Here is a 114,591-nt window from a genome sequence, read left to right as displayed (position 1 = left end):
GTCAACACAGTCGTATGAGTTCATGGGCTCGTTCCAGCCGGACTACCCCGCGCCGCCGCGCCCGGACGGCCACGGGTGCGGGGTCGTCGTCCTGGCGCCCCAGTGGGTGCTCACCGCCAGCCACTGCGCGGGAAAGAACCCGACCAACGCCCAGACGGGCGTTCCGCGGGGCTGGAGCGTCCGCGTCGGGTCGCCGGACTCCGACTCCGGGGGCGAGGTGGCCGTGGTCGACCACTACTACCGGCTGGCCACGAACAGGGACGAAGGGGGTTTCTGGGGCAGGGACCTCGCGCTGATGCACCTGGAGCACCCCGTCGAGGCCCGCCCGGTGCCCATCGCCTCGGCCTCGCCACCGGCCGGGACACCGGTGCGGATCATGGGCTGGGGCATGACGTGCGACGACACCGGGAACCCCGACTGCTTCCCGACACGGTTGCAGGAGGCCGACACCGTGGTGCAGCCGCCCTCGGCGTGCCTCGGCCAGGCGGTCGAGGGCGAGTTGTGCATCGGCAGCAGGGACGGAAGCGTGGCCGCGGCCAACATGGACTCGGGCGGCCCCGCGCTGGTCCGCGAAAACGGCGCGTGGGCGCTGGCCGGGGTGGTCAGCGGTCCCAGCGGGGACGGGGCGCCCACACTGTTCACCGACGCCACCCGGCACACCGGGTGGATCGACGGCGTCGTCTCCGGCACCGACGTGCCCCCGGACGACGAGGTCCCGGACGTGGCGGGCATGGTGGGCCTCCAGGGCTGCGTGGGCTCGGTGGTGCGCACCCCGACCTCGGAGCCGGACGCGCCGGCGCTGATGCTGACCAACGGCCACTGCGTACAGGGGGACCGGCCGGCGCCGGGAGAGGCCCTCGTGGACCGGCCCGCCGACCTGGAGGTGCCCGTGGCCGACTCCCAGGGCTACCCGCTGGTCACCGCCAGGGCCGAGCGCCTGGTGTACGCGACGATGACCGGGACCGACGTCGCGCTCTACCGCCTGGACCGGACCTACGAGCAGTTGGACTCCCGGGGGGCGAAGGTCTTCGAACTCGGGACCGCCCCCGTGCGCTCCGGCGACGAGGTGACCATGGTCTCTACCAGCACCCGGTCGGACTGCTCCGTCGAGGCCGTGCCCGCGCACCTGCGCGAGGGCGGCTACCAACAGGACGACCCGATCCGCTACGCCTCCGGAGGGGGGTGCCTCCCCTACCCCGGCATGTCCGGTTCGGTGCTGTTGGCCGCCGACGGCTCCACCGTCGTGGGCGTCCACAACACCCACAACAGGGACGGAGGGGAGTGCACGGACGACAACCCCTGCGAGGTGGACGCGGACGGGAACGTGACCTTCGAACAGGGACGCGGCTACGGCCAGCAGGTCCACACGGTTCCGGCCTGCCTGACCGACCGTTCGGAACTGGACCTGTCACGCCGGGGCTGCTCCCTCACCGGCGCCGCGTCGGCCTGACCGCCCCGAGACCCCCGACGGGGCCGCGACGCGGAGTCCGCGCGCGGCCCCGCCCCGTCCGCCCCGCCGCCCGGACAAGCGAAAAGGCCCTGCGAGCAGGGCCTTCGTTTGTGTCCGAGGGGGGACTTGAACCCCCACAGCCTTAACGGCCACTAGCACCTCAAGCTAGCGCGTCTACCTATTCCGCCACCCGGACCGGGTGTGCTCGGCGCTCCCGCGCCGGACACGTCAACCATAGCAAAGGTCGAACACCGCGCGAACCATGTTTTCCGCCGGTGGAAGACATGGCAGGGTCGGTGGAACATTAGGGCGACAAGGTGCGGCTGGACGGGAGCGTCAGATGGCGGAGCCAGGCAGGGAACTGAGCGCGGCCGAGGTCGAGGTGGTCGACCTGTGCCGGGAGCTCATCGAGTTCGACACCTCCAACTACGGCGACCACTCGGGACCCGGTGAGCGCAAGGCGGCCGAGTACGTGGCGGCCAAGCTCGACGAGGTCGGGGTCGATTCGAGGATCTACGAGAAGCACCCGGGGCGCAGCAACGTCGTGGCCCGGATCACGGGGGAGGACTCCAGCCGTCCCCCGCTGCTCATCCACGGCCACCTCGACGTCGTTCCGGCGGCCCCGGAGGACTGGACCCACCACCCCTTCGCGGGCGAGGTCGCCGACGACTGCGTGTGGGGCCGCGGCGCGGTCGACATGAAGGACATGAACGCGATGGTCCTGGCGATGCTGCGCCAGCGCCTGCGCGAGGGCCGCCGCCCCCCGCGCGACATCGTGCTGGCCTTCCTCGCCGACGAGGAGGCCGGGGGCACCTGGGGCGCCCAGTACCTGGTCGACGAGCACCCCGACCTGTTCGCCGACTGCGACTCGGCGATCAGCGAGGTCGGCGGCTTCTCGTTCACGGTCAAGGAGAACCGGCGGCTCTACCTCATCGAGACCGCGGAGAAGGGCATCGCCTGGATGAAGCTGACCGCGCGCGGCACCGCCGGGCACGGTTCGATGGTCAACACCGACAACGCCGTCACCGAACTGGCGGCGGCCGTCGCCCGGCTGGGCGAGCACCGGTTCCCCGTCCAGCTCACGCCGACCGTGCGGACCTTCCTGGAGGAGATCTGCGAGGAGTTCGGCATCCCCTTCGACGAGCGGGACGTGGACGCCACGGTCGCCCGCCTGGGCCCCATCGCGCGCATGATCGGCGCCACCCTGCGCAACACCCTCAACCCCACGGTCCTGGGCGGCGGCTACAAGGCCAACGTCATCCCGGGCGAGGCCACCGCCCAGGTGGACGGCCGCTTCCTGCCGGGCACCGAGGACGCGTACTTCGCCGAGGTCGACCGGCTGCTGGGCCCCAAGGTCAGCCGCGAGTTCATCCACCACCTGCCCGCGGTGGAGACCTCCTTCGACGGCGGCCTGGTCAGCGCCATGTCGGAGTCTCTGCTGGCCGAGGACCCCGGCGCCAAGGCCGTCCCCTACTGCCTCTCCGGTGGGACGGACGCCAAGAGCTTCTCGCGCCTGGGGGTGCGCAACTACGGTTTCGCCCCCCTCCAGCTGCCCCCGGAGCTGGACTTCGCGGGCATGTTCCACGGGGTGGACGAGCGCGTCCCGATCGAGGGCCTCCGGTTCGGGGTCCGCGTCCTGGACCGTTTCGTCGGGTTGAGCTGACCGCGGGCGCTTTGCCCCGCCCCCTCAGCCGGACCGCGCCGAGAACTTTTTCGGCGCGGTCCGCCATTCGGCTTCTCGTCACCGAACGTGATGTTAGTGTTGCTGTGAGTTCGACGGTGCTCGGCTCCCCGCCCGCCTTCGCGGGCGCGGAACGGCACCGGCGTGTGACCGTGGCGGGACCACCGCACGGGACCGTCCAGTGGCAGCGAAACGGGGGGCATCCATGGTGCTCGCGGGCAAGGAGTGGCTGGTCTCCAGTCGCGCTGCCCGCATGGCCCTGAGCCCCGCCCGGCTGCTGCTCCTGTCCGGCATCGTCGCCGTCGCATGGCTGGCCGGGGGGATCGGTGTCGCCCACGGCGAGACCGCCCCCGAGTCCGGTGGCCTGGTCGACCGCGTGCTGGAGGTCGGCGACGGGACCGAGCGCGCCGGACAGGCCGCCGCCGAGGAGATCCGCGGCGCCCGCCTATCCGACGCCACGGCCCGCACCGCGTCGGCCACGGAGTCGCTCACCGACACCGTGGTGCCCCAGACGGCCGCTCTTCCCGCCGAGACCCTGCACGGGGCCGGCGTGACCGCGGCCCTGGAGCGGACCAGGACCGGATCCGCCGCCAACAGGGCGGTCGAGGACACCACCTGGGCCGTCGACGAGACCGCGCGCGGCGCGGGCGACCTCGTCGGGGGCATCGCCCGCAGGGGCCACGACGTGGTGGAGTCGACCGACCGCTCGCTGCGCGACAGCAGCCTGGTGGGCACGGTCTCCGAGGGCCTGTCCGAGTCCACCCGGGCCGTGCAGGACCGGATCGGCGGCTCCGCGGGCACCGCGACGCCGCTCGGCCTGCCCGTCCTCGGCGGTGCCGACGAACTCTCCCCGACCGCTCCCGCGCCCAAGCGCTCCGCGTCCGACGAGGACGAGGACTCCGGCGCGGAACGCGACGGGGACCGCGCCGGCGGGGTGACGGCCGTCCACGCTCCCGTGGACCCGTCCGTCTGGCACCGGGTCGCCGACGAGGGCGCCGCTCCGTCGCCGGGCGACGACGACCCCGGTGAGCGCATCCGCCTCATCGCGGGCGGCGGGTACCACCAGGCCGGAGCGGACGCCACCGGCGCCGCGTCTCCGTCCTTCCCCGCGCCCGGTGCCGCCGGGTTCCTGACGGCCCGGGCCGACCACCTGGCTCCCCGGGCCCAGCGGGTCGCCCTTCCCGGTGACCCCACCCTGGTTGTCCGCGACGCCGCGGACGACCCCTCCTTCGCTCCCGACTAGCCGCGTCTTCCACGACCGCGGCCGGTCCGTGCGCTCCTCTGCGCGCAGCCGCCTCGCCGAATCCGGCGGGCGTGCCTTCTCCCCGGCTTCCCCGGAGCACGAAGCTCTCCGTCCGCGGTCCACGAGCAGCTGGCCGATCTTTCTCGTTGACCAAAGGACACGCGATGACCTACGACACGCACGCCCGTATCGCCGCACTGGTGGCCGCGGGATTCTTCACCGCCGCCGGTGCCGGAGTGGCCTACGCCGACACCACCACCAGCGGAAACGGCTCCATCCTCGGCGGCAACCAGATCGTGGCCGACCTGGACGTCCCCGTCAACGCCTGCGGTAACGCGATCGCCGTCCTCGGCGTCGCGGGCGCCCAGTGCACCGGCAGCGGGGCCGCGGTCCAGGACGACAGCTCCACCTGGACGCCCGAGAAGCCCGAGAAGCCGGAGACCCCCGAGGAGTCCGAGAAGCCGGAGACCCCGGAGGAGCCCGAGAACCCCGAGAAGCCGGAGACCCCCGAGAAGCCGGAGAAGCCCGGTTACGGGGAGGAGCCCGGTGACGGCGGGCACGACGGTGGTGGCCACGACGGCGGTCACGACGACGGCTACGGCGGCGGCGACCACGGCGGTGGCGGCGGTGGCGGCGACCACGGCGGCGGTGACAACGGCGGTGGCGGCGGCACGCCCGAGGAGCCCGTCTCCCCGCCCGCAGTGGACCAGGAGCCCCCGGCCCCTGAGCTCGCCAAGACCGGCACCGACGGCAGCGCCCTGAGCGGTCTGCTCGCGAGCGCCGCCGCCGCGATCGCCGCGGGCGCCGGACTGCTCCTGTTCGGCAGGCGCCGCGCCCGCGCCTGACCCCGGCCTCCCGGGCCGTCCGCGGCCCGGGGGCTGACGCGAGTCCCGTAGCACCGGCCAAGGCCATGTGCGCGGGGTTCACGTCAGCCGCCGCCCTCAGGGGCGGGGCTGATGGACGGGGTGCGCGCGTTCCGCCGCAACCAGCGGAGCGGGACCGCGGCGCACTCTCCCAGCACCGGTAGCACGCACCTCCCAGGTGCGAGGCGGACCGGAAGGAAACCCCGGCCTTGGCCGAAGGCCCGCACCCCACCCAGGGGCGTGGAACGGCCTGTGGCCCGAGCACACACCTTCTCATCGACTCATCGACATGCTTGAAAGGACCTCCCACATGCGTAAGTGGGTCAGCACATCCGCGAAGTCGGTGCTCCTGACAGCTGGCTTCGTCGCGCTGGGCAGCGGAGTTGCCTTCGCGGACAGCCAGGCCGTCACGAGCGGCAACGGCTCCCTGCTGGGCGGCAACCAGGCGGTCGTGAACGGGGACGTCCCCGTGAACGTCTCCGGCAACGCGATCAGCGCCGTCCTGGGCACGGCCGGCGCCAGCAGCACCGACACCGGCGCGGCCGTGGTCGACCACCAGCACGGCCCCGACGCGGCCACCTCCGGCAACGGCTCCGCGGTCGGCGGCAACCAGCTGGTCGTGGACGGCGAGATCCCCGTGAACGTCTCGGGCAACGCCATCGCCGCCGTGGCCGGGATCGCTGGCGCCAGCACGACCGACACGGGCGCCGCGGTGGTCGAGCACCAGCACGGCCACCGTCACCACCACGGCCCCGACGCGGCCACCTCCGGCAACGGCTCCCTGCTGGGCGGCAACCAGGCCGTGGTCGACCTGGACGTGCCGGTCAACGTCGCGGGCAACGCCATCAGCGCGGTCGGCGGCGTGGCCGGCGCCGCGGCCACCGACACCGGCGCCCTGGTGCACGACGGGCACGGCCACGGGCACCGCGAGCACCACTCCGCGCCCGCCGAGTACACCGCCATGGACCTGGTGGACGAGGCCGCGAGGAACGCCACCATCCTGCCGCTGCCGGACACCTCCGGCGTGGACGCGGGCGTGCTGCGCCAGTCGGCGCCCCGTGAGCACCAGTCGGCCCCGCGCGAGCACCAGTCCATCGCGACCTCCGGCAACGGCTCGCTGGTGGGCGGCAACCAGGCCGTGGTCGACCTGGACGTGCCGGTCAACGTCGCGGGCAACGCCATCGGCGCGGTCGGCGGCGTGGCGGGCGCGGCCTCCACCGACACCGGAGCCCTGGTGCTGGAGGAGGAAGAGGAGGTCGTGACCTCGGGCAACGGCTCCGCGGTCGGCGGCAACCAGCTGGTCGCGGACGGCGAGGTCCCGGTCAACGTCTCCGGCAACGCCGTCGCGGCGGTCGCGAGCCTGGCCGGCGCCAGCAGCACCGACGACGGGGCCGCGGTCGTGCACCAGAGCGCTCCCGAGGCCCACTCCAGCGCCCTGGGCTCCCTGCCCCTGGTGGAGGAGCTGCCCGAGGTCCCGGTCTCCGACATGCTGCCCGTCGAGTACGAGGTGAGCGAGACCACCCGTCAGGCCGTGGAGCAGCACGCTCCCGAGCACGCCGACCAGCTGCCCGAGTCCGCCCCCGTGGGTGTGGCCGACCCGGTCAACGAGCTGCTCGGCGCCGCGGGCGTGGGCCTGTAACGACAGAACAGGGGATCGCGCCCGCGACCGCGCGGGCCCGGAGGGAGCACGGCGTCCCGTTCCGTGAGGAACGCGGTGGACTGCGGGGTGCCGTATCCCACAGGGCGGCGTCGGACACGGAGCGCGATCCCGGACCGGCACAGCGCGTGCCGTACGCGTCGACGGGCCACGACGACCCGCCTCCGCACTCCCGTTCCGTGAGGAACGCGGTGGACTGCGGGAGCGCGGAGGAGCTGGCCGTCAGCCCGTGACGCGAGCCGAGTCCTCCCGGGAATATCCGGGAGGACTCGCCGCATTCTGGGGAAAGCAGGCTCTCGGCCGCCACCAAGTGTGACCGAAGTCACTCGCAGGGGCCGTTATGGGTGCTCGTCAGAGGCGGTGCTGGCCAACCGGCCCACGTTGCCGGGGCGGCTCACGTACGCTACGGACCGGTACCGGTTCGGGAAGCGCTTATTCTGCGGGTGCCGGTGGGCGTGGACCGGATGTCCACCCAGAGCGACGGGGCCCTCACCCGCGGAGGGCGCAGTCCCTTCCGCCCACCGACGGGGGGAGCGCCTGGAGTTTCGGTTACTGTCGGTTCCCAGGGGCTTCCGACAGACCGCGGCCGGAAAGATCACGTAGGGCTAGACGTAGGGGAAGAGCGTGCCACCCACGAAGGGCAGCGCCGGCAAGAACGGCTCGAAGGACAGCGGACGACAGGGGGCGGGCACCGCCCTCGTCATCGTCGAGTCACCGGCCAAGGCGAAGACCATCGCCGGTTATCTGGGGCGCGGCTACGTCGTGGAGTCCAGCATCGGCCACATCCGCGACATGCCCAACAAGGCCGCCGAGATCCCCGCCAAGTACAAGGGGCAGGCGTGGGCCCGGCTCGGGGTGGACGTCGACGGCGACTTCGAGCCGCTCTACGTGGTCAACACCGACAAGAAGGCGCACGTCAAGAAGCTCAAGGAGCTCATGGCCGACGCCGACGAACTCCTCCTCGCCACTGATGAGGACCGCGAGGGCGAGGCGATCGCCTGGCACCTGCTGGAGGAGCTCAAGCCCCGCATCCCCGTCCGCCGCATGGTGTTCAACGAGATCACCAAGGACGCCATCCAGCGCGCGGCCCTCAACACCCGCGACCTGAACACCCGCCTGGTCAACGCACAGGAGACCCGGCGCATCCTGGACCGCCTCTACGGCTACGAGGTCTCCCCCGTGCTGTGGAAGAAGGTCATGCCCAAGCTCTCGGCGGGCCGCGTGCAGTCCGTGGCCACGCGCCTGGTGGTCGAGCGCGAGCGCGAGCGCATGGCGTTCACCTCCGCCGAGTACTGGGACCTCAAGGCCCTCTTCGACGCCACCGAGGCCGGTGTCGCCGAAAGCCCCGCCACCTTCCCCGCCGCCCTCGTCTCCGTGGACGGCACCCGCGTCGCCGCGGGCCGCGACTTCACCCCGCAGGGCGCGCTGCGCTCGGACCGCCCCGTCCGCCAGCTGGACGAGGCGGCTGCGCGCGGCCTCGCCGAGCGGCTGAGCGGCGCCGGGTTCTCGGTCTCCTCGGTGGAGCGCAAGCCCTACCGCCGCTCGCCCTACGCGCCGTTCCGCACCACCACCCTCCAGCAGGAGGCCTCCCGCAAGCTCGGCCTGTCGGCCAAGCAGACCATGCAGGTCGCCCAGCGGCTGTACGAGAACGGCTACATCACCTACATGCGTACCGACAGCACCACGCTGTCGGACAGCGCGGTCAAGGCCGCCCGCTCCCAGGTGCGCAGCCTCTACGGCGGCGACTACCTGCCCGACAAGCCGCGGGTGTACGCCAAGAAGGTCAAGAACGCCCAGGAGGCGCACGAGGCGATCCGCCCGACCGGTGACACCTTCCGCACGCCCGCCCAGACCGGCCTGTCCGGCCCCGAGTTCCGGCTCTACGAGCTGGTCTGGAAGCGCACCGTCGCCTCCCAGATGAAGGACGCGGTCGGCGAGTCCGTCACCGTGCGCATCGAGGGCACCTCCTCCGACGGCGAGGTCGCCGAGTTCAGCGCGACCGGCAAGGTCATCACCTTCCACGGGTTCCTCAAGGCCTACGTGGAGGGCTCCGACGACCCGGCCGCCGACCTGGACGACCGCGAGCGCCGCCTGCCCGCGATGTCGGAGGGCGACCCGCTCAAGGCCCAGAACCTGGAGGCCGAGGGACACAGCACCCGGCCGCCCGCGCGCTACACCGAGGCCAGCCTGGTCAAGGAGCTGGAGGAGCGCGAGATCGGCCGCCCCTCCACCTACGCCTCGATCCTCGGCACCATCCAGGACCGCGGCTACGTGTTCAAGAAGGGCACGGCGCTGGTGCCGTCCTTCCTGGCCTTCGCCGTGGTGCAGCTGCTGGAGCGGCACTTCGGCAACCTGGTGGACTACGAGTTCACCGCGCACATGGAGGACGTGCTCGACGACATCGCCCGGGGCGAGGCCGAGAGCCTGCCGTGGCTGCGCCGCTTCTACTTCGGCGGCGAGGACACCGAGGGCCAGCGGGAGACCGGGCTCAAGGAGCTGGTCAACGACAACCTCTCCGACATCGACCCCAAGGAGATCAGCTCCCTGCCGCTGCCCGGCACCGACATCGTGCTGAGGGTGGGGCGCTACGGCCCCTACCTGGACCGGGACGGCGTGCGGGTGAACGTGCCCGAGGACCTGGCGCCGGACGAGCTGACCGTCGACAAGGCCGAGGAGCTGTTCGCCCAGCCCAGCGGCGACCGCGAGCTGGGCACCGACCCCGAGACCGGCCGCGTCGTCGTGGCCAAGACCGGGCGGTTCGGCCCCTACGTCACCGAGGTGGTCGAAGAGCCGCAGGAGGCCGGGGAGGGCAAGAAGACCAGGGCCAAGGCCAAGGTCAAGCCGCGCACCAGCTCGCTGCTCAAGTCGATGAGCCTGGACACCGTCACCCTGGAGGACGCGCTGCGCCTGCTGTCGCTGCCGCGCGTGGTCGGTCAGATCGACGGCGAGGACGTCACCGCGCAGAACGGCCGCTTCGGCCCCTACATCAAGAAGGGCACCGACAGCCGCTCCCTGGAGACCGAGGAGCAGATGTTCACGATCACCCTGGAGCAGGCCGCGGCGCTGTTCGCCCAGCCCAAGCAGCGCGGCCGCCGCGCCGCGGCCCCGCCGCTGCGCGAGCTGGGGGAGGACCCGGCCTCGGGTGCCAAGATGGTGATCAAGGACGGCCGGTTCGGCCCCTACGTCACCGACGGGGAGGTCAACGCCTCCCTGCGCAAGGGCGACGAGGTGGAGTCGATCACCGACCAGCGGGCCGCCGAGCTGCTCGCCGAGCGCCGGGCCAAGGCGCCCGCCAAGAAGAAGCCCGCGGCCAAGAAGCCCGCCGCGAAGAAGGCCCCCGCCAAGAAGACCGGCACGACGGCCAAGAAGACGGGCACGGCGGCGAAGAAGGCGTCCACCTCCACGACGTCCGCCGGGAAGTCCCCGGCCGGGGGGACCGGTTCCCCCGACTCCGCCGCCCCAGAGGAATAGGCGCGGGGAACAGGCGCGGAGGACGACGAGGCGCGGGGCGTGGCGGAGCGGCCGGGATTCGTCTCCCGTGCCCCGGCGCGCGTAGGCTCACCCGGACGCCCCCGACGGGGGTGGCCGGGTGGGCGGCCTCCCGCGTGTTCACCCGGGGTGGGCGTATCCTCACCCCTGTGCGGAAGCAGTCTTCCGTACTACGCTTGGCAGAACTCACGGGGGCGCGGAAACGTGCGCGGTCCCCGGAGCTATCCAACGTTTCTGAGGCGGGTCCGTGACCCGCCGTTCCCTCTCCCCCTCACCGATAACCTTGAGCGCTATGAGCAGATCTGCACCCCTGGGAGCGCCGGCCGAGGCGCGCAACGTTCTTGCGATCACACCCTTCCGAAGGCTGTGGATCTCTCTCTCCCTCTCCAGCCTGGGCGACTGGCTCAGCCTGCTGGCACTGGTGTCCCTGGCGACCGTCTTCACCGCCGGCGGATCCCAGCTCGTCCAGTACCTGGCCGTCAGCGGCGTCGTGGCGATCAAGCTCGTCCCGTCGATCCTGTTCAGCCCCCTGGTCGGGACGGTCGCCGACCGCCTCGACCGCAGGTGGACGATGGTGGTCGGCGACGTCCTGCGCGGCGTGCTGTACGTCTCCATCCCCGTCGTGGGCCTCCTCTTCCCGGGCTTCGCCCTGGAGTGGCTGCTCATCGCCACCCTCCTGGCCGAGGCCGTCGCCCTGTTCTGGACCCCGGCCAAGGACGCCACGGTCCCCAACCTGGTGCCCCGCAAGCTGCTGGGGCAGGCCAACCGGCTGAGCCTGCTCACCGCCTACGGCACCGCGCCCGTCGCGGCGCTGCTGTTCGCCGCGCTCGCCTCGGTCAGCAACGTGCTCGGAGCGCTGCTGCCCTCCATGGCCAGCCCCGAGGCCGACGTCGCCCTCTACCTCAACGGCCTCACCTTCGTCGTCGCGGCGGTCGTCGTCGCCGGGCTGCCGATCCCCAAGCACAAGCCCTCCAAGGACGCGGAGAGCGACACCCGCGACAGCGGCATCCTGCGCGCGCTGGGGACCGGTCGGCGCCACGCGGGCGGCACGCCCCGCGTGCGCGGCCTGGTTCCGGGCATGCTCTGCGTCCTCGCCGCCGGGGGCGCGGTCATCGGTGTCGGCCGCGTGCACGTCGAGGGACTGGGCGCGGGCAACGCCGGTTTCGGCGTGGTCTTCGCCGCGGTCTTCGCGGGCACGGCCCTGGGCATGGTCGCCGGGCCGCGCGTGCTCAAGCAGTTCAGCCGCAGTCGGCTGTTCGGCCTGAGCATCGCCCTCGCCGGGCTGGCCCTGCTGTTCGCCGGGGCCGTCGCCGACATGGTGCTCACCGCCGTGCTCTCCGCGCTGCTCGGCGTGGGCGCGGGTATCGCCTGCGTGATCGGCCTGGCGGTGTTCGACCGCGAGGTGGAGGACGAGCACCGGGGCTCCGCCTTCGCCTTCCTGCACGGCGCCGCCCGCGTCACCCTGGTCGGCGCCGCCGTGCTCGCCCCGCTGGTCGCCGGGCTCGTCGGCAGTTACCGGATCCCGGTCGGCCCGCTGAGCTACGACCTGCGCGGCGGCGGCCTCGTCCTCATGCTCTCCGGCCTGGCCGTCCTGGTCGTGGCGCTGGTCTGCTACCGGCGGATGAACCGCCGGGACGACCCCGAGGCCGGTCCCGGCCTGCTCCCGGAGCTGTTCGCGGCGCTGCGCGGCGTCGCGCTCGCGCCGGAGGAGGACGAGGAGTCCAAGCCCGCGGGCGCGTTCATCGTCGTCGAGGGCGGTGAGGGCGCGGGCAAGTCCACCCAGGTGCGCGAGCTGACGGTGTGGCTGCGCGACCAGGGCTTCGAGGTGGTCGGCACCCGCCAGCCGGGTGCGACCAAGCTCGGCATGCGCCTGCGCGGTCTGCTCCTGGACCGGGAGAACTCGCACATCACCCCGCGCGCCGAGGTGCTGCTCTACGCGGCCGACAAGGCCGATCACGTCCAGCAGGAGATCCTGCCCGCCCTGCGGCGCGGCGCGGTCGTCATCAGCGACCGCTACGTGGACTCCCTGCTGGCCTACCAGGGTTCGGGGCGCGACCTGTCCTCGGACGAGATCCGCCGGATCAGCGACTGGGCCACGCAGGACCTGGTCCCGGACCTGACGGTGCTGCTCGACGTGCGGCCCGAGGACGGCCTGTCCCGCCTGGGCGGCCCGGCCGACCGCATCGAGGGCGAGCCGGCGGAGTTCCACGACCGGGTCCGCCGGGGCTTCCTGGAGCTGGCCCGGGCCGCGCCCGAGCGCTACCTGGTGCTCGACGCCCGCGAGCCGCAGGACAGGATCACCCGCGAGATCCAGCGCCGGGTGCGCTCCCTGCTGCCCGACCCGGTCCCGAGCGGCTCCGAGGCCGTCACCGGCATGATCCCGGTGATCAGGAACGACGAGGTCGGACAGGGCTGAGGCCGAGGCGGCCGGGCCGTCCGACGCACCGAGGGCTCCCTGCCCCCGCCCGGGGGAGGGGGCCCTCGTCCGTGTCCGGGCGGACCCCGCCCGGGTGAGGCGGAGCGCTCCCGGCGCTCCGACGGGGAGATCGGCCTGTGGACAACGGTCCGGACGTCGGCGCCGACTCCTATCCTGAAGACCGAAGCACCAGCGGTGGGAGGGAAGCATGACGGTCTTCGACGACCTCATCGGCCAGCGGTCCACGGTGGGCCAGCTCCAGCGGGCCGTCGCCGGGGCCGCCGACCTCGTCTGCGGCGGACGGGGCACGGGGATGACCCACGCCTGGCTGTTCACCGGGCCGCCCGGTTCGGGCCGGTCGGAGGCCGCCCGTGCCTTCGCGGCCGCCCTCCAGTGCCCGGACGGCGGCTGCGGCCACTGCGGCTCCTGCCACCAGACCCTCGCCGGGACCCATCCCGACGTGCTGTACGTGCGGCCCAGCGGGCTGAGCTTCGGCGTGGCCGCCACCCGCGACCTCGTGCTGCGCGCGGGCTCCAAGCCCTCCGGCGGGCGGTTCCGGATCGTACTGTTCGAGGACGCCGACCGCGCCACCGAGGCCGCCTCCAACGCCCTGCTCAAGGCGGTGGAGGAGCCCTCGCCGCGCACCGTGTGGCTGCTGTGCACCCCCACCCCCGACGACCTGCTCGTCACCATCCGCTCGCGCTGCCGCATGGTCACCCTGGCCACGCCCGGCACCCCGGAGCTGGTGGACGCCCTCGTCCAGCGCGACGGGATCGACGCCGAGACCGCCCGCGCGGCGGCGGTCGCCGCCTCCGGGCGGATCGACCGGGCCCGGCAGCTGGCCACCGACCCGGAGGCGCGCAGACGCCGGGAGGAGGTGCTGTCCATCCCCGCCCGGCTCGACGGACTCGGCGCGTGCGTCACCTCCGCCGCCCGGCTCTACGAGATCGCGGAGGAGGAGTCCAAGGCCCTGACCACGGCGCTCGACGATAAGGAGAGGGAGGAGCTGCGGGCCGCGTTCGGCGAGGGCTCCACGGGCAAGGGCGTGGCCAAGGCGATGCGCGGCTCCGCGGGCGCGATGAAGGACCTGGAGGAGCGGCAGAAGCGCCGCGCCACCCGCATCAAGCGCGACTCCTACGACCGCGCCCTGCTCGACCTGGTCGCGTTCTACCGGGACGCGCTCACCCTCCAACTGGGCGCGAGGGTGGAGCTGTCCACGGCCGAGCGCTCCGGCGACCTGGAGCGGGTCGCCCGCTCCAGCACACCGGAGTCCACGCTGCGCAGGATCGACGCCATCATGGAGTGCCGCGAGCGCATCGCCGCGAACGTGCACCCCCAGATAGCCATGGAGGCCATGACCTCCGCCCTCCTGGCCGGATAGGCGACCGCCCCGCGGTCGCGGGACGCGGTCGCGGCCCTCCGCGCGAACCCGTCACGGGACGGTGCGGCGGCCCCGCGTCCGGGCGGCGGCCCCGCGTCCGGGCGGCGGCCCCGCGTCCGGGCGGCGGCCCCGCGTCCGGGCGGCGGCCCCGCGTCCGGGCGGGGACGGGGCACCTCCCCTGCGGGGGGAGAAGCGCGAGTCCGACCGGTGCGGGCCGCGCCGGTCGTGGAGAATGGGGCGGCGCCGACGACACGTCGGTCGCGGTCGGACGTGACGAGAGGGCGGGGCACCGTTGGCGACGAGGGTTCGGGGACCGTGGGCGGCCGTGCTCGCCGGGTCCGTGCTGCTGGCGACGGCGTGCACGGCGCAGGGCGACCAGCAGAGGGAGGGAAGCGCCGCGCCCGGGCCCTCCGGGGAGCTGGCGGCCTTCGCCGACCAGGAGCTGTCCTGGGGCGAGTGCGAGAGCGGGGTGCCCGGCACCGAGTGCGCCACCTACGAGGTTCCCCTCGACTACGAGGACCCGGACGGCGAGCGCATCGAGATCGCGGTCAAGCGCCTCGCCTCCGAGGGCGGTGACGTCCTCGGCTCCCTGCTCGTCAACCCCGGCGGGCCCGGCGGCTCCGGGTACGACTTCGTGGACCACGCCCCCTACAAGGTCAGCGACACGGTGCGCGAGAGGTTCGACGTGGTCGGGTTCGACCCGCGCGGTGTCGGCCGCAGCTCACCTCTTACCTGCCTGGACGCCGAGGGCATCGACGAGTTCCTCGGCGGCGTGGACGGCGTCGAGGGCGACGGCGACATGTCCGAGGTCTCCGCGGCCGAGCTGACCGAGCTGGAGGAGGACAGCCGCGGCTTCGTCGAGGCCTGCCGGGCCAACCACCCCGAGCTGATGCGGCACGTGGGCACCGCCGACGTCGCCCGCGACATGGACCTGCTGCGCGCCCTGCTCGGCGACGAGAAGCTCACCTACCTGGGCGCCTCCTACGGCACCAGCATCGGCGCCCACTACGCCGAGCAGTTCCCCGACCGCGTCCGCGCCCTGGTGCTCGACGGCGCCGTGGACCCCAGCCAGGGTCAGCTCGACCTCAGCGTGCAGCAGGCGACCGGGTTCGAGACCGCCCTGCGGGCCTTCGTGGAGGACTGCCTGAGCCGGTCGGACTGCCCGCTCGGCGGCCCCGGCGACAGCGTGGACGACGGTATCGGGGCGCTGACCGCCTTCCTGGCCGACACCGCCGAGAACCCCCTGTCCAACAGCATGGACGACCGCGAGGTCAACCGCGCCCGCGCCGAACTGGGCGTGCTCGCCGCGCTCTACACGGAGGACTGGTGGCCGCGCGTGCGCGAGGCCCTCACCGCCGGCACCGAGGGCGACGGCACCCTCCTGCTCCAGCTCGCCGACGACCTCTACAGCCGCAGTGACACGGACGCCTACGTCAACTCCACCGCCGCGCTCATCGCGGTGAACTGCTCCGACTCGCCCAGCCCGCGCGACGTGGAGGCCTACGCCGAGGCCGCGGCCCGGGCCGGTGAGGAGTCGCCGATCTTCGGCCCCGGCCTGGCGTGGGGCGCCCTGCCCTGCGCGTACTGGCCGGAGGAGGCGGTCGACCCGCCCGTGGAGCTGGACGGGGACGGGGCCGCGCCCGTCATGGTGCTGGGCACCACCCGCGACTCGGCCACCCCCTACGCGTGGTCCGAGGCGCTCGCCGAGCAGCTCGCCTCGGGCTTCCTGGTGACCCGCGACGGCGACGGACACACCGGCTACCGGATGGGCGACCAGTGCGTCGACGAGATCGTGGACGCCTACCTGATCGACCTCACCGTGCCCGAGGACGGCATGGCCTGCGCCTGAGACCGGCGGCCGGATGAGTCGGCCGCCGTGTCCCCGGCACTCCGCCGAGGGGCTAGAATGGTGACCGCATCGCCGCGTGGGACACGCGGCGGCGCGCCGCCTTAGCTCAGTCGGCAGAGCGATTCACTCGTAATGAATAGGTCGTCGGTTCGATTCCGACAGGCGGCTCCAGCCGAAACGCCACCCCGGACCGGGGTGGCGTTTCGCGTTGGCGGCCGACCGGGTGACCAGTGGCCTGTTCAGCGAACGGGCCGCCCATGGCGTCGGCCCCTCCGCGATCGCCCGGACGGGCCCGGGGCCTCCCGCGGGCCGCGCCGTCCTCCGGCACGGGCCCGCGCGGCCCTCAGACGCGCTGCCTGTTCTGGAACCAGCCCCACACGGCGGTGGCCACGAACAGGACGGCGCCGATGACGGCGAGCCAGAGCAGGCCCTTGATGACCATGCCCAGGATGGCGAGGATGAGCCATATCGCCAGCAGCACCAGGATGAAGTAGACCATGTCGTCCCCCAAGATCGCGTCGCTTCGGGACCTACCCGCTTCCGCGCCCGACCGCACACGCGGACCGGCCCGTCAGGGCCAGGTGCCGTCCACCACGGTTCCGTGGCCGGGTTTGCTGCGGTCCAGCCACTCCTGGCGGTTGCGGGCGAAGGCCAGGGACCAGTCGACCTGGCGCTGGTGCAGCTCGGCCAGGCCGACGGCGGCGAGTTCGGGGTGCCTGGCGCCGATCTCCTCGGCCAGGGCCAGCGCCGCCGAGGCGTCGGCGGTCGCTGTGTGGGCGTCGGTGAGCTCCACGCCGTAGTACTCGCACATGGCGCCCAGGTTGCGCTTGCCCCTGCGGTAGGGCTCCACGCCCCGGTCGATCACCAGCGGGTCCACCACGGGCGCCGGGGGGCCGCTCAGGCGTTCGGCGAGGGTCGTCAGCCCGTGCCGCCGCATCTCCCCGGAGAGCACCCGCAGGTCGTAGGGGGCGTTGAAGACCACCAGCCCCTGACCGGAGGAGAGCTGGTCGGCCAGCGCCTGGCCGATCTCCTCCAGGCACTCCCCGGCGGGACGGCCCTCGGCCCGGGCCCGCTCCGTGCTGATGCCGTGGATGGCTACGGCGTCCGCCGGGATCTCGCGGGGGCCCGGGTCCACCAGCCAGGTGCGGGCCTTGCCCTCGCGGTCCACCAGCGCGGCCGAGACGAGGAAGGCCGTGTCGGGGTCGCGGGAGGAGGTCTCGGTGTCGAACCCCAGCAGGGGAGTGGTGTGCCAGCCGGGGTGGCCGCCCCGGACGGGAGGGGTGGGGCGCGGCTCGTGCTCCGCGCAGTAGGTGCGCCACCGGCCGCCCTCCTTGACGACGACACCCTCTCCGGCGCCGACGGAGGACTGGCAGTCGGTGCATGTCCCGGGATAGCGGTTGCGCATGGGATCCTCTCGGCCGGATGGTCCACACCGCCGTGAACAGCGGCGATTCGTGAACATCGTAGAACGGCGCGGGGACAGTCCGCCCGGGGAGCGTGCCGCGCGCACTACGGCTGGAGACGCCTGGGGCCCTTGATGTGCAAGTGCCGACTTCTGGGGAAGGAAGAGGGACATGAGTCTGGAAGAGGCATCACGTCAACTCGAAGCAGCCATCCACGACGCCCGCGTCTCCTTCGACTGCATCCTCTTGGAGGAGCTGGACCGGGCGCACACGAACGCCATCACCGCGCGTGCCGCCGTGGACGCCGCGGAGCAGGCCATCCGCGTGGAGATGGAGAGACGCGAGTCCGCCGAGGGCGGGGCGCCCGGATCCTCCGGGACCGTGGACTGACCCCTGGTCGCATCGAACAGGTTTTCGAACAACGGGTATGATCGGAGGCATGCCCGATCAGTCGCTGACGCCGGACTGGCCCGCGAGCGTCCACCCGCCCGGGGCGGACTCCTTCGAGCAGACGGCCCTGGTGTGGCTGTTCGACCACGTGCCCGCCGACTACCGGTTGCACGGTGTCCTGCGGCGCCATCCGGTCGCCCTTTCCCGGCTGGCCCACCAGTACGTCTCCTCGGCGCTGGAGGCCGCCCGGGAGGGCTACCGGACCGCCCGGGTCGACCTGCGCGACCACATGCCGCCGCACGCCCTCGACCAGGTCATGAACGCCTACCTCGCGGAGGGACAGCGCATGGCCGCCGTCCTCAGGTCGGTCGAGGCGGTCGACGCCGCCCTGCGCGCGGCGGCGGCCGAGCGGGGCGGCGATGAGTGAGGTCGCGTGCCCGTGCGCCCGGTCAGGCGGTCACCCGGACCACCACGGCCACCTCGTCGCCGGTGTTCACGAGGTGGTGGCCGCCCCCGGCCGAGCCCACGACCCGGGCCCGGTGGGCGGACAGCTCCGACGCCGAGCGGATCTGCCCGTCCGCGGCGGAGGTGATCAGGTGGGCGCGCCCGCTGACCAGGTACAGCACCTCCATGCCGTGCCGTCGGGACGGGTGCGGGGCGGGTCCGGACACGAAGCCGTCGGGTTCGAGGGCCACCGCGGTCACGCGGAGCCTGCCGCCCGTCCGGCGCCGGACCGCGCGGGGGGCGGGTTGCCAGCGCCCCCGCCGGGACGGCCGCAGCGCGGGCCCGCTCAGGGAGGCGGCGGCGCCCCGGGCGGCGGCCACCAGGCGGCCGAGGGTCGGCATGCGGCGCTCGGCCAGGTGGGCGTAGCCGGAGCGGCGCCCGGCGTCCACCACGTCGCCGATCCCCTCCAGGGAGACGGGCGCACTCCTGGGGGCGGGCGCGGACGACGGGGCCGGTGCGGCGGCGGCCGGTGCGGCGACGTTGTGGGGAGCGGGGAGTACGGCAGTGCCGGAGAGAGTGCGCTGGGGCATCGTGAGAGGATCCTTCACGTGTGCGCGCCCCGGGAACGGGGGCGCGCGGATGTCGTCTGGAAGCCCCGGTGCGCCGGGGCGGCGGGGGGAACGGCCCCGCGGGTTCACGCGGAGACGGAGATCACCCTGCTGGGAGGTGCCCAGCACCCGGCGTCCACGATGGACTGGGGTGCGCGGAGGGGCACGCGGTCGGTCGGCGGCGTACGAGGACGCCTCGGCGACGACTCAGCGACGACAACACGGACACGCCGCACTGGCCAGGTGGCAGGAGGCCCCGGGGGCCGTACGAGCCATGGCGTCGGTGCGCGTGCGCGGATACATGGGTGTAAGGAGACCAGCAAAGGCCGGGAGGAGTCAAGCGACGGTGCGGTGGCCCCGCGTGTCGTCCCCCTCACCCCGGCGTTCGCGGGGCGTGTTGCGGGCGGCGCTCCGTGGTGGTGACATGTGGAACCCGAGTACGGTGTGCGGCCACCGCCGGAAAAGGCTCCATCCCCCAGCCGTAGTGACAGGAGCGGCCGTTATGGCATCCGTCCCCGGAAGGCGCAGTTGAGCACCGAGGCGCCGGGACTGTGGGCGCGCGTCCTGGTGCGCGCGCTGGTCGTCGCGGCCGCCTGGGTGATGGCGCTCGGCTTCCTCGGACAGGGGGAGGCCCTGCTCGTCGCCGTCCTGACCGCGCTCACCTTCGTGCTGCTGTGGCTGCGAGCCCGCGCCGCAGGACCGGCCGCGCCCCGGGGCCCCGACCCGCGCCGACCGCCGGAGGAGGGCTGAGCCGCCCGCGCGGCCCCGGGGCCCGCCGGCGCCACGCCGCCGGACGCTCTTTCGACAAAGCGGTGAGCACCGTGCCGCGCGCGGCGTAGATTCTTGGTCTATGACGGACCGGGATCTTCTCCACGCCCTGCGCTCCGGCCGTACTCCGCCGGAGGACGCCTACGCCAGGCTTCTCGACGCGTACGGAGCGGAGCTGTACCGGCGCTGCATCCTGGTCCTGCGCGACCGCGACGCCGCGCACGTGGTGCTCAGGGACACGCTGATCGTCGCCCGCGCGCACATCGGGCGCCTCGCCGACGCCGACCGGCTGGGGGAGTGGCTGCACGCGCTCGCCGAGGCGGAGTGCGCCCGCCACCGGGCCAACGGTCCGCGGGCCGGAGCCCCGGACGAGCTGGGGCTGCCGGAGAACACCGCGCTGGTCCCGACGCGCGTGCTCAACGGCATGGTCGGCCCCGAACTCGACGGCTACCGCACGCACGTGGCCGTGCGCGCCGACCGCTTCGACCGCGAGGGCTTCCCCAAACAGCCGGGCGATCCGCTGCTGACCCGCGGCCTGGCCTCCCTGCTGCCCGTGGCCCTGGCGCTGCTGTGCGCCCTGCTGCTGATCGTGCTGGCGGGCTACGTGCTCACCACGGACTCCGCGCACGAGCCCTTCCCGGGCCCCGGGTCGGTCGCCTCGCGCAGCCAGCGCTGAGGGCACCGCCCGGACACGGCGCGGCCCGGCGGGGAGTCCTCCGCCGGGCCGTCGCGGCGACGCCGTGACACGTGTGCTCGCGAGCGGCTGGGCCTGCCGCTGTGGACGGGGCTTCGGCTCCGGGGGGGTGCTCGGGTTCCCGTTCTCCGGGCGCCCGAACAAGGGGAGAACCGCGCTTCGCGTCCGTTGAGGGCGGTAGCCCGCCGCGCCGCGAAGCGCCCCCGTCGGGCGACGGGCGGGCCGACGCGAAGCGGAGGCCCCGAAGAGCACGGACTAGCTTTCCTTGACCTCGGAGATGTGCGAGGCGTCGCCGTGCACGCCCGCCTCCTCGGCGCGCTTGACCGAGGCCACGATCTCCTGCTCGGCCTCGTGGCGGCCGACCCAGGTGGCGCCCTCCACGGACTTGCCCGGCTCCAGGTCCTTGTAGACCGTGAAGAAGTGCTCGATCTCCAGGCGCTCGAACTCGTTCACGTGGTGAATGTCACGCAGGTGCTCCTGGCGCGGGTCCGTCGCGGGGACGCAGAGCAGCTTGTCGTCGCCCCCCGCCTCGTCGCGCATGCGGAACATGCCGATGGCGCGGGCCCGGATCAGGCAGCCCGGAAACGTCGGGGCCTTGAGCAGGACGAGGGCGTCCAGGGGGTCGCCGTCCTCGCCGAGGGTCCCCTCGACGAACCCGTAGTCGGCGGGGTAGGTCGTGGAGGTGAACAGCATGCGGTCGAGACGGATACGACCGGTCTCGTGGTCCACCTCGTACTTGTTGCGCTCCCCCTTGGGGATCTCGATCGTAACGTCGAATTCCATGCTGATCTCGGCTCCCAATGCGACTAATGTCGCCGTATAACTACAACGTCAGGCCGCTACACCGAAGGAAGGGCAGGTGCCCCCGAGTGCGACGGGTACGAGGCGAGGCGCTCCTCGCGCTGGCCCTGCTCAACATATTCGTGCTGATCGCCGGGTTTGTCGCCCTCGACGTGATCGGGGCGCGTCCCCTTCCTGCGGCGCCCAACCCGGTCACGGACGCCGAGGGCGTGGCGGCGGCGCAACCCGCGGCCTCGACTCCGGCGGACCCGGAACGGATCGCGGACATCCTCGATGATCCCATGTCGGATTCCGGGATCGAGGAGGGCCTCTCCGGTTTCGTCGTGGACGCCGCCACCGGTGAGACGCTCTTCGAGCTGGACCCGGACGCCCCCGTGACCCCGGCCTCGACCACGAAGATCGCCACGGCCGTGGCCGTCCTGGACACCGTCGGACCCGACCACGTGCTGAGCACCGAGGCCTACCTGGTCCCCGGACAGGACCGCGTGGTGCTGCGCGGAGAGGGCGACGTCACCCTGACCACGACCGCCGACTCCGCAGCTTACCCGCAGGTAGCGACCCTGGAGGAGCTGGCCGAGCGCACGGCGCGGGCCCTGGGCGCCGAGGGCGTCGACACGGTCTCCCTCGGCTACGACGACTCGCTGTTCACCGGCCCGGACACCGGCCCCGGCTGGAAGCCCACCTACGTCACCGAGGGCAGCACCGCCACGGTGCACGCGCTGATGATCGACTCCGGGAGGTTCTCCACCGAGGCCAGCGGCTACGGATCGCGCGTGCCGGACCCGCCCCTGTTCGCGGCCGAGGCATTCGCCGAACAGCTGGAGGAGGCGGGGATCGCGGTCGAGGGCTCCCCCACTGAGGAGCGGGCCTCCGGGGAGCCCGTCGCCAGCGTCGACTCGCCTCCGATGTCGGCCCTGGTCGAGCACATGATGCTGGCCAGCGACAACAACATGGCCGAGGCGCTGGGGCGGATCACCGCGATCGGCCTGAGCCGGGAGCCCTCCTTCGACGGCGCCGCGGCGGCCACCCACCGGGTGATGGAGAGCCTGGGTGTGGAGGGCGTCCAACTGTCGGACAACAGCGGCCTGAGCACCGAGAACAGGATCACACCGCGGGCCCTGGTGGAGCTGCTGCGGCTGGCCGCGAGCGGCGACCGCCCCGACCTCAACGCCGCGATCACCGGCCTGCCCACGGCCAACTCCACGGGCACACTGGCCGGGTACAACCGCTACACCCCCAACTCGGCGGCGCACGAGGGCGCGGGGCTGGTGCGCGGCAAGACCGGCACCCTGAACGGGGTGAGCACCCTGGCCGGGACCATCCACGACCAGGAGGGCAACCTGTTCCTGTTCGCCTTCATGGCCAACCACCCCGCCGCCGTCGGCCCCCGGCTGGACCCCCTGGCCGCGGCCCTCAGCCAGTGCGGCTGCTCCTGACCGGACCACCACGCGGGCGCGCCCCCGTACGCGCGGCCCGGCGGCGCGGAACCGCCTGGTGACACCGGAGGAACCGGGGAAATCGGCCGCTCTCAGGGTCATCCCGGGCGGTACCCGGAATTCCCACCCTGATCCCCGTGCCGTCCCGCGCCTCGTGGGTAGGCTGGCGGTGTGACTGTGATCGACTGGGACGTAGCCGTGAACACCGGTGTCCGCCTCGTGCGCCCGGGCCCGCAGGTGGACCTTTCCGACGCGCGGCAGGCCGTCGCGCAGTTGCGGGAGCTCTCCACCGTGGCGGCCGGACACGTGCGCGAATTCACCGGGATGAACCCCCTCGAACCAGCGGGCCCCGCGGTCATCGTGGACCGCCCCGGCTGGATCCGAGCCAACGTCGACGGGTTCCGAGTGGTCATCGAACCCGTACTCGAACAGATGGGTGCCGACCGGCTCAACAACAGCCCGGCCGGGAACCTGACCAGTGCGGTCGGCTCCCGGATCACCGGGGTGCAGCTCGGAGCGGTGCTCTCCTACCTGGCGGGGAAGGTCCTCGGCCAGTACGAGCTCTTCCTGCCGCCCGACCCCGACGGCACCCTGCCGACCGGCCGTCTGACGCTCGTGGCGCCCAACATCGTCAACGCCGAACGCGAGATGGACGTCGACCCCCGGGACTTCCGCCTGTGGGTGTGCCTGCACGAGGAGACCCACCGCATGCAGTTCACGGCCACGCCGTGGCTGCGCGGCCACGTCCAGGAGCTCATGCAGGAGCTGCTCCTGTCGTCGGAGATGAACGCGGGCGACCTCATCGGCAGGCTGCGCGCCGCGGGCGAGGCCGTCGCCGACGCCGTACGGGGCGGGGGCGAGAGCAACCTCATCACCGCCATCCAGAGCCCCGAGCAGAGCGAGATCATGGACCGGGTCACCGCGGTCATGAGTCTGGCCGAGGGGCACGGCGACTTCGTCATGGACGCCGTCGGCCCCGAGGTGGTGCCCAGCGTCGCCACCATCCGCGCGCGCTTCCAGAAGCGCCGCGAGTCCGCCAACCCGATCGACCGGATCATGCGCCAGCTGCTGGGCATGGACATGAAGATGCGCCAGTACGAGGAGGGCGCCGCCTTCGTCCGCGCCGTGGTGGGAGAGGTCGGCATGACCGAGTTCAACCGGGTGTGGACCTCGCCCGAGACCCTGCCCACCCTGGCGGAGATCCGCAACCCCACCGCCTGGGTCGACCGGGTCGTGCGCCCGGCCGCCGTCAACGAGTGAGCGGTCCGCACCCCGCCGTCGCCGCCGTGCGCTCGGCGGTCCGGCGGGTGCTGCGCGGCCTGCCCGCCGACGCCACGGCGCTGGTGGCGTGCAGCGGCGGCGCCGACTCCCTGGCGCTGGCGGGCGCGGTGGCCTTCGAGGCCCCCCGCGTCGGCCGGGCCGCGGGGGCGGTGACCGTCGACCACGGGCTCCAGGAGGGCTCGGCCCGGCGCGCCGAAGACGTGGCCAAGGTCCTGGCCGGGCTCGGACTCGACCCCGTCCTGGTCCGGACGGTGCGGGTGTCCGGACCGGGCGGGCCCGAGGCGTCGGCCCGGCGCGCCCGCTACGAGGCGCTGGACGGGGCGGTCGCCGACCGCGCCCCCGCCGTGGTGCTGCTGGGCCACACCCTCGACGACCAGGCCGAGACGGTCCTGCTCGGCCTGGCCCGCGGCTCCGGGGCCCGCTCGCTGGCGGGCATGGCGCCGCGCGCCGGCCACCACCTGCGCCCCCTGCTGGGCCTGGACCGGGCCACCGTGCGCGAGGCCTGCGCCCGGATGGGCCTGGACGCGTGGGAGGACCCGCACAACCTCGACCCCCGCTTCGCCCGGTCGCGGGTGCGCCACGAGGCGCTGCCCGCCCTGGAGCGCGCGCTGGGTCCGGGGATCGCCGCCGCGCTCGCCCGCACCGCGGCCATGCTGCGCGCGGACGCCGACACCCTGGACCTGCTCTCCGACGGCCTCTTCGAGGAGGCGTCCGGCCCGGGCGACGGGGGCGGGCGGGACGCGGGCCCGGTCGGGCCCGTGCTGGCGGTGGCACCTCTGGAGCGGGCCCCCGAGTCCCTGCGCACCCGGGTGCTGCGCCGCGCCGCGCTCGCCGCGGGCTGTCCGGCCGGCGCGCTGACCGCCCGGCACGTGCGCGAACTGGACCGGCTGGTCACCGAGTGGCGTGGTCAGGCCCACATCGACCTGCCCGGGGGAGTCCGGGGCCGCCGTGTCGCGGGCCGTGTCCGTTTCGAGGGCTGAGGTCCTGCCGCGCCCGGCGTGTCCGCCCTCCGCGACGCGCCGCCGCGGGCAAGGGCGGGCCGGTCCGGCTCCACCGCCGCGTTCGACACGTTTATCCTGGTTGCCGCAAACGGGGAACCCAGCAGCGAGGACATCAGCGTGGACGCCAAAGACATGGGCCGGGACCTGGAGAAGGTCCTGGTCACCGAGGAAGAGATCAAGGCCCGCCTGGAGGAGATCGGCGCGCGCATCGACGCCGACTACGCGGGCAAGGACCTGCTCATCGTCGGTGTGCTCAAGGGCGCGGTGATGGTGATGGCCGACCTGGCCCGGGTGCTGCACACCCCGGTCTCCATGGACTGGATGGCGGTCTCCTCCTACGGGGCCGGGACCACCTCCTCCGGCGTGGTCCGCATCCTCAAGGACCTGGAGACCGACATCAAGGACCGCGACGTCCTCATCGTCGAGGACGTCATCGACTCCGGTCTGACCCTGTCGTGGCTGATCGGCAACCTGAAGTCGCGCGGGCCCCGCTCGGTGGAGGTCTGCACGATGGTCCGCAAGCCGCTGGCGTTCGACGTGGACCTCCACGTGGAGTACGTCGGCTTCGACCTGCCCAACGAGTTCATCGTCGGCTACGGCCTCGACTACGCCGAGAAGTACCGCAACCTGCCCTTCATCGGCACCCTCGCCCCGCACGTCTACGAGGACTAGGGGCGCCCGGCCCGCCGCGGACTCCGTACGGGCTCGCACCGGACCCGTACGGAGGCTGTGGGGAGTGCCACGGGAACAACGCGGTGGGGTGTCGTCGTTGCTTTCATGACGGTTCCCGTCCGGTCGTACCGGTCGTCCGTGCGGGCGTGCCCGCCCTCGGGGGCGAGGTGTACCGTCGAATATCCCGGCGATGTTCCGGGGAACCACGTGTCCGATAGGTCCTGCTTCGGAAACTCCTCTGGGGTGGGGCGGCCTGGTCAGGAGGGACGGACCCGACAGGGTTCCGCTCACATGAATCTGAAGCGTTTTTTCCGCGGTCCGTGGATCTGGATCCTGGCCGTCGGCCTCATGCTCATCATCGGCTTCCGCGTGTTCGACGTCGGCGGCGGTCCCCAGCCCACCGAGACCGACATCTCGACCGTCCACCAGCTCATCGAGCGGGACGAGGTGGACAACGCCGAGATCGTCGACCGCGACCAGCGCATCGTGCTGACCACCGTGGACGACGAGATCTACGAGGCGTACTGGGTCGAGGGCCAGGGCCTCCAGCTCGCGGAGATGCTCCAGACATCCCTGGACAGCGAGGGCACCAACCTGGAGTCCTACGAGGTCTCGGTCGCCACCACGCCGGTGTGGACCACCGCGCTGTTCAGCCTGCTGCCGCTGGTCATCATCATCGTCATCTTCTGGTTCATCTTCAGCCAGATGCAGGGCGGCGGCTCGCGCGTGATGAACTTCGGCAAGTCCAAGGCCAAGCTCATCACCAAGGACACGCCCAAGAACACCTTCGCCGACGTCGCCGGGGCCGACGAGGCCATCGAGGAGCTCCACGAGATCAAGGAGTTCCTCCAGAACCCGGCCAAGTTCCAGGCGATGGGCGCCAAGATCCCCAAGGGCGTGCTCCTGATGGGACCGCCCGGAACCGGTAAGACCCTGCTGGCCCGCGCCGTCGCCGGTGAGGCCGGGGTCCCGTTCTACTCCATCTCCGGCTCGGACTTCGTCGAGATGTTCGTCGGTGTGGGCGCCTCCCGCGTGCGCGACCTGTTCGAGCAGGCCAAGGCCAACGCCCCCGCGATCATCTTCATCGACGAGATCGACGCCGTCGGCCGCCACCGCGGCGCCGGCATGGGCGGCGGGCACGACGAGCGCGAGCAGACCCTCAACCAGATGCTGGTCGAGATGGACGGCTTCGACGTCAAGGGCGGCGTCATCCTCATCGCCGCCACCAACCGGCCCGACATCCTCGACCCGGCGCTGCTGCGCCCAGGCCGCTTCGACCGCCAGGTCGTCGTGGACCGCCCGGACATGGACGGCCGCCGCGACATCCTCAAGGTCCACGCCAAGGGCAAGCCCATGGCGGACGACGTCGACTTCAACGTCATCGCCCGCCAGACCGCCGGGATGACCGGCGCCGACCTGGCCAACGTCATCAACGAGGGCGCCCTGCTGTCCGCGCGCGCCGACCGGCAGGCCATCACCCACGCCGTCCTGGAGGAGGCGATCGAGCGGGTCATGGCCGGTCCCGAGCGCAAGACCCGGGTGATGTCCGACCGGGAGAAGAAGGTCATCGCCTACCACGAGGGCGGCCACGCCCTGGTGGGCCACGCGCTGCCCAACTCCGACCCGGTGCACAAGATCACCATCCTGCCGCGCGGCCGGGCCCTGGGCTACACGATGTCGGTGCCCACGGAGGACAAGTTCCTCACCTCGCGCTCGCAGATGATGGACCAGCTCGCGATGATGCTCGGCGGCCGCGCCGCGGAGGAACTCGTCTTCCACGAGCCCACCACCGGCGCGGGCAACGACATCGACAAGGCCACCAACCTGGCCCGCAACATGGTCACCGAGTACGGCATGAGCGAGCGCCTGGGCGCCCGCAAGTTCGGCTCCGGCAACACCGAGCCCTTCCTGGGCCGGGAGATGTCGCACGCCCGCGAGTACTCCGAGGAGATCGCCTCCATCATCGACGAGGAGGTGCGCCGCCTCATCGAGTCCGCGCACGACGAGGCCTACGAGGTCCTCGTCGAGTACCGGGACGTCCTGGACGACCTGGTCGTGGCGCTGCTGGAGAAGGAGACCCTGTCCAAGGCCCAGGTGCTGGAGATCTTCGCGCCGGTGGTCAAGCGCCCCTCCCGCGGCTCCTACACGGGTTACGGCAAGCGCCAGCCCTCGGAGCGGCCCCCCGTGCGCTCCAAGAAGGAGCTGGCCGTGCTCAACGGCGCCGAGGTCCCGGGCGCCGACGCGGTGCGGGGCTCCACGGACGTCCAGGACCCCCAAGCGGTCCGGGGCTCCTCGGCCAACGGACAGCTCGCGGGGCCGTCCGCCGCGGATGAGGGGGACGAGTCGTGAGCGCGTCCGAGGAACTGCCGCCCAGGTCCGTGGACCGTCTGCGCATCGAGCGCGCCGTCCGCGAGATCCTGCTCGCCATCGGCGAGGACCCCGACCGCGACGGCCTGGTCAAGACGCCCGAACGGGTGGCCAGGGCCTACGAGGAGCAGTTCGCGGGGCTGGGGCAGAAGCCCGGGGACGTGCTCACCACCGTGTTCGAGGCCGACCACGAGGAGATGGTCCTGGTCAAGGACATCGAGCTCTACTCCACCTGCGAGCACCACCTGGTGCCGTTCTACGGGGTGGCGCACGTGGGCTACATCCCCGGCGCGGACGGCCGCATCACCGGCCTGAGCAAGCTCGCCCGCCTGGTGGACGTGTACGCGCGCCGCCCGCAGGTGCAGGAGCGGCTCACCGGCCAGGTGTCGGACGCGATCATGGAGTTCCTCCAGCCGCGCGGGGTGATCGTCGTGGTCGAGGCCGAGCACCTGTGCATGACCATGCGCGGGGTGCGCAAGCCCGGGGCCAAGACCGTCACCTCGGCGGTGCGGGGGATCTTCCGCAGCAGCGACCGGACCCGCTCCGAGGCGATGAGCCTGATCCTGAGCCAGCGCTAGGCAGCGTTTTTCCGGGACCTCCGCCCCGCTCCGTCCCACCCGTCGCCCGCCACCACCCTCAACGGACGCTGCGCGCGGTCCGTCTCGTGTCCGGGCGCCCGCAGAACAGGAACCCCGTGGGCGCCCGGACCAACCCCCCACGAGCCGAGGCCGGTTCAGAGAACAGAACCCGGGCGCCCTTCCCGGAGACCTCGGTCGCCGGGGAGGGTCTCGCGCCTCCACGGTCGGGCACAAGCCCCGGGCGCGCGCCTCCGGTTTTCCGGCGTACGCGTAGGGTGATCCCTATGGGGCCGAAACACACACTTCCGGGCCTGCCCGACCGCGGGCGGTGCCTGGTCATGGGGGTCGTGAACGTCACCCCCGACTCCTTCTCCGACGGCGGCGCGTGGTTCGATCCCGACAGGGCGATCGAACACGGGCTGCGCCTGGTCGAGGAGGGCGCGGACCTGGTCGACGTGGGCGGTGAGTCCACCCGTCCCGGCGCGCAGCGCGTCTCCGCCGCCGAGGAGCTGCGCAGGGTCGAACCGGTCGTGCGGGAGCTCTCCGCGCGGGGCGTCGCCGTCAGCGTCGACACCATGCGCGCCGAGATCGCCGAGAAGGCCGTGGAGGCCGGAGCCGTTCTGGTCAACGACGTCAGCGGCGGGCTCGCCGACCCGGCCATGGCCCGCCTCGTGGCGTCTTCCGGCGTTGCCTACGTGTTGATGCACTGGCGTGGGCATAGTCATGACATGCAGAGCCGTGCCGTGTACACGGATGTCGTCCAGGAGGTCCTCGATGAGCTCCGCGACCGTATGGAGGCCATGATCAGTGCAGGTGTCGACCCCGGCCAGATCGTTCTGGACCCCGGGTTGGGATTCTCCAAGCGCCCCGAGCAGGCGCACAACTGGGCGCTGCTGCACGAGCTGGAGCGCTTCCACGAGCTGGGACGCCCCGTGCTGGTGGCCGGATCGCGCAAGCGCTTCCTGAGCCGCCTGCTCGGCGACGCCAAGGGCGAGGACCGCCCCTTCACCGAGTGCGACGCGGCCACCGCGGCCGTCACCACCCTGTCCGCGGACCGGGGGGCGTGGGCCGTGCGGGTGCACGACGTCCGGCCCAGCGCCGACGCCGTCCGAGTGGCGGCCGCCTGGGCCGACGGCGGCGCCCGTCTGGACGACGGACGCGCCGAACCGGTGGAGGGCAGCCTGTGAAGTCCCGCCAGGAGGTCATGGAGCGCGTGGCCGAGGCCAACGCGCAGTTCTACAGCGCCATCGAGAACGGCGACATCGACCTGATGCGCAGTGTCTGGGCGGAGGAGCACGAGGCACCCGACCTGGTGTGCGTGAACCCCGGCTGGCCGCTGCTGCGCGGGCGCACCGAGATCATGCGCGCCTGGTCGCTGATCATGGCCAACGTCACCTACATCCAGTACGTGCTCACCGAGACCCACATCGGGGTCGGCGGCGACATCGCCATGGTCACGTGCGAGGAGAACGTGCTGACCGCGGAGGAGGACAGTCCCGGCTTCGTCGCGGGCGGCCAGGTGGTGACCACCAACCTGTTCGTGGACACCGACCAGGGGTGGCGGCTGTGGTCGCACCACGCCTCGCCCGTGCTCATGGAGGAGGACGAGGACGAGGGAGAGGTCGAGGCCTGATGCCCGATCGCGTCGCGCTCCGCGGACTGCGGGCCCGCGGCCACCACGGCGTGTTCGACTTCGAGCGCAGGGAGGGCCAGGACTTCGTGGTCGACGCGGTGCTGTACCTGGACACCGCCCCGGCGGCGGCCTCCGACGACGTGGGCGACACCGTCCACTACGGCCTGCTCGCCGACCGGCTGGTCGCGATCGTGACCGGGGAACCGGTCAACCTGATCGAGACGCTCGCCGAGCGGCTGGCCCGGGAGTGCCTGGCCGAACCGCTGGTCGAGCGGGCGGAGGTGACGGTGCACAAGCCGTCCGCGCCCATCGAGCACGAGTTCGCCGACGTGGCCGTCACCGTGGTCCGGGAGCGGACGCGGCGCGAGCCCGGCGACATCGGCGACGCCCGGGACCCGGGAGGCGCGCAGGACCCCGCCAGGCGGCGCGCAGTGCTCTCCCTGGGCTCCAACCTCGGGGACCGGATGGCGACCCTCCAGGGGGCCGTGGACACGCTGCTGGGCGGCGCGGACGCGCCCGTCCCGGTGGCGGTGTCCCCCGTCTACGAGACCGAGCCGGTGGGCGGCCCCGAACAGGGCGCCTTCCTCAACGCGGTCCTGGTCGTGGACACCGACGGCCCGCCCCGCGCCCTGCTGGAGCGCGCCCGCGCGGCCGAGCGGGCCTTCGACCGCGTCCGCGGGGTCCGGTGGGGGCCGCGCACGCTGGACGTGGACGTCATCGCGTTCGGGGACGTGCGCGACGACGACCCGGAGCTGACCCTGCCGCACCCGCGCGCCCACGAACGGGGGTTCGTGCTCCGGCCCTGGCTGGACGCCGACCCCGGGGCGCGCCTGCCGGGCGGGGGACCGGTCGCCGACCTGCTGGAGGCCTGCGGCGAGCAGGGGCTGCGTCGGCGCGACGACCTGCGGCTGCGCTTGCCGGGGCGGGCCTGATGTCCCGGGACGAGGAGGGGCGGATGCGCCCCACCGGGTGGCGGGTGCCGTCCCTGCTGGCGGTGGTCGGCGCCCTCGCGGGGGTGCTGATCACCAACTCCCTGCCGGGGCTGCCGCTGCTGCCGTGGTCGGCGATCCCGACCCTGCTGCTGCTCGCGGTCGCCGAGGGCTACACGGCGGGGCGGACCCGCAGGCGCATCCGCCGGGAGCCGGGCACCGAGCCGATGCAGCCGCTCAGCGCGGCCCGCCTCGTCGCCCTGGCCAAGGCCAGCGCGCTGTTCGCGTCCCTGGCGCTCGGCTTCTTCGCGGGGATGGCGCTGTCGGTGTCGGACACGCTGGTGCTGCCCGTGCACCGGGAGGTGTTCCTCACCGCGCTGGGCACGGCCCTGTCGTCGGGTCTGCTGCTGGCCGCCGCCCTCTACCTGGAGCACGCCTGCCGGGTCCCCGAGGACGACGATCCGCAGGACGGCGCCCGGTTCTGACTCCTCGGGGTCTTTCGTCCGAATTCGCCTGCGCGCCGCGTCGGTCTGCCGGTGCTTGCCCCCGGATGGTTGACTGGCTCCGTGGAGACCAGTGACACGACACCGCCGCCCGGGCCCTCCAGGCCGCTCGACGCGGCGTTCGCACCGCCCGGGGACGCCTCCTGGAGCCGTGTGTCGCCCGCCCTGGCCTGGTACCGCCGGATCGTTGTGGGCGTGCTGTGCCTGATCGCCGGGGGCGGGGGCGCCGTGCTGCTGTTCGTGCGGGCCTCCTGGCCCTGGGCCGCCGCCTGGGCGGTGCTGGCCGCGGCGGTGCTGGCCGCGGGCTGGGTCCTGGCCGGGCTCTTCCGGCGGTCGTGGGGCTACGCGGAGGCCGACGAGGAGCTCTACCTCGCCTACGGGGTGTTCGTGAGGCAGCTGGTGGTCATCCCCTACGGCCGCATGCAGGTCGTGGACGTCACCGCCGACCTCCTCGAACAGGCCGTGGGCATCGCCACCGTGCAGGTGCGCACCGCCGCCAGCACCGCGGACACCCGGGTGGTCGGGCTGCCGCTGGCCGAGGCCGTCCGGATGCGCGACCGGCTCGCGGCGCGCAGTGAGAGCTTCTCGACGGGGTTGTAAGTGCACGGACCAGCTCAGCCGCCGCAGGGGCCCCCGGGCCCGCACGCCCGACCGGGGCCCGCCGGTCCGCAGTGGTACCAGGGCCCTCCGGGCCACCCGGGGCCTCCGTTCGGTCCGCCGCTGCCGCCAGCCATGCCGCCCCCGACCGCTTGGCGGCCCCAGCCGGTCCGGCCCCCGCGACCGGAGGACGACGTCACCACGGGCGTGTTCCGCGCGCACTGGATGAGCGTCCCGCTCCAGGTCGTCGCGGTGACCCTGGTGTTCGTGGCGCTGGTCGGCCCCATCCTCAACACCTTCGGCTTCGCCTGGGTCGTGATGATGGCGGTGGCCGTCGTCTTCGGCACGCTCGCCTACGCCCTGCCCGCTTGGTGGTACGCCACCTTCGGACTGCGCGAGGACCACCTGGTCGTCCACAGCGGTCTGGTCAGGCGCAGCTCGCGCGAGGTGCCGCTCAGCCGCCTCCAGGCGGTGGACGTGGTCCGGCCCCTGTTCCTCCAGGTGTTCGGCATGGCCGAACTGCGGGTCGAGCTGGCGGGCGGCGACGGGAGCGACATCCGGCTGCGCTGCCTGCCCCGCGTCCTGGCCGAGCGCCTGCGCGTGGCCGCCCTCGCGCACGCCGCCGGACTCCCCGGGCGCTCGCCCGAGGCGCCGGAGTGGCCGTTCTACCGGCTGCCCTTCCTGCTGCTGCTAGGCGCGCTGACCTTCCGCGTGCCGGTCCTGCTGTCCTTCATCGCGCTGCTCATGCTCGCCACCGCGGGCGCGGTCTTCGCGGAACCGGGCGTGGTGGGCGCGCTCCTCCCGCTCACCCTGGGGCTGCTGCGCTACTTCTGGGGGCCCCTGGCCCGCTACACCGACTACTACGCCTCCCTGTCCTCCGACGGCCTGCGCCTGCGCTACGGCATGTTCCAGCGGCGCATGCAGACCGTCCCACCGGGGCGCGTGCAGGCCGTGCGCGTGGTCGAGCCCCTGCTCTGGCGGGCCCTGGGCGTGGCCCGGGTCGAGGCCAACGTCGCCGGTTACGCGGGCGCGCGCCAGGCCGACTCGTCCACCCTGCTGCCCGTGGCGCCGCGCCGCACGGCCTTCGCCCTGGTCAACGAGCTGTTCCCGGAGAGCGAGGCGGCCCACGTGCCGCTCGTGCCCAACGACAGGCCGGTGCCGAGCCTGATGGGCGTGGACGAGCACCTCTTCGTCAGCACGCGCGGCCTGTTCTGCCTGGTGACGGAGATCGTCCCGGTGGAGCGCGTCCAGACGGCCCGCCTGGTGGCCGGGCCCCTGGCCCGCCTGACGGGGCGTGTCGCGGTGGACGTGGACACGCCCCCCGGGCCGGTCCGCGCGAGGGCCCACGGGCGCGAGGCCCGGGAGGCGCGCCGCTTCCTGGACGCGCTGGCCGAGCACGGGCGCCGGGCCCGGGTACCCGCGGCGGGCACGGAACGCTGGGCCACCCGCGCCACCCTCACCCGCCGGACCGGGGCCGCAGGGCGGCCCTCCTTCGAGGAGGCCGGACCCGGGGTGCCCGCGCCCGCCGCAGGGGCGCCGGAGCACGCCGGGGACCCGGAGGGCCCGGCGCGCGTCGAGGCCCCGGCCGCGCCGCCGCCGGGCGGCCGTCCGCGCTTCCTGGCCCCGGGGGCCGAAGGTCCCGAATCCGAGGATCCGGTGCCAGGGGCCGCGGAAGCCGGGAAAGACGGCACCGCCGACACCTCCGCCGAGGACGGTGCGGAGGAGACCCGGGACACCCCCGAACGCTGATGTGTCGTGCATCACATTAAGGGGCCCTCGGGCTCCCTTTTGTGGTTCACATGTCGGACATGGGTGCGCACGGATGGTGATAATTCCAGCTCGCCACCGTGAAATGCTTTCGCGTTATGGCCACGCCGGGCGAGGGAGTATGGCTAAATGGTGACCGAACACGGGGAGTGTTCAGTGTCATACACATAGTCAATGGTATTGACCGGTTGGCGCCCCCCGCCAACCGGTCCGACGGGAGAAACCACATGCTGAAGAAGGCTTTCGCCGCCAGTGCCATCGTCGCCGCCGCCGCGGGCGTCCTGTTCACCGGCGCTCCGGCCATGGCCGACAGCGACGTCTCGACCTCCGGCAACGGAAGCATCCTGGGGGGCAACCAGCTCGTGGCCGACCTGGACGTGCCGATCAACGTCTGCGGCAACGCCATCGCGGTCCTCGGTGTGGCCGGCGCCAACTGCGTCGACTCCGGCGCCACCGTGAAGAACTGATAGCAGCTCACGGCGGCCCGTCCCGGCCCCGCCGGACGACGGGCTCCCGAACGAGGCGCCATCCCGTGACGACGGGGTGGCGCCTTCGCCGTGTCCGGCACCCGCATCCGATCCTCCCGGATCCGCCCCGCGAACCCCGTCCGCGACCCGCCCCCTTCCGCTCGGCCGCAACCGCAATTGTCGTCCGTCTGGAAACCGTCCGGCCGGTGACGCTGCGCGCACACGCCTCCCGCCGATGTCTGGGCCTTTGTCCCGAACACACCCGAGAGGCGCGCGCACCCAGTGTGAACATAAGGACGTTTCTCGTTATAAGGCCAGCTCAAAGCAGGGAAACGAGGGCTTCCCGGGGTAATTTCTTGAGCGGTTCCCCAGGGAGCCGCCACACAACCAGCCGTCCGGCGGTCCCCCCGACCGGACACAGAAGGAGACGTGTAGTGCTCAAGAAGACGCTCGCCACCAGTGCCGTGATCCTCGCCTCCGCCGGGGTCCTCCTCACCGCGGCACCGGCGGCCGCGAACGTCGGCACCTGGACCTCCAACCACGGTTCCGACTTCAGCGGCAACCTCTCCTACATCAACGGCCTGACGAACGGCAACGTGGGCTGCGGCAACTCCAACGCCGCCTTCGGCCAGTCCCTGGGCTCGTGCTTCAACACCGGGGTGATCATCCAGGACTGACCCGGCCGGTCCCGCGGAGGGGGCCCAGGTGCCGGGTGGTGGGGGCGGACGCGGTGTCCGCCCCCACACGCGTGTCCGGGGGCGGGTCGGCAGGTCACCGGCCGGGGAGGACTATCGTGTGCTCAGGCGCCCCGGAACGACAGGAACCGGACGCGCCCCACGCGTTCGGACCACGAGGGGGCACACATGGAGACGACGCAGGGACGCCCCGCCCGCCTGCGGATCGGCGTCATCGGATCCGGACGGGTCGGCTCCGTCCTCGGCCAGGCCCTGGGCCGGGCCGGGCACAAGGTCGTCGCCGCCTCCGCGGTCTCCGACGCCTCCCGGGCCCGAGCCGCCGACCGCCTGCCCACCGCGCGCGTGCTCGAACCGGCCCGGGTCGCCGAGGCCAGCGACCTCGTCCTGCTCACCGTCCCCGACGACGCCCTCCCCGAACTCGTCGAAGGGCTCGCCTCCACCGGCACCGACCTGCGCGGCAAGATCCTCGTCCACGCCAGCGGAGCCCACGGCTACGGCGTCCTGGCCCCCGCCACCCTCGTCGGCGCACTGCCCCTCGCACTCCACCCCGCCATGACCTTCACCGGGCGCGACGAGGACGTCGACCGCCTCGCCAACTGCGCGTTCGGCGTCACCGCGCCCGAGCAGCTGCGCCCCATCGCCGAGGCCCTCGTCGTCGAGATGGGCGCCGAACCCGTGTGGATCACCGAGGACAAGCGCACCCTCTACCACGCGGCCCTCGCCGGAGGCGCCAACCACCTGGTCACCCTGGTCTCCGACAGCGCCGCCCTGCTCGCCTCCGCCGGGGTCCCCGAACCCGGCCGCATGCTCGCCCCCATGCTCAGCGCGGCCCTGGACAACGCCCTGCGCCTGGGCATCCACGGCCTGAGCGGCCCCGTCCTGCGCGGCGACGCCGGAACCGTCGCCGGGCACATCGAGCAGCTGCGGGAGAACGCGCCCGAGAGCGTGGCCAGCTACGTCGAACTCGCCCGGCTCACCGCCGACCGCGCCATCAACGCCGGAATGCTCAAGCCCGAGGACGCCGCGCGCCTGCTCGACGTCCTCCGCCGCTGAGACGCCGCCGGGTCCGGCGCGCGCACGGCCGCCGCGACGCAGAACACCACCACGGGAAACCACCGATGACCGCACCGCACTCCGCCGCCCCAGCCCCCCTCGTCGCGCACACGCCCGACGAGCTGCGCCGCGCCCTCAGGGACGCCGGACGGGTCGCCCTCGTCCCCACCATGGGCGCCCTGCACGAGGGCCACCGCAGCCTCATGCGCCTGGCCCGCGAACGCGCCGACACCGTGGTCGTCAGCGTCTTCGTCAACCCGCTCCAGTTCGGGCCCGACGAGGACTTCGACCGCTACCCGCGCACCCTGGACACCGACACCGCCGTGTGCGCGGAGGAGGGCGTCGACGTGGTCTTCGCCCCCGGCGTCGACACCATGTACCCCGCCGAGCAGACGGTCACCGTCCACGCGGGCGCGATGGGCGACCGGCTGGAGGGCGCCTCCCGCCCCGGGTTCTTCACCGGCGTGCTCACCGTGGTCAGCAAGCTCCTGCACCTGGTCGGCCCGGACCTCGCGGTCTTCGGGAGCAAGGACGCCCAGCAGCTCGCCGTGGTCCGCCGCATGGCCGCCGACCTCAACATGCCCGTGGAGATCGTCGGCGCGCCCACCCTGCGCGACCCCGACGGCCTGGCCACCTCCAGCCGCAACGTCTACCTGTCCGCGGCCGAGCGCGCCAGCGCCCTGTCCCTGTCCCGCGCCCTGGAGGCGGGCCGCGCCGCCGCCTCCGGGGGCCCCGACGCCGTCCGCGCGGCGGCCCGGGACGTCCTGGACGAAGCGGCCGGAGCCGAGCCGCCCGTCGAACTCGACTACCTCGCGTTGGTCGATCCGGCCACCTTCGCCGACGTCCCCGCCGACCACGCGGGCGGGGCCGTCCTGGCCGTCGCCGCCCGCGTGGGCGCGACCCGGCTCATCGACAACGTGTCCCTGACCCTCTAGGCCGCCCCCGCCCCGCGTCCCAGGGGTGGGCCGCCCCCCGCACACCAGCGCCGCGTACCGGCGGCACCCCGGAAGAGAGAACACGGATGAGCACACCCCTCCAGACACGGCTCGACGCCCCCGAGCCGGGGTGGACGATCGAGGCCGACGTCGCGGTCGTCGGCTCGGGCATCGCCGGTCTGAGCACCGCGCTGCGCTACGCCCAGCGCACCGAGCGCGGCCGGGTCGTGCTCGTCACCAAGGACCGCCTGTCCACCGGCTCCACCGCCTACGCCCAGGGCGGGATCGCCGCCGCCATGGCGCCCGAGGACGGGCCCGTCGCCCACATGGTCGACACCCACCTGGCGGGGGCGGGCCTGTCCGATCCCCACGCCGTCAACGTCCTGGCCGCCGAGGGCCCCGACGCCCTGCGCTGGCTCATCGGGCTGGGCGCCGAGTTCGACCTCGCCGAGGACGGCGCCCTGGCCCTCACCCGCGAGGGCGGCCACCGCGCCGACCGCGTCGCGCACGCGGGCGGCGACGCCACCGGCGCCGAGATCCAGCGCGCCCTCGTGGCCGCCGTCCTGGCCGAGGAGCGCATCGAGGCCGTCGAACACGCCGTGGCCCTGGACGCCCTGCGCGACCCCGACACGGGAGCGGTGTGCGGCGCCACCCTGCACGTCATGGGCGAGGGCGCCCGAGACGGCGTCGGCGCGGTCCTTGCCCCCGCCGTGGTGCTGGCCACCGGCGGCATGGGACAGGTCTTCGCCGCCACCACCAACCCGCCCGTGTCCACCGGGGACGGCCTCGCCCTGGCCGCCCGCGCCGGGGCGCGCCTGCGCGACCTGGAGTTCATCCAGTTCCACCCCACGGTGCTCTGGCTCGGCCCGGAGGCGCGCGGGCGCCAGCCCCTGGTCTCCGAGGCCCTGCGCGGGGAGGGCGCCTACCTGGTGGACGCCGAAGGCGTTCGCATCATGGAGGGCGTCCACGAGCTGGCCGACCTCGCCCCCCGCGACGTGGTGGCGCGCACCATCGCCCGCACGATGGCCGAGCAGGGCGTCGACCACGTCTACCTGGAGACCCGCCACTTCGGCCCGGCCACCTGGGAGCGGCGCTTCCCGACCATCCTCGCCTCCTGCCGCGAGCACGGCATCGACCCGCTCACCCAGCCGGTCCCCGTCGCCCCCGCCGCCCACTACGCCTCCGGCGGCGCCGAGGTCGACATCGACGGCCGCACCTCGGTCCCCGGCCTGTGGGCCGTGGGCGAGGTCGCCCGCACGGGGGTGCACGGCGCCAACCGGCTCGCCTCCAACTCCCTGCTGGAGGGCCTGGTCTACGCCGACCGGATCGCCGCCCGCCTGGCGGGCGACCCCGCCCCCCGGTCCGCGCGGGCCGAGGCCGTCGGCACCGTCACCCCGCTTCCCGACCCCGCCGCCGCGGCCCGCGTGCGCACCCTCATGTCGCGCCACGCCGGGGTGCTGCGCACCGGCGAGGGGCTCGCCGAGCTGACCGCCGAACTCGACGCCCTCGCCCGTCCCGGTTCCCGGGCCACCCCCGACGTGGCCGCCTGGGAGACCGCCAACCTGCTCACCGCGGCCCGGCTCGTGGCCGCCGCCGCGCTGCACAGGACCGAGAGCAGGGGCGCGCACCAGCGCGCCGACCACCCCGAGCCCGTACCCGGGCTCCGGATCCGCCCCGTCGTCGTCCGGCTGGAAGGGAACACCATCGTGACCACGGATGAGGACTGGACGCCCTCCCTGCCGCCCGCGCTCACCGCGGAACTGGACTCCATCGGCCTCCCCCTCGCCGGTTCGGGCGCCGGCGGGGTTCTGGAGGCGTCGGGCGCCCACCCGGACGCGCGCGCCGAGTTCTCCCTCCCGTACACCGCCCCCTCGCAGTCCCACGTGGACCTGGTCCGCCGCGCCCTGTCCGAGGACCTCACCGCGGGACCGGGCATCGACGTCACCACCGTCGCGACCATCCCCGGCGACCAGGTGCGCACCGCGCACGTGGTGGCCCGCGCCGACGGCACCGTCAGCGGCCTCCCGCTCGCCGAACTCGTCTTCTGGCTGGTCGCCGACGGAGCCCTGGAGGCGCACCGGACCGTGGCCGACGGCGACGCGGTCAAGCGCGGCGACGTCCTGATGACGGTCACCGCGCGCACCCGCGACCTGCTCACCGCGGAGCGGACCGCCCTCAACTTCCTCACCCACATGTCCGGAATCGCCACCGCCACCCGCGCCTGGGTGGACGCCGTGGCCGGGACCGGTGCCCGGATCCGGGACAGCCGCAAGACCCGGCCGGGGCTGCGCGCGCTGGAGAAGTACGCCGTGCGCTGCGGCGGCGGGGTGAACCACCGCTACGGCCTCAGCGACGCCGGACTGGTCAAGGACAACCACGTCGTCGCCGCGGGCGGCGTAGGCGAGGCGGTCCGCGCCATCCGCGCGCGCTTCCCCGACCTCCCCCTGGAGGTGGAGGTGGACCGGACCGACCAGATCGAGGACGCCATCGCCGCGGGCGCCGAGGAGATCCTGCTCGACAACTTCACCGCCGAGCGGCTCCGCGAGGCGGTCGCGCTGGTCGCGGGCCGTGCGCGGCTGGAGTCCTCCGGCGGCCTGACCCTGGACGTGGCGGGTGACGTGGCCCGCACCGGGGTGGACTTCCTGGCGGTCGGGGCGCTCACCCACTCCAGCCCGGCGCTGGATATCGCGCTTGACCTGTTGTGAGCGGCCCGGTTGGTGGAAGATTCCTTGAGAACACACCACTTCGACCACGGATGAGGCCCCCAGCATGCTGCTCGCGATCGACGTCGGCAACTCCGAGACGGTCTTCGGTCTCTTCGCATCCGACGACCTTCTCGAACACTGGAGGGTGGGAACCGACACCAGGCGCACGGCCGACGAGTGGGCCGTGGTCCTGCGCGGGCTCGTCGACGGCAGCAGCCTGGGCCGCCCCGAGGACATCGACGGCATAGCCCTGTGCTGCTCGGTCCCGTCGGTGCAGCACGAGATGCGGGACATGTTCCGCCGCCACTTCGGGGACGTCCCGGCGGTGATCGTCGAACCCGGCGTCAAGACCGGGGTGCCGATCCGGATGGACAACCCCAAGGAGGTGGGCAGCGACCGGATCATCAACGCGCTGGCCGCCAACCACCTCTACGGCGGTCCCGCGGTGGTGGTGGACTTCGGGACCGCGACCACCTTCGACGCGGTCAGCGCGCGCGGGGAGTACGTGGGCGGGGCCATCGCCCCGGGCATCGACATCTCCGTGGACGCCCTCTCCCGGCGCGGCGCCCAGCTGCACATGGTGGAGATCGTCAAGCCGCGCGCGGCCATCGCCAAGAACACCACCGAGGCGCTGCGCTCGGGGATCGTGTTCGGGTTCGCGGGCCAGGTGGACGGGATCGTGGACCGCATGGTCGCCGAACTCACCGACGCGCCGGACGACGTGACCGTGGTGGCCACCGGGGGGCTCGCCTCCATCGTGGTGGCCGAGTGCGAGACGGTCGACCTGCACGAGCCGTGGCTGACCCTCATCGGCCTGCGCCTGGTCTACGAGCGCAACGTCGGCTGATCCGGGCCCGGGGCGGGGGAGCCAGGAGGAGGCCCTTCGCTCCGGCGGGTTCAGTTCTGGTCGTGCCGCTGTACGCGCAGCCGGGGGAACACCTCGGCGAGGTCGTCGAAGTCGCGGTCGCAGTGCACGAGGACCGCGTCGGTGCGCAGGGCGACGGCCGCGATGAGGCAGTCCATGTGTTTGCGGATCGTCTTGCCCTTGGACCGTGCTCCGCGATAGAGCATCGCGGACTCCCGGAAGTCGAAGGTCGGTTCGACCGTCAGCCGGGTCTGCGCCTGAAGCATCGCGTCCAGCTGGAAGAACGCCTTCTCGGTCTTGGCTCCGGACAGGAGTTCGCAGATCACCGGATCGGTGGTCGCCACGTTCTCCCGATCGTCACGAAGCTGACGGACGAACAGGTGGGTTTCGGAACCGGTTCCGCCCAGGTACTCCAACCAGGCGGAGGTGTCGAGGAGATAGGTCTTGGTCACGTTCCTACTTCTCGTCCTCGAAGCCCGAACGGCGCATCTCGTCCAGATCGCCTTCCCAGACGTCGCTTCCCTCGAGCTCCAGCATCATCTCGTAACGGTCACCGCTTCCCGCCACGTGGCGGAGACCGAAGTCCACCGCCTCGCGCTTGGTCCTCAGGCCGTACTTCTCCATGACCGTTGTGACCAGTTCGTCGTCGATGTCAATGTTTGTGCGACTCATACACCCAGATTACACCTGTTACCGTGTGTAAAGAAACGGTTTCCGGGAGTTCGCGGTCGCGGGGTGGTGCGGCGGCCGGTCCCGGCCGCCGCACCACCCCGGTTCAGCCCGAGGAGACGGCGCCGGGGGACGCCTCCGGCGAGGCCCCGCTCCGGAACAGGTCCGGCTCGATGTAGATCAGCGTGGCGATGGGCACCGCGGCCCGGATGCGCTCCTCGGCCTCGTTGATCGCCCGCGTGATCCGGCCCGCGTCGTCGCGCGCGTCCACGGCCACCTTGGCGGCCACCAGCAGCTCCTCGGGTCCCACGTGCTGGGTGCGCATGTGGATCAGGCGGTCGATGTCCTCGACCGACTCGACGGCCCGGCGGATGGCCCGCACGTTCTCGCTCGTGGCGGCCTCACCGATCAGCAGGCTCTTGACCTCGACGGCCAGCACGACCGCGATGACCACCAGGAGGACGCCGATGGCGGCGGTGCCCAGGCCGTCCCACAGGCCGTTGCCGGTGATCAGGGTCAGGCCGACACCGGCCAGGGCGAACACCAGGCCCAGCAGCGCGCCCGCGTCCTCCAACAGGATCACCGGCAGCTCGGGGGACTTGGAGCGGCGGACGAACTGCACCCAGCCGGCCTTGCCCCGGACCGCGTTGGACTCCTTGATCGCCGTGCGCATGGCGAACGACTCCAGCACCACCGCCACCACCAGCACGGCCACCGGGACCCACTGCCAGGACGTGATCGGCTCGGGGTGGGAGATCTTGTGCCAGGCCTCGTAGAGCGCGAACAGGCCGCCCAGGCTGAACAGCACGATCGCCACCATGAACGCGTACACGTAGCGCTCGCGGCCGTAGCCGAAGGGGTGCTCCTCCGTGGCGCCCCGGCGCGCCCGCTTGCCGCCGATGAGCAGCAGCGCCTGGTTGCTGGAGTCGGCGACCGAGTGGATGGACTCGGCCATCATCGACGACGATCCGGTCAGGAGGTAGGCCACGAACTTCGTCGCGGCGATTCCCAGGTTCGCGCACAGCGCCGTGACGACGGCTCTCGTGCTTCCCTCAACACTCACCAGTGGGGTCCATCTCTCGGTAGGTACTGCTCTCGGCTGTGAAGGCGCGGGTCAGGGCAGCGCAATACTAGTGATCCGCGTCACCGCCGACCCGCCCTGCCCCTACCCCGGGACGGGACCGCGACCGCCGCATCGCGCCCTGCGCCCGCGGACGCCGACCGGTCGGGCCGGACCGCGGCCGCCGGTAGGATCGTGCGCGTGAATGACGCGCACGACGACACCTACGACGACCTGCCCGAACAGATGCGGGTCCGGCGCCAGAAGCTGGACCGGCTGCGTGAGGAGGGCACCGACCCCTTCCCCGTGACCTTCCCGCGGTCCACGTCGATCGGGGCCGTGCGCGACAAACACCGGGAGCTGGAGCCGGACACCCGCACGGGCGTGGAGGTCTCCGTCGCCGGGCGCGTCATGCTCTACCGCACCGGCGGCAAGCTGTGCTTCGCCACCCTGCGCGACGAGACCGGCGACATCCAGATCATGCTGTCCCTGGACCAGGTGGGCCGGGAGCGCCTGGACGCCTGGAAGGCCGACGTCGACCTCGGCGACCACGTGGGCGTGGAGGGGGAGGTCATCACCTCCCGCCGCGGCGAGCTGTCGATCCTGGTGACCGGCTGGACGCTGACCGCCAAGTGCCTGCGCCCGCTCCCGGAGAAGCACAAGGGCCTGACCGACCCCGAGGCCCGGGTCCGCCAGCGCTACGTCGACCTCATCGTCAACCCCGAGTCCCAGCAGATGGTGCGCCGCCGCTCGGCCGCCATCCGCGCGATCCGCGAGGGGCTCGCCTCCCGCGACTTCGTCGAGGTCGAGACGCCCATGCTGATGAGGGTGCACGGCGGCGCCACGGCGCGCCCCTTCACCACCCACATCAACGCCTACGACATGGACCTGTACCTGCGGATCGCCCCCGAGCTGTCCCTCAAGCGGCTGGTCGTGGGCGGTCTGGAGAAGGTCTTCGAGGTCAACCGCAACTTCCGCAACGAGGGCGCGGACTCCACGCACAACCCCGAGTTCACGATGCTGGAGTTCTACCAGGCCTACGCCGACTACAACGTCATGGCCGACCTGACCCGCGAACTCATCCAGGAGGCGGCGCGCGCCGTGTTCGGCTCGACGGTGGTCGAACGGGACGGGCGCACCTACGACCTGGGCGGGGAGTGGCCGCAGGTCACCCTGTACGGGGCCGTGTCCGAGGCGCTGGGGGCCGAGGTCGATCCGCGCACGCCGATCGACGGGGTCCGCCGCCTGGCCGACTCCCGGGGAGTGGAGTACGACCCCTCCTGGGGACAGGGCAAGCTCGTGGAGCACGTCTTCGAGGAGCTGGTGGAGCACACGCTCGTCCAGCCCACCTTCGTGCGCGACTTCCCGGTGGAGACCAGCCCGCTCACCCGGCAGCACCGCGAGGACCCGCTGCTCACCGAGAAGTGGGACCTCATCGGGTTCGGTATGGAGATGGGCACGGGCTACTCGGAGCTGGTCGACCCGGTCGAGCAGCGCGAGCGCCTCACCCGGCAGTCGCTGATGGCCGCCGAGGGCGACCCCGAGGCGATGCAGCTGGACGAGGACTTCCTGCGGGCCCTGGAGTACGGAATGCCGCCGACCGGCGGTGTGGGGGTCGGTATCGACCGCCTGCTCATGGCCTTCACCGGAAAGAACATCCGGGAAACTGTCCTTTTCCCGCTCGTGAAGCCTTCCGGGGATTGAGCCGGAGCACCATGGGCCCGAATTTACCGGGGATATAACGGTGCCGACCGGATGACCGAAAGGCGGAGCGGGGCCGTCGCGCACACGGTGCGGCGGCCCCGTCCCCTGCGCCGGGACAGGGCCCGTACCACGGGTTCCGCCATCCCGGTCGGACAGGCCGCGCGACCCCGGGGCCACGGCCGCGTGGCCGGTCGGACAGTTCCGAAGTTTTGCCGAACGGGGCGCGGCGAACTCGGCCACTCTCCGCTGAACGTTGTTTACGCAGGTCAATGTAGTCGGCGTATTTTCCCTTCCATTACTTTGTCACGGAAGGGGCCGCCATAACTACACATGGTGATTTATGGGGCCTTGACGGTATCATCTCTGCGGCCTAGCGTGCTGTGAGCGGGTCGAGACCCGTGGAGTTTGCCGAAGTGGATCGAGAACGACGGTGAGCGGGGAGAGGGACCGCCGGACGCGGTCCGGGTTCCCCGCGCGCATGCGCGCCCTCGGTGGAGTCTGTCCGTCCCAGCCTCCAGCGAACCGGCCCCTGCGACGTCCGTGCGCCCGTCCCCAGCCCCTGTGCCAGAGGGATACGTGGGGGACAGCGGTGCGCCCGGGAGTCATCCGTCGCGTCGGACCAGGGGGAGACCCGTGTCCGGCGCGCTCGCGTCCGCCAGGCGACGAGTCGATGTTCCGCACTCACATGATGAGGGAGGACGGAGTGGAACAGGCCACACTCGTACGACGTACCGCTGACGACCAGGGCGCCCTTCAGACCAGGGAGCACCGGGAGAACGTGGTCCCCCTGCAGGCCCGCCCGCACGAGACGGCTGTGAGCAGCCCCTACGCGCCGGTGGAACTGAACCACGAGGAGCTCGAACTGCTCGCGGAGATCGCCACCGGTGTCACCACGGAGGTGGCGGCCCGGCACCTCGAACTCAGCGCGCGCACCCTGCGCCGCCGCATCCGCAACATCTGCGACGTGCTCGGGGTGAACACGCCCATCGAGGCGGTCGTCTGGGCCGCGCGGCGCCAGCTCATCTGAGCCGTCCGCGGCACGGCGCCGCGGTCGCGCGGCGCCGCCGGCGCCCGCCGGAGAAGGTGCCCGCCGGAGAAGGGGCGATCCGGTGGGCGCGGCACCCACCACGGCACCCACCGGCCCGCCGGTGGGTGCCGACGCGTTTTCGGACCGCGCGCGTCCGCCGGGCGCGGGCCCGGGCGTAGTCTGGTCCGGCTATGCCCGTTCGCCATGTTCACGTGCGCCGCGCCAGGACGCGCGACGTCGCCGCCGTCCGGCGCCTCGTCGACACCTACACCGTCGACGGGCGCGTGCTCTCCAAGAGCACCGTCAACCTCTACGAGGACGTCCAGGAGTTCTGGGTGGCCGAGGCCGAGGTGGTCCCCGACGGGTCCGGCCCGGCCTCCACGCACGCCTCGCCCCCTGCCGGCGCCCCCGGAGCGGAGCGCACCGACCCCCCCGAGGCCGGGGCCGAGTACCGCGTGGTGGGCTGCGGCGCGCTGCACGTGCTCTGGGAGGACCTGGCGGAGGTGCGCACCGTCGCAGTGGACCCCTCCCTGCGCGGGTTCGGCGTCGGACACCGGATCGTGTCCGCGCTGCTGGACACCGCGCGGGAGTTGGGCGTGCGCCGTGTGTTCTGCCTGACATTCGAGACCGGTTTCTTCGCCAAACACGGCTTTGCCCGGATCCAGGGCACACCCGTCTCCCCCCGGGTGTACGAGGAACTCCTGCGTTCCTATGACGAGGGCGTCGCCGAATTTCTCGACTTGGAGCGGGTTAAGCCCAACACCCTCGGGAACACCCGCATGCTTGTGCACCTCGACGCGCCAACGCGAACCACCCGGACCTAAAGGTTTTCGCGCTCACTCGGGACCAAGTTCCCCATACGGGCCGCAGCCGGGCCAACACCGCGTCCGCCCCGCGTCCGCGCAGCTTATGCACAACCGGATGGCGGGGTCGGGGAAGGGGACGGGTAATGTGTACCCCAGGGGTGGAGTCCCGCCCGCACGTTGAAGGAAGTTCCGCGAAGCGGTGGCGAAGGGTCGGGATTTGACACCGGTGGACACGGTGTTCCCCCGCGGACACACCGGGGCGCCGAACGCACGGCCGGACATTGGCCCCCTTCGGGTTTGCCGGAGGTGTCCCGGGTACCTCCAGTGTCAAACCGGGGGCAAACGATGTCTATGATGTCCGGTATGCGTTTGCCCGGGTGCCTGGCGAGCCATCCCCCAGGAGCAGCCCGACACGGAGTCGGGTATTTGCTGCAATAAGTAACAACCAGGAAGGGTGGACGGCTTCGATGGGGAACTTTTTGTCGTCGGTGCTTCCCCCCGGACTGATCGACGTATTGTCGGCGCTCATCCCACCGGTGGTTGTCGGTGCCGTCTTCTGCACCTTCGTCATCCAGCTCCTGCGCAAGGAGATGGCGCCCCGCCGGATGGACGGAAGCCTGGTCAGCAAGGACAGGGCCGCCGAGGGCGCGGGTGAGGGCAGGGACGGTTCCGAGGCCGCCGAGCCGGGGGCCGCGAACGAGACGCCGATTGTCCGGGGCGGGGAACGCACCGAATCCGACGGTCGTTGATACGGTACTCGACCGATCACGCGCTCCTCGGGGAGCGGCGAACCGGCCACGCGCGTGCGCGGGCCATCTCGCCGATCCCGCGCGCCCGCCGGCGGCCCCCGAAACCCGACACGGTGCCCGGGTGATTTCAGGCACGCCGGGAATTGTCTTCCGCGTTCTCGCGAGATAGCTTTACATTCAGGTGTGGAGACACCGCTCTTCTGAAAGGTTTGATTCCATGGCACAGAAGGTCCAGGTTTTCCTGGTCGACGACCTCGACGGCGGCGAGGCCGAGGAGACGGTGACGTTCGGTCTGGACGGCTCCGTGTACGAAATCGACCTCAGCGCGGGTAATGCGGCCAAGCTCCGCGAGGCCCTTACTCCGTTCGTCGACGCGGCCCGCAAGGCTCCGGCCAAGGCGTCCCGCAGCGCGGGCCGCCGCACCGGCAGCCGGAATGCCCCCAGCCGTGAGCGCAGCGCCGAGATTCGCGCCTGGGCGAAGGCCGCGGGCAAGCCCGTCAATGAGCGCGGCCGTATCCCCGCGGCGATCGTCGCCGAATATGAGGCCATCAAGGGCTAGGTTTGCCGCCGACCCCCGGTTCGCCGAAATGTTGTCAGGTCTTGATCGAATTACGGTCGGTACCTGCCGGGGGAAGACACCCGAACCCGACCATCCCGGGCCGCGGCGCGGCCCAGTGACACGGGATGCCAGGGGATACGCCGGGCCCGACGGGTCCTTCGGGCGGTACGGGGCGCCGGACAGGGCTCCGCGCCGATGACAGCGCCCCTGCGGCCCCGCGGCTCCAGACCTCCGCCGCCACACCCACGCGCTGGGCCGGACGGCGAGGCGGGGCGGGGCGTTCCGCCGGAGCGCCCGACGCCGCCTCCGCGCGCGACCGCCCACGAACGGTCGGGGCCGCACGCGACCTCCCGGTTCCGGGGAAAGGCACTCGCTTCCGGTCCCGCGGCCCCGGTCGCGGGACCCGAGTCCCACACCATCCCCCGCCCCGGTCGACGGCGCGTATTTCCCGCTTTCCCCGCCCGAACGGTCCGGTCGGAAGAACAACACGCGGCTTGTTCGCTCAGAGCCGATAACGCTTACACGTGCGCGGTCCGGGCACTCCTGTGACACAGGGAGAGCCCGGGCCGTTCGCCTTCGGCGTACAGGGAAATCTGGCGCCGCAATTGGTAGTTGGATGTTGGGTGAACGCCCTATCGTCGGGGAAAGTCTCTGGCACGGACGGCTGCGGCCGATCGTACGGAGGCCTACGTCTGGTCGGCAGCCGGTCGACCGTACGGACGGGTGCGACAGCGCTCCCCGGGGCGGTTCATCCCTGTGGGGCCGATATGCGGAAGAGTTGGGTCGGAGTGAACCGTCCCTGCCTGACCGCTCTGTAGAGGAGCGACGAGACATGTTCGAGAGGTTTACCGACCGCGCGCGGCGAGTGGTGGTTCTGGCCCAGGAAGAGGCCAGGATGCTCAACCACAACTACATCGGTACGGAGCACATCCTGCTCGGTCTCATCCACGAGGGTGAGGGCGTCGCCGCCAAGGCTCTGGAGAGCCTTGGTATCAGCCTCGAAGCGGTTCGGCAGCAGGTTGAGGAGATCATCGGCCAGGGGCAGCAGGCCCCGTCGGGGCACATCCCGTTCACCCCGAGGGCCAAGAAGGTCCTGGAGCTGTCGCTGCGCGAGGCGCTTCAGCTGGGCCACAACTACATCGGTACCGAGCACATACTGCTGGGCCTGATCCGCGAGGGCGAGGGCGTCGCCGCCCAGGTCCTGGTCAAGCTGGGCGCGGACCTCAACCGCGTGCGCCAGCAGGTCATCCAGCTGCTGCACGGCTACCAGGGCAAGGAGCCGCAGGCCACCGGTGCCTCGTCGGAGTCCACCCCCTCCACCTCGCTGGTGCTGGACCAGTTCGGCCGCAACCTGACCCAGGCCGCCCGGGAGAGCAAGCTCGACCCGGTCATCGGCAGGGACAAGGAGATCGAGCGGGTCATGCAGGTCCTGTCCCGCAGGACCAAGAACAACCCGGTCCTGATCGGTGAGCCCGGCGTCGGCAAGACGGCCGTGGTCGAGGGCCTGGCCCAGAAGATCGTCAAGGGCGAGATCCCGGAGACGCTCAAGGACAAGCAGCTCTACACGCTGGACCTGGGCGCGCTGGTCGCGGGCAGCCGCTACCGCGGTGACTTCGAGGAGCGCCTCAAGAAGGTGCTCAAGGAGATCCGCACCCGCGGCGACATCATCCTGTTCATCGACGAGCTGCACACGCTGGTCGGAGCGGGCGCGGCGGAGGGCGCCATAGACGCCGCCTCCATCCTCAAGCCCATGCTGGCCCGGGGTGAGCTGCAGACCATCGGCGCGACCACGCTGGACGAGTACCGCAAGTACCTGGAGAAGGACGCCGCGCTGGAGCGCCGCTTCCAGCCCATCCAGGTGGACGAGCCGACCATCACGCACGCCATCGAGATCCTCAAGGGCCTGCGCGACCGCTACGAGGCCCACCACCGGGTCTCCATCACCGACAGCGCGCTGGTGGCCGCCGCGCAGCTGGCCGACCGCTACATCAGCGACCGGTTCCTGCCGGACAAGGCGATCGACCTCATCGACGAGGCGGGATCGCGGATGCGCATCCGCCGGATGACCGCTCCGCCGGACCTGCGCGAGTTCGACGAGAAGATCGCCGGTGTGCGCCGCGACAAGGAGTCCGCGATCGACGCGCAGGACTTCGAGAAGGCGGCGTCGCTGCGCGACGACGAGAAGCAGCTCCTGGGCAAGAAGGCGCAGCGGGAGAAGGAGTGGAAGGCCGGCGACATGGACGTCGTGGCCGAGGTGGACGAGGAGCTCATCGCCGAGGTCCTGGCCGCCTCCACCGGCATCCCGGTCTTCAAGCTCACCGAGGAGGAGTCCTCCCGGCTGCTGCGCATGGAGGACGAGCTGCACCGGCGCGTCATCGGCCAGGAGGACGCCATCAAGGCGCTCTCCCAGGCGATCCGCCGTACCCGCGCCGGGCTCAAGGACCCCAAGCGCCCGGGTGGTTCGTTCATCTTCGCCGGTCCGTCCGGTGTGGGTAAGACCGAGCTGTCCAAGACGCTGGCCGAGTTCCTGTTCGGGGACGAGGACGCGCTGATCCAGCTGGACATGTCCGAGTTCATGGAGAAGCACACCGTCTCGCGGCTGTTCGGCTCCCCGCCCGGGTACGTGGGCTACGAGGAGGGCGGCCAGCTCACCGAGAAGGTGCGCCGCAAGCCGTTCTCCGTGGTGCTCTTCGACGAGATCGAGAAGGCCCACAACGACATCTTCAACTCGCTGCTCCAGGTGCTGGAGGAGGGACGTCTCACCGACGCCCAGGGTCGCAACGTCGACTTCAAGAACACGGTCATCATCATGACGACCAACCTGGGCACCCGGGACATCTCCAAGGGCCAGGCCATGGGCTTCGCCAAGGAGGACGACGCCCAGACCAACTACGAGCGGATGAAGGCCAAGGTCAGCGAGGAGCTCAAGACCAACTTCCGGCCCGAGTTCCTCAACCGTGTGGACGACATCATCGTCTTCCACCAGCTGACGGAGAAGGAGATCTTCCAGATCGTGGATCTGATGATCACGAGCCTGGACAGCCGTCTCAAGGAGCGGGACATGGGGATCGAGCTGCGGCCCAAGGCCAAGCAGATCCTGTCCGAGCGCGGGTTCGACCCCGTGCTGGGCGCCCGTCCGCTGCGCCGGACGATCCAGCGGGAGATCGAGGACCAGCTGTCCGAGAAGATCCTGTTCGGCGACCTCAAGGCGGGTCAGATCGTGGTGATCGACGCCGAGGGCGAGGGCACGGACGCCAAGTTCACCTTCAAGGGCGTGCCCAAGCCGGCCGCGGTGCCGGACACGCCCGAGGTCGAGGAGTCGGCCGCGGGCAAGCGGGAGTAGCACCGCCCGGCCGCCCGTGGCATCGGGGGCACCCCTTCGGGGGTGCCCCCTTCGTCGTGCGGGGGCGGGACGCGCGGGGCCGACGCCGCGCGTCGGCCGCGGGGTGTGCGTCCGCCCGCCATGTTCTAAGGTGCGAACGTGACTCATCCAGATCCCCGACAGCACGATCCGTGGCAGGCGCGGCAGCCGCAGCCCGGACCCGCTCCGCACGGTCCCCGGCCGGGTGAGGCGCCCCCAGGACACCACGGCGCGGTTCCGCCCGGCGGCCAGCCCCCGGCCGGTGGTCCGCCTCCTCCGGGGCAGGTCCCCCCGGGCTCGCCGCCGCCCACGGGGCCGCAGGGTCCCCACGGCGGTCCGCCCGGACCCCAGGGCCCCCACGGACCCCAGGGCCCCCACGGACCCCAGGGCCCCCACGGACCCCAGGGCCCCCACGGACCCCAGGGCCCCCACGGACCCCAGGGGCCCTACGGTCCGCCCGGCCCGTACCCGCCCCGGCCCCAGCCGCGCGGGAAGGGCGGGACCGGCCTGATCATCGGGGCCGTGGCCCTGGTCGCCGTGCTCATGCTGGGCGGCGGGATCGCCGCGGTGTGGCTGTTCTCCGGCGGTGGCGGCGGCGCCTCCGCCGAGGGCATCGGCGAGGTGCGGTACTACGAGGGCCTGTCCAGCGAACACGTGGACGAGGGCGAGACCGTCGACTACGGGATGTTCCCGCCCGCGGGCGGGCCGCACTACCCGATCTGGCAGAACTGCGGCGTCTACGACCAGCCCCTGCGCTCGGAGTACGTCGTGCACGCCCAGGAGCACGGCGCAGTGTGGATCGCCTACGACCCCGGGCTCTCCCAGGCGCAGGTCCAGACCCTGACCGGGTACTACTCGCCCGGCGACTACCTGGTGGTCAGCCCCGTGGAGGGCCTGCCCTCCCCGGTGGTGGCGTCGGCCTGGGGCTCCCAGATCCTGCTGGAGGACCCCGCGGACCCGCGCCTGGCGGAGTACCTCGTGGAGTTCGTCCAGGGCGAGAACACCCCCGAGCCGGGCGCGCCGTGCAGCGACGGCCACTCCGGCACCGAGTCCGACCCCGCGGGGGAGACCGGGACCGCCGCGGCGCGGTACTCCGGCCCGCGGACCTGAGTACCGCGCTCCTCCCGCCGCGCCGTCCGACCGCGCCCCCTGCGGACGCCGTGCGGTGCCCGGCCTCCCCCGGCCGGGGCGCGCTCAGCCCGGCAGGGCGTACCGCCCGTCGTCCAGGGGGTCCACCAGGCCGTCGGACACCAGCGCGTCCAGGGCCCGCTCGCGCTGGACGTGGTCGTCCCAGACCACGTCCAGCGCGCCCTTGGGCACCGGGTGGGCGGAGTCGCGCAGCACCGCCAGCAGCCGACCGCGCACCTGCCGGTCGGTGCCCGCGTAGGTCTGGCCGCGCCGGGGCGGACCGTCGTAGGCGGGCTTGCCCGCGAGCCGCCAGGCGCACTGGTGGGCGATCGGGCAGTCCGCGCACGCGGGCGTGCGCGCGGTGCACACCAGCGCCCCCAGCTCCATGACGGCCACGCCCCAGCGGGCGGCCACCGAGGGCGCGGACGGCAGCAGGGACTCGGCGAGGGCGGTCTCCGCCTTCGTCTGGGTTTTCGGCGGGTACTGGACCCCGGTTTCGGCTCTTGCCAGGACACGTCGAACGTTCGTGTCCAGAATGGCGTGCCGCTGACCGAAGGCGAAGCTCGCCACCGCCGCCGCGGTGTAGGAGCCCACGCCCGGCAGGGACAGCAGGGTGGCGTGGTCCTCCGGGACCCGCCCGCCGTGTTCCCCGGTGATCGCCACCGCGCACGCGTGCAGGCGCAGCGCCCTGCGCGGGTAGCCGAGCCGGTTCCACATGCGCACAGCCTCCCCGGAGGGCTCCCGCGCCAGGTCGGCCGGGGTGGGCCACCGCTCCATCCAGGCGCTCCAGGCGGGCAGGACGCGCACCACGGGTGTCTGCTGGAGCATGATCTCGCTGACCAGGATCGACCACGGCGAGGCGTCGGGCCGTCGCCAGGGGAGGTCGCGGGCGTGGCTCTCGTACCACGCCAGAACCGGGGTGCTGTAAGGGTTATCGCTCATCTTTAACTGGGAATCGGCGGGTTGAGTAGGTGAGGTACACGCAAAACCGCAATACTACGGCGCATGGCGTCAAGTACCGGACAACCAGGAGCCGTCAGCCGCGAGACCTACTGGAAGCGGCGAGCCTTCGTGCTGGCCGGGGCCCTGTTGTTGCTCGCGCTCATCGCGTACGCCTGCCGTCCCTCCGGGGAGGATAGCGGCGAGCCGACCCGCTCGGACGCGGGCATCGAGGCCTCCCCCAGTGTCTCACCCACGGAGCCCTCCGCGGACGCGAGCGGGGAACCCGAGGCCGATCCTTCCGAGGGGGCGCGGGAGAGCGCCGACCCCTCCGAGGGCGCTGAGGACTCCGAGGGCTCCGGCGGCTCCGCGGCCGGCGACGGCGACGGCGACTCCGCCGGGGGCGGGGAGGGCGGCGAGGTGCCCGCTCCGGAGCGCCCCGAGGACGCCTGCCGCCCGCAGGACGTCGTGGTGACCTTCGAGTACGCGGAGGAGGACCAGGAGGTCTACGGAGCCGGCGCCGACCCGGGCTTCAAGATCACCGTGGTCAACACCGCCGAGCAGACCTGCACCGTGGACATGGGCGGCGAGGCCATGGAGATCCGCATCCACTCGGGCGACGACCGGATCTTCTCCACCGCCGACTGCGCGGAGGGCCGGAGCGCGGAGAAGCGCCAGATCAGCAGGGGCGTCCCGCACGAGTACACGTTCACCTGGGAGCGGATGCGCTCCTTCGAGGACTGCCGCGGCACCGACGCCTCCGCCCAGCCCGGCTGGTACCGGGCCAACCTGCACGGGGACTACGCCGGGGACCAGCCCGAGCTCCCCTTCCAGCTCAAGGCCTGAGCGGACGCACGACACGGGGCCGGGGGCGTGCGCCTCCCCGGCCCCGCAGCGCGGGTGCCGCCCGGTGGAGACGCCGCGGCGTGGAGGCCCCCTTTACGCCATCGGGGTTCGGGGGTAGCCTTCCTGCAGTTGGGAGCGCTCCCAAGCGGGCGCTCCCCACGGGAGTGCCCGCTCTCGTCCCCCGAAGGAGCCCCCGTGCGCTACCGCGGTCCCGCGGAACTGACGGTCGTCCGCCACGGACAGAGCGCGTTCAACGCCGCCCTGGCCGCCGCCGCGCGCGACGGCGGACGCCTGGACGCGGCCGGCCTGCCCGCGCGCAACGCCGACGTGGACCTCACCGCGCTGGGGGAGCGCCAGGCCCGCGCCGTGGGCACGGGCTGGCTGGCGGGCCTGCCCGGCGGTCGGCGGCCCGGCGTCGTGTTCTCCTCCACCTACCTGCGCGCCCGCCGCACCGCCGCGCTGGCGCTGGAGGCGGCCGGGATGGACCTGCCCGTGCACCCGGACGAGCGGCTGCGCGACCTCGACGGCGGTCCCTTCACGTTCATGACCCCGGCCATGGTCGACGAGTACGACCCCGGCGAGGCGCCCCGGCGCCTGGCCGACCGGACGTACCACCGTCCCGAGCGCGGCGAGTCCCCGGCCGACGTCCTGCTGCGGCTGCGCTCGTTCCTGCGCGACCTGTGCGCGGAGTACGCGGGTGAGCGGGTGCTGCTGTTCGCGCACGAGCCCGTCGTGGTCCTGCTCCGGAGCGTCCTGGAGGGCCTGGAGGAGTCCGAGGCGCGGCGGGTGGGCGGGCGGGAGCCCGCGGCGGCGGCCTCGGTCAGCCGCTGGACGGCCGACTCCTGGGGAGACCTGCGACCCGACGGCTACGGGCTCGTGGGGCACCTGGCGGGGGTGCCCTCGCAGGAGTGACTGGAAATCCGTCATAACACCTCATTCTCTGTTTATCGCCCGAGATTCGGGTCGGGCCGCAACCCCGTCGCAGGGAAATTCCGGCGACCTCGCGGAAAAGCGACAGCTTCGCGTAATGGTTCGATTACCATCCGTGCTGTCTGGAATCCGCACGTCCCTGGAGGCTGTCGTGAATCGCATCGTCCCGGCCCTGGCCGCCGCTCCCGTCCTCGCGCTGGCGCTCACCGCGCCCGCGCACGCCGCCGAGGCCGCGCAGGCCGGTGAGAACGGTTACATCCTGCGCGTCCACGGCCTCACCACCGGTGAGACGCGCGAGGCCACGCTGGTGTGCGCGCCCGTCGCCGCGGGCACCCACCCCAGAGCGGCCGAGGCCTGCGAGGCCATCGCCGAGGCCGGTTCGCTGGCGGCGGTCGAGGGCCAGGAGCGCCCCTGCACGTTCGTCTACGACCCGGTGGTCGCCGTGGCCTACGGCACCGAGGACTACCGCGAGGAGTTCTCCAACGAGTGCGTGCTCGTGAGCGAGAAGGGCGCGGTCTTCGACTTCTGACGCGCCGGTCCGCAGGGGGTTCCGCGCTCAGTCGCCGTCCCGGGGGGCGCGGGCCCGCCGCGACCGCCGCGCCACCCGGCTCAGGGCCTCGCTCAGCTCCTCCACCTCGTGGACGCGGATGCCCGGCACCGGGTCGCCGAAGTGCTTGGGCACGACCGCCTCGGTGAAGCCGAGGCGCTGGGCCTCCGCCACCCGGCGCCGCACGCCGCTCACGGTGCGCACGTCGCCCGCCAGGCCCACCTCGCCGATCGCGATGAAGCCGACGGGCAGCGCGACGTCGTTGTTGGAGCTGGCCGCCGCCATGGCCAGCGCCAGGTCCACGGCGGGCTCGGTGAGCTTCACGCCGCCCACCGTGGACGCGTACACGTCCATGTTGGCCAGCTTCATGCCCGTGCGCTTCTCCAGCACCGCCAGGATCATGTTCACCCGCGAGGTGTCCAGGCCCGAGGTGGCCCGGCGCGGCGCGGGCAGCGGGGTCGGCGCGACCAGGGCCTGGACCTCGGTGATGAGCGGACGCCGCCCCTCCAGGGTGACGGTGACGCACGTGCCCGGCACCGGGTCGGTGCGCTCGGTGAGGAACAGCCCGCTCGGGTCGGGCAGGCCGACGATGCCGGACTCGGTCAGCTCGAAGCAGCCGATCTCGTCGGTGGGCCCGTAGCGGTTCTTGACCGCGCGCAGCAGCCGCAGCTGGGAGTGGCGCTCGCCCTCGAAGTGCAGCACCACGTCCACCAGGTGCTCCAGCATCCGCGGACCGGCGATGGACCCGTCCTTGGTGACGTGTCCGACGAGCACGGTGGCGATACCGCGCTCCTTGGCGATCTGGATCAGCGCGCCGGTCACCTGGCGGATCTGGGTGACGCCGCCCGGGACGCCGGTGGCGTCGGGGGAGACCATGGTCTGCACCGAGTCCACGATGAGCAGCCGGGGGCCGACCGCGTCCACGTGGCTGGCCAGGGCGGCGATGGAGGTCTCGGCGGCCAGGTAGAGCTTGTCGGAGAGCGCGCCGAGCCGCTCGGCGCGCAGCCGCACCTGCCCGGCCGACTCCTCGCCGGTCACGTACAGCACGGGGCCCTCGGCCGCGCGCATCGCGGCGACCTCCAGCAGGAGGGTGGACTTGCCCACGCCGGGCTCACCGGCGAGCAGCACCACGCCGCCCGGGACCGCGCCGCCGCCGAGGACCCGGTCGAGTTCGTCGACGCCGGTGGGGACGGCCTCGGCGCTCTCCACGCTGATCTCGGTGATGGGCCGGGCCCGGGAGGTGACGGGCGCGGGCGCGACGGCGGAGGGCGCGGGGGCGCCCGCCTCCTCGACCGTGCCCCAGGCCTGGCACTCGCCGCAGCGGCCCACCCACTTGAGGGTGCTCCATCCGCACTCCGCGCACCGGAACGTGGTCTTCGCTGCCTTCGCCATGGTGGCCACGCTAGCGGCTTCCTGGGACAACCCCGCCGCGAGGAGTAAAGGGACCTTTCGGAGACACATGAAAGTTACCTACGAGTTAGGCACCTTATCCCGTAGGCCGTGTTAAAGAATTCCTAGGGTCCGACAGCTCCAACGCCCCCGCTCCATGGAGAGGAAACCCGCGTGCCCCGTACATCCGCCACCGCCGCGCCCCGATCCCCGCGACGTGCCCTGGTCCCCGTGGCCGTCGCCGCGCTGAGCGCGTCCCTGGTCGCCGCGCCCGCCGCCGCCGAGACCGCGCAGGCGCCCGCCTTCGACAGTTACGTCTCCCTCGGCGACTCCTTCGTCGCCGGTCCGCTCATCAGGGAGGAGAGGGTCAGCAGCAGCATGCCGCTGCTGGGCTGCCTGCGCACGTCCAACAACTACCCCACGATGCTCGCCGAGCGGATGGGCATCACCGACTTCACGGACGCCAGCTGCTCGGGCGCGGTCGTCAACGACCTCTACGAGCCCCAGTTCGACGACACGCCGCCCCAGCTCGACGCCCTGACCCCGGAGACCGACCTGGTCACGGTCGGGATCTCGGGCAACGACTTCGGCTTCTCCGAGGTGCTCCTGGAGTGCGCCAAGCAGAGCCTGGGCAACCCGCTGGGCGACCCGTGCGCCGAGCACTACGGCGACGAGCTCGACCAGCGCATCGAGGACCTGCGCCCGGAGGTCGCGGGTGTCTACGCCGACATCGCCGAGCGCAGCCCCGACGCCACGGTCCTTGCCGTGGGCTACCTCCAGATCCTGCCCGAGAGCAGGGGCTGCTGGCCGAGCACGCCCATCGCGTGGGGCGACGTGCCCTTCCTGGACCGGGCGCAGACCGCGCTGAACGCGATGATCGCCGAGGAGTCCGAGGCCCAGGGCGCGGTCTTCGTGGACGTCTTCGAGCGCGGCCACGACGTCTGCCAGTCCTCCGACACCCGCTGGGTGGAGGGTCTGATCCCCGAGAACGGGGCCCCGGTGCACCCGAACTTCCTCGGTATGCAGGCCACGGCCGACTTCGTGGGAGCCGAACTGGGGGTCCCCTTGCCCGTGGACGACGCCGCGTAGCCCGGGGTGACCGGCCGCCGGGGAGGGGAGTCCGTTCGATGGTGACCCGTGTGCTTTCGCCCCTCCACGGTCAAGGACTCTTTACCGTCTTTGGCGACCGTTCGTGCTACGGAGAGTGACATATCGTGTGGTCTGTGTGACGAATGGTGAGGGCGTCGCGACAGGGAGATCCGCGTCACAGTGACGCGGGCGCCGCGACGCTCCGAGCGAGAGCGGGAGAGCCACCGTCATGCGAATACCGCGACACCACGAGCAAAGGCAGGCCTGTCGTCCCACGGACCCGGGGCGGCAGGCCTCGTCCGTTCCTCCGCGCAGGAGCGGCGGGCGCGCGCTCGCCGTCGCGGCGCTCACCGCCGCCGCCCTGACCGCCGGCGCGGCGCCCGCGCCCGCCCAGCCGGTCCAGCCCCCGCAGCCGGTGCGACCGGCGCAGCAGGCCGCACCCACCGCGCAGGACTCCGCCGGGCCCCGGCGCGTCCACATGTCGCTGTCCACGTCGACGGTGGAGGGCGCCATCAACGCCGCCGAGTCCAAGAAGGGCACCCCCTACCGCTGGGGAGGCACCGGCCCCAACGGCTTCGACTGCTCGGGACTCGTCCAGTGGGCCTACAAGCAGGCCGGGGTGGAACTGCCCCGCATCGCCCACGACCAGGTCGGCGCCGGGACCCGGGTCTCCTACTCCAACGCCCGCAGGGGCGACATCCTGTACTGGGCCGACAGCGGCGGCTACGCCTACCACGTCGCCATCTACCTCGGTGACGGGCGCATGATCGACGCGCCGAACTCCGGGGACCACGTCCGCGAGCGCGACGTCCACAAGCACGGTCTCGCAGGCGCCGTACGGCTGTGAGACGGGCGGGCCTCGCGCAGCGCGCTGACGGCCGCCCCACACGCCCCGGGGAGTGACCCCGGCCGCGCCCGACCGCCCCGACGACGTGGCGGTCGGCAACCACGAACCAGGGCTCCGCGGGTGCACCCGCGGGCCCTCCCACCGCCGCCCAGCGACCGGCGCCCGCACCCTCCGTGGGGGGAGGGCGTGGGGAGAACGGCACGCCGCGTTCACGCGGGCGGTACGCAAAAGAGGCGTGTTAGCGCATACTCTGGTGGGCGTGAGCCCTATCCAGGTCCCAGACGCGCCCGTCGTCCTGTCGTCGGCGTCGGTCTACCCGGAGAAGACCCCGGCCGCCTTCGAGATCGCCGCGAAGCTGGGGTACGACGGCGTGGAGGTGCTCGTCTCCTCCGATCCGGCAAGCCAGGACGTCGACCTCCTGCGGCGCCTCTCGGACTACCACCAGATCCCCGTCACCGCGGTCCACTCGCCCTGCCTGGTCCTGACCCAGCGGGTGTGGGGCAGGGAGCCCTGGGGCAAACTCGTCCGCTCCAAGGAGATGGCCGAGGCCCTGGGCGCCAAGACGATCGTGGTGCACCCCGCCTTCCGATGGCAGCGCGACTACGCCCGCGAGTTCGAGGCCGGTATCTCCCGCATGCAGGACGAGACCGACGTCGTCTTCGCCGTGGAGAACATGTACCCGGTGCGCGTGCGCGACCGCGAGGTCGTCCCCTACGCCCCGAGCTGGAACCCGCTCGACCGGGACTACCCCGACGTCACGCTCGACCTGTCGCACACCGCCATGTCCGGCTCCGACGCCATGGACATGGCCAAGCGCCTGGGCGACCGCCTCTCCCACATCCACGTGGCCGACGGCATCGGCGGCCAGAACCTCGACGAGCACCTCATCCCCGGGCGCGGACGCCAGCCGGTGGGCGAGCTGCTGGAGTACCTCGCCGGGAACGGCTTCGGGGGCCAGCTGGTCCTGGAGGTCAGCACCCGCAAGGCCCCCGACCGCCAGGCGCGCATGCGCGAGCTGGCCGAGGCCCTGGCCTTCACCCGGCTGCACTTCGCCCGGACCGGGGGCCCCGGCGACCGGCCGCGCGACCGCCGCGAGCGCATCGCTCTGCTGCGCCGCGCCCCCTCGGCGCCGCCCCGACGCTTCGCGGTCGACGAGGGCGGCACCGTGGACGACGAGGGCACCGTCGACCCCGGGTGAGGGGCGGGTGTCCACACAGTGGGATCCGGTGTCCACGCGGGGTCACCGGTGCCGTTAGCGTGGGGGTATCCGCAGGAAGGACCTTCATGATCGCCATCATCGGTGCCGGGAAGATGGGCGAGGCTCTGCTCGCCGGAATGCTGGCCACGGGCCACGCGCCGGAGGACGTCCTCGTCACCGAGCCGCGCGAGGAGCACGCCGGGGAGCTGCGCGCCCGCTACGGGATCGAGGTGGTCCCGGCCGCGGACGCGGCCAAGCGCGCCGACACCCTCCTGCTCGCGCTCAAGCCCCAGGACATGGTGGCGCTGCTGGACGACCTGGCGCCGCGCCTGTCCTCCTCCTGCCTCGTGATCTCCGTGGCGGCCGGGATCACCACCGCCGTCCTGGAGGAGCACCTGCCCTCCGGGACCCCCGTCGTCCGCGCTATGCCCAACACGCCCGCCCTGATGGGGCAGGGCATGACCGCTATCGCGGGCGGAGCGCACACCGGCGAGGACCACCTGGACCGCGCCGAGGCGCTGCTGGGCACGGTCGGCGAGGTCATCCGCGTGGGCGAGCAGCACATGGACACCGTCACCGCCATCTCCGGCAGCGGCCCCGCCTACTTCTACTTCATCGCCGAGACGATGATCGAGGCCGGTGTGGCGATGGGGATGCCGCGCGCCACCGCGCAGAAGCTGGTCGGACAGACCATCACGGGCGCCGCCGCCATGCTCAACGGCTCGGGTGAGCACCCGGTCGTGCTGCGCGAGGCCGTCACCTCGCCGGGCGGCACCACCGCCGCCGCGCTGCGCGAGCTGGAGCGGCACGGCGTGCGCACGGCCTTCACCGACGCCATCGAGGCGGCCCGGGACCGCAGCGGCGCGCTCTCCGGAAGCTGACGCGCCGCTCGGTGCCGGTGGTGTGACGCACGGGGGAGATGGCCGGAAGCGGCCCGCCTCGCGGGGTCCGATGTCGGGGCACCTGGGTAGTGTCTTCGGTGAAGGGTGTACACGGCCCCCTCGGTCCCGTACGCGCGGGATCTCCCCCATCTCCTGATTCCAGGGTCCTCCATGACTTCTTCCCCTCCCCCGCCCGACCCTTCCCAGCCGCCCGGCGGAGGCTTCCCGCCCCCGGGGCCCGCGCCTTCCGGCCCGACCGGTGCCGACCCCGCGGGGAGCGGCCCCACAGGAGGCGGCCCCACGGGGGGCCACCCCGCCCAGGGCGGCCCGACCGGCGCCGACCCGGCCGGAGGGGCCTTCCACGGCGGTGCGCCGACCGGCGGTGCGCCCGCCGGGGGCACACCCGCGGGCGGGACGTACTCGGGCGGTGTGCCCGGCCCGCCCCCGGGCGGTACGCCTCCCGGCGGTCCGCCCCCCATGGGGCCTCCTCCCGGCGGCAGGCCGCCCGGCATGACGCCGCCCCCGGGCGGAACGCCCCGGGGCGGACCGCCGCCGATGGGACCTCCCCCCGGTGCGATGCCCCCCGGAGGCCCCCCTCCCGGCGGCATGCCCCCCGGCGGAACGCCGCCGGGGCAGTTCGGCCCGCCGCCGCCCCCGAAGCCGCCCCGGCTCGGCCTGTTCTCCTCCCCGTCCGCACTGCGCACCTCCCTGCTCAACGCGTCGGGCATGGGAGCCGGTTACGTCTACCTGCGCCAGTGGCCGTTCTTCGCCGCCGCGCTCGTCATCACCCTCGGCCTGCTGCTCACCGCCGCCGTCCTCGGGGCCGCCGACAACCTCCTGCTGTGGGTGCCGGTCCTCCTGGCCTGGTTCGCCGCCGCGGCCGTGCACGGCCTGTTCTCGGGGCGCTCCCGCGACGAGCGCCTGATCGGCAGGGGTGAACAGCCCTCCAAGCGGGCGCTGCCCCTCCTCACCGCCGCCGGACTGGCGCTCGCGCTGCTGGTGACCCTCACCGGCGTGTGGCAGGCGGGGGAGTGGCGGCTGCGCGTCGCCGACGCCGCCCACGCCCGCGGCGAGTGCGGCCCCTCCGAAGCCGTCGCCGCCTACGGGAGCGTGGAGGACCTCTTCCAGCTCTCCTTCTCCCCGTCGCTCATGTCGCGCGCCCGCGCGGGCGCCGAGGCCTGCGCGCTCCTGGAGCGCGCCCAGTCCGACGTGGCCGCCGAGGAGTACGGGCGGGCCCTGGACTCCTACGCCGCCTACTTCGAGCACCCCTCCGCCCGCTGGGAGGACACCGACGGCGAGGTCGCCGACATCCACCTCTCCTACGCCGCCGACCTGGTGGCCTCGGCCGACGAGCACTTCGAGGGAGAGGTCACCGACGAGTACCGCGAGAGCATGCGGCGGGCGCACGAGATCTACACCGTGATCCCGGTGGACTACGAGGGCACCGAGGCCGCGGCCCGGGTCCCCACCGCCCTCACCGAGCTCTACGACGTCGGCACCGCGGAGTACGCCGCCGAGTACTGGTGCTCGGGCTTCGACCAGATCGACATGTTCTCCGACCTGGCCTGGGACGCCGCCCCCGAGATCGCCGAGCGCGTCGCCACCGAGCGCCCCGACGCCGCCTTCAGGTGCGGATGGGAGAGCGTGGACGGCGGCTCGCTCGACACCGCCGACGAGATGGTCGCCCTCCTGGAGGCGGAGTACCCCGACCACGAGACCGACGAGGTCGAGCGGATGGTCACCCACATCGGCGCCGGGCGCATCGAGGAGAGGATGGACGCCATGACCTCGCTCGGCGAGGTCGACTTCGCCCCCGCGCCCACCGGCGGCTCCGGCAGCGACAAGAGCGTCCTGGAGATCACCAACAACACCCCGTACGAGATGCAGTTCCTCTACGTCGGCCCGGACGCCGTCCACGAGGAGATCATCACCCCCGCGTGCGAGGACTGCGAGGTCTACAGTTCGCCGCCCGCGGGCAACTCCTGCTTCGACGACGGCGACGTCATGCGCGTCGAACTCGAACCGGGCGAGTACCGGGTGCTGCTCACCTCGAAGGACTCGCTCTTCGGGGCGGCGCCACTGCACGGCACCGTCGACCTCTCCGGCGGCGACCTGTACGAGTCCTGCTACTTCGTCACCGAGTAGCGGACCCCGCGGTCCGGCACGGGGGCGCCCCCGTGCCGGACCGGCAGCCCCAACCCCGGGGTTCGTCCACGCGTGCGGTTGTGCGTACTGTGTGCTTCGGAGCACGCACACCTGAAACGGGGGTCACCACATGGGAGGGCGCACGTCCTGCTCGCTTCGGGTGGCATGGGACGACGGACTGACGGCCTACGACTTCGGTCCGCAGCACCCGATGGCGCCGATACGCGTCGAGCTGACCATGGCGCTCAGCCGCGAACTCGGCGTGCTGGACGCGCCCGGGGTCGGGCTACTGGACGTCGAACCCGCCTCGGACGAACTCCTGTCCCTCGTGCACGACCCCGCCTACATCGAGGCGGTCAAGCGCGCGGGCCGCACGCTGGAGCCCGACGACGTCCACATGCTGGGCACCTCCGACAACCCCGTCTTCAAGGACATGCACGACGCCGCCGCGCTCATCTCCGGCGCGTCCGTGGCCGCCGCGCGGGCGGTTTGGAGCGGGGAGACCGCGCACGCGGCCAACATCGCGGGCGGCCTGCACCACGCCATGCGCGGCAACGCCTGGGGCTTCTGCGTCTACAACGACCCAGCCCTGGCGATCGCCTGGCTGCTGGAGCAGGGGGCCAAGCGCGTCGCCTACGTGGACGTTGACGTCCACCACGGCGACGGCGTCCAGAACGCCTTCTACAACGACCCGCGCGTGCTCACCATCAGCCTCCACGAGTCCCCGGCGACCCTGTTCCCCGGCACCGGCCAGGCCTCCGAGACCGGCGGCCCGGACGCCGAGGGGTACGCGGTCAACGTCGCCCTGCCCGCGGGCACCGGCGACAACGGCTGGCACCGCGCCTTCGACGCCGTCGTCCCGCCGCTGCTGCACGAGTTCCAGCCCGAGATCCTGGTGACCCAGCAGGGCTGCGACACCCACGCCCTGGACCCGCTCGCCAACCTCACCCTGAGCGTGGACGGCCAGCGCCGCGCCTACGCCGAGCTGCACGAACTGGCCCGCAAGACGGCTGGCGGCCGCTGGCTGCTGTTCGGCGGCGGCGGGTACGGGCTGGTCCACGTCGTCCCCCGCGCCTGGACCCACCTGCTGGGCGAGGCCGCGGGCCGCCCCGTCGACCCCGACACCGAGACCCCGCAGGGCTGGCGCGACTTCGTGCGCCAGCGCACGGGCGAGTTGGCGCCGCTGTACATGACCGACGGGCGCGAGGTCGTCTTCGACCACTTCGTGGACGGCTACGACCCGGGCGACCCGGTGGACCGGGCCATCCACGCGACCCGGACCGCGGTCTTCCCCAGCCACGGGATCGACCCGAGCCTGTAGGGGGCAGCCCTTCCGCGTCGCCGCGGCCGGGCCGCCGATTCGGTGCCGACAGGGGCCCACGGGACTCCGGACGACTCACGGGACTGCTCCCATAACACCCCGGTGTCGACCGGCGTGAATTCCGGAGGAGCCGCGCGTGTCGCGTCCGAAGCGGGTAGGACAGAGGTTGAATACCGGGCGAACAGGAGCAGGCGCCGTGGTGGCCGCCCAGCGTGGCGCACGCTCGCTGCGCAGACGAGGAAGGGGAGCGCCAGGTGACGCCGCCGACACGCGCTGAACTGATCACCTATCTGGTGCGCACGGGAATCGCCGGGCACGTCGACACCCCGCGCCAGAACAACCTGCGGCACTACCGGCGGCTCGTCCAGAAGGACCCCTACCACCAGTTCGGCCTCACCTTCTCCCACGACTGGACCTACTCCGAGGTCCTGGCGCTGATGAGCAAGCGCTGCGGCGTGGTGGCCGACGAGGAGTACGTGTGGGGGATCGACACCATCGACCCCGACCTGACCATCGACGCCCTGGAGGCCTTCGCCGACCGGCTGGCCCTGGCCGCCGAGCGCCGGGAACGGGTCCTGTTCGCCACCGGCCACCCGCGCAACCTCCGCGAGACCTACCGCGCCTGGAAGGACGCCCTCGCCGAGCGTGGGTGCCAGATCCTCACCGCTGGCGGCGGCTATTCCTACGAAGTGACCACGGAGCGTCCCCCTAACCGGCGGATCGTGGTTTGGGAGGACGACATCGCCATCGTCACGGATGGTCGCCTCGCCCGTCACAGCCACCACCCCTTCGCCATGCGTGCCATCCTCGGGGACCTCGCGGACCGCGGTGAGGCATGGCCGCAGTTGGTCATCGCCGACCACGGGTTCGCGGGTGCGGCCGGTGAGGCGGGAGTGCCCGCGATGGGCTTCGCCGACTGCAACGACCCCGCCCTCTTCCTCGCCGAGGCCGAAGGGAAACTACTGGTCACGGTGCCTTTGGACGACGGTTACCTGACCGAGGACTACGCCCCGCTGCGCGAATACGTTCTCGCCCGGGCCGGTCTCCTGTGAGCGGGGGCGACCATTTATACCCACCGTTAAACCTCATCCGACCCGCCATCAACACATAGCGCCGAAGACAGTCCCAACGGCCTTTCGCTGAGGCGAACTCGGCTCTACTCTGAAAACGGACGTGTCAGTAGTGACAGCGTGACACGCTGGCGTGGTTTGGGGTCGGCACACCGGGGTCGCCGCCGCACACCACGCCGGTCCCAAGGGTAGACAATGCTCACGTCCGGGAATGAGGGCGTCGAAAGATGAACGGGAGCAAGCCGCCTCTCGAAGAGGTCAGGTTCCTGACCGTGGCGGAGGTAGCCACGATCATGCGTGTGTCCAAGATGACCGTTTACCGAATGGTGCACTCGGGAGTTCTCCCCGCGATTCGCGTGGGGCGTTCCTACCGGGTCCCCGAGCGGGCCGTGCACGACTACCTCCGCGAGGCTTTCGTCGAGGCTGGTTGATCCAGGGCCCGGCCGACCGGGGCCGCCCCCCGGCCCCCGGTCAGCCGACACACCCGGGGGGCGGTGACTGACGGACACCGCCCCCACCGGGGTCTTCCCACCCCGCCCCGGCGCGCCACCCGGCGCGCGGCAGGGCCGTCCCCACCCCCACCGGCCGCGGTTCCCCCTTGTGCCGGGGCGGCCGAACGGGCTCCAGGGCATCTACTACACTTTGTCGTTGTTGTAGTCCGCCCTGTTCACACCCCGTTCGCGAGGTCCCCTCGATGCCCAGCACCAGCACCGGTACGCGCCGAAGCCGTACCGTGCCGCGCCTGGCGGCGGCCGGACTGGCCGCCGTACTCGTCCTGACCGGCTGCGCCGGGGGCAACGAGATCCAGGCCAGCGACGAGGAGAGCCGCTTCATCTCCGGAGACGGCAGCGCCACCACCTTCGAGACCGCCGAGCGCACGGAGGCGCCCGAGGTCACCGGCAGCACCCTCGACGGCGACGAGGTCTCCCTCGGCGACTACGAGGGCGGCATAGTCGTCCTCAACGTCTGGGCGAGCTGGTGCGGCCCCTGCCGCGCCGAGCAGCCGGTCCTGGACGAGGTGCACGCCGAGTACGCGGACCTGGGCGTGGACTTCCTCGGCGTGAACATCAAGGACGACGAGACGGCCGCGCGCTCCTACCAGGAGAGCATGGACGTCCCCTACCCGAGCCTGTACGACCAGCCCGGCGCGGTGCCCCAGGCCTTCCGCGACACCGTGCCCCCGCGCTCCATCCCCAGCACGCTCGTCATCGACCCCGAGGGCCGCATCGCCGCCCGCGTCATCGGCCCGACCACCTACGGCCAGCTCACCGAGCTGCTCAACCCGCTGGTGGTCGAGTTCGACTTCGGCGACCCGGAGGAGCGCCCCCGGGTCGCGGAGCAGGAGGCCGGGGAGACGGCGTCCCCGGAGGAGGCCGATCCCTCGGCCGAGCCCTCGGACGCGCCGTCCGAGGCGGACCAGGACTCCGACGGGTCCGGGGGCGAGGGCTGATGGACCCCATCGGCACCACCGTCCTCACCGGTTCCCTGCTGGCCGCGATCCCGCTGGCCCTGGCCGCGGGCCTGGTCTCCTTCCTCTCGCCCTGCGTGCTCCCGCTCGTGCCCGGCTACCTGTCCTACGTGACCGGGATGAGCGGCACCCAGGTGCGCGAGCGCACCGCCTCGCCCGCGGGGGGCGGCACCGCCACCGTCGCCGACGTCGACGCCGAACTGGCCTCCCGCCGCTGGACCATGGTCACGGGCAGCGTCCTGTTCATCGCCGGGTTCACCCTGGTGTTCGTCGCCGTCGGCGGCTTCATCGGCTGGCTCGGCGAGATCCTCATGGACTACACCGACCCCATCACGCGGGTGCTCGGCGTCCTGACCGTCGTCCTGGGCCTTGCCTTCATGGGCGTCGTCCCGGGCTTCGGGCGCGAGTTCCGCTTCCACCGCCTGCCGCGCGCCGGACTGGCGGGCGCCCCGCTGCTCGGCGTCCTGTTCGGCCTGGGCTGGACCCCCTGCATCGGGCCGACCCTGGCCGCCGTGCAGACCCTCGCCTTCGTCGAGGGCGGCGCCGGACGCGGCATGCTGCTGTCCCTGGCCTACTGCGTCGGCCTCGGGCTGCCGTTCGTCCTGGCCTCCCTCCTCTACCGGCGCGCGCTGGGCACCTTCGACTGGCTCAAGCGCCGCACCCGCACGGTCACCGTGATCGGCGGGGCCATGCTCGTCCTGGTCGGCCTGGCGATGGTGACCGGCCTGTGGACACAGCTGACCATCGCCATGCAGGGCTGGGCCGCCGACTTCCAGACGGTGATCTGATGAGCACGACCGCGAACGACCGAGGGACCGGCACCGCCGCCCAGGAGGGGGAGAGCGCCCCGCCGCGCCCCAAGGGCCTGGGCGCGGTCGGCTGGCTGCGCTGGATCTGGCGCACCCTGACCTCGATGCGCACCGCCCTGATCCTGCTCTTCCTGCTGGCGGTCGGGGCCATCCCGGGCTCGATCCTGCCGCAGAACGTGGTGAGCGTCGACGAGGTCAGCACCTACTTCCAGGAGAACCCCGAACTGGCGCCCTGGCTGGACCGGTTCTACCTCTTCGACGTGTTCTCCTCGCCCTGGTACGCGGCGATCTACCTGCTGCTGTTCGTCTCCCTGGCGGGCTGCGTGCTCCCGCGCGCGCTGACGCACGCCCGCGCGGTGCGGGCCCGCCCGGTGCACACGCCCAAGAACCTGGGCCGGATGCCCTACGCCGCCGCGTTCACCACCGACGCCGACCCCGAGACGGTGCTGGAGCAGTCCCGCAAGGTCCTGCGGCGCTACCGGATCGAGCGCTACGGCGACTCCCTCTCCACCGAGACCGGCTACCTGCGCGAGGCCGGGAACGTCCTGTTCCACTTCGCCCTGCTCGGCCTGCTGCTGGCCCTGGCCGCCGGATCCTTCTTCGGCTACCGAGGCAACATGCTCCTGGTGGAGGGCGACGGGTTCGCCAACACCCTGACCTCCTACGACGCCATCTACCCCGGGCACTGGACCGACACCGACTCCCTGGAGCCCTTCTCCATCCACCTGGACGACTTCGAGGCCTCCTTCATCGAGGACGGCGGACTGCGCGGACAGGCCGAGTCCTACGTCGCCGACCTCACCTACAGGGAGGCGCCCGACGCGTCGCAGGAGCGGCACCGGCTGGAGGTCAACCACCCGCTGAGCGTGTCGGGCGTGCAGGTCTACCTGCTCGGGCACGGGTACGCGCCCGAGTTCGAGGTGCGCAACGCCGAGGGCGACGTGGTCTTCGACCAGGCGGTCCCCTTCCTGCACAGGGACACCGCCTCCTACACCTCCGACGGCGTGGTCAAGGTGCCCGACACCGGGGGCGAACAGCTCGGCTTCGTCGGCGTGTTCCTGCCCAGCGCGGTGGAGACGCCGGAGGGGGAGATGGTCTCCAACTTCCCGGGCGCCCGGAACCCGAGGATCACGCTGGAGGGTTACCAGGGCGACCTGGGGCTGGTCGACCCGCAGTCGGTCTACCAGCTGCGCACCGGCGGCATGGAGGAGCTGGGCAGCTCCCCCGTGATGGAGATCGGGGACACCTGGGAGCTGCCCGATGGCGCCGGGTCGATCACCTTCTCCGGCTACAAGGAGTACGTCAGTCTCCAGATGAACCGCGACGGCGCCCGGCTGCCCGCGCTGGCCGCGGCCTCCCTGGCCGTCGCCGGGCTGATCACCACCCTGTTCGTCCGCCCGCGCCGCGTGTGGGTGCGCGCGACCCGGGGCGGGGACGGCCGCACCCGCGTGGAGCTGGCCGCCCTGGGCAAGACCGAGGCGGCCGGCAACAACGTGGAGTTCCACGAACTCACCACGGAACTCGCCGGACGGCTCCGGAGCCTGTCCGACGGGGACTCCGGCTCCGGAGCGGACGACCGTCCGGCTCCGGTTCCGGACTCCGACCCGGACCCCGTTCCGGGCTCCGACCCCCATCCGCCATCCGACCCGCCAGAGTCGACGACACAAGGGAGTGACCGGTGACGTACACACTCGCCGCACAGGTGGACGAGGTGATGACGTCAGTCAGTGACTCGTTGATCATCGCGATGATCGTCACGTACGCGGCTGCGCTGTTCCTCTTCGCCATCGAGGCCGCCTACGGACGCCGCACCAAGCTCAAGGCCGGTCGGCTCATGCCGGTCAACGCCGGTGCCGAGTCCGGCGCGGACGACGGCATCGAGGTCAACGTCCGCAGCACCGAGGCGGAGGCCAGGGCCTCCCAGAGCGTCCTGGGCAAGATCGCCCTGGGCGTGACGACGTTCGGCTTCGTGATGGGCGTCGCCCAGATCATCGCCCGCGGCCTGGCCGCCGGGCGCTGGCCCTGGGGCAACATGTTCGAGTTCGTCGTGGCCCTGTGCCTGGTCGCGGTGGGCGGCCTGCTCTTCGCCTCCTACCGGTACCAGGCGCGCTTCCTGGGCGCGTTCGTGCTGGTCCCGGTGCTCGTCCTGCTGGGTATCGGCGTCCGCTGGCTGTACGTGGACCCGGGCCCGCTCATCCCCGCCCTGCACTCGTACTGGGTGCCCATCCACGTGACCGCGACGATCGTCGCGGGCGGCGCCTTCATGGTCTCCGGCGCGGCCGGTGTCACCTACCTCGTGGCGCACCGGGCCGAGGCCAAGCGCGCGCTGGGCGAGCAGGTGGCCGGTATCGCGGGCCGCCTGCCAAGTCCCGAGCTGCTGGACCGGATCTCCCACCGGTTCATCCTCTTCGCCTTCCCGCTGTGGACCTTCGGCATCATCGCCGGTTCCATCTGGGCCGACGAGGCCTGGGGCCGCTTCTGGGGCTGGGACCCCAAGGAGGTCTGGTCGTTCATCTCCTGGGTGATCTACGCGGCCTACCTGCACGCCCGGGCCACCGGCGGCTGGCGCGGGCCCAAGGCCACGTGGATCAACGTGGTTGGCTTCGCGACCATCCTGTTCAACTTCTTCGCGGTGAACTACATGTTCAGCGGTCTGCACTCCTACGCCTGATCCCGATTCGCGAACGGGGCCCCGCCACGGCGGGGTCCTGTTCGCTCTGGGGCTCCGCTCCGCTTCGCTTCGCCCCGTGTCCGGGCGCCCGGAGAGCGGGAACCTTCGCCGTCTTCCGTGTGGTGGCTCGTTCCTCGCGATCACACGTCCGACGCCTCCAGAACCCCGCGGGCGCCCGGACGTGTTCGCTTTGGGGCTCCGCTCCGCTTCGCCCCGTGTCCGGGCGCCCGGAGAGCGGGAACCTTCGCCGTCTTCCGTGTGGTGGCTCGTTCCTCGCGATCACACGTCCGACGCCTCCAGAACCCCGCGGGCGCCCGGACGTGTTCGCTTTGGGGCTCCGTGTTCTCCGTGTTCAGGCGGGTGGGGCGGCGGTGGACCCGCGCACGACCAGGCGGGTGTCCAGGGTGACGGTGCCGGGGGAGTCCTCGCTGCTGATGCGGTGCAGCAGCAGGTCGATGGCGGCGCGTCCGGCCGCGGCGGTGGGCATGTCGACGCTGGTCAGGTCGCAGTGCCGGGCGGTGTGGGTGTTGTCGACGCCGACGACGCTGAGGTCGCCGGGCACGGACGCGCCCAGGTCCCGCAGCTTCTGGACCAGGCCGAGGGCGACCAGGTCGTTGTAGGCCAGGACCGCGGTGGCGCCGAGGTCCAGCACCTGCCGGGCGGCGGCCGCGCCGCCCTCCTCGGTGGGCTGGTTGGGGCCCACGCCGTGCAGGAGGAGGCCGCGGCGCAGGGCGGCCTCCTCCGCCGCGCGCTCCAGGCGCTGGTTGGTCCACGACGCGCGCGGGCCGGTGAGCAGGGCGATCTCGCGGTGGCCGAGGGTGGCGAGGTGGTCCACGGCCTGCTCGGCGCCCGAGGCCACGTCCATGAGGACGGCGGGCAGCCCGGCGGGCTGGCGGTTGACCACGACGAAGGGCACGTCGGCGCTGAGTTCGGCGATCAGGCGGTTGCTCAGGCGCGGCGCGACCAGGAGCGCGCCGTCCACCTGGGTGGCCATGGACCGGATCAGCTCCTCCTCCACGCGGGCCTGCTCGTCGGTGTCGGCGACGAACACGTGGTGGTCGCTGCGGCGGGCGTGGGCCTGCGCGGCCTTGATCAGGGGCGGGAAGAAGGGGTTGGCGATGTCGGCGACGATCAGCCCCAGGTTGCCGGTGCGGCGTGTGGACAGGGCGCGCGCGGCGCGGTTGGGCCGGTAGCCCAGGGCGCTGGCGGCGGCGAGCACCCGTGTCCGGGTATCGGAGTTGACCAGGTGCGAGGCGGAGAAGGTCCGGGAGACGGTGGAGACGTGCACCCCGCTCGCCAGGGCGACGTCCTTGATGGTCACGGCCACCCGTGGCCTCCTTCGATGGGGAACGGTTTCGAGGTTACTGGCAACCGGTTGTGGTTGACCAGTGCGTGCTTTCAGGTCCGGTGCCTGGTTTTCCGGGGTTTTCCCGGGTGGAAGGGGTTGACGCCGGTCCGGCTCCTGGGAGATGTTCATGCAACCGTTTGCAGTTTCCCCCCCCGAGGAGCAGAACCATGCGCAGGCTCGTACTCCCTCTGAGCGCGGTGTTGGTGATGACCGCCGTCGCGCCCGTCCAGGCGGCGCCCGACGTGGGCAGGCAGGTCCTGCCCGAGGGCGACGGCTGGGCCTCGGCCGGAGGCGGGACGACGGGAGGCGCGGACGCCTCCCCGGAGAACGTCCTCCGCGTCTCCACGGCGCAGGAGTTCCGCGAGGCGGTGAGCGGTGACGAGCCCAAGATCGTCTACGTCGAGGGCCTCATCGACGCGAACACGGCGCCGGACGGCACGCCCCTGTCGTGCGGGGACTACGCCGTGGACGGCTACACGCTGGAGGACTACCTGACCGCCTACGACCCCGAGGTGTGGGGCTGGCAGGACCCCAGCGGCCCGCTGGAGGAGGCCCGCGAGGCCTCGGCCGACGCCCAGGCGGAGCGCGTCCGGGTGGAGGTCGGATCCAACACGACCGTGGTGGGCGCCGGGGACGGCGCCGAGATCACCGGGATGAGCATCCGGGTGATCGGCGCGAGCAACGTCATCCTGCGCGACCTCACCCTGTCCGACACGCACGACTGCTTCCCGGGCTGGGACCCCGGCGACGGCGGTGAGGGCAACTGGAACTCCGAGTACGACCACCTGGAGATCTCCGGTTCCACGAACGTGTGGATCGACCACAACACGTTCGACGACGGCGACAACCCGGGCTCGGAGCTGCCGGAGTACTTCGGGCGCCGGTACGAGGTGCACGACGGCCTGCTCGACATCGTGCGCGCCAGCGACCTGGTGACGGTGTCCTACAACCACTTCGAAGGCCGGGACAAGGCCATCCTGGTGGGCAACAGCGACGGCCGCACCACCGATCGCAGGTACCTGCGCACCACCTGGCACCACAACCACTTCGACGGCCTGGGCCAGCGCGCGCCCCGCGTGCGCTACGGGCAGGTGCACGTCTACAACAACCACTACACGGTGGCCACGGACCTGTACCAGTACAGCCTGGGCGTGGGCTTCGAGTCGCACCTGTACGCGGAGAACAACCTGTTCGACCTGCGCGACGGCATCACGGCCGGGGAGATCGTCGGCAACTGGGGCGGCACCGACATCGTGGAGCACGGGAACGCGGTGATGGAGGACGGCCGCGGGCGCGTCACGGAGGTGGACCTGGTGCGGGAGCACAACGACGCCTACCCCGATCAAGCGCTGGGCACCGACCTGACCTGGGTGCCGCAGTTCTCCACGCGGGTGGAACCGGTGCACGCGGTCCGCGGCGTGCCGCGCGAGGCGGGCGCGGGAGTGCTCTGAGTCCGGCGCTCCCGGTGTGGTCGCGTAACGGGAGGCAGGCCCGCCCGGCCCCGTCCGGGCGGGCCGCCGCGGTTACAGGGGCTGGTCGTCGACCTTGATGTCCCACTGGACGTCGTCGCCGTCGACCGAGGTGGTCGTGATGGTCACGCCGTAGTTCATGCCGCCGTCCACGAGGTTGCAGCGGATCTCGGCGCCCACCTCCGCGGGGAGGCCCTGGGAGCAGGAGAAGTCCTCGGGGGCCTGGCCGACCACCGCCTCCAACTGCGAGGCCGACTGCTGGGCGACCTGGTCGGCGGGGACGACCCCGTCGTTCGCGGCGGTGCCTCCGTCCCCACCGGCCCCCCCGCCCGCGTCGTTCCCGGCGGCGCCGTCCTCGGCGGCGCCGTCACCGGCCGGGGCGTCGTCGACCTCGATGTCCCACTGGACGTCGTCGCCGTCGACCGAGGTGGTCGTGATGGTCACGCCGTAGTTCATGCCGCCGTCCACGAGGTTGCAGCGGATCTCGGCGCCCACCTCCGCGGGGAGGTCCTCGGGGCAGGTGAGGTCGTCGGGGGTCTGGCCCACCTGCTCGGCCAGCATCTCGCTGGACCGTTCGGCGACCTGTTCGGCGCTGACGGAGTCGGGACCGCCGATGCTGAACTCGAACGAACAGCCGGTGGACAGCAGAAGAGCAGCCGCGCCCAGTGCCGCTCCGGTGATGACTCGACGGTGTCCGGTCTGCCGCATCGCGGCCTCCTCAGTACTCGGCGGTGTGTACGGGTGTGGACGCCGAATGCGAAGAGCGGGTTCCGGAGCGGACGGCTCCGATGCGGGGATGTGACATCGGTGTCCGGTCCGTGCGCGCGGTGCCGCGCCGGGGAACCGCCCGGACGTCCGGACGTGCTTGCCCCGGGGCGGGGGAACGGGAAGGGTGGAACACAGCGGTGGGGGCCGCGTCCTGTCGGGCGGCCCCCACCGTCGTCGTGTACCGGTCCGGGTCGGTCGTGTCCGGGTCAGTCCTCCGGATCGATCCGCCGGTTGAGTCGTCGCAGGAACTCGGGGTCGTCGTCCGGGCCGAGCGGGTGCGGGCTGCCCGAGGGCTTGGTGAAGTCGGACGGGTCGAGGTCGTCGGCCGAGGCCGTGGCCTGTGTCGGGGAGGGCGCGCTCCCGCTGGGTGCGGCCGCCTGGCGCGGGCGGCCGAGGAGGAGCCACAGGATGGCGCCGACGGGCACGAACAGCACGATGACGAACACCCACAGCACCTTCGGCAGAGTGCGCACCTCAGAGGAAGGGGTGGTGAGCGCGTCGAAGAACGCGTACACCCACAGAACGATCGATACGAGCGTGATCAGGCCACCGAGCCACACCATGGTTCCAGCCTAACTCTTGCAGTCGACTCCTCACGGTCGGGACACCGGGCCGGAGGGCAGGGGGGAGTCCGCGGGCGGCTGACCGGCCGACGGGGCGGCCGGAGGGCCCTGCGGCTCCTGGATCTCTGGCTCCCGCCGGATGGGCTGTCTCGGGGCACTCGGCCTCAGGGCGTGCTCTCGCTCGGCTCCCCGAGCAGGAGGGCGCGCACCTCGGACTCGCGGAAGCGGCGGTGCCCTCCCGGAGTCCGGATGCTGCTGATCCGCCCGGAGGCGGCCCAGCGCGTGACGGTCTTGGGATCAACCCGGAAGAGTGAGGCCACTTCCCCGGGGGTCAACAGGCGTTCGCTTGCTCGTTCCACCTTCACATTCCCCCAATCGTGCCCGCCTCGGACTGCGGGGGCGGCGGGCGTTTGATCCCCTAGTGTGCACGAGTTGGACCGTTTCCTCCCTAGTTTTCGGAGAAATTGCGGTGTTGGGGGGAGGAGTACCGGATATGTGACCGGAACGTGATGTTCGGGCCCTGCTGTCGGGATTGGAAACATCCCATGACTATGCGAATCGTGTTCGCCTATGTCCCGTTCCCCTGTGCCGCGGGTGACACACCGACCCGATGCCCGTCGCAGCGGGCACGCCCTTAACCTGGAGATAAGGACCTGTGGAAGGCCGTCGGCCCGACCCGTGCCGGGTGTGGGAACGTCCGGACACGGGTGTTGACCGGGCGTTCCGCGCCGCCGATGGGCGTAGCGACCAATCTAGTCCAGGTAATCGTCTGTTGTGAGGCTTTTGGATGCGTAGCTTGCTGACCTATACCGCCGCCCGCCTGGGGCTGTTCGCGGCGGCCTTCGGAGTGGTCTACCTTTTCGGCGCCCGTGCGTGGATCGCCCTCATCCTGGCCTGGCTGGTCAGTGGACTCGCCTCCTACGTCCTGCTGTCCGGGATGCGCGACAGGATCTCCGCGAGCGCGGTGGAGCGGATGGAGCGCCGCAAGGCGGACGGCGTGTCCGCGCGCCTGTCGGCCGCCTCCGCCCGCGAGGACGGGTTCCAGGAGGCGTCGGAGCAGGAGGCGGCCCCGGCCGGGGCGGACGCCGGAGCCGGTGCCGAGGCGGACGAGGCCGGGGAGGGCGCGAGGAACGAGGACGCGCCGACCGCGGCCAGGGAGTCCTGACCGGGCCCCGCGCTCCCGCGAACCTCAGCCGGGCGCGGCCGGTGCCGCCCCGGCGCGCCGCGGCCGGGGGCCGGATCCCGCGCTCCCGCCCACCTCAGCCCGTGCCCGCGTGCGTGTGCCTCAGCCGGGGTCGGCCGGTGCCTCAGCCCGTGCCCGCCCCGTCAGGTGACCGGTCCGGCTCCGTCCCGCGCCTGTCCAGGCCCCCGGCCGCGCGGCCCACGAGCGGCGGCAGGACCGCGGCCAGGTAGAGGGCCGCGCACGCCAGCAGCACCGGCGCCGCTCCGAGCAGCCCGGCCGCCGCGCCCGCCACGGGCGCGCCCAGCGGCGCCGCCATCCGGGTCAGCGCGCCGATCGTCGCCGTCCCCCGCCCCACGGCGCGGCGGGGCAGGCGCTCGAACATCACCGCGCCCAGGATCGGGTTGAGCACCCCGCCCCCGAGCCCGCACAGACCCCACACCGCCAGGACCGCCCACAGCGGCACGTCCAGCGCCAGTACGACCAGCCGGGGCGGCCCGGCCAGCACCAGCCCCGCGAAGAACACCGCCCGCCGGGGCAGCAGGTGCCCGACCGCCGTGGCCGCGAGCGAGCCCACCACCGAGGCCGCGCCCATCACGCCGCCCAGGAGGCCGACCACCGCGGGGCCCATGCCGTTCTCGTCCACCCAGACCGGCAGCAGCACCGAGGCCACGGACATGTCGATCATGTTGGTGACCGCGAGCACGACCACCAGGACGCGCAGCGTGGCGTCGCCCCAGACCGCCCGCCAGCCGGTGCGCAGCCTCGCCAGGTAGCCCGAGTCCGCCTCGGGGTCCTCGCCCGGGCCGGGGCGCTCCCCGGGCTGGGTAGCGGCCAGCACCACCGCCGCCGCGGCGAGCAGCGCGGCGTTCGCGTACAGGGCCGGGAGCGCGCCGAGCAGGGACACCAGGCCGCCCGCGGCCACCGGCCCGACGGTCGTGGACAGCCGGTCCACGGTTCCGGTGAGCCCGGTGACGCGTTCGAGGCGCGTCCCCGTGCGTTCGGCGACGGCCGGGGCCATGGAGACCTTGGCGGCCTCGGCGGGGCCGGTGGCCAGGCCGATCACCGTCACCAGCACCAGGAGCACGGGGAAGGACAGCAGTCCGGCCGTGTGCAGCAGCGGGACGCAGACCACCGCCGCCGCGGCGACGAGGTCGGCGCGCACGCTCACCGCGCGCTGGCCCATCCGGTCCAGCAGTGGTCCGCCCAGCAGCCGGGCCAGGGTGTAGGAGCCGATCTCGAAGAAGGCCACCGCCCCCATGGACGCCGGGCTGCCGGTGGTCTCCAGGACGAACCAGGGAATGGCGATCATCGCCAGCCGCGTGGCGGTGTAGCACAGGGCCTGGGCGGCGACCAGTCCGCCGACGCTCCTCACGCTCCCGTCTCCGTCGCCCCGTCGTCCCCCTCGCCGTCCTCCGTGCCCGGTCCCCGGTCCTCGGGGTCGGGGAAGGCGGCGAACTGGACGTGCACCGGTCGGCTGCCGGGGGCGCCGGTCTCGCGCGTGTAGCGGTCGAAGAGCGCGCGGACCTCCTCCCGGAAGGCGGCGAGCTCCTCCAGGGTCAGTTCCGTGCGCCGCCCGGACATGACCTGGGCCTCGCGCCAGCCCTCGGGCTGGGCCGCCCACAGGTTGACGGCCGAGGCCAGTTCCCCGCTCCAACTGGCGGCCAGGGCCATGCGCACGGCGGTGCTCAGCTCGGGCTCGTCGGTGTCCAGGTGCTCGGGGAAGCGGAAGCCCTTGTGCCTGGAGCGCCACCAGCGCTCCCGCGTGGTGCCCAGGGAGGGGTCCTCCTCGATGAACCCGTGCGCCTCCAACTGCCGGAGGTGGTAGCTGGCCGAGGCGGAGGAGACGTCCAGCCACTCCGAGACGGTCTTGCCGGTGGCGGGCCCCCGCTGCTGGAGGAGGTTGAGGACGCGGATGCGCAGGGGGTGGGCCAGCCCGCGGAGGGAGCGGGCGTCGAGGGTCGCCGCGTGGGCGAAGGGGTCGGGGGCGCGGTCCGGGACCTGGGAGGGGGTCTCGTCGTCGCGGGGGGTGGAGTCGTTCATACGGCCACTGTAGACGTCCAAGGGTTCTTGGCCAAGAGTTGTTGGCCAAGAACCCTTGGTCTGGTTCCGGCAATCCGGAACCTACGACTCCATGGGTCATATATCTAGTTTCCTAGGCGCTTGAGTAGCAATCGGCCTAGCTTTAGACTCATGGTCAACAAGCGGATGAAGGCGCGGGTCCTGCTCGCCCTGGTGCGCCGAATGGCGCGCAAGAACGGCCTGCGCCTGGAAGAACTCAAAGGACGAGGCAAAGGATCACACCAGACCTACGTCCTCCTGGGCGAAGGCGGAGTACAGGTCGGTCGTTTCATGGTCACGCAACATTCCAAGGAGCTGTCCCGGGGCCTTCTACAGGACGTGGAGGACGGCTTGCAGCACCTGTTCGGTGAGAAATGGATGGAGAAGTGATGCCTGACTACACGGCTACCGTCATCCGCGACGAGGACCTCTGGGTCGTACGTGTCTCGGGGCTGCCCGAACACGTCGTCGGAACGGTCGACTACGTGCACTTCTCCGAGATCAAGGACGAGGTTCCCGAGGCCATCGCCGACCTCACGGACACCGATCCGGAGGACTTCACGATCACCTGGCGTTACGAGTTCGGCGGCGAGGACGTGACCGAGGACGTCATCCAGTACCTCGTGGCGGAGGAGGAGTTCCGGCGGTCCCAGGCCGAGCGCGACCGGGCCCGCGCCCGGGTCCTGGAGACCATGCGGAGGGAGGGCGTCACACAGCGGGCCATGGCCGACGTCGTGGACCTCTCGCACCAGCGCGTCCACCAGCTGCTCAAGGGAGTGGACACGCCGGTGCCCGGCGGGCGTCGGGGGCGCCGCAGGGACGCCCCCGTTTCCTGAGGTCCCCTGTTCAGGAGAGCGGGAACATCCCCAGCCGGGCGTGGTACTCGTCGGCGAGGCGCTCGGTGTCGCTGCCCACGTACAGCCCGTCGGAGGTGGCCAGCATCGCCTCCACGCCGTGGCCGCGCGTCCGGCCGGGGTTCCACGGCAGGGCCTTGCCGGACTCGGGGTCCACGGCCGCGATGCCCTCGCGCGCCACCGAGCCGGGCCCCGGGTTGAGCGCGCCCTCGGGGTTGTCCATCCAGCGCTGGTGCCCGCCCACGTACACCGCCGCCGACGTGATCTCAACCGAGTACAGCGAGTCGCCGCCGGTCTTGTTGCTCCAGGTGGGCTCCGAGCCCGGGGCGTCGGTGTTCTCGAAGCGCGCGACGGACTTGCACAGGCCCGGCCTGACGTAGGGACCGCCCCCCGTCACCACCGCGAAGTAGGAGCCGTCCGGGGAGAAGGCCATCCGCCGCATGTAGGTGTGCAGCTCCTCGTAGTCGCAGGCCGCCTCGTAGGCGGACGTCGACCACGGGGTGACCGAGCCGCTCGCGGTGTCCAGCATGGCGATCTGGTGCCGCTCGTGGCCGTCGATCCTGGTAAAGGAGCCGTTGACGAGCAGCCGCCGCCGGTCCGGGCTCAGCGCCAGCTCCTGGACCTTCAGCACGCCCTGGCGCGCGTCGGACACGTCGGGCGTGAAGCCGGTGTCCACCTCGCCGGACCCGGAGTCGAGGCGGACCAGCGTGGGCTGGTCCACGCCGTTCACCCCCGAGAAGCTGCCGCCCACGTACAGGTGCTCGCCGTCGCCGGCGATGCGTTGGACGCGGCCACCGTCGACGGAGGCGTCGAACTCCGGCACCCGGTCGCCGTCGTCCACCGACAACCGGGCCAGCCCGTCGGCGGGCCGGCCGCCCACAGAGCCGAAGTCCCCGCCCGCGATCACCGTCCCGTCCGGTCCGGGGGCCAGCGTGGTGACGGTGCCGTCCACCTCCGGTTCGAACCCGTGGAGGATCCGCCCGGTGCCGTGCTCGAACGCGAACAGGTGGGGAAGGTCGTGGGCGCGGCCCCCCTCGGTCCGGCTGACCTGTGTGAAGCTTCCGGCGACGAGGATGGCGTCGCCGACGCGCAGGATGTCCTTGACCGCGCCGTCCAGGACGTGCGGCGTCCACTGCACGGGCTGTTCGCTGACCACGCGCGCGTGGTCGGCCTCCGCGGCGGGCGAGGCGGTCGCGACCCCGGCGGGGAGTAGGAGCAACGTGCCCATCGTCAGGGCGAGCAGCGGGCGGCTGGGTTTCACGGAAGGACTCTCCCTCGGTCGTGCGGGTCCATGCGTGCGGGCCGACCGGAGGAGCCGGTCGGCGGGTGTCCGCACCCTCTCAGAGGGTCGCATAAAAACTACGGAGAGTGACGCACGCCGAGCGCGGTTCCGGACCGGAGGGGCCGGCGGGACAGGCGGGACCGCGGAACGGCGTGCGGTCCCGGCCAGGGGCGGGACCGCACGGCGAGGGGCCCGGCCGTGGTGCTCCCACGGCCGGGCCCCAGGGCCCTACGGGGGCCCGGAGTCAGCGGGCGCGGGCGCCCGAGGCGTCCAGGCCCCCGTTGTCCGCCAGCCGCTCGACCGCGGCCCGGTAGTCGTCGGTGACCGCCTCCAGCAGGGTGCTCTTCTCCCGGTCCGTCCGCCCCGCCATCGAGCGCTCCGAACGGTCCATCCTGCGGTTGGCCCGGACGATCTCGTTGGTCGCGGGGAGCCGCACGTCCTCGTACCGCCGCAGCGCCGCCTCCACGTCGCCGCCGGCCCCCAACTCGGCGGCGAGGGCCGCGGCGTCGAGGACGGCCTGGGACGCGCCGTTGGCCCCGATCGGGTACATCAGGTGGGCCGCGTCCCCGAGCAGGGTCGTGCGGCCCTCGCCCCAGTGCTCCAGCGGGTCCCGGTCCACCATGGGGTACTGGAGGATCCGCTCGCTGCGGGCGAGCACGCCGGGCACGTCGAGCCAGCCGAAGTCCCAGTGCGCGTAGTGCGGGGCGAGTTCCTCGATGCGCCCGTGATCGTTCCAGTCCGCGTCGACGGAGAGGCCGGGGGAGGGCACCAGGCACACCCAGTTGAGCAGGGCTCGGCCGCGCGCCGCGTGCCGGGCCGAGATCGGATAGGCGACGAGTCTGGCCGAGTGCTCGTCGTTGGCGACGATCATGGTGCGCCCGTCCAGGAAGCCGTCCAGCTCGGTCAGGCCCCGCCACATGTGGACGCCTCCGCCGGACAGGGCGGTGCGGTCGGGGTGGAGCCGCGCGCGGACGCGCGAGTGCAGCCCGTCCGCGCCGACCAGTGCCGTTCCCGTGACCTCCGCGGCCCCGCCGGACCGGTCGCGGGCCAGGGCGCGCACGCCCGTCGAGGTCTGCTCGAAGGACTCCAGGCGAAGGCCGGTGCGGACCGCGCCGGGGCCCAGGCGCTCGCGGACGGCATCCAGCAGGAGCAGTTGGAGTTCACCGCGGTGGATCGAGTACTGCGGGTGCTCGTTTCCCGCCGCCACACCGCGGGGTTCGTTCCAGAGGGTGGTGCCCCTGTGGTCGAGGTAGAGGTGCTCCCTGGTGGGGATGCCCGTCGAGGCGAGCGCGTCGCCGAGGCCGAGGGCGGTCAACTCGGCGATCGCCGCGGGCTGGACGTTGATGCCGACCCCGAGCGGCCGGATCTCCTCGGCGGTTTCCAGAACGGTGGAGCTGATTCCGTGGGAGTGCAGGGCGAGGGCTGTGGCCAGCCCTCCGATCCCGGCGCCGACGATCACGATGTCGGCACCATCGGCTGAGGTCATGGCGGCCCTCCGTGCTTCCTGCGACCTGGTGGCCGCGTTGTCTGCGGGCACGCGCGCGCCCGTCGGGTGGTGCGGTCGATGGGCCCGGGGTCCCGGTGCACCAGAGGTGCTATCACGGCGGGAGCCGATCACCCAAGGGAGTCAGCCGGGCGCCCGCACACGAGACGGGCGGAGGCCCGGGCGGACGGTGCGCCGACTTCCCGGTCGCGCACGTGTCCGGCTCCGGACCCCCGCCCGCTCGCGCAAGGGAGGATGGGGAGGAAGGACCTGTGATCCTTTGTCAGGCGTGGTGGGTCGAGACCACCGAGTACACGCCGGGCGCGGGGGTGGCCAGCGCCGCGGCCTTCTTGCCGTAGGCCTGGGCCTCGGGGTCGGCCATGGTCGCCTGGATGTCCGCCGGGCTGTTCCACTGGGCCAGGTTGATGACCTTGGTCCCGTCCAGGCTGGCCAGGATGTTCACCGACACGAACCCGGGGCGGTTCTTCATGACCTTCTCGGTGCCCTCGTTGAGGACGTCGACGAGCTGCTGCTGCTTCTCCTTCTCCACCTCGAAGACGTTGACGAGGACGGCGAGGCCGTCGTTTGCGCTAATAACGGTTTCACTCATGAAACGGAGGCTAGCAGAAGGGGTATGCGGAAATAAAGGTGGTTCCAGGGATTTCTGGGAAAAGTTGGAAGCGCTTTTTTATACGCCGAATGAACAGGCGTCCCCGGTTGGAGTGGCAGTGCTCTTCAATGTGCGCTGCCCGGGTGTGCGCCTGTTATTCGTGCGCGGTTCGACTTCCGGTTGTCGGCGTGGGGCGGCTGGCCCGGTCGCTTTGTCCGCCGCCCCGGGGGAAGCCCGTTCGAGTGTCTGTCGGGCATTCACCCCGGGCGGGGCGCGGTTCCGTGTTCCGGTGGACCGCTTCCGCGGCTGCGCTCCGTGTTCGGGTACGGCGTTGGAACCTTTTCGACCGGCGTCCTCTCCGCTTCGGTCCCCCTTCCGCGTGGTCTTCGGCGGAGCCCGTCCCCGGGGCCCCTACTTCTCTCGGACGGTGCTTTCGCCAGTGAACTTCCTGGTAATAGCGGTTGCGGCATCACCGGAAGGCGGGCGCGGCGGTCACCGGCCTCCGCGGACCGGCCCCCCGTGCGTCCGGCCGGGTGCGGTGCCGCCCCCCACCCCCGCCGTTGTTCCGGCAGGCGGGTGAAAAGGATTCGACGCGCCTACCAGGTCCTTTTGATGGAATGGCTGGCAATGGCCAAGGGTAATCGGCCGGATGAGCTTCGAGTTCCCTTCGAAAGCTCCCCGGTGAGTCCCGGCCGTGCAACTGGGGATAATGCCCGGTTGTCCTTGTGTCCGCCGCTTTCCGCTTCGTCCGCCTCCTTTCTGCCTAGGTGTGGGCGCGGGGGTTCGGTTTACCTGGAAGGATGATTCGCGGACCCCTGTCGGCGGGAGCCTCCCAAGGTCACCTTCCGCCTTCGATGAGGCCGTAGACGTTGCCGTCCCAACCGGATACCTGGGCCCACCGGTTCCCCTTTCTCCACGCGGTGTCCTGCGGCTCCGTCAGAATTTCGATTCCCTGTCCGCGCAGGTTCTCGCACACGGCGTCGAGGTCGTCGCAGTTGAACCACCCCTGGGCCATGCGGCCGACCCGCGACCTCATCTCCTCCAGGAGCCCTTGGTCGACCCGGGCGATTGCCACGCTGGTCTGCGACCCGGGAAGGTGCACCTCCACCCAGCGCTGTCCGCCCTGGTGGACGGTGTCGACCTCCAGCCGGAAACCGAGCGCCTCCGTCAGGAAGTCCAGGGTCCTCTGCTGGTCGCTGGTGTAGAGCACGGAGAGCCGGGGGTGGGTGAGCATGGGCTTCCTCTCGGGGCCGACGGGGCGGCTGCGTCCGCAGCCGGAGGAACCGTAGTGCAGGCGGACGGAGGACTCACGCGACGGCCGCACACCGCCGCTCGCCCCTCCACCGGCCCCGTGCCGGCCCCCGCTCCCCTCCGCCCCCGCAGGGGAGGCCGACCGGCGGCCCGGTGCGCGCCCGCGCCCCGCTCCGCGCGGACTCCGCCCCTCCAACCGCGCCCCCGCGACGGTCATGAACCCACTCCTCTCCCCAGCCGGTCCGCTGACGCCCTTCACCTCCATGACGGACGGCGGGGGGAGAAGGTGACCGGAGTCGGTGGAGAGGGCGAACGGCCGCGCGGGGCGCCGCCGATCCGTGTTCCTGCCCGAAGAGAACGGGGTCCGCGGAAGTACGCCATTTCTGCGGAGTCGCGCCGTGTCACGAAAGGTCACGCGGAGCGTTCATCCGGAGAAAAAGCAAGGAACCGACCGTGTTTCTCGGATTGTCCGCGCGACCCGTGCCCGTGCACGCGTGCCTGCCCGTGCTTGACGCCGTCTCCCCAGTTCACAAGGGCCCGGACACATTCCCTCCCGCCGTCGCCGGAGGACGGGAAGGTGTCCGGTTCCCCCCTCCCTGCCGCACTCAGGCCGCTTTCACCTGGGGTTTTCCGGGACGCCCGCCCCGGCCCCGTGTTTTCGCCGCTGTCCGATTGCGGACAGCTTCGCGCTGGCGCTGCTGCGGGTCTCAACCTAGTCTGAAACCGGTTGTGATCCCCTCTGGAGAGTCCACCCTGCTCGCATGCCCTTCACGAAGGGAAATTTCACTGTGCCTGCCCAAACCATCCCATCCGCCCCTGGACTGGGGGAGGGTCAGAGAAATGACGGTGACCTGCTTCCCGAGGTGGCTGACATACTCAGGGATCTACCCCAGGGAATTGTTCCGATCGCGGACCTCGCCCCTTCCCTTTCTCCGCGCGAGAAGATGGAGGACCCGGCCCACGCCCGTGTGATCGCGGAAATGGGAAGCGGTGTCGAACCCATCCTCGTCCACCGCCGCACCATGCGCGTGATCGACGGAGTGCACCGTATCCGTGCCGCGCGCATGAGGGGGAAAACCGAGATCAGGGCCCGTTTCTTCGACGGCAGCGACGAGGACGCCTTCGTCCTCGCGGTGCAGCTCAACGTGGGGCACGGGCTTCCGCTGACCCTGAGCGAACGCAGGACCTCCGCCCAACGCATCGTCCTGTCCCATCCGCACTGGTCCGACCGGGCCATCGCGAGGAGGGCCGGGCTGAACGCCAAGACGGTGGCCAGGCTCCGCCGGGAGGCGGGCGAGGGGGGTTCCGCCGCGGAGAGCAGGGTGGGCATGGACGGAAGGGCCAGGCCGCTGAGCAGCGTCGAGGGCCGACGCAGCGCCGCGGCCATCCTCGCCGAGAACCCCGAGATCTCGCTGCGTGAGGTCTCCAGGAAGAGCGGCCTTTCGGTGGGCACGGTCCGGGACGTCCGCAAGCGCGTCGACCGGGGCCAGGACCCCATCCCGGAGCGCTTCCGCCGCAACGGCGGGGAGCACGCCCCCGTGTCTGTCGCGGTCCGCGAGCCGGACCGCAGGTCCCGGGTCACCGAGTCCACGGCGGTGGGAGAGACCGCGGCGGCCGTTCGCAAGCTCGCCCGGGATCCCTCCCTGCGTGCCACCGAAGCCGGTCGGACCCTGCTGCGCATGCTGACGATCACCGAGGTCGGACGCTCGCAGTGGGACGAGATCATCAGGACGATCCCCGAGCACTGGCTGCCCCTCGTCCGCGCCATCGTCCTCCAGCGCTCCCAGGAGCTGCGGGAACTCGCCTACCTGGTGCCCGGTGAGGACGCGGACTCCGGCTGAGGCCCGTCCGGCGTCCCCCAGCGTTTCCCGCGGGAAATATTCGACACAGAAATGGAAAGGCCAGGTCGTTTGCCATGCCCGAAAACTTTGAGTTTCCTGCCGACGGTGACGAGGCCGCGATCCGGAAACACAACCGTGACGTGGTGGAAACATACATGAACACGAGGGGGCAGGATCGGCTGAAGCGTCACCTCCTCTTCACCGAAGAAGGTGTGGGAGGGCTCTGGACCAATGACACCGGAGAGCCTATCGTCATCCGTGGCCGGAATCGCCTCGCCGAACACGCGGTCTGGTCGCTGAAATGCTTCCCCGACTGGGTCTGGACCAATATCCAGATCTTCGAGACGCAGGACCCCGACTTCTTCTGGGTGGAATGCGACGGCGAGGGAGCCATCCGTTTCGAGGGTTACCCCGAGGGTCACTACACGAACCACTTCCTGCACTCCTTCCGTTTCGAGGAGGGGAAGATCGCGCAGCAGAGGGAGTTCATGAACCCCTTCGACCAGCTGCGGGCCCTGGGTATCCCCGTTCCCACGATCAGGCGTGAGGGAATCCCGACCTGACCCCGAGGGCTGGTTCGGATTCCGCTCGGGCTGTCGACTCCGGCACGCACACAGAACCGATCAATGGAGACGCGTGGACAACGTGATGCCCGACATCGAGACCAGAACCGCCCTGCAACAGCCCGAATGGAGCGACACCTCCCAGGTCCGGAGGGTGGCCGACGTGCTGTCCTCCCGGCCCGCCCTCGTCAGGACGGAGGACGTGCTGGCCCTGCGCTCGCTCCTGGCCGACGTGGCCCTCGGCCGGTCCCTGGTCGTCCAGGCCGGGGACTGCGCCGAGGACCCGGAGGAGTCCAGCGCGAGACACGTCAGCAGCAAGGCCGCGTTGCTCGACATGCTGGCCGGAGCCCTCAGGATGATCACCCACAAGCCCGTCCTGCGGGTGGGCCGCATCGGCGGTCAGTTCGCCAAGCCCCGCTCCAGCCCCACGGAGAAGGACGGCGAACTGGTGCTGCCGGTGTTCCGCGGCCACCTGGTGAACGGTCCCGAGCCGACGCCGGAGAGCAGGAAGGCCGATCCGCTGCGCCTGCTCACCGGTTACATGGCCGCGGGCGACGTGATGGAGCACCTCGGCTGGCGCGGATCGTTCACCCGGCCCGCCGGCGACCCGCCGGTGTGGACGAGCCACGAGGCACTGGTCCTGGACTACGAGGTGCCGCTGCTCCGGCAGACCGCCAAGGCGGACAGGCCGGTGCTCGGCTCCACCCACTGGCCCTGGATCGGTGAGCGCACCCGCCAGATCGAGGGAGCGCACGTCGCCCTGCTGGCCGAGGTCGCCAACCCGGTGGCCTGCAAGGTCGGACCGGCCATGGCCGAGGACGAGCTGCTCGCCCTCTGCGAGCGGCTGGACCCCCGGCGCGAGCCGGGCCGCCTGACGCTGATAGCCCGGATGGGGGCCGACCGGGTCGCCGACCGGCTGCCGCCGCTCGTCGAGGCCGTGGCCGAGGCGGGCCACCCCGTGATCTGGCTGTGCGACCCCATGCACGGCAACACGGTCCGGACCCCGGAGGGCCACAAGACCCGGGTCGTGGAGGACCTCAGGAGAGAGGTCCGCGGCTTCGTCCGCGCGGTCGAGTCCGCCGGGGGAGTCCCCGGCGGCCTGCACCTGGAGACCACCCCCGACGACGTGACCGAGTGCGTGACCGACACGAGCGGGTTCCCGCGGGTCGGCGAGCGCTACACGACCTTCTGCGACCCCCGCCTCACCCTCTGGCAGGCGGTCTCGGTGATCTCCGCCTGGAGCGACTGACCCGTAGGAACCGATCGGAAAGGACGAACATGCCCGGTATCCCCGCCATCGAGCCCTACGCGCTCCCCGCCGCCGGCGACCTCCCCGAGAACACCGCCCGGTGGGTGCCCGACCCCTCCCGCGCCGTCCTCCTCGTCCACGACATGCAGCGCTTCTTCCTCAAACCCTTCCCCGAACAGGTGCGCGACGAGCTGGTCGGCAACATCGCCCTCCTGCGCGACCGCGGCGCCCGGCTCGGCGTCCCCGTCGGTTACACGGCCCAGCCGGGCAGCATGAGCGACGAGCAGCGCGGCCTCCTCAAGGACTTCTGGGGGCCGGGCATGCGCAGGTCCCCCGAGGACAGGCTCGTGGTGGACGAACTGGCCCCCTCGCCCGACGACTGGACGTTCACCAAGCTCAGGTACAGCGCGTTCCACAAGTCGGACCTGCTGGAGCGGATGCGGGCGGCCGGGCGCGACCAGCTCGTGGTCTGCGGCGTGTACGCGCACGTCGGGGTCCTGATGACGGCGGTCGAGGCCTACACCAACGACATCCAGACCTTCCTGGTCGCCGACGCCGTCGCGGACTTCAACGCCGACTACCACCGCATGGCCGTCCGCTACGCCGCCGAGCGCTGCGCGGTCGTGCTGCCGGCCAAGGAGGTGTTCGCGTGAACGCGCCTGACACGGCGCCACGGCCCGGGGCGGAGGCGGACGGACTCCTGCGCACCGTCCTGGGGACGGAGCGGCCGCCCCCCTTCGCCCTGCTCGTGCGCTCCGGCGGCGACGGACCCGGCCGCGTGGACGTGCTGACCGGAGAGGTGTCCGCCGTCCCGGAGACCGCCGACATCCCCCTGCCCGACCTGACCGGGAGGGACGGGGGCGCGGAGCGCCACGACGTGCTGGCCCTCATCCCCTACCGGCAGATCACCGAGCGCGGCTTCGGCTGCAACGACGACGAGGCGCCCCTGCTCGTCATGACGGTCACCGGCCAGGAGACGCTGCCGGTCTCCCAGGCCCTGGACCTCATCCCCGACCTGCCCGTCGCCCTGTCCGGCGGCCGCTTCGACGTCGGCGACGAGGACTACGCCGAGACCGTCCGCAGGGTGGTCAAGGAGGTGATCGGGGAGGGCGAGGGCGCGAACTTCGTGATCAGGCGCTCCTTCGTCGCCGACATCGGGGATTACACCCCGCACAAGGCCCTGGCCGTCTTCCGCCGACTGCTCCGGGTCGAGGTGGGCGCCTACTGGACCTTCGTCGTCCACACCGGCGACCGGACCTTCGTCGGCGCCACCCCCGAGCGCCACGTCACCCTCCGGCGGGGGCTCGCCACCATGAACCCCATCAGCGGCACCTACCGCTATCCCCCCTCGGGCCCCTCGCTGCCCGAGGTCATGGACTTCCTCGCCAACCAGAAGGAGTCGGACGAGCTCTACATGGTCCTGGACGAGGAGCTCAAGATGATGACGCGCATCTGCGAGCCGGGCGTGCACGTGTCGGGGCCCCACCTCAAGCAGATGGCGCGGCTCGCGCACACCGAGTACTTCATCGAGGGGGAGACCCGCCGCGACGTCCGCGACATCCTCCGGGAGACGATGTTCGCCCCCACCGTCACCGGCAGCCCGCTGGAGAACGCCTGCCGCGTCATCCAGAACTACGAGACGGGCGGGCGCGGCTACTACAGCGGCGTCCTGGCCCTCGTCGGAAGCGACGCGTCCGGCGAGCGGACCCTGGACTCGTCGATCCTCATCCGCACCGCCGACATCGACGACCGGGGGAGGATGGCCATCGGCGTCGGCTCCACCCTCGTCCGCCACTCCGACCCGCTGTCTGAGGTGGCGGAGACCCACGCCAAGGCCGCCGGGCTCCTCGCGGCGGTGGAGAGCCGCGGGGCCGGGGGCCTGGACACCCATCCCGACATCCGCGACGCGCTGGTCAGGCGCAACGCCAACATCGCCGACTTCTGGCTGCTGGGCGAGGGCCACCGGCGCGGCGCGGAGTACCCCGGGCTGGCCGGGTGCCGGACGCTGATCGTCGACGCGGAGGACACCTTCACGTCGATGCTCGACCACCAGTGCCGCGACATGGGCATGTCCGTCACGGTCGTGCGCCACGACGACGCCCCCTCCTTCGACGGCTACGACTTCGTCGTGCTCGGCCCCGGTCCGGGCGACCCGCGCGACCCCGCCCATCCCAAGATGGCCAACATGCGGGCGGCGGCCCGGGCGCTGCTCGCCGAACGCAGGCCCTTCCTGGCCGTCTGCCTGAGCCACCAGGTCCTCAGCGCCGAGCTCGGGTTCGAGATCCGGCGGCGCCCCTCGCCCAACCAGGGCGTGCAGAAGGAGGTCGACCTCTTCGGCGACCGCCAGCGCGTGGGCTTCTACAACACCTTCGCGGCCTGGTCGGAGGCGGACGCGGTCGAGGTGGACGGCGTGGGCGCGGTCGAGGTCTGCCGCGACCCCGCCTCGGGGGAGGTGCACGCCCTGCGGGGCCCGCGCTTCTCCTCCATCCAGTTCCACGCCGAGTCCGTTCTCACCCAGAACGGCCCCCACATCCTCGGTTCGTTCATAGGAAGGACGTTGAACGCATGAGCGGTAGTCCGGCGCTCCTGGAAAGGGCGCACTCCTACGTCGTCGTCGACGCGTTCACGGACAAGCCCCTGGCGGGCAACCCCGTCGCCGTCTTCTTCGGGGCCGAGGACCTCTCGGCCCCGCGCATGCAGAGCATCGCCCGGGAGATGAACCTGTCGGAGGTGACGTTCGTGCTGCCCCCCAAGCAGGGCGGCGACGCGCACATCCGCATCTTCACCCCGGTCAACGAGCTGCCCTTCGCGGGGCACCCCCTCCTCGGCACCGCGGTCGCCCTCGGCGACTCCGCCGAGAAGGACCGGCTCCGGCTGGAGACGGCCATGGGGATCGTGGACTTCGACCTCGAACGCGCCGGCGGCAAGGTGGTCGCCGCCGCGATGGAGCAGCCGATCCCGACCTGGGAGCCGTTCGACCGGGTCGATGAGCTGCTCGCCGCCCTCGGGGTGCCCGAACCGGAGACCCCCGTCGAGATCTACACCAACGGCCCACGGCACGTCTTCGTCGGCCTGCGGAGCATCCCGGCGCTGTCCGAGGTCGATCCCGACCACCGCGCCCTGGCCGCCTTCCCCGACATGGCGACCAACTGCTTCGCCGGTTACGGGACGCACTGGCGCAGCCGCATGTTCTCCCCCGCCTACGGGGTGGTCGAGGACGCGGCGACCGGGTCCGCCGCGGGGCCGCTCGCCATCCACGTCGCCCGCCACGGCCACGCCCAGTACGGCCAGTGGATCGACATCCACCAGGGCGTGGAGATCGGGCGGCACTCACTGATGCGGGCCCGTGCCAGGGGCAACGGCGACCGCGTCACCGAGGTCCGGGTCAAAGGCAGCGGCGTCACCGTCGCCAGCGGGACCATCTACGTCTAGGCGGTGTTTTTTTGGACCTCCGCTTCGCTTCGGTCCGTGTCCGGGCGCCCGGAGAACGGGAACCTTCGGCGCCTACGGCGGGTTCGCCCGCGCCCACCCGTCGCCCACCACCACCCTCAACCGACGCCTACGGCGCAGTTCCCCCACCGGAACCCGCCTCCGGCCCCTCCAGAACCCCGTGGGCGCCCGAACCAACCCCCCACCGGCTGAGACCGCTTCAAAAAACAGACCCTAGACAGTCGCGGGAGCACGCGTGAGCAGCAGGTTCGAGACCCTGACCGGTGAGATGGAAGGGGGCTTCCCCGAGTACGAGACGCCTCCGGCCGCCCCCATGGGGCTGGTCGGGCAGTGGGTCGACGCGGCCAGGGAGAGGCAGGTGAGGGAACCGCTGTCCCTGGCGCTGGCCACGGCGGACGCCAAGGGCCGCGCCTCCAACCGGATGGTCGCCGTCATCGACGTGTCGGACCGGGGCCTCGTCTTCACCACCCACAGCTCCAGTCAGAAGGGGCGGGAGATCGCGGCCACCGGCTGGGCCTCCGGGCTGCTGTACTGGCGCGAGACCGCCCAGCAGGTGATCGTCTCCGGGCCGGTGGAGCCGCTGCCCGAGGCTGAGTCGGACCGGCTCTGGGCCGCCCGGCCGCCGCAGCTGTACCCGATGACGACGGCGTCCCGGCAGAGCGAGCCCCTCGACGACGTGCCGGGCCTCCTCGAACGGGCCCGGAGGCTGGCGGAGGAGGGCGGCCACTCCCTGCCCAGACCCGAACGGTTCGTCGGCTACCGCCTCGAACCGGACACGGTCGAGTTCTGGGCCGCCGACCGCGAACGGCTGCACCGCAGGCTGCGCTACGACCGCACCCCGGACGGCTGGGAGGTCGTGCGGCTCCAGCCCTGAGCCGTCCCACGCCGTCCCCGTCGTCCCGCCACGTCCACCGACGTCCCCCCGAGCGGCGCGGGCCCCTCACCCCGGCCCGGCGCCCCCACCGACAACGCGGGCACCTGCCCCAGCCCGGCGTTCCCGGGTCCCCGGCCCTACCCCGCCGGGGTCCGGACCCCACCCCCGCTCGAACACCATCCCTTTCCCCCACACGATCGTGAGGAACTGTCCCGTGACCAACCCGAAGAACACCGATCTCGACGCGATCGTCATCGGCGCCGGGTTCGCCGGCATCTACGCGCTGCACAAGCTCCGCAACGAACTGGGCCTGTCCGTCCGGGTCTTCGACAAGGCGGGCGGGGTCGGTGGCACCTGGTACTGGAACCGCTACCCCGGCGCCATGTCGGACAGCGAGGGCTTCATCTACCAGTACTCCTTCGACCGCGACCTGCTGCGGGAGTGGACCTGGAAGAAGCGCTACCTGTCCCAGGCCGAGATCCTGGGCTACCTGGAGGCGGTCGTGGAGCGGCACGACCTCGCCCGGGACATCCAGCTCAACACCGGCGTCGAGACGCTGGTCTACGACGAGGCCGACGCCCTGTGGACCGCGACCACCAGCGGGGGCGAGACCCTCACCGCCCGCTACGTGGTGACCGCCCTCGGGCCGCTGTCCACCTCCCACTTCCCCGAGTTCAAAGGCCGCGACAGCTTCCGTGGCCGCCTGGTCCACACCGGCTCCTGGCCCGACGACCTCGACATCGAGGGCAAGAGGGTCGGCGTCATCGGCACCGGCTCCACCGGAACCCAGTTCATCTGCGCGGCCTCCAAGCTCGCCGGGCAGCTCACCGTGTTCCAGCGGACCCCCCAGTACAACGTGCCCTCGGGCAACACCGAGGTGGACGAGGCCTACTTCACCGACCTGCGCGGCCGCTACGACCAGGTCTGGGAGCAGGCCAAGAAGTCGCGCGTGGCGTGCGGCTTCGAGGAGAGCGAGACCGCCGCGATGAGCGTCTCCGAGGAGGAGCGCCAGCGGGTCTTCCAGGAGAACTGGGACCGGGGCAACGGCTTCCGCTTCATGTTCGGCACCTTCTCCGACATCATCTTCGACCCGCGGGCCAACGAGGCGGCGGCCGACTTCATCCGGTCCAAGATCCGGGAGATCGTCAAGGACCCGGAGACCGCCCGCAAGCTCCAGCCGACCGACTACTACGCCAAGCGCCCGGTCTGCAACGAGGACTACTACGAGTCCTACAACCGGGACAACGTCAGCCTGGTGAGCCTCAAGGAGACCCCGATCCGGGAGTTCACCCCCACGGGGATCGTGACCGAGGACGGGGTGGAGCACGAGCTGGACGTCGTCGTCTTCGCGACCGGCTTCGAGGCCGTCGAGGGCAGCTACCGGCAGATGGACATCCGCGGCCGGGGCGGCGTGACCATCGAGGACCACTGGGGGGACGCGCCCTCCAGCTACCTCGGGGTCAACGTCTCGGGCTTCCCCAACATGTTCATGGTCTACGGCCCCAACAGCGTCTTCAGCAACCTGCCCACGGCCATCGAGACCCAGGTCGAGTGGATCACCGATCTGGTCCGGATGATGGAGGAGCGGGAACTGACCTCCATCGAGCCGACCCCGGAGGCGGAGGAGGGCTGGACCGAGCTGTGCGCGCAGATCGCCGACCACTCCCTGTTCCCGAAGGTCAACTCCTGGATCTTCGGGGCGAACATCCCGGGCAGGAAGAAGCGGGTCCTGTTCTACTTCGCGGGGCTCGGCAACTACCGCCAGAAGCTCGGTGAGGTGGCCGCGGCCGACTACGAGGGCTTCATGCTCAAGGGCAACCCCTCGGCGGTGACCGCCTGACGGCGGCGGCACCCGGTCGGCCCGGTCGGCCGGCCGGGCGCCGCTCCGTGTCAGCGCACGGCGGGCTCGCGCGGCGCCAGCAGCGCGGGCAGGCGGGTCACCCGCTCCTCCGCCTCCGCCAGGGAGCGCGCGGCCATGTCCTGGAACTCCGCCAGTTCGGGGACGTCCGAGGCCCTGGTCATCTCGGCCTGGACGACGTGCACGTTCTCACCGGCGATGCCCAGGCCCTCCAGGTACATGCGCATGTAGGGCGTCTGGAAGTCGAACGCCTCCTTGGGCGAACCCGGCCCGTAGCCCCCTCCGCGCGCGGCGACCACCACGGCCCGGGCGTCGCGCAGCAGCGACTCCCCGGTGCGGGAGTCCTTGAAGGCGCCGGGGAAGGTGATCCTGTCGATCCACGCCTTGAGCGAGGCCGGGACCGTGTAGTTGTACATCGGGAGGCCGATCAGCAGGGTGTCCGCGTTCAGGACCTCCTCGATCAGGGGCAGGGTCCCCGCCCACTCCCGCTCCTCGGACGGCGACTCGGCCATGGCCGTCACCGCCGTCGGCGGCAGGGTCCCCCGCCTCTCCACCCGCTGGGCGAAGGAGCAGTAGGTGGCGGTGACCAGCGGCACCGGTTCGGCGGCCAGGTCCCGGTAGCGGTACCCCCCGTCCCCGTGCAGCCGTCGCCACTCCCTAGCGAACAGGCCGGTGAGGTACCTGCTCACCGAGTGGTCAGAGTGGCTGGAGTCCAGGTGCAGCAAAGACGTCATCGTTCTTCCCCCGTTCGGCGCGTGGCCGTCGTGTCCCGCGCGGCTCCGGGCGCGGGGTCCGTGTGCGGATGCGGTGGGGCACGCGACTCGTCCCCCGTGGATGTCGTCGCTGAGTGCTCCTACCCCTATGACGGAGAGCTACGGGGAAAAGTGACCGGAGGGAGGGGTCGGGGATCGTCGGACGGTTCGGGAAAGAGGCCGCGAGCAGCGCCGACACCGCCGCGGCCGCCCGCCCGCCGGGCCCGGGCCCGGTCGGCGGACGTCGCGGCCGGTGTGCGCTGTGTCACCGCTACGCCGGGTCGGCCACGGAGATCTCCAGCTCCCGCAGGCGTTCCGGGGCGCCGATGATCTCGATCCCGCTGACGCGGTCGCCGCGGACGGTGATCTCCAGTACGAACAGGAGCCGACCGCCGGGGGCGACGACCGCTCCGGGCATGCCGTTGACGAGCGCGGGACGGGCGAAGCGGGTCCTGCGGACGTTGTTGGCGGTCTCCCCGGCGACCTGGCGCGCACCGCGCAGCACCGCGGGCTCGCGCAGCCGGAGGGCCTGCGGGTCCGCCCGCCGCACGACGTCGGGGGCCAGGACCTTCAGCAGGCCGTCCAGGTCGCCCGCGCGGGAGGCGTCGAGGAAGGCGTCCACGACCTCGCGCTGCCGCGTGAGGTCCGGTTCGGGGACGCTCGTGGTGCCCTGCACCCTCTGCCGCGCCCGGCTCGCCATCTTCTTGGCCGCGGTCGGGGTGCGCTCGACGATCTCGGCGATCTCGGCGAAGGGGACGGCGAACAGGTCGTGCAGGACGAAGGCGACGCGCTCGGCTGGGCTGAGCCTGTCCAGCACGACGAGCAGGGCCAGTCCCACGGAGTCGGCCAGCACAGCCTCGCCCTCGGGGTCCGCGATCCGGTCCTGGGCGAGCAGCGGCTCGATGTCGCTGACGTCCATGAACTCCTCGCGGCGGCTCTTGCGCGAGCGCAGCATGTCGAGGCAGACGCGTCCGACGATCGTGGTCAGCCACCCCGTCATGTTGGAGACCTCGCCGAAGTCCCCCCGGCACGCCCGGATCCACGTCTCCTGGAGGGCGTCGTCCGCCTCGGCGGCCGACCCGAGCATGCGGAAGGCGACTCCGCGCAGATGTCTACGGGAGCGTTCGAAGTGGTCCGCCAGCTCGATCTGGCCGTCCATCGTTCACCTTTCCTTCGTTGGTGGCCGCTGCGCGTGCGCGTTTCGAAAGCGCGTTAAAAGAGGAATGCGGCTGTAGGCATTGAATTACCGGTATGGGTGGAATTAGTGCTTCGTGGCGGGGCGGGGGCGGTCGTCCTGGCTTCCCTCCTGGCGTCGCCAGCCCGGGCCCGCCCCCGGCTAAGGGCGGTGTGAGCAGCGGATACGCGGCCGGTTCCGGCAGGACTGTCGTACTCGGGAGATCGTGATCCGGGTGCGTGGGACGGTGGGGATTCCGGCCGCTTCGGGCTGATCCTCTTCATCCTAATCGGGTGGAGAGGGGTGCCACATGAGGGATCGCCGCTGGAGTATTCGCGCACTACAGCGTGTTTATGCGGCCGCGGTGCGCGCCGGATTCCCGCCTCCGGCGACACGGCCCGCAGCGGTCACGGGGCCGGGGCGGGCCCGGAGGCCCGGGGCCGGGGGCCGCGGCGGCCGGGGAGCGAGCCCCGCGGGCCGGGTCCGGGTCGGGGGTAGGGGGACGGGAGCCGGGCCGGGGGCTGCGTCCGGGGGTCAGGGACCGCTTCGGGAGCCCTGGCCGGACGCCCCGTCGGACGCCGCCGCCAGGTGCCGCAGCTGCGCGGCCACGGCACGGCTCCTGAGGTGGCGCGGCGCTTCCTCGGGCACGGGGTACCAGACCGCAGGCGCCTCCTCCCCGCCCAGCAGGGTGCCGGGGAGCGGTCCGCGCAGCGCGTGTTCCACGCCCGCACGGCGAACCCCGTCCGGCCCGAGGGCCGTGCCGACCGGAACCGCGAGCCCGTGCCAGCGGGGTCCGTACGTGACGTCGCGGCGTCCGCGCGCCCCGCGCACGTGGAGCACGTCCAGCAGGTCCTCCGCGGCGAGGGCGGCCACGAGGCCGGGGAGCCCGTCGAGGGGCGGAGCCGACCCCTCCCCGTAGCCGACGGCCATGGAGATCCGCTCGGTGCCCCGGCCCACGTCCCAGCCCACGCGGACGCCGCCGGTGAACGGGTGACCCGTCGCGTGCGGTCCGGAGAACTGGAGGATCGATCCCTTCGGCGCACGGTGGCGCACCAGCCGCACCAGCCGCTCGCGGTCCCAGGGGGCGAGCGCGGGTTCGTGCTCGCCCCACCCGGCGGGCAGCGTTCCGGCCAGGTGCTCGGCGACCACCTCCACGGCCCGGCCCAGGGGAGGGGCGAAGGACGCGCGGTGGCGCACCGACAGGTCCACGACCAGGTGCTCGTCCGTGGGGGAGTCGTCCAGGAACCCCTCAGCCGGTTCGGGCGCGCCCTCCTCCGGCGGAACGGGAACGTAGGCGTGCACGGGGTCCCAGCGCAGCGGGACGCCGCTGACGCCGTCGAAATGTGCGCCGTCCCCGCCGCGCACGACCCAGCGGGCCAGCGGCTGGGTGATCAGGGTGCGCAGGGCGTAGGTGAGCCGGGAGGTCCTCGGGGTGAGCAGTTGGAACGCCGTGCCCCGCGCGCCGTGGACGGACACCGCGTCGAGGATCCAGGAGGAGAGGGGGACGACCTCGCGGTCCTGGGCGACGACCACCGCCTTCTCGACGGCGGCCTCCACGGCGGGGTGCCCGGTCTCCTCCCACAGGGAGAAGTCGGCGCGGCCCGAGGTCCATACGCTGCCGCCCAGCCGCAGGGCGAGGGCGTCGGCGAGCCGGTGGGCGGCCTCCCGCCCCGCCTCGTCGGGGCGGGCGCGGATCTCGGTCCACCAGCAGGTCTCGGGGAGGTTCACCGCGGCCTCCTCACCGAGCAGCCGGGCGACCTCGTCGCGCGACTCGACCAGCTGGGCGGGTTCGAGCGCGGCCAGGACGCGGCGGTCGGCGCCGCACAGCTGGAGGACGTTGCCGCCGTCCAGCGCCCGCACCAGCAGTTCGGGGCCGGTCTCGCGCAGGGCCCGGGAGATCGCGCGCATGCCGGGTTCCGCGGCGAGCAGGGCCACCACGTCGTAGCTCAACCGTTCTCCTTGGCGGTTCGGGGGGATCGGGGGAGGGTCGGGGCCGGGAGGGACCGTTGCGCACCGTGTCAAGGAACGCGGTACCGAGACGGACATCCTGTGCGAAAAACGCATCACTGTCTGTCGTTGGATACCGGCATAATACGCACAAAGGGGCAGCGTAGAGACGGGTGCCCGGGCGTGTGGGGGATGGGGGAGCACGTGAAGTTCCAGCTGGTGGAGCCCGCGGAACCGCCGGAGGCTCCGGCGCCGGCGGCAGGCGCCGCGGCCGGTTCCACCTCCGTGCCCTCCGCACCCGGCTTCCCCGTCCCCGGAGCGCACGAGGAACTGGCCGCGCGTATGCGTGACCGCAGTGAGGAGCTGGGCACCCGCCTGACCAGGATCATCGAGGCCGTCCGCCCAGCGATCCACCGGATGGAGGCGGGCATCGTCCGTGCGGAACGCGAACTGGCCGATTCCGGTCACGGCTGCGCCGCCGAGCCGCCGACCGGCTTCCGGGCCGACCTCTTCTCCGGTGGTGCGGGCCGCACGGCGACCGCGGAGTCGGCGGCCGTGACGGGTACGGCCCCGGGGAGCGCCACCGCCACGGCCAACGCCACCGTTCCGGCGGACGGTACGGCGGGCGGTCCGGCTCCGGGGGCGGCGGCCCCCGCCCCCGCGACGAACGAGGAGGACCGATGAGCGGCTGGGACATCGACGCGCCCTCGGTGGGCGTCGTGCTCAACGACGTGCTGGGCCGGGTGGGCGACGGCGGCGGCGACGCGCTGGACGGTTCGCTGACCACCACCGGCGACGAGATCCTCGGCGCCGCCACCGCCGCGTGCAGCGGGCCGGTGGAGTCGGAGCTGTACTACTTCCTGGAGCACGTCGGCGGCATGGCCGAGGAGATGGTCGCCCGCGCGGGTTCGGCGATGGAGGGGTGCGCGCTCGCCGTGGACGCCTACCTCCTGGGCGACGAGGAGATGGCCGCCGAGGCGCAGGGCAACGCCGGTTCGATCGACACCTACGACCCCCTCAACCCTCCCGTGTGACCCGGGGGCCGCCCCCGGCCCCCGCCGTGCGCGTGCGTCCCCGGCCCCACCGGTTCCCCCCGGTCGCCACCCCGCCCCCGAAGCCCCCGTTCCCCCACCATTCCCGGAGCTGACGTGCCTCCCGTCGACGTGATGAGTCCCGTCCCCGACCCCCGCAACCAGCAGCCGCTGGACCTGGACTTCGAGATCCTCATCGTCCCCGACGCCATCCCGATCCCCGGAACCTCCGTGGAGGTCCTCCAGGCCGCCGTCTCGGCCATGCGCACGGCCGCGGGCGAGGTCGCGGAGGGAGGGGAGGGGATCGAGTCCACCTGGCAGGGGTTGCAGCCCCACTACACCGCGCCCGAGTCCGAGACCCTGTTCGCCGCGATGGGCCCGGTGGCCGCCAAGGGCGGGACCATCCTGGACGACGTCACCACGGTCGCCAGCGCGCTGGACACCTTCGCCGACGCGGCGCAGACCGCAAAGACCACCCTCAGCGCACTCAAGGACGAGGCCACGACCTTCGCCGAGGAGATGAGGGGCGATGAGAACTGGAGCAGCAATCCCCTCGACTACGCGGAGAACCGCAGGCTGAAACTCCAGGTCAACGGGGTCTGGGCCACGTTCCAGGAGGCGGAGCGGACCTGCGCCAACGCCATCTCGGCCGTCTCGGGTTCGGGCAACACCTACGTCGCGGCCAGCGGAGAAGCACCGGGCGCGGGTGAGATCGTCTACGGCCTGGACCCGGACGACGTGCCGGACGTGGCCTACGACCTCACCAGCCTCGCCGACTGGCAGCGGGTGATGGAGGACACCTGGCACCAGCTGGAGTACTCGGAGAAGCCCTGGCCCGCGGACTGGGCGACCGACGCCTTCATGGCCCAGTGGGACAACTTCGGTCCCGGCATGCTCTGGGACGTGGGCGTGGGGGCGGTCGCCTGGACCGGCCTGTGGCGCGAGGGCAGCGGGTGGGCCGACAGCGTCGGTGAGGCCACGGACAACTTCTTCACGAACAAGCGGGAGACGATCGAAGGGCTCGGCTCGCTCACCGGGCTCTACGGCGAGGACGGGTGGATGAACCCGTTCGACTCGGGCGAGCGCTCCGGCGAGACGTGGCGGGCCAACGCGGGTGCGGCCTGGACCGAGGTGGTGCACGACATCGTGCCGTGGCGGGAGTGGGAGGACCGGCCCGCGTACACGGTCTACACCGGGGCCGGGAACGCGGCGCTGGCCGTGGTGTCCCTCCCGGCCAGGGGCGGGACGATCCTGGCCAACCTCAGCCGGGGCGGCTCGGGTCTGCCCGACCTCGACCCGGTGGACCGGCCCGAGGTGGTGTGGGAGCCGGGCGCGGCGGCGCGGCCGGGGTTCAGCCTGTCGCAGACGTTCAGTGACATCAGCGGGGACTTCTCCGACACCACGGAGGGTTTCGGGGCGGAGTTCGGGGACCTGTCGGCGATGATCGAGCGCTTCTCGGCGGGCGGCTCGGTGGGCGGTGGTGTTCCGGGTGGTGTCTCCGGCGGGGGCGGTGGTTCGGACCTGCCGGTCTTCGTTCCGGAGCCGGGTGCACCGGGGGCCGAGCGTCCCGTCACCGCGCCGGTCGCCGGGGACTCCGGTGTGCCCGGCGATGACCGGTCCGTCGCGGACCTGAACTCCGAACCCTCCGACGTGGACGTCCACCGGCCGCTGGATGTCACGACGGACGAGAGCTCCGGCGCCGCCTCGAACGACAGGCTGTTCTCTTCCCTCGGTCTGGACGCGGGGGAGATCGAGCGGGAGTACGAGCGGGACGTCGAACGGACGACGCGGCAGGTCGTCGACACGGTGGAGGAGTTCCGCGCCCTGCCCGCCGAAAGGCAACTTGAGTGGTTGCGCGTGAACCAGTTGGTCGACGCCAACGTGGGAGGTCCGCAGAACTCCGACTTCGGCGGCTTCGGAAACGAGGACTTCGGGATCACGGCCTCCCACGACCCGAACTCGGGCAATGGCGGCGGCCCGCCCCGAACGCCCCAGGACGGCACCTCCAACACCGCTTTCACACCCGGCGGTGGTGGCGACACCGATAGCAGTCAAAGCCCGGGACGTAGCTCCTCCAATGGAGGCACCGGGGTGGCTGGCCGAGGAGGCGAGGGGCCAAACGGGAACCCTTCTGAACCTGCACAGACGGCCCCGGCCGGTCCTCAGGGAAGCAATGCAAGAAGGGTTGACGAAGACGGTAACTACAGAAACTCTCTGAACCAGATCGAGGTTCGCTACGAATATGAGAATGGAAAGAAGGTGAGAAATAAAAACAATAAGCTTGTGCCGGGGATGTATACGCAGTTTGGCGCCAGGCGCAACCTGCTTCCTGGTGAAGAGTATATTGTTTTTGACAAGAAGGGCGGCCTTCGCGGGGAGTTCACAACCAATGATGGTGGTCGCGTGTCGAAGGTCAAGACTTATCCCGGGGAGTCTGGTAGGTGGAACCCCGAACTTGCTGAGCCAAGGAAGGATGCCGAGTACCAAGTCGAGGTGCAAAGACACCCTGGTCATTACTACAACTATGAGACTGATGGGGATGGTGAAACGGTACGTGCTTATGGTGAGCTGAGGCAGATTCCCAGCAACGATGATTACAGGCATGATGAGCAGCAGAGGGGAGAGGGCGGGAAAGGGAAGGAGTACTATGCTCGGGATCCTCTTAAGGACGTATTTGCGCAGATCCCCTGGAACGGCGGTCATTTCTTCGGCACAGGGTTCGGGGGAAGCGGTCAAACTCTCAATCTTTTTCCGCAGTTGGAATGGATCAACCAGAATCCCGCCGGTGACGATTGGCGCAGGAACTTTTATGCAATGGAAGGAAGGTGGAGAGAGCAGCTTGATGCTGGGCACAGGGTGGAAGTGGATATGCGGGTCATCCCGTCCGCCAGTGGCGGCCCGCCTGAGGCGCTATTCGTGAGGCATTGGATCGATGGCGTATTGCAAGATGATGTATACTACCCTAACCGCCCGCCCCTCAAAGAGGACTGGGTCCTTGATAACTTGGAAAGGGCGCTCGCTGAGGAGCTCGGCGATATTCACTCAGGGTTGATTGGTGACGATGATGAATCTTAAAGAGCAGAACGAGGCCCTGCAGAGTATCGTTGATTTGGTGCTTCGTGAGAACCGCGATGAAGGCTGGGTGGATGTAAAGATCAGGTTTTCCGGTCTTGTCAGTGTGTCCTCTCTTCGAGCTGAGAAGACAAGGGTGGACGGTTCCACCGAGTTGATTCCCCTTCCTCCTGAAGTTGGCGTCCTCTACAACAAGCTCCGAACCGGCATGCACCAGCGTGGCAAGGGAACCTGGTACAACGCTTGGACTGTGGTCGAACCCACCGGGGTCTCTGAGACAGATTTTGAGTACGACGTTCCTCCTGTATTTCAAAATCCCATCGACCCTCGGACCTTCTACGAAGACATTCGTTATTTTCCTCGCCTTGTCAGCGAGATCCCTGAATGGCTGATGCAAAAGCTGAAGGAAGCCAAGCTGATGGAGCGGGGAAAGTCGGAATATTGAAGTAGCCGCATGAAGGCGTAGATGTCACCCGAGACTGTCTGGAGTGTCGTGTCTGTTCGGGGCGAATCACTTCTTAGGAAAAAGGATAGAACCTTCGTGCCTGTTCAAGAATGGACGGGTCCGGTCGGTGGCACTGATTACCTAGAGGGCGCTCTGGAGTTGACCGTAAACGGGACTTCCTTGATCACTCCTTCCATGTGGGATTACATCGATCAACTGTGGGCCTACATCCTCAACTCTCTGGAAGAGCTTGCTTCGAGCAAATCGGTGCACACGTATTTTCCCGATCAGCCAATAAAATTGGAGATGAAGAGGATTGCTCCGGATCTGCTTCACGTATCCATCAGTTCCCGGTCGGGGAAGTTTGATAACTCAACCCGGGTGTAGGAGTGGGATTTTGCTCGGGATGTGATCGATGCGGGAGAGGATTTCTTCTCGCGGATGCGGGAGTTGGACCCTTCGGGTGGAAGTCAGTATGAGGTTGAAACCGAGAAGATCTTGGCGCTTCGCTCCGCTTACTCAGAACGGGGTTGCCAGTGCGCTGCTTCTAGGGTCGTGAATCTGGGTTCTGTCTGCTCGGGACGGTCGACAAGTGCGCGCGAAAGAGCGCGGCGGGCTGGGTCGTTTCCATCCTGGCCGTGTCAGTCCTGGGCAGGGGTCGTGTGGGAGTGCACGCGGAGCCAGCCGTGCGGCGTGTGGTGGTGGACGTCGGTGGTCCACTCGTCGGCGTGGAACTCCCGGCCGCGGAAGCGCACTGTGTCCGGGGGCGGAGCGCGCGCGGCGGCCCGCCCCCGGACGGATCAGCGGGTGAACACGAAGGGGAGCAGGCCGGGCGGCACCGCGTCCGGGTCCACGGGGAAGGCGGCCCACACGTGGGTGCCCAGGTCGGCCCAGGGCGCGAGGCGGTAGTGGCCCCAGGCGGCGGACAGGTTCTCGACCAGGAGCAGGCCGCGCTGGCCCTCGGCCCAGTCCCACTCGTCGGCCGTGCGCTGGTGCGGGACGGCCGGAACGCCGCCCCCGCCGCCGCAGTCGGACAGGCCCACGCGCAGGGTGGCCGCATCGGGCATCGACAGCGCGCGCAGGACCTCGCCGCCGGAGCGGCCCGAATCGGTGTACTTGCAGCAGTTGGCGAACAGTTCGCTGGTGACCAGCGTGAGCGTGTCCACCAGGTCGGGATCGAACCCGGACAGGTCGCGGGCCAGGTCGGCGCGGACCTCGGAGAGCCGGGACAGCGAACCGGGGTAGACGCGGTGCTCCCAGTGGACGCGGGCGCGGCGGACGGCGGAGTCGAGGCCGGAGGCGGTCATGCCGGAACCCCCTGTCGCTGCTCGTTCCAGACCCGGATGAGGGAGGCCAGTTCGCCCCACTCGGCGTAGCGGGCGGGCGTGGTGGTGTCGGCGGTCCCGGCGGGGCGCACGACGCCGAAGCGGGGCGCGGGTCCGCCGAGCAGGTCGCCGCCGGGGTCGTCCCGCCACTGCTGGACAAGCGCGGCGGCGCGTTCCTGGACGAGGGCGAACGCGCGCCGGACCTCGTCCGTCTCCGGAGCGGGTTCGGCGCTGCGGGGCGCGGGAACGCGGGGCGCGGCGGAGGCGGTCAGGCGCTCGTGGGCGGCGAAGTAGGGGCGGACCAGGGCCACGTCCTCGGCCGGGATGATCTCGCGGGCGGGAGCCAGCCTCGGCATGGCGGGCTCGGAAGCGGAGACGTGCGGGGCCTCGGGGAGGTAGCGGCGGACGCGGGCGGAGCGGCGTCGGCGGCGACCGGCCACCGTGGAGTGGCGTCCGCAGGGGACGGAGAGGAAGGCGATCAGCGGGCCGAGGGCACGGCTGAGAAGGGCAGCGCTAAACTGGCGCATGCTGGCAATCCTTCTGGCTTAGAGGGATGGGGTTGCTGGCCACGGCCCCGGACGGTTGTTTCCGTCGCGGGGTCATTTGAGTTGTGTGTTCGAGAGAGAGGATAAGGGGTGGTGGGAGTGGTATGCCAAAATACTGGGGAGTAATGTGGGGGGAAATGAGAAAACGGCCGACCAGAATACTGGACGGCCGTTGTTATGTCCCGTTTTTAGGAGTTTGTGAGGGAGGTGCAGCTCAGGAACGCGGTCCAGGCCTCGGGGGTGTAGTCGAGGTGGCCGTGTTCGCGGTTCTGGGTGTCGCGGACGAGGACCGTCTGCCCCTCGGCTACCTCGACGCAACGGCCTTCGGCACCGCTGTAGCTGCTCGTGTGCCAGTGGGGTTCACGCTTCGTCATCGAGTTCTTCCTTGACCTTCCTGATCAGATCCCGGCTCGCACGGGGCGACAGCGCCTCCGACTGGAGAACTCCGAAGAGCATCGCGCAGTGCTGCACCTGCATCATGTCATCCATGACTGCTTCGCCCTTCATGTGCTCCGCTGAGGCGATCGTCGGCTTGTCGGGGAAGGTGTAGAGGCAGAACGGCCCGGAACCGCCCGGGTGGCACTCGGTCTCGGCGGGGATCACCTGGACACGGATCCTCTCCTCGTCGATCAGGGTCAGGACCCGCGCGATCTGCTCGTCCAGGACCTTCCGGCCGCCCCTGACGCGGCGGCGGAGTACCGCCTCCTCCAAGACAACCGACACCAGCGGCGGGTTCTCGCCCTCGAGTACCTCCTGGCGCTCCATTCGCAGGGTCACCATCTGCCCGATCTCCTTCGCGGAGAACCACGGGGCACTGTCGGTGAGCAGGTTCCTGGTGTACGACTCGCACTGCACGAGCCCCGGGAAGATCACCGGCTGGTACTCGCGCAGCTCGACCGCCTCGCGCTCCAGCTGGCCGACCTCGGTGTACCAGGGCGGTAGTGCGTCTGGCGTGTTCGCGGTGTTCCAGGCCTGCTTTATCGCACCGGAGGAGCCGAACAGCTCGTCCAGCCTCTCGGCCTGTTCGACGGGCAGCTTGCGCTTGCCGCACTCCCAGGACGACATGGTCGATTGCGTCACCTTCAACGCCCGGGCGACCTGGGTCTGCTGCATCCCCACCGAGTCACGGACGCTCCTGAGCTTCTTTCCCAGGCGCACGCGCTTGGGGTCCAACTTGCGGCCCATTACGACTCCCATGTCCGGGCTATCACCGTCATCACCCATGCAAGACCCGGGCGCGACCCGATAAGGCGGAGAACGACGAAGTGTGACCGTTCGGTGATATCCCTGGCGCGCCCGAACAGCCGTTGTTCATGGTGGTGCCGCGCGCCGCGATGGGCGCGGCGGCGCGGAAAGGGAATTCAGGTGGGTGTGGTGATCCGTATCAATCCTGGTAAAAACTGTACTAATCGTCATTCCGATCCGTTGCCGCGGCGGGTCACCGACTCCGAAGCGCGTGCGCCGATCGTGCTGGGCCGGATATCGCGGCATCACCCCAACCACGCGCTGAAACTGCCGGGGGCGCCCGAACAGGCTCGGGTGCTGCGCAGGCGTCTGGGCGCGGTGCTGCCGGACGCGCTCACGGACACGGCCCTGGCCCTGACCAGCGAGCTGTTCAACAACGCCCTCGCCCACTCGCGCAGCGGGGAGGCGGGCGGCGAGGTCACCGTGATCGTGAACCGGTTCCCCGGCCGGGTCCAGATCAAGGTCATCGACCAGGGCCCGCGCGACGCGCACGCCCCCTCGCCGCACCTGCGCCCGGTCGTGCCGGTTCGTGGGGGAGGGGCGGGCGGGTCGCGCGGTGCGGGTGGGACGGGTAGCGGTGAGGGGGAGGCCGGTGGCGGCGTGGGCGGGTGGGGCCTGCGCATGGTGGCCGCGGAGTCCAGCCGTTGGGGGACCCTCCACGACGGGGGCCGCACCACGGTGTGGTTCGAGCTGGACCGTCCGCGCACGCGCCCGCTGAAGTGAGGGCGGCGGAGGTGGGCTGGGACCGCGCCGGCGACCTGGACCGGTACGAGGCCGCGCGGTCGCTCGACCGGCGGTGCGGGCGGCTGTGGACGGTCATGTGGAGTCCGTCGATGCGGGTCTGCACGGCCTTCTACCCGGGGCCGCAGGCCGCGCCGTCCCCGGCCGGGCTGGTGGAGCGGTTGCGGGAAGTGGAGCGCGAGGTGGCGGGCGCCGCCGGCGGTTACTGGAGCTGCCCGGTCGCGGGGTGCGCGTGGTCCTCGATCCGTCCGATGCGCCACCCGTGCCCGCTGCCCGCCGACGGCGGCCGCACCGTCGGGGTCCCCCGGCCGCGCCCGCCGAGCGCGTCGGTACGCGGACACGGGACCGCCTGCTGACCACCGACCTCCGCGTCGGTCACTCCATCGCGCGGCCCTCGGCTTCTTCCCGGAGCCTCTCGCGGAGCCAGTCGGTCATGTACTCCTCGTCGCGCGGGAAGTAGACCAGGTCGTTGGTGAAGCCGAAGGCGGTGGGGAAGGTGATGCCGGGGTCCTCGTCGTAGTTGTAGGTGACGTTGAACCCGCCGGGCGGGGTGATGACGTACTCGAAGGAGAACCAGGTGCCCTTGCCCTCCTGGTACATCCCCGCCCTGAGTTCGTCCTCCACCAGACCCATTCCGGACGGGGGAGACTCCCTGCGGGTCGAGCCGTCCCCGAACTCGACGACGAGTTCGCTGGTCCCGTGCTCGATGACGGTCCGGACCCGGTAGGTCAGGCTCTTCCATCCTTCCGGTGCCTCGCTGAGGATACGGCTACCGATCTGGACGAGGATCCCTTGCTGCGCCTCCGGGCTGAGCCCGCCCTTCTTGGTATGGGGACTGAGCATCGGGTCTCGCCTTCGCGGTGGTCGGATGTCCGTGCGCGAGGGTAACGGCGGAGTCGGACAGCGGGCGCGTCACCACGCTCCCGCCACGCCGCGCGCCGGTGGCGAGGCCAGTAGCCGAGGAGACTGACACCGCCGCTGGGCACCGCCTACGCGGAGTTCACGCCAGCGCCACCAACCTTCTCCGCGAGCCATGCCGGTACGTTCTCCTCGGTACGGGGTGAAGCGGCGCAGTTCCTGGACGCAGTTTTCTTCACTGGGAAGGAAGAGGAATTCCGGCTCGTTTTCGTAGTCGAACTTCGTCGTGGGATTTCCCGGACGCGTGGTGGTGTACCGCGTGGAGAACCAGGCTCCCTTCTCCTCCTGGTACATGCCCGCGCGCAGTACGGAGATCCGGGGAGCGGCCCCGGCCGGGACACTCGTCCTCTCCGGTTCGCCGTCCCCGTGGCGTACGAGCATCTCCTCCTCGCGATAGCTCACGATCGCGCACACCGAGTAGAAGATCTCGGTCCACGTGTCCGGAACGGAACCCAGGATCTCCCGGCCGATCTCCGTCAGGACGTCCTGCCGGGCCCCTGGAGCCAGAGGTCCCTGCCTGAAACGACCCACCACGCGGTTGTCCTTCGTGCCCGGAGAGGCTCGTCCGCGTCAGCCGTTCTCCTCCCGCTTGATCACTTCGAGGGCCTCGGGGAGTTTTTCCCTGAGCCACTCAGGAAGGTTCTCGAACGAACGGGGGAAGTACTCGACGTCCTCGTAGTAGGTCCGCGGGTCGACTTCGAAGGCGAATTCCGGCTCGCTGTCGTAGTCGAAGTCAACGGAGAACCTCCCCGGTTTCGTGATCGTGTACTCGGCCGTGTACCAGGTGCCCCTCCCGTCCTCGTGCATGCCCGTGCGGAGTTCATTGAAAAGGGAAGACGCCTCAATTGGGACATCACCCTTCCTGGTCTCTCCGTCCGCACTCCTGATCCTCGTCCTGGTGGTTGAGGTGGTGGAGAGGGCGGAGTATTTCACCGCGATCTCCTCCCAGTCGTCTCCCACCTCGTCAAGGATGAGGATGCCGATTTTCTGGAGGATCGCGTTCTGCTCATCGGGAGAAAGCGTCATTGAGGCTAGCTCATTTCATGGGGCTGGAGAGTCGGTTCCGTGCCGGAGGCGTCAGCGCCAGCGTACAGGTCCGACTGATCGTCCTCGGTCCCCTGCTCACCGACACCCGCCAGCAGCGCGGCACCGAGCGTCGTCGCGGCTATACGCTCGGCGTAGGATCTCGCCGCCGCCGAACCCCGCTTCACATCCGGCTGATTGTGGTAAACGATGGGATCCTGGATTTCGCCGTTGATCGAGTACTTCACCTTGATCGTCTTAGGAATCTCCCCCTTGCCCTCGTAGACCGCTTCGAAGTCAGCTTCGACCGTTCCACCGGAGTCGAGGACCTTTCGCCACTCCTTTTCGAGCGCGAAGAAGTTGGTCTCCGGCGTTCCTCCCGTCACCTGCTGGTTGAGCTCACGGAGTTGCGCGTACAGGTTGAGCCTGTGACCGCTGCCGCCGAAACCGGTGCCGATGAAGTGGCCACCGTCCCAGTCCGTCTTGTGGTAGGTACCGGAACCCGTGTAGACCCGGTTCCCCCTGCGCCCCTCGGCCCCCTGGTCGTCCGCGCGGTAGAGCTCGTTCTTCTCCTCCAGGCTCAGGCCGCCGTTCTCCTCGTCGGACCTGACCCTCTGGAGGTCACCGTGGGCATGGGTGGTCCTGCTGCTGCGATCGGTCTCGTAGAAGTACTTCTTGCCCTCGTTCTCCAACACGTCGACCGCATAGGTGACATCTGGCCGGGGCTTCCTCAACTCGGGGTTGCGGTCGCCCTTCTCACCGGCGTGCGTGTCGACGTAGGTGATCCTGCCCGTGTCGTCGGTGTAGAACTTCCCGCGTCCAGGGAGTTCGTACAGCCAGTTCGCCTTGAGACCTCCCCTCGAACCGAAGAGCGAGTTGGGACCGGGGTAACCGGGCTGGTTCCTGTTTCCCCGGGTGCCGGGTTCGATCGTGGTGTGATTACCCTCGGGCACGACCGGCGGCCGGTAGCGGTCGTCCAGACCACCGTTGTTCCAGGCGTCCCGGTCCCCTCCGCTCCCGTCCGTGCCGTCGGAGCCGGGGGCTTCGTCGTTGGAACGGGGGCCAGGGGCGTCCTGCTCCTGGGACGGCAGGTCGGCGCCATCGCCGTGGCCGGTGCGTACGGGGAGGTCACCGGTGACGTTGACCCTGGTCGTCCTTCCGTGGTCACTCGTGGAGGTCTCGGAGTTCCGTGTGGTCCGGTGGTCGTCGGCACCGCCCGTGGCGCCGTCCCGGGAACGGTCCCCGTTGGCCGGGTGGTCCCCGTTGGCCGGGTGGTCGCCGCCGGTGCTGTTGGTGACCAGGGGCGTGCGGTCCCGCGTCTGCGAGCCGTCGTCGCCGGTGTCCGCGTCGCGGTGGTCGTCCGGGAAGCGCTGGGGACCGTCGCCGCCGGTGCCGGTGAGGTCCACCCGGTCGTACGACGGCGGGTTGGGGACGTCCTGGCTGCCCTCGAACGTGTCGTTGTTCCCGCCGCCGACGAGGGCGGGCACCCTCCCCGACTCCGGACCGTTCGGGGACTGGTTGGCCTCCCACGCCGGGTAGTCCGAGGCGTGCGCTTTCATGTCGCTGAACACCGCCTCCAGGGACGGGTCCAGGCCCAGCTCCTCCAGGTCGGGCTGCCCGGAACGGTTCGGCCGGGAGGAAGCGCTGTCGCCGCCATCCTCGCCGAGGACCCTGCGCCCGAGGTCGCCCAGCTCGGCGGAGTCCGGGCGTGAGGTCAGCAGCTCCAGGAGCTCCCGGCCGTCGTCGAGTTCACGGGTGGTCGGGTTCACGGCGGGCCGGGTGTCGGCCGGGCCGCCCTCCTCGTCGCCGTGGTGGTTGGCGACGCGCCGGGCTTCGGAGCCCTCGGAGCCGTTCCCGTCCCCGCCGGAGCCGTTGCCGCCCGGGCCGTCCCCGCCGCCGAAGAAGTTCCCCCCGGTGAACCTGCTCAGCAGGTTCTGCATCTCCGACAGCCGGGAGGCGCTGAAGGCGCCCTCCCGGAGCTGGCCCAGGTCGATCCTCAGGTCGGCCAGGGAGACGTTGCCGAAGCGGGGCAGGCTCAGGTTGATCCGGCTCATGTCCGGCACGTCCACGTCGGGGACGCCCGGCCCGTCCCCGCCCATCCGGTTGAGCATGGCCGAACCGCGCCAGGCCATCAGCGGCACGCCCACGACGGCGCCCACGCCGGTCGCGGTCAGGACGGCGCCGCCCACGGTCGCGCCGATGTTGAGCAGGGCGGTTCCGATGACGTAGCCGGGCCGCTCGCCCCACTCCTCCCAGGGCACCACCGCGTGCGCGGCGTCCTTCCAGGCGTTGCCGACGGTGTCCCAGCCCGACCAGCCCCAGCTGTCGTTCTCGGAGTCGTACATGCCCGCCAGCGAGGCCAGCGACTGGAGGTTGCCCTCGTGGTACTCCCACATGGCGTCGCCCCAGGACATCTCGAACCAGCCCTCGGAGCTGTACATGCCGGTGATGCCGCCGACGTCCTCCGCGATCCCCACGAAGAAGTCGCCCACCGCCGCGCCCGCGTCCACCCACCAGCCGTGGTCGGTCTCCATGGGACCGCCCCAGGCCATGGCCACGTCGCCGAGGTAGCCGTCGTAGCCGTGCTCGAACTCGCCCGGCGCGGACTCCCCGTCGCCGTCGCCCGCGACGAAGTTGGTGCGGTCGGGGATGTCGGCGTTGATCGCGTTGGCGCAGGCCCGCTCGGCCTCCTCGTACTCCCGCCGCAGCGCGTCCGCGCGGTCGAGCAGCGCCTGGTGCTCCTCGACCTTGTCGCTCTCCCCGCCGAAGAACCCGGATATCCCGTCGGCCTTGCGCCAGTCGTCGTCGCCCTCGATGGAGTTGAGGAAGGTGTAGGAGTCGCTCTTGAGGGTGGTCCACTTGCCCTTGATGTCCCGGACGGCCTCGGCGAAGGTCTCCAGCGCGCTCGCGGCCTTGTCGAAGGAGGTCTCCACCTTGGCGCCGTCGGTCGCGACCGGGTCCACCACCGCGTACAGGGTCTCGGCCTCGGGCGCGGAGTAGCAGGAGGACAGTCCCGCCCAGGCGCTCTTGATGTCGCCGCCGATCCCGGCGACGTTGGCCCCCTCGCGGCGCAGGTCCCTCGCCTGCCTCTCCAGCGTGGCGGGACTGGCGGTCGGAACGGGGAAGGCCGCGGGGTTGATCAGGCCGCCCGTGGGCGTGCACATCTCGGTCACAGGGGTGTCTCCATCTGAGGAACCGGAGGGAGGGTGGGGTCGTCGGGGGTCTCCGGGGTCCGGGGGACCGGGGGATCGGGGGAGGGGGCCGGACGCGGCACCGCCGCGGCCGGAGCGGAGCCCGCTACACGGGCCTGTAGGGGCCGTACTGCTGGGGCGGCTCGGGCTCGGGGACCACGCCCGCGTTCTCCTGCGCCTCGGCGGCCATGTCCAGGTTGCCGTTGAAGTAGTGCGTGGTGGCCTCGCTGGCCCCGGTCACGGCGCTCACGGTCAGTCCGGCCATGTCGCCCATGAGACCGAAGTTGTGCTCGGCGAACTCGCCCAGCGCGACGCTGACGGGCGTGCTGTCCGCCTCCTCGCTGACGGCCGTGATCAGGCTCTCGGCGGAGGTCATGGCGCCGACGAGGCCGTCGTCGCCGCCCTCCTCGCCGATGTACCCGGCGACGCTGGTCAGCACGGCGCCCACCTCGGCGGGCTGGATGTTCCACCCGGTCATGCGGACACTCTCCTCTCAGGGGCTCTCGGAGCTCTCGGGGGCTTCAGGAGTCGCCGGGACGCGAGAAGGCGCCCGCGCGGAAGTTGGCGGGCGGTGCCGCGCCCGCGGGCGCGGACACCTCCCGGCGCTGGACGGTCTGGATCTGTTCGTTGAGCATGCCCAGGGAGGCGTGCAGGGCGGCGAGGTCGTCCCGGAGCCGGGAGCGCATCCGCGCGGACGCCATGACGAGTCTGGGGTGGACTCCGCGGGCGGCGTCCTCACCGGTGTCCCCGTCGAGGACGGCCTGCTCGTCGCTCGGCTCCACAAGGTCGAACTTCACGTACTCCCCCTCTCGGCCGGACCGTGTCCGTTCCTTGTGACGTCCTCAGGCCCTCGGTGGTTCGGGAAACCTCGCGCACACCTTATTCTCGCGCGCGGACAGCCGGTCTGCCCAGGGGTTGTCCGCTTCACGGCGGCGAGTCCGCTTCGTACGGGCCCGCGGGGTCGGGGTGCTCGGGCCGCCCCCTTAGTCTTGTGCCCATGACCCGCGCCAAACTCGACAAGAAGCCCCAGGACGTCGCGGCGATGTTCGACGGCATCGCCGACAGGTACGACCTCGTCAACGACGTCATCTCGCTCGGCCAGGACCGCATCTGGCGCAAGGCCGCGGTCAACGCGGTCGACGCCTACAGCGGCGAACTCGTCCTGGACCTGGCGGCGGGCACGGGCACCTCCTCGGAGTCCTTCGTCAGGAAGGGCGCCCGCGTGGTGGCCTGCGACTTCTCCCTCGGCATGCTCCGCGCGGGAGTGCGGCGGCGCGGAGGAGCCTCCCGGGGCGGCGTGACCTTCGTGGCGGGCGACGCCCTCCACCTGCCCTTCGCCGACGAGACCTTCGACGCGGTCACGATCTCCTTCGGCCTGCGCAACGTCAACGACGTGGACCAGGCGCTGCGCGAGCTGCGGCGCGTCACCAAGGTCGGCGGGCGGATGGTCATCTGCGAGTTCAGCCACATCCCGGTGGAGTTCGTGGACCGGCTCTACTCCACCTACCTCATGGGCGCCCTGCCCAAGATCGCGGGCGTGGTGTCCGGCAGCGGCGACTCCTACGACTACCTGTCCGAGTCGATCATGGCCTGGCCCAAGCAGCCCGAGCTGGCCCGCCGCCTCCAGGACGCGGGCTGGTCGCGGGTGGCCTGGCGCAACCTGTCGACGGGGATCGTCGCCCTGCACCGGGGCTTCCGCGACGAGTAGGACCACCGGGACGGGTGCACCGCGGCGGGTGTCCCCCGACCCCGCCCCCGGGCCCCGCCGATCCGCCGCCCGGCCCGGCCACCGGCCCCGCTGCGGGCCCGCACCGCGGACCGCGGGCGGTCCCACCGCGGGCCCGCACCACGGACCCCGCGCGGCCCAAGCACACCGGGCGTAAAAATCTCGTAATCCCGAGGAGCACCCCGCTCCTCGGGATTTTCGTGTTGCCCCTGTGAAGCCTGAGGCGGTGGTCACCATTCTGAACTGGGGCTCTCGCGGAGCGTGACGACGTTCGGGGCCTGTGAAGCCTTCTGAGGCCTATATCCCCTTTGATAGCAGGCCGTCTGAATACCCCCCTGGGACTCGCCTCCGACTCCGGGAGGGTCTAGACTGCCGAAAAGGGCTTGTGAAGTGCTTCACAAGTCTAGGAGGTATAGGACACATGCCTCTATGTCGGACATAACGGACTCTCCACAGCACCCATACAACTCCCCCCGTGAGCGGGTCCATCCCGCAGGCAGGCCCGCCACGGTGCATCCGCGCGAGCAGTCGAGGACCCACCCGTGAGCGAGACAGCCACCTCCTCTCCCCGAGGCCGGGAGCGGACCGAGTACGACGCCGACGTGATCGTGGTCGGCGCAGGTCCCTCCGGCTCCACCACCGCCTACTACCTTGCCCAGGCAGGACTGGACGTCCTGCTCCTGGAGAAGACCTCCTTCCCGAGGGAGAAGGTCTGCGGAGACGGACTCACCCCCCGCGCGGTGAAGCAGCTCACCGCCATGGGGGTCACCTTCGACGACCCGGGGTGGATGAAGAACCACGGCCTGCGCATCATCGGCGCGGGCGTCCGCCTGGAGCTGCCCTGGCCCGACCTGGCCGCCTACCCGGGTTTCGGCCTCGTGCGCACGCGTTACGACTTCGACCAGATCGTGGTCAACCGCGCGGTGGCCGCCGGGGCCAAGCTCCTGGAGCGCACCACCGTCACCGGCCCCCTCATGGACGAGCGCAGCAACCGCATCGTCGGCGTCCGGGCCAAGAACGCCGACCGCGAGCCCGTCACCTTCCGTGCGCCGCTGGTCGTGGCCGCCGACGGCAACTCCTCCCGGCTGTCCGTGGCCATGGGCATCCGCAAGCGCGACGACCGCCCCATGGGCGTGGCCGTGCGCACCTACTTCGAGAGCCCCCGCCACGAGGACGACTACCTGGAGTCCTGGCTGGAGCTGTGGGACCGCAGCGGCGACAAGGACGTCCTCCTGCCCGGCTACGGCTGGGTCTTCGGCGTCGGCGACGGCACCAGCAACGTCGGTCTCGGCATCCTCAACTCCACCTCCTCCTTCCAGGACATGGACTACCGCAAGCTCCTGCGCCGCTGGACCGAGTCCATGCCCGAGGAGTGGGGCTTCACCGAGGACAACCAGAAGGGCGCCATCCGCGGCGCCGCGCTGCCCATGGGCTTCAACCGGGTGCCGCACTACTCCCGCGGCCTCATGCTCGTCGGCGACGCGGGCGGCATGGTCAACCCCTTCAACGGCGAGGGCATCGCCTACGCCATGGAGGCCGGGAACATCGCCGCCGACGTGATCGTGCAGGCGCACGGAAGACCCACCCAGCAGACCCGCGAGCGGGCCCTGCTGCGCTACCCGGACGTGCTCGCCGACACCTACGGCGGCTACTACACGCTCGGCCGCTACTTCGTGAAGGTCATCGGCCAGCCCGAGTTCATGAAGTACGCCACCAAGTACGGCCTGCGCCAGCGCACCCTCATGAAGTTCGTGCTGAAGATGCTGGCCAACCTCACCGAGCCCACGCAGGGAGACGCCATGGACAGGGTCATCAACGGCCTGTCCCGCATCGCCCCCGCGGCCTGACGGGCGGGTCCGGGCGTCCGCGCCCGGACCCGCCCGGACGGGGCGCCGCACCGGGAGGACCGGAGCCGCGCCGGCGCCGCCAGCCGGGCGCCGAGGCCGCCGGGGCACGGGGCGCCGCCCCGGCCGCGACACACAACCCACCGGGCGGTCGAGCCCGGCTCCACAACAGGACACACGGGACGACCGGAGATGAGCCCGCACAAGTGAAAGCAATCACAAGCGCTCCCGGCACGCCGCGCGGGCGTGCCCAGCAGCCAGGAGGAGGGTGAGCGTGGAGCTGTACACACCGATCTTCGTGCTCGGCGGGATCGGCGCCGCGTTCGTCGTGGTGTCGATGGTCGCCGGTGCGGTCCTGGGGCCCAAGCGCTACAACCGCGCCAAGATGCAGGCCTACGAGTGCGGCATCGAGCCCACGCCGCAGCCCGCGGGCGGCGGCCGATTCACCGTCAAGTACTACATGACGGCCATGATGTTCATCGTCTTCGACATCGAGATCATCTTCCTCATCCCCTGGGCCGTGCACTTCGACGCCCTGGGCTGGTTCGGACTGGTCGCGATCGTCCTCTTCCTGGTGAACGTCTCCATCGCCTACGCCTACGAGTGGCGCCGGGGAGGCCTCGAATGGGACTGAACAGCTTTTCCCGGGGGCCCCAGGGGCGGGGACCCTCGCCGTCTCCCGTGCCCGGCCCGATCCTCGTCGGCGGCACGTCCGACCGCCTCCAGAACCCCGCCGGCGCCCGGACTTCTTCAGAGCACACCCAGCAGCCCAGCCCGGAGGAGGACGTCTGATGGGACTAGAGGAGAAACTGCCCAGCGGCATCATGCTCACGACCGTCGAGCAGGTCGTGGGCCTGGCCCGCAAGAGCTCCATGTGGCCCGCCACGTTCGGCCTGGCCTGCTGCGCCATCGAGATGATGTCCGTCGGCGGCCCGCACTACGACCTGGCGCGGTTCGGCATGGAGAAGTTCGGCGCCACCCCGCGCCAGGCCGACCTGATGATCGTCGCCGGTCGGGTGAGCCAGAAGATGGCCCCCGTCCTGCGCCAGATCTACGACCAGATGCCCGAGCCCA

107 protein-coding genes, 2 tRNA genes and 1 pseudogene (2 of these 110 running past the window's edge) are annotated in these 114,591 nt (G+C 71.6%); 77 read left to right on the top strand and 33 right to left on the bottom strand.

The window, feature by feature from the left end:
* Positions 1 to 1,450, top strand: the 3' portion of a protein-coding gene (locus tag KGD83_RS27060; RefSeq protein WP_212641733.1) for a trypsin-like serine protease. It extends 95 nt beyond the left edge of the window; only the last 1,450 of its 1,545 coding nucleotides appear in the window; its start codon lies off the left edge, out of view; its stop codon occupies positions 1,448 to 1,450.
* Between the two features lie 111 nt (positions 1,451 to 1,561).
* Here KGD83_RS27060 and KGD83_RS27055 read toward each other — a convergent pair.
* Positions 1,562 to 1,646, bottom strand: a tRNA-Leu gene (locus KGD83_RS27055).
* Between the two features lie 144 nt (positions 1,647 to 1,790).
* On the opposite strand from KGD83_RS27055, the gene KGD83_RS27050 reads away from it, so the two are divergent.
* The 9 genes from KGD83_RS27050 (at position 1,791) to KGD83_RS27010 (ending at position 16,200) form a co-directional block, all read left to right on the top strand.
* Positions 1,791 to 3,113, top strand: a complete 1,323-nt coding sequence (locus tag KGD83_RS27050; RefSeq protein WP_212641732.1) for a M20/M25/M40 family metallo-hydrolase — start codon at positions 1,791 to 1,793, stop codon at positions 3,111 to 3,113.
* A 223-nt stretch (positions 3,114 to 3,336) separates the two neighbouring features.
* Positions 3,337 to 4,374 (top strand): hypothetical protein, encoded by a 1,038-nt coding sequence (locus tag KGD83_RS27045; protein ID WP_212644628.1) that lies wholly within the window; start codon positions 3,337 to 3,339, stop codon positions 4,372 to 4,374.
* Between the two features lie 164 nt (positions 4,375 to 4,538).
* The gene (locus tag KGD83_RS27040) at positions 4,539 to 5,219 is read left to right on the top strand and encodes a chaplin (protein ID WP_212641731.1); all 681 of its coding nucleotides are present in this window, start codon (positions 4,539 to 4,541) and stop codon (positions 5,217 to 5,219) included.
* Between the two features lie 328 nt (positions 5,220 to 5,547).
* Entirely contained in the window at positions 5,548 to 6,876 is a 1,329-nt protein-coding gene (locus KGD83_RS27035; RefSeq protein WP_212641730.1) for a hypothetical protein, read from the top strand.
* A 642-nt stretch (positions 6,877 to 7,518) separates the two neighbouring features.
* The gene (topA, locus tag KGD83_RS27030) at positions 7,519 to 10,365 is read left to right on the top strand and encodes a type I DNA topoisomerase (RefSeq protein ID WP_212641729.1); all 2,847 of its coding nucleotides are present in this window, start codon (positions 7,519 to 7,521) and stop codon (positions 10,363 to 10,365) included.
* A 310-nt stretch (positions 10,366 to 10,675) separates the two neighbouring features.
* Positions 10,676 to 12,799, top strand: coding sequence for a dTMP kinase (tmk, locus tag KGD83_RS27025; protein WP_212641728.1), 2,124 nt, complete (start codon positions 10,676 to 10,678; stop codon positions 12,797 to 12,799).
* Between the two features lie 208 nt (positions 12,800 to 13,007).
* The gene (locus KGD83_RS27020; protein ID WP_212641727.1) at positions 13,008 to 14,180 is read left to right on the top strand and encodes a DNA polymerase III subunit delta'; all 1,173 of its coding nucleotides are present in this window, start codon (positions 13,008 to 13,010) and stop codon (positions 14,178 to 14,180) included.
* 325 nt (positions 14,181 to 14,505) lie between these two features.
* Positions 14,506 to 16,029 (top strand): alpha/beta hydrolase, encoded by a 1,524-nt coding sequence (locus tag KGD83_RS27015; protein ID WP_212641726.1) that lies wholly within the window; start codon positions 14,506 to 14,508, stop codon positions 16,027 to 16,029.
* A gap of 95 nt (positions 16,030 to 16,124) precedes the next feature.
* A tRNA-Thr gene (locus tag KGD83_RS27010) sits at positions 16,125 to 16,200 on the top strand.
* A gap of 172 nt (positions 16,201 to 16,372) precedes the next feature.
* Here the strand turns inward: KGD83_RS27010 and KGD83_RS27005 are convergent.
* Positions 16,373 to 16,528, bottom strand: a complete 156-nt coding sequence (locus tag KGD83_RS27005) for a hypothetical protein (protein ID WP_212641725.1) — start codon at positions 16,526 to 16,528, stop codon at positions 16,373 to 16,375.
* Between the two features lie 72 nt (positions 16,529 to 16,600).
* Complete coding sequence (locus KGD83_RS27000; protein ID WP_212641724.1) at positions 16,601 to 17,434, bottom strand: exonuclease domain-containing protein; 834 nt, start codon at positions 17,432 to 17,434, stop codon at positions 16,601 to 16,603.
* A 169-nt stretch (positions 17,435 to 17,603) separates the two neighbouring features.
* On the opposite strand from KGD83_RS27000, the gene KGD83_RS26995 reads away from it, so the two are divergent.
* Entirely contained in the window at positions 17,604 to 17,822 is a 219-nt protein-coding gene (locus tag KGD83_RS26995; RefSeq protein WP_019610471.1) for a hypothetical protein, read from the top strand.
* 37 nt (positions 17,823 to 17,859) lie between these two features.
* Positions 17,860 to 18,249, top strand: a complete 390-nt coding sequence (locus tag KGD83_RS26990; protein ID WP_212641723.1) for a hypothetical protein — start codon at positions 17,860 to 17,862, stop codon at positions 18,247 to 18,249.
* Between the two features lie 22 nt (positions 18,250 to 18,271).
* Here the strand turns inward: KGD83_RS26990 and KGD83_RS26985 are convergent, their stop codons facing one another.
* Complete coding sequence (locus tag KGD83_RS26985) at positions 18,272 to 18,856, bottom strand: hypothetical protein (protein ID WP_212641722.1); 585 nt, start codon at positions 18,854 to 18,856, stop codon at positions 18,272 to 18,274.
* A 546-nt stretch (positions 18,857 to 19,402) separates the two neighbouring features.
* Between KGD83_RS26985 and KGD83_RS26980 the strand changes: the two genes are divergently transcribed.
* Positions 19,403 to 19,624, top strand: coding sequence for a hypothetical protein (locus tag KGD83_RS26980; protein WP_212641721.1), 222 nt, complete (start codon positions 19,403 to 19,405; stop codon positions 19,622 to 19,624).
* A gap of 100 nt (positions 19,625 to 19,724) precedes the next feature.
* Positions 19,725 to 20,318, top strand: a complete 594-nt coding sequence (locus KGD83_RS26975) for an RNA polymerase sigma factor (RefSeq protein ID WP_212641720.1) — start codon at positions 19,725 to 19,727, stop codon at positions 20,316 to 20,318.
* A 273-nt stretch (positions 20,319 to 20,591) separates the two neighbouring features.
* Here KGD83_RS26975 and KGD83_RS26970 read toward each other — a convergent pair whose 3' ends face one another.
* The gene (locus KGD83_RS26970) at positions 20,592 to 21,119 is read right to left on the bottom strand and encodes an inorganic diphosphatase (RefSeq protein WP_013155954.1); all 528 of its coding nucleotides are present in this window, start codon (positions 21,117 to 21,119) and stop codon (positions 20,592 to 20,594) included.
* An 86-nt stretch (positions 21,120 to 21,205) separates the two neighbouring features.
* Between KGD83_RS26970 and dacB the strand changes: the two genes are divergently transcribed.
* The 19 genes and pseudogenes from dacB (at position 21,206) to KGD83_RS26880 (ending at position 40,603) form a co-directional block, all read left to right on the top strand.
* Positions 21,206 to 22,573: a D-alanyl-D-alanine carboxypeptidase/D-alanyl-D-alanine endopeptidase gene (dacB, locus tag KGD83_RS26965; protein ID WP_212641719.1), complete on the top strand. Its 1,368-nt coding sequence runs from the start codon at positions 21,206 to 21,208 to the stop codon at positions 22,571 to 22,573.
* Between the two features lie 177 nt (positions 22,574 to 22,750).
* The gene (locus KGD83_RS26960) at positions 22,751 to 23,833 is read left to right on the top strand and encodes a zinc-dependent metalloprotease (RefSeq protein WP_212644627.1); all 1,083 of its coding nucleotides are present in this window, start codon (positions 22,751 to 22,753) and stop codon (positions 23,831 to 23,833) included.
* Positions 23,830 to 24,834, top strand: a complete 1,005-nt coding sequence (gene tilS, locus KGD83_RS26955; RefSeq protein ID WP_212641718.1) for a tRNA lysidine(34) synthetase TilS — start codon at positions 23,830 to 23,832, stop codon at positions 24,832 to 24,834. The genes KGD83_RS26960 and tilS overlap by 4 nt, the downstream gene beginning before the upstream one ends.
* A 138-nt stretch (positions 24,835 to 24,972) precedes the next feature.
* The gene (hpt, locus tag KGD83_RS26950) at positions 24,973 to 25,527 is read left to right on the top strand and encodes a hypoxanthine phosphoribosyltransferase (protein ID WP_212641717.1); all 555 of its coding nucleotides are present in this window, start codon (positions 24,973 to 24,975) and stop codon (positions 25,525 to 25,527) included.
* Positions 25,528 to 25,818: 291 nt separating this feature from the next.
* The gene (gene ftsH, locus KGD83_RS26945; RefSeq protein WP_212641716.1) at positions 25,819 to 27,876 is read left to right on the top strand and encodes an ATP-dependent zinc metalloprotease FtsH; all 2,058 of its coding nucleotides are present in this window, start codon (positions 25,819 to 25,821) and stop codon (positions 27,874 to 27,876) included.
* Positions 27,873 to 28,472, top strand: a complete 600-nt coding sequence (gene folE / locus KGD83_RS26940) for a GTP cyclohydrolase I FolE (RefSeq protein WP_047870502.1) — start codon at positions 27,873 to 27,875, stop codon at positions 28,470 to 28,472. The genes ftsH and folE overlap by 4 nt, the downstream gene beginning before the upstream one ends.
* Before the next feature lie 284 nt (positions 28,473 to 28,756).
* On the top strand, positions 28,757 to 29,659 hold the full coding sequence (gene folP / locus KGD83_RS26935) for a dihydropteroate synthase (protein ID WP_249352040.1): 903 nt from the start codon (positions 28,757 to 28,759) through the stop codon (positions 29,657 to 29,659).
* Positions 29,656 to 30,105: a nuclear transport factor 2 family protein gene (locus KGD83_RS26930; RefSeq protein ID WP_047870501.1), complete on the top strand. Its 450-nt coding sequence runs from the start codon at positions 29,656 to 29,658 to the stop codon at positions 30,103 to 30,105. Before folP ends, KGD83_RS26930 begins: the two co-directional genes overlap by 4 nt.
* Positions 30,105 to 30,461, top strand: a pseudogene (folB, locus tag KGD83_RS28885) (dihydroneopterin aldolase); the annotation flags it as partial. The gene KGD83_RS26930 and the pseudogene folB, both read left to right, overlap by 1 nt.
* Positions 30,462 to 30,482: 21 nt before the next feature.
* Positions 30,483 to 31,037 carry a 2-amino-4-hydroxy-6-hydroxymethyldihydropteridine diphosphokinase gene (gene folK / locus KGD83_RS28880; protein WP_256448873.1) on the top strand — a complete coding sequence of 185 codons (555 nt, stop codon included), beginning with the start codon at positions 30,483 to 30,485 and terminating at the stop codon, positions 31,035 to 31,037.
* Positions 31,037 to 31,519 carry a DUF3180 domain-containing protein gene (locus KGD83_RS26920; protein ID WP_212641714.1) on the top strand — a complete coding sequence of 161 codons (483 nt, stop codon included), beginning with the start codon at positions 31,037 to 31,039 and terminating at the stop codon, positions 31,517 to 31,519. Before folK ends, KGD83_RS26920 begins: the two co-directional genes overlap by 1 nt.
* A gap of 171 nt (positions 31,520 to 31,690) precedes the next feature.
* Positions 31,691 to 32,137 (top strand): PH domain-containing protein, encoded by a 447-nt coding sequence (locus tag KGD83_RS26915; protein WP_212644625.1) that lies wholly within the window; start codon positions 31,691 to 31,693, stop codon positions 32,135 to 32,137.
* A gap of 132 nt (positions 32,138 to 32,269) precedes the next feature.
* A complete protein-coding gene (locus KGD83_RS26910; protein WP_212641713.1) occupies positions 32,270 to 33,883 on the top strand; it encodes a PH domain-containing protein in 1,614 nt (537 codons plus the stop codon).
* Positions 33,884 to 34,128: 245 nt separating this feature from the next.
* Complete coding sequence (locus KGD83_RS26905) at positions 34,129 to 34,368, top strand: chaplin family protein (RefSeq protein ID WP_212641712.1); 240 nt, start codon at positions 34,129 to 34,131, stop codon at positions 34,366 to 34,368.
* A gap of 434 nt (positions 34,369 to 34,802) precedes the next feature.
* The gene (locus KGD83_RS26900) at positions 34,803 to 35,045 is read left to right on the top strand and encodes a hypothetical protein (RefSeq protein WP_212641711.1); all 243 of its coding nucleotides are present in this window, start codon (positions 34,803 to 34,805) and stop codon (positions 35,043 to 35,045) included.
* A gap of 186 nt (positions 35,046 to 35,231) precedes the next feature.
* Positions 35,232 to 36,116 carry a Rossmann-like and DUF2520 domain-containing protein gene (locus KGD83_RS26895; protein WP_212641710.1) on the top strand — a complete coding sequence of 295 codons (885 nt, stop codon included), beginning with the start codon at positions 35,232 to 35,234 and terminating at the stop codon, positions 36,114 to 36,116.
* Positions 36,117 to 36,181: 65 nt separating this feature from the next.
* The gene (gene panC / locus KGD83_RS26890) at positions 36,182 to 37,051 is read left to right on the top strand and encodes a pantoate--beta-alanine ligase (protein ID WP_212641709.1); all 870 of its coding nucleotides are present in this window, start codon (positions 36,182 to 36,184) and stop codon (positions 37,049 to 37,051) included.
* A gap of 86 nt (positions 37,052 to 37,137) precedes the next feature.
* On the top strand, positions 37,138 to 39,756 hold the full coding sequence (locus KGD83_RS26885) for an L-aspartate oxidase (RefSeq protein ID WP_212641708.1): 2,619 nt from the start codon (positions 37,138 to 37,140) through the stop codon (positions 39,754 to 39,756).
* Positions 39,757 to 39,820: 64 nt separating this feature from the next.
* A complete protein-coding gene (locus KGD83_RS26880) occupies positions 39,821 to 40,603 on the top strand; it encodes a type III pantothenate kinase (protein WP_013155972.1) in 783 nt (260 codons plus the stop codon).
* 50 nt (positions 40,604 to 40,653) lie between these two features.
* Here the strand turns inward: KGD83_RS26880 and vapC are convergent, their stop codons facing one another.
* The 3 genes from vapC to KGD83_RS26865 all read right to left on the bottom strand — a co-directional run bounded on the left by vapC (position 40,654) and on the right by KGD83_RS26865 (position 42,353).
* Positions 40,654 to 41,073 carry a type II toxin-antitoxin system VapC family toxin gene (vapC, locus tag KGD83_RS26875; RefSeq protein ID WP_212641707.1) on the bottom strand — a complete coding sequence of 140 codons (420 nt, stop codon included), beginning with the start codon at positions 41,071 to 41,073 and terminating at the stop codon, positions 40,654 to 40,656.
* 4 nt (positions 41,074 to 41,077) lie between these two features.
* Positions 41,078 to 41,293, bottom strand: a complete 216-nt coding sequence (locus KGD83_RS26870) for a type II toxin-antitoxin system VapB family antitoxin (protein ID WP_212641706.1) — start codon at positions 41,291 to 41,293, stop codon at positions 41,078 to 41,080.
* A 103-nt stretch (positions 41,294 to 41,396) separates the two neighbouring features.
* Positions 41,397 to 42,353, bottom strand: a complete 957-nt coding sequence (locus KGD83_RS26865) for a cation diffusion facilitator family transporter (RefSeq protein WP_212641705.1) — start codon at positions 42,351 to 42,353, stop codon at positions 41,397 to 41,399.
* A gap of 96 nt (positions 42,354 to 42,449) precedes the next feature.
* Between KGD83_RS26865 and lysX the strand changes: the two genes are divergently transcribed.
* The 7 genes from lysX (at position 42,450) to KGD83_RS26830 (ending at position 51,666) form a co-directional block, all read left to right on the top strand.
* Positions 42,450 to 44,054, top strand: a complete 1,605-nt coding sequence (gene lysX / locus KGD83_RS26860) for a bifunctional lysylphosphatidylglycerol synthetase/lysine--tRNA ligase LysX (RefSeq protein ID WP_212644624.1) — start codon at positions 42,450 to 42,452, stop codon at positions 44,052 to 44,054.
* 703 nt (positions 44,055 to 44,757) lie between these two features.
* Positions 44,758 to 45,081: a LuxR C-terminal-related transcriptional regulator gene (locus KGD83_RS26855; protein WP_212641704.1), complete on the top strand. Its 324-nt coding sequence runs from the start codon at positions 44,758 to 44,760 to the stop codon at positions 45,079 to 45,081.
* Between the two features lie 191 nt (positions 45,082 to 45,272).
* Complete coding sequence (locus KGD83_RS26850) at positions 45,273 to 45,905, top strand: amino-acid N-acetyltransferase (protein ID WP_212641703.1); 633 nt, start codon at positions 45,273 to 45,275, stop codon at positions 45,903 to 45,905.
* A gap of 449 nt (positions 45,906 to 46,354) precedes the next feature.
* Positions 46,355 to 46,636, top strand: a complete 282-nt coding sequence (locus KGD83_RS26845; protein ID WP_212641702.1) for a hypothetical protein — start codon at positions 46,355 to 46,357, stop codon at positions 46,634 to 46,636.
* Positions 46,637 to 46,853: 217 nt separating this feature from the next.
* Entirely contained in the window at positions 46,854 to 47,195 is a 342-nt protein-coding gene (locus tag KGD83_RS26840; protein ID WP_013155980.1) for a histone-like nucleoid-structuring protein Lsr2, read from the top strand.
* 832 nt (positions 47,196 to 48,027) lie between these two features.
* Positions 48,028 to 50,538 carry an ATP-dependent Clp protease ATP-binding subunit gene (locus KGD83_RS26835; protein ID WP_082166905.1) on the top strand — a complete coding sequence of 837 codons (2,511 nt, stop codon included), beginning with the start codon at positions 48,028 to 48,030 and terminating at the stop codon, positions 50,536 to 50,538.
* 540 nt (positions 50,539 to 51,078) lie between these two features.
* Entirely contained in the window at positions 51,079 to 51,666 is a 588-nt protein-coding gene (locus KGD83_RS26830) for a DUF3105 domain-containing protein (protein WP_249352039.1), read from the top strand.
* 84 nt (positions 51,667 to 51,750) lie between these two features.
* Here KGD83_RS26830 and KGD83_RS26825 read toward each other — a convergent pair whose 3' ends face one another.
* Positions 51,751 to 52,626, bottom strand: coding sequence for an A/G-specific adenine glycosylase (locus KGD83_RS26825; protein ID WP_212641701.1), 876 nt, complete (start codon positions 52,624 to 52,626; stop codon positions 51,751 to 51,753).
* Between the two features lie 129 nt (positions 52,627 to 52,755).
* Between KGD83_RS26825 and KGD83_RS26820 the strand changes: the two genes are divergently transcribed.
* The 3 genes from KGD83_RS26820 to KGD83_RS26810 all read left to right on the top strand — a co-directional run bounded on the left by KGD83_RS26820 (position 52,756) and on the right by KGD83_RS26810 (position 54,928).
* Complete coding sequence (locus KGD83_RS26820; RefSeq protein WP_212644622.1) at positions 52,756 to 53,469, top strand: hypothetical protein; 714 nt, start codon at positions 52,756 to 52,758, stop codon at positions 53,467 to 53,469.
* A gap of 195 nt (positions 53,470 to 53,664) precedes the next feature.
* A complete protein-coding gene (locus KGD83_RS26815) occupies positions 53,665 to 54,381 on the top strand; it encodes a histidine phosphatase family protein (RefSeq protein ID WP_212641700.1) in 717 nt (238 codons plus the stop codon).
* A gap of 169 nt (positions 54,382 to 54,550) precedes the next feature.
* Positions 54,551 to 54,928, top strand: a complete 378-nt coding sequence (locus KGD83_RS26810) for an SSI family serine proteinase inhibitor (RefSeq protein WP_212641699.1) — start codon at positions 54,551 to 54,553, stop codon at positions 54,926 to 54,928.
* Between the two features lie 27 nt (positions 54,929 to 54,955).
* Here the strand turns inward: KGD83_RS26810 and radA are convergent, their stop codons facing one another.
* A complete protein-coding gene (gene radA, locus KGD83_RS26805) occupies positions 54,956 to 56,338 on the bottom strand; it encodes a DNA repair protein RadA (protein WP_212641698.1) in 1,383 nt (460 codons plus the stop codon).
* A gap of 171 nt (positions 56,339 to 56,509) precedes the next feature.
* Here radA and KGD83_RS26800 point away from each other — a divergent pair, with 171 nt between their 5' ends.
* From KGD83_RS26800 to ccsB, 12 genes are all read left to right on the top strand, one after another.
* Entirely contained in the window at positions 56,510 to 57,424 is a 915-nt protein-coding gene (locus KGD83_RS26800; RefSeq protein WP_212641697.1) for an SGNH/GDSL hydrolase family protein, read from the top strand.
* A 229-nt stretch (positions 57,425 to 57,653) separates the two neighbouring features.
* A complete protein-coding gene (locus KGD83_RS26795; RefSeq protein ID WP_212641696.1) occupies positions 57,654 to 58,271 on the top strand; it encodes a C40 family peptidase in 618 nt (205 codons plus the stop codon).
* Positions 58,272 to 58,530: 259 nt separating this feature from the next.
* Positions 58,531 to 59,469, top strand: a complete 939-nt coding sequence (locus KGD83_RS26790) for a sugar phosphate isomerase/epimerase family protein (RefSeq protein WP_212641695.1) — start codon at positions 58,531 to 58,533, stop codon at positions 59,467 to 59,469.
* A gap of 86 nt (positions 59,470 to 59,555) precedes the next feature.
* The gene (gene proC / locus KGD83_RS26785) at positions 59,556 to 60,350 is read left to right on the top strand and encodes a pyrroline-5-carboxylate reductase (RefSeq protein WP_212641694.1); all 795 of its coding nucleotides are present in this window, start codon (positions 59,556 to 59,558) and stop codon (positions 60,348 to 60,350) included.
* A gap of 606 nt (positions 60,351 to 60,956) precedes the next feature.
* Positions 60,957 to 62,495, top strand: coding sequence for a DUF1109 domain-containing protein (locus KGD83_RS26780; protein ID WP_212641693.1), 1,539 nt, complete (start codon positions 60,957 to 60,959; stop codon positions 62,493 to 62,495).
* 160 nt (positions 62,496 to 62,655) lie between these two features.
* Positions 62,656 to 63,816: an acetoin utilization protein AcuC gene (locus KGD83_RS26775; protein WP_212641692.1), complete on the top strand. Its 1,161-nt coding sequence runs from the start codon at positions 62,656 to 62,658 to the stop codon at positions 63,814 to 63,816.
* A gap of 254 nt (positions 63,817 to 64,070) precedes the next feature.
* A complete protein-coding gene (locus tag KGD83_RS26770; protein WP_212641691.1) occupies positions 64,071 to 64,868 on the top strand; it encodes a phosphatase in 798 nt (265 codons plus the stop codon).
* 245 nt (positions 64,869 to 65,113) lie between these two features.
* Entirely contained in the window at positions 65,114 to 65,317 is a 204-nt protein-coding gene (locus KGD83_RS26765; protein ID WP_013155995.1) for a helix-turn-helix domain-containing protein, read from the top strand.
* 263 nt (positions 65,318 to 65,580) lie between these two features.
* On the top strand, positions 65,581 to 66,336 hold the full coding sequence (locus tag KGD83_RS26760) for a TlpA family protein disulfide reductase (RefSeq protein WP_249352038.1): 756 nt from the start codon (positions 65,581 to 65,583) through the stop codon (positions 66,334 to 66,336).
* Positions 66,336 to 67,142 carry a cytochrome c biogenesis CcdA family protein gene (locus tag KGD83_RS26755; protein ID WP_212641690.1) on the top strand — a complete coding sequence of 269 codons (807 nt, stop codon included), beginning with the start codon at positions 66,336 to 66,338 and terminating at the stop codon, positions 67,140 to 67,142. Before KGD83_RS26760 ends, KGD83_RS26755 begins: the two co-directional genes overlap by 1 nt.
* Complete coding sequence (gene resB / locus KGD83_RS26750) at positions 67,142 to 68,845, top strand: cytochrome c biogenesis protein ResB (RefSeq protein WP_212641689.1); 1,704 nt, start codon at positions 67,142 to 67,144, stop codon at positions 68,843 to 68,845. The genes KGD83_RS26755 and resB overlap by 1 nt, the downstream gene beginning before the upstream one ends.
* Entirely contained in the window at positions 68,842 to 69,834 is a 993-nt protein-coding gene (gene ccsB / locus KGD83_RS26745; protein ID WP_212641688.1) for a c-type cytochrome biogenesis protein CcsB, read from the top strand. The genes resB and ccsB overlap by 4 nt, the downstream gene beginning before the upstream one ends.
* Before the next feature lie 352 nt (positions 69,835 to 70,186).
* On the opposite strand, the gene KGD83_RS26740 is transcribed toward ccsB, so the two are convergent.
* Positions 70,187 to 71,161 carry a LacI family DNA-binding transcriptional regulator gene (locus KGD83_RS26740; protein ID WP_212641687.1) on the bottom strand — a complete coding sequence of 325 codons (975 nt, stop codon included), beginning with the start codon at positions 71,159 to 71,161 and terminating at the stop codon, positions 70,187 to 70,189.
* A gap of 188 nt (positions 71,162 to 71,349) precedes the next feature.
* Between KGD83_RS26740 and KGD83_RS26735 the strand changes: the two genes are divergently transcribed.
* The gene (locus KGD83_RS26735; RefSeq protein WP_212641686.1) at positions 71,350 to 72,633 is read left to right on the top strand and encodes a pectate lyase family protein; all 1,284 of its coding nucleotides are present in this window, start codon (positions 71,350 to 71,352) and stop codon (positions 72,631 to 72,633) included.
* A gap of 72 nt (positions 72,634 to 72,705) precedes the next feature.
* Here KGD83_RS26735 and KGD83_RS26730 read toward each other — a convergent pair whose 3' ends face one another.
* The 3 genes from KGD83_RS26730 to KGD83_RS26720 all read right to left on the bottom strand — a co-directional run bounded on the left by KGD83_RS26730 (position 72,706) and on the right by KGD83_RS26720 (position 74,347).
* Positions 72,706 to 73,359: a DUF4333 domain-containing protein gene (locus KGD83_RS26730; RefSeq protein ID WP_212641685.1), complete on the bottom strand. Its 654-nt coding sequence runs from the start codon at positions 73,357 to 73,359 to the stop codon at positions 72,706 to 72,708.
* Between the two features lie 266 nt (positions 73,360 to 73,625).
* Positions 73,626 to 73,982: a PLD nuclease N-terminal domain-containing protein gene (locus tag KGD83_RS26725; protein WP_212641684.1), complete on the bottom strand. Its 357-nt coding sequence runs from the start codon at positions 73,980 to 73,982 to the stop codon at positions 73,626 to 73,628.
* A 164-nt stretch (positions 73,983 to 74,146) separates the two neighbouring features.
* Positions 74,147 to 74,347, bottom strand: a complete 201-nt coding sequence (locus tag KGD83_RS26720; protein ID WP_017535950.1) for a BldC family transcriptional regulator — start codon at positions 74,345 to 74,347, stop codon at positions 74,147 to 74,149.
* A 422-nt stretch (positions 74,348 to 74,769) separates the two neighbouring features.
* Between KGD83_RS26720 and KGD83_RS26715 the strand changes: the two genes are divergently transcribed.
* Positions 74,770 to 75,147, top strand: a complete 378-nt coding sequence (locus KGD83_RS26715) for a DUF4229 domain-containing protein (RefSeq protein ID WP_212641683.1) — start codon at positions 74,770 to 74,772, stop codon at positions 75,145 to 75,147.
* A gap of 142 nt (positions 75,148 to 75,289) precedes the next feature.
* On the opposite strand, the gene KGD83_RS26710 is transcribed toward KGD83_RS26715, so the two are convergent.
* Positions 75,290 to 76,537, bottom strand: a complete 1,248-nt coding sequence (locus KGD83_RS26710) for an MFS transporter (RefSeq protein ID WP_212641682.1) — start codon at positions 76,535 to 76,537, stop codon at positions 75,290 to 75,292.
* On the bottom strand, positions 76,534 to 77,205 hold the full coding sequence (locus tag KGD83_RS26705; RefSeq protein WP_212641681.1) for a winged helix-turn-helix domain-containing protein: 672 nt from the start codon (positions 77,203 to 77,205) through the stop codon (positions 76,534 to 76,536). The genes KGD83_RS26710 and KGD83_RS26705 overlap by 4 nt, the downstream gene beginning before the upstream one ends.
* Positions 77,206 to 77,355: 150 nt before the next feature.
* On the opposite strand from KGD83_RS26705, the gene KGD83_RS26700 reads away from it, so the two are divergent.
* Positions 77,356 to 77,613: a hypothetical protein gene (locus KGD83_RS26700; protein ID WP_212641680.1), complete on the top strand. Its 258-nt coding sequence runs from the start codon at positions 77,356 to 77,358 to the stop codon at positions 77,611 to 77,613.
* Positions 77,613 to 78,059, top strand: a complete 447-nt coding sequence (locus tag KGD83_RS26695; protein WP_212641679.1) for a hypothetical protein — start codon at positions 77,613 to 77,615, stop codon at positions 78,057 to 78,059. Before KGD83_RS26700 ends, KGD83_RS26695 begins: the two co-directional genes overlap by 1 nt.
* 10 nt (positions 78,060 to 78,069) lie before the next feature.
* Here KGD83_RS26695 and KGD83_RS26690 read toward each other — a convergent pair whose 3' ends face one another.
* From KGD83_RS26690 to KGD83_RS26675, 4 genes are all read right to left on the bottom strand, one after another.
* A complete protein-coding gene (locus KGD83_RS26690) occupies positions 78,070 to 79,338 on the bottom strand; it encodes a delta-60 repeat domain-containing protein (RefSeq protein WP_212641678.1) in 1,269 nt (422 codons plus the stop codon).
* Positions 79,339 to 79,603: 265 nt separating this feature from the next.
* Positions 79,604 to 80,845: a flavin-dependent oxidoreductase gene (locus tag KGD83_RS26685; protein ID WP_212641677.1), complete on the bottom strand. Its 1,242-nt coding sequence runs from the start codon at positions 80,843 to 80,845 to the stop codon at positions 79,604 to 79,606.
* Between the two features lie 280 nt (positions 80,846 to 81,125).
* Positions 81,126 to 81,452: an antibiotic biosynthesis monooxygenase family protein gene (locus tag KGD83_RS26680; RefSeq protein ID WP_212641676.1), complete on the bottom strand. Its 327-nt coding sequence runs from the start codon at positions 81,450 to 81,452 to the stop codon at positions 81,126 to 81,128.
* A gap of 838 nt (positions 81,453 to 82,290) precedes the next feature.
* On the bottom strand, positions 82,291 to 82,686 hold the full coding sequence (locus tag KGD83_RS26675) for a VOC family protein (RefSeq protein ID WP_212641675.1): 396 nt from the start codon (positions 82,684 to 82,686) through the stop codon (positions 82,291 to 82,293).
* 997 nt (positions 82,687 to 83,683) lie between these two features.
* Between KGD83_RS26675 and KGD83_RS26670 the strand changes: the two genes are divergently transcribed.
* From KGD83_RS26670 to KGD83_RS26635, 8 genes are all read left to right on the top strand, one after another.
* On the top strand, positions 83,684 to 84,544 hold the full coding sequence (locus tag KGD83_RS26670; RefSeq protein WP_249352037.1) for a ParB/RepB/Spo0J family partition protein: 861 nt from the start codon (positions 83,684 to 83,686) through the stop codon (positions 84,542 to 84,544).
* 74 nt (positions 84,545 to 84,618) lie between these two features.
* Positions 84,619 to 85,107, top strand: a complete 489-nt coding sequence (locus KGD83_RS26665) for a PhzA/PhzB family protein (RefSeq protein WP_212641673.1) — start codon at positions 84,619 to 84,621, stop codon at positions 85,105 to 85,107.
* A gap of 73 nt (positions 85,108 to 85,180) precedes the next feature.
* The gene (locus tag KGD83_RS26660; protein ID WP_212641672.1) at positions 85,181 to 86,356 is read left to right on the top strand and encodes a 3-deoxy-7-phosphoheptulonate synthase; all 1,176 of its coding nucleotides are present in this window, start codon (positions 85,181 to 85,183) and stop codon (positions 86,354 to 86,356) included.
* Positions 86,357 to 86,385: 29 nt separating this feature from the next.
* The gene (locus KGD83_RS26655) at positions 86,386 to 87,009 is read left to right on the top strand and encodes an isochorismatase family protein (RefSeq protein ID WP_212641671.1); all 624 of its coding nucleotides are present in this window, start codon (positions 86,386 to 86,388) and stop codon (positions 87,007 to 87,009) included.
* Entirely contained in the window at positions 87,006 to 88,925 is a 1,920-nt protein-coding gene (locus KGD83_RS26650; RefSeq protein ID WP_212641670.1) for an anthranilate synthase family protein, read from the top strand. The genes KGD83_RS26655 and KGD83_RS26650 overlap by 4 nt, the downstream gene beginning before the upstream one ends.
* Positions 88,922 to 89,788 carry a PhzF family phenazine biosynthesis protein gene (locus KGD83_RS26645; protein WP_212641669.1) on the top strand — a complete coding sequence of 289 codons (867 nt, stop codon included), beginning with the start codon at positions 88,922 to 88,924 and terminating at the stop codon, positions 89,786 to 89,788. Before KGD83_RS26650 ends, KGD83_RS26645 begins: the two co-directional genes overlap by 4 nt.
* A gap of 253 nt (positions 89,789 to 90,041) precedes the next feature.
* Positions 90,042 to 90,680 (top strand): phenazine biosynthesis FMN-dependent oxidase PhzG, encoded by a 639-nt coding sequence (gene phzG, locus KGD83_RS26640; RefSeq protein WP_212641668.1) that lies wholly within the window; start codon positions 90,042 to 90,044, stop codon positions 90,678 to 90,680.
* Positions 90,681 to 90,894: 214 nt separating this feature from the next.
* Complete coding sequence (locus tag KGD83_RS26635; protein ID WP_212641667.1) at positions 90,895 to 92,520, top strand: flavin-containing monooxygenase; 1,626 nt, start codon at positions 90,895 to 90,897, stop codon at positions 92,518 to 92,520.
* A gap of 50 nt (positions 92,521 to 92,570) precedes the next feature.
* On the opposite strand, the gene KGD83_RS26630 is transcribed toward KGD83_RS26635, so the two are convergent.
* From KGD83_RS26630 to KGD83_RS26620, 3 genes are all read right to left on the bottom strand, one after another.
* Positions 92,571 to 93,272 (bottom strand): FMN-dependent NADH-azoreductase, encoded by a 702-nt coding sequence (locus tag KGD83_RS26630; protein ID WP_212641666.1) that lies wholly within the window; start codon positions 93,270 to 93,272, stop codon positions 92,571 to 92,573.
* Between the two features lie 289 nt (positions 93,273 to 93,561).
* Positions 93,562 to 94,449 (bottom strand): sigma-70 family RNA polymerase sigma factor, encoded by an 888-nt coding sequence (locus KGD83_RS26625; RefSeq protein WP_212641665.1) that lies wholly within the window; start codon positions 94,447 to 94,449, stop codon positions 93,562 to 93,564.
* A 549-nt stretch (positions 94,450 to 94,998) separates the two neighbouring features.
* Entirely contained in the window at positions 94,999 to 96,414 is a 1,416-nt protein-coding gene (locus tag KGD83_RS26620) for a DUF6177 family protein (RefSeq protein WP_212641664.1), read from the bottom strand.
* 339 nt (positions 96,415 to 96,753) lie between these two features.
* Here KGD83_RS26620 and KGD83_RS26615 point away from each other — a divergent pair, with 339 nt between their 5' ends.
* The 4 genes from KGD83_RS26615 to KGD83_RS28875 all read left to right on the top strand — a co-directional run bounded on the left by KGD83_RS26615 (position 96,754) and on the right by KGD83_RS28875 (position 100,959).
* On the top strand, positions 96,754 to 97,095 hold the full coding sequence (locus KGD83_RS26615; protein WP_212641663.1) for a hypothetical protein: 342 nt from the start codon (positions 96,754 to 96,756) through the stop codon (positions 97,093 to 97,095).
* Positions 97,092 to 97,445 carry a DUF6507 family protein gene (locus KGD83_RS26610; RefSeq protein ID WP_212641662.1) on the top strand — a complete coding sequence of 118 codons (354 nt, stop codon included), beginning with the start codon at positions 97,092 to 97,094 and terminating at the stop codon, positions 97,443 to 97,445. The genes KGD83_RS26615 and KGD83_RS26610 overlap by 4 nt, the downstream gene beginning before the upstream one ends.
* Before the next feature lie 114 nt (positions 97,446 to 97,559).
* Positions 97,560 to 100,517 (top strand): DNA/RNA non-specific endonuclease, encoded by a 2,958-nt coding sequence (locus KGD83_RS26605; RefSeq protein WP_212641661.1) that lies wholly within the window; start codon positions 97,560 to 97,562, stop codon positions 100,515 to 100,517.
* Positions 100,498 to 100,959 (top strand): hypothetical protein, encoded by a 462-nt coding sequence (locus tag KGD83_RS28875; RefSeq protein WP_249352036.1) that lies wholly within the window; start codon positions 100,498 to 100,500, stop codon positions 100,957 to 100,959. The genes KGD83_RS26605 and KGD83_RS28875 overlap by 20 nt, the downstream gene beginning before the upstream one ends.
* A gap of 800 nt (positions 100,960 to 101,759) precedes the next feature.
* On the opposite strand, the gene KGD83_RS26595 is transcribed toward KGD83_RS28875, so the two are convergent.
* From KGD83_RS26595 to KGD83_RS26580, 4 genes are all read right to left on the bottom strand, one after another.
* Positions 101,760 to 102,266, bottom strand: coding sequence for an ATP-binding protein (locus tag KGD83_RS26595; protein WP_212641660.1), 507 nt, complete (start codon positions 102,264 to 102,266; stop codon positions 101,760 to 101,762).
* Positions 102,263 to 102,811: a hypothetical protein gene (locus KGD83_RS26590; protein WP_212641659.1), complete on the bottom strand. Its 549-nt coding sequence runs from the start codon at positions 102,809 to 102,811 to the stop codon at positions 102,263 to 102,265. Before KGD83_RS26590 ends, KGD83_RS26595 begins: the two co-directional genes overlap by 4 nt.
* Positions 102,812 to 103,017: 206 nt before the next feature.
* Positions 103,018 to 103,203, bottom strand: a complete 186-nt coding sequence (locus tag KGD83_RS26585; protein ID WP_013156027.1) for a DUF397 domain-containing protein — start codon at positions 103,201 to 103,203, stop codon at positions 103,018 to 103,020.
* Complete coding sequence (locus KGD83_RS26580; protein WP_212641658.1) at positions 103,190 to 104,014, bottom strand: helix-turn-helix domain-containing protein; 825 nt, start codon at positions 104,012 to 104,014, stop codon at positions 103,190 to 103,192. Before KGD83_RS26580 ends, KGD83_RS26585 begins: the two co-directional genes overlap by 14 nt.
* A 354-nt stretch (positions 104,015 to 104,368) precedes the next feature.
* On the opposite strand from KGD83_RS26580, the gene KGD83_RS29275 reads away from it, so the two are divergent.
* Together KGD83_RS29275 and KGD83_RS26570 are read left to right on the top strand one after the other, a co-directional pair.
* Positions 104,369 to 104,797, top strand: coding sequence for an ATP-binding protein (locus KGD83_RS29275; protein WP_249352035.1), 429 nt, complete (start codon positions 104,369 to 104,371; stop codon positions 104,795 to 104,797).
* A gap of 11 nt (positions 104,798 to 104,808) precedes the next feature.
* Positions 104,809 to 105,171, top strand: coding sequence for a hypothetical protein (locus KGD83_RS26570; protein ID WP_212641657.1), 363 nt, complete (start codon positions 104,809 to 104,811; stop codon positions 105,169 to 105,171).
* Between the two features lie 19 nt (positions 105,172 to 105,190).
* Here the strand turns inward: KGD83_RS26570 and KGD83_RS26565 are convergent, their stop codons facing one another.
* The 6 genes from KGD83_RS26565 to KGD83_RS26540 form a co-directional block, all read right to left on the bottom strand.
* Positions 105,191 to 105,658, bottom strand: a complete 468-nt coding sequence (locus KGD83_RS26565; RefSeq protein WP_212641656.1) for a hypothetical protein — start codon at positions 105,656 to 105,658, stop codon at positions 105,191 to 105,193.
* Positions 105,659 to 105,727: 69 nt separating this feature from the next.
* Entirely contained in the window at positions 105,728 to 106,267 is a 540-nt protein-coding gene (locus KGD83_RS26560) for a hypothetical protein (protein WP_212641655.1), read from the bottom strand.
* A gap of 36 nt (positions 106,268 to 106,303) precedes the next feature.
* The gene (locus KGD83_RS28870) at positions 106,304 to 106,759 is read right to left on the bottom strand and encodes an immunity protein YezG family protein (RefSeq protein WP_249352034.1); all 456 of its coding nucleotides are present in this window, start codon (positions 106,757 to 106,759) and stop codon (positions 106,304 to 106,306) included.
* A 5-nt stretch (positions 106,760 to 106,764) separates the two neighbouring features.
* Positions 106,765 to 109,920 (bottom strand): DNA/RNA non-specific endonuclease, encoded by a 3,156-nt coding sequence (locus KGD83_RS26550; protein ID WP_249352507.1) that lies wholly within the window; start codon positions 109,918 to 109,920, stop codon positions 106,765 to 106,767.
* Between the two features lie 133 nt (positions 109,921 to 110,053).
* Entirely contained in the window at positions 110,054 to 110,425 is a 372-nt protein-coding gene (locus tag KGD83_RS26545; RefSeq protein ID WP_212641654.1) for a DUF6507 family protein, read from the bottom strand.
* A 43-nt stretch (positions 110,426 to 110,468) separates the two neighbouring features.
* Complete coding sequence (locus KGD83_RS26540; RefSeq protein WP_212641653.1) at positions 110,469 to 110,744, bottom strand: hypothetical protein; 276 nt, start codon at positions 110,742 to 110,744, stop codon at positions 110,469 to 110,471.
* Between the two features lie 200 nt (positions 110,745 to 110,944).
* Between KGD83_RS26540 and KGD83_RS26535 the strand changes: the two genes are divergently transcribed.
* The 4 genes from KGD83_RS26535 to KGD83_RS26520 all read left to right on the top strand — a co-directional run.
* Complete coding sequence (locus KGD83_RS26535) at positions 110,945 to 111,655, top strand: demethylmenaquinone methyltransferase (RefSeq protein WP_212641652.1); 711 nt, start codon at positions 110,945 to 110,947, stop codon at positions 111,653 to 111,655.
* A 560-nt stretch (positions 111,656 to 112,215) separates the two neighbouring features.
* Positions 112,216 to 113,520 carry a geranylgeranyl reductase family protein gene (locus tag KGD83_RS26530; RefSeq protein ID WP_019610406.1) on the top strand — a complete coding sequence of 435 codons (1,305 nt, stop codon included), beginning with the start codon at positions 112,216 to 112,218 and terminating at the stop codon, positions 113,518 to 113,520.
* A 271-nt stretch (positions 113,521 to 113,791) separates the two neighbouring features.
* On the top strand, positions 113,792 to 114,151 hold the full coding sequence (locus tag KGD83_RS26525) for an NADH-quinone oxidoreductase subunit A (protein ID WP_026114451.1): 360 nt from the start codon (positions 113,792 to 113,794) through the stop codon (positions 114,149 to 114,151).
* A gap of 157 nt (positions 114,152 to 114,308) precedes the next feature.
* Positions 114,309 to 114,591, top strand: partial view of a NuoB/complex I 20 kDa subunit family protein gene (locus tag KGD83_RS26520; protein ID WP_013156042.1) — the 5' portion only. It continues 263 nt past the right edge of the window; the window shows 283 of its 546 coding nt (coding positions 1–283); it begins with the start codon at positions 114,309 to 114,311; its stop codon lies beyond the right edge, outside the window.

It is taken from the genome of Nocardiopsis akebiae (assembly GCF_018316795.1).
GTDB lineage: Bacteria > Actinomycetota > Actinomycetes > Streptosporangiales > Streptosporangiaceae > Nocardiopsis > Nocardiopsis dassonvillei.
Note: the sequence above shows the minus strand (reverse complement) of the source record. Positions and strands in the feature narration are given on the sequence as shown.

Coding starts and splice junctions, on each gene's coding strand:
- KGD83_RS27050 (WP_212641732.1), top strand. CDS start 1,791: ATGGCGGAGCCAGGCAGGGAACTGAGCGCGGCCGAGGTCGAGGTGGTC.
- KGD83_RS27045 (WP_212644628.1), top strand. CDS start 3,337: ATGGTGCTCGCGGGCAAGGAGTGGCTGGTCTCCAGTCGCGCTGCCCGC.
- KGD83_RS27040 (WP_212641731.1), top strand. CDS start 4,539: ATGACCTACGACACGCACGCCCGTATCGCCGCACTGGTGGCCGCGGGA.
- KGD83_RS27035 (WP_212641730.1), top strand. CDS start 5,548: ATGCGTAAGTGGGTCAGCACATCCGCGAAGTCGGTGCTCCTGACAGCT.
- tmk (WP_212641728.1), top strand. CDS start 10,676: ATGAGCAGATCTGCACCCCTGGGAGCGCCGGCCGAGGCGCGCAACGTT.
- KGD83_RS27020 (WP_212641727.1), top strand. CDS start 13,008: ATGACGGTCTTCGACGACCTCATCGGCCAGCGGTCCACGGTGGGCCAG.
- KGD83_RS27005 (WP_212641725.1), bottom strand. CDS start 16,528: ATGGTCTACTTCATCCTGGTGCTGCTGGCGATATGGCTCATCCTCGCC.
- KGD83_RS27000 (WP_212641724.1), bottom strand. CDS start 17,434: ATGCGCAACCGCTATCCCGGGACATGCACCGACTGCCAGTCCTCCGTC.
- KGD83_RS26995 (WP_019610471.1), top strand. CDS start 17,604: ATGAGTCTGGAAGAGGCATCACGTCAACTCGAAGCAGCCATCCACGAC.
- KGD83_RS26990 (WP_212641723.1), top strand. CDS start 17,860: ATGATCGGAGGCATGCCCGATCAGTCGCTGACGCCGGACTGGCCCGCG.
- KGD83_RS26985 (WP_212641722.1), bottom strand. CDS start 18,856: ATGCCCCAGCGCACTCTCTCCGGCACTGCCGTACTCCCCGCTCCCCAC.
- KGD83_RS26975 (WP_212641720.1), top strand. CDS start 19,725: ATGACGGACCGGGATCTTCTCCACGCCCTGCGCTCCGGCCGTACTCCG.
- KGD83_RS26970 (WP_013155954.1), bottom strand. CDS start 21,119: ATGGAATTCGACGTTACGATCGAGATCCCCAAGGGGGAGCGCAACAAG.
- ftsH (WP_212641716.1), top strand. CDS start 25,819: ATGAATCTGAAGCGTTTTTTCCGCGGTCCGTGGATCTGGATCCTGGCC.
- folP (WP_249352040.1), top strand. CDS start 28,757: ATGGGGCCGAAACACACACTTCCGGGCCTGCCCGACCGCGGGCGGTGC.
- KGD83_RS26920 (WP_212641714.1), top strand. CDS start 31,037: ATGTCCCGGGACGAGGAGGGGCGGATGCGCCCCACCGGGTGGCGGGTG.
- KGD83_RS26910 (WP_212641713.1), top strand. CDS start 32,270: ATGCCGCCCCCGACCGCTTGGCGGCCCCAGCCGGTCCGGCCCCCGCGA.
- KGD83_RS26905 (WP_212641712.1), top strand. CDS start 34,129: ATGCTGAAGAAGGCTTTCGCCGCCAGTGCCATCGTCGCCGCCGCCGCG.
- KGD83_RS26895 (WP_212641710.1), top strand. CDS start 35,232: ATGGAGACGACGCAGGGACGCCCCGCCCGCCTGCGGATCGGCGTCATC.
- panC (WP_212641709.1), top strand. CDS start 36,182: ATGACCGCACCGCACTCCGCCGCCCCAGCCCCCCTCGTCGCGCACACG.
- KGD83_RS26885 (WP_212641708.1), top strand. CDS start 37,138: ATGAGCACACCCCTCCAGACACGGCTCGACGCCCCCGAGCCGGGGTGG.
- KGD83_RS26880 (WP_013155972.1), top strand. CDS start 39,821: ATGCTGCTCGCGATCGACGTCGGCAACTCCGAGACGGTCTTCGGTCTC.
- KGD83_RS26870 (WP_212641706.1), bottom strand. CDS start 41,293: ATGAGTCGCACAAACATTGACATCGACGACGAACTGGTCACAACGGTC.
- KGD83_RS26850 (WP_212641703.1), top strand. CDS start 45,273: ATGCCCGTTCGCCATGTTCACGTGCGCCGCGCCAGGACGCGCGACGTC.
- KGD83_RS26845 (WP_212641702.1), top strand. CDS start 46,355: ATGGGGAACTTTTTGTCGTCGGTGCTTCCCCCCGGACTGATCGACGTA.
- KGD83_RS26840 (WP_013155980.1), top strand. CDS start 46,854: ATGGCACAGAAGGTCCAGGTTTTCCTGGTCGACGACCTCGACGGCGGC.
- KGD83_RS26835 (WP_082166905.1), top strand. CDS start 48,028: ATGTTCGAGAGGTTTACCGACCGCGCGCGGCGAGTGGTGGTTCTGGCC.
- KGD83_RS26825 (WP_212641701.1), bottom strand. CDS start 52,626: ATGAGCGATAACCCTTACAGCACCCCGGTTCTGGCGTGGTACGAGAGC.
- radA (WP_212641698.1), bottom strand. CDS start 56,338: ATGGCGAAGGCAGCGAAGACCACGTTCCGGTGCGCGGAGTGCGGATGG.
- KGD83_RS26795 (WP_212641696.1), top strand. CDS start 57,654: ATGCGAATACCGCGACACCACGAGCAAAGGCAGGCCTGTCGTCCCACG.
- proC (WP_212641694.1), top strand. CDS start 59,556: ATGATCGCCATCATCGGTGCCGGGAAGATGGGCGAGGCTCTGCTCGCC.
- KGD83_RS26780 (WP_212641693.1), top strand. CDS start 60,957: ATGCCCCCCGGCGGAACGCCGCCGGGGCAGTTCGGCCCGCCGCCGCCC.
- KGD83_RS26765 (WP_013155995.1), top strand. CDS start 65,114: ATGAACGGGAGCAAGCCGCCTCTCGAAGAGGTCAGGTTCCTGACCGTG.
- KGD83_RS26760 (WP_249352038.1), top strand. CDS start 65,581: ATGCCCAGCACCAGCACCGGTACGCGCCGAAGCCGTACCGTGCCGCGC.
- KGD83_RS26755 (WP_212641690.1), top strand. CDS start 66,336: ATGGACCCCATCGGCACCACCGTCCTCACCGGTTCCCTGCTGGCCGCG.
- resB (WP_212641689.1), top strand. CDS start 67,142: ATGAGCACGACCGCGAACGACCGAGGGACCGGCACCGCCGCCCAGGAG.
- KGD83_RS26735 (WP_212641686.1), top strand. CDS start 71,350: ATGCGCAGGCTCGTACTCCCTCTGAGCGCGGTGTTGGTGATGACCGCC.
- KGD83_RS26730 (WP_212641685.1), bottom strand. CDS start 73,359: ATGCGGCAGACCGGACACCGTCGAGTCATCACCGGAGCGGCACTGGGC.
- KGD83_RS26725 (WP_212641684.1), bottom strand. CDS start 73,982: ATGGTGTGGCTCGGTGGCCTGATCACGCTCGTATCGATCGTTCTGTGG.
- KGD83_RS26715 (WP_212641683.1), top strand. CDS start 74,770: ATGCGTAGCTTGCTGACCTATACCGCCGCCCGCCTGGGGCTGTTCGCG.
- KGD83_RS26705 (WP_212641681.1), bottom strand. CDS start 77,205: ATGAACGACTCCACCCCCCGCGACGACGAGACCCCCTCCCAGGTCCCG.
- KGD83_RS26700 (WP_212641680.1), top strand. CDS start 77,356: ATGGTCAACAAGCGGATGAAGGCGCGGGTCCTGCTCGCCCTGGTGCGC.
- KGD83_RS26695 (WP_212641679.1), top strand. CDS start 77,613: ATGCCTGACTACACGGCTACCGTCATCCGCGACGAGGACCTCTGGGTC.
- KGD83_RS26685 (WP_212641677.1), bottom strand. CDS start 80,845: ATGACCTCAGCCGATGGTGCCGACATCGTGATCGTCGGCGCCGGGATC.
- KGD83_RS26680 (WP_212641676.1), bottom strand. CDS start 81,452: ATGAGTGAAACCGTTATTAGCGCAAACGACGGCCTCGCCGTCCTCGTC.
- KGD83_RS26675 (WP_212641675.1), bottom strand. CDS start 82,686: ATGCTCACCCACCCCCGGCTCTCCGTGCTCTACACCAGCGACCAGCAG.
- KGD83_RS26670 (WP_249352037.1), top strand. CDS start 83,684: ATGGGAAGCGGTGTCGAACCCATCCTCGTCCACCGCCGCACCATGCGC.
- KGD83_RS26665 (WP_212641673.1), top strand. CDS start 84,619: ATGCCCGAAAACTTTGAGTTTCCTGCCGACGGTGACGAGGCCGCGATC.
- KGD83_RS26655 (WP_212641671.1), top strand. CDS start 86,386: ATGCCCGGTATCCCCGCCATCGAGCCCTACGCGCTCCCCGCCGCCGGC.
- KGD83_RS26645 (WP_212641669.1), top strand. CDS start 88,922: ATGAGCGGTAGTCCGGCGCTCCTGGAAAGGGCGCACTCCTACGTCGTC.
- KGD83_RS26630 (WP_212641666.1), bottom strand. CDS start 93,272: ATGACGTCTTTGCTGCACCTGGACTCCAGCCACTCTGACCACTCGGTG.
- KGD83_RS26625 (WP_212641665.1), bottom strand. CDS start 94,449: ATGGACGGCCAGATCGAGCTGGCGGACCACTTCGAACGCTCCCGTAGA.
- KGD83_RS26615 (WP_212641663.1), top strand. CDS start 96,754: ATGCGTGACCGCAGTGAGGAGCTGGGCACCCGCCTGACCAGGATCATC.
- KGD83_RS26610 (WP_212641662.1), top strand. CDS start 97,092: ATGAGCGGCTGGGACATCGACGCGCCCTCGGTGGGCGTCGTGCTCAAC.
- KGD83_RS26595 (WP_212641660.1), bottom strand. CDS start 102,266: ATGACCGCCTCCGGCCTCGACTCCGCCGTCCGCCGCGCCCGCGTCCAC.
- KGD83_RS26590 (WP_212641659.1), bottom strand. CDS start 102,811: ATGCGCCAGTTTAGCGCTGCCCTTCTCAGCCGTGCCCTCGGCCCGCTG.
- KGD83_RS26585 (WP_013156027.1), bottom strand. CDS start 103,203: ATGACGAAGCGTGAACCCCACTGGCACACGAGCAGCTACAGCGGTGCC.
- KGD83_RS26580 (WP_212641658.1), bottom strand. CDS start 104,014: ATGGGCCGCAAGTTGGACCCCAAGCGCGTGCGCCTGGGAAAGAAGCTC.
- KGD83_RS26565 (WP_212641656.1), bottom strand. CDS start 105,658: ATGCTCAGTCCCCATACCAAGAAGGGCGGGCTCAGCCCGGAGGCGCAG.
- KGD83_RS28870 (WP_249352034.1), bottom strand. CDS start 106,759: ATGACGCTTTCTCCCGATGAGCAGAACGCGATCCTCCAGAAAATCGGC.
- KGD83_RS26550 (WP_249352507.1), bottom strand. CDS start 109,920: ATGTGCACGCCCACGGGCGGCCTGATCAACCCCGCGGCCTTCCCCGTT.
- KGD83_RS26545 (WP_212641654.1), bottom strand. CDS start 110,425: ATGACCGGGTGGAACATCCAGCCCGCCGAGGTGGGCGCCGTGCTGACC.
- KGD83_RS26535 (WP_212641652.1), top strand. CDS start 110,945: ATGACCCGCGCCAAACTCGACAAGAAGCCCCAGGACGTCGCGGCGATG.